The organism is Bisbaumannia pacifica, from assembly GCF_007989625.1.
In the GTDB taxonomy this organism is placed as follows: Bacteria; Pseudomonadota; Gammaproteobacteria; order Pseudomonadales; family Halomonadaceae; genus Bisbaumannia; species Bisbaumannia pacifica.
The window spans coordinates 1-111,653 of sequence record NZ_BJUK01000008.1; the positions used below are offsets into that span (position 1 = coordinate 1).

Consider the following 111,653-nt stretch of genomic DNA (forward strand, 5'->3'; position numbering starts at 1 on the left):
TTTGCTCCGGCTTGCCCCCAGCGCCCCTCAGCCTTCGGCCGAGTCGATCCGAGTACAAGACGGCGCCGATTGTCCCGGCGGCCGATAAGCCGCTATAATGCGCGCCCATTCGGCGCCTTTATCGGCTCGCCTCGCGGTCGCCCGCCGCCGAACCACTTGCCCGATACGCTGCCTGCCCTTCCCCAGGGCAGGGCGGCGCGTCGTTATCCTGAAGACCCTGTCCATTCCATTACGGAGACACGCCCCATGGCTACCGAACGTACCCTGTCCATCATCAAGCCCGACGCCGTCGCCAAGAACGCCATCGGCGAGATCATCGCCCGCTTCGAGAAGGCCGGCCTCCAGGTCGTCGCCGCCAAGATGCTCAAGCTGGACGACGACAAGGCCGGCGGCTTCTACGCCGAGCACAAGGAGCGTCCCTTCTTCAAGGACCTGGTCGGCTTCATGACCTCCGGCCCGGTGGTCGTGCAGGTGCTGGAAGGCGACGACGCCATCGCCAAGAACCGTGAGCTGATGGGCGCCACCAACCCGAAAGAAGCCGCGCCGGGCACCATCCGCGCCGACTTCGCCGAAACCATCGACGCCAACGCCGTGCACGGCTCCGACTCCGCCGAGTCCGCCGAGCGCGAGATCGCCTACTTCTTCGGCGCCGACGAGATCTGCCCGCGCTGATCTCCCGGGCGGGGGCACGTCCCCCGCCTCCCCGGCCGCCCTCCCTCCTCCGACCCGCTGATCGCCATGACCACTACCACGCCCCAACGTACCAACCTGCTCGGCATGACCCGCGAGGCGCTGGAAGCCTTCTTCGCGTCGCTGGGCGAGAAGAAATTCCGCGCCGCCCAGGTGATGAAGTGGATCCATATCGAAGGCTGTGACGACTTCGAGGCCATGACCAACCTCTCCAAGCCGCTGCGTGCCAAGCTCAATGAGGTGGCCGAGATCCGTGGCCCCGGCGTGGTCTATGAGGGCACCTCCAGCGACGGCACCCGCAAATGGGTACTGGAGGTGGAAGACGGCAGCTACGTGGAGACGGTGCTGATTCCCGCCGAGAACGGCAAGCGCCGCACCCTGTGCGTCTCTTCCCAGGTCGGCTGCTCGCTGGACTGCAGCTTCTGTTCCACCGGTAAGCAGGGCTTCCAGCGCAACCTCACCGCCGCCGAGATCATCGGCCAGGTGTGGGTCGCCCAGCGCAGCGTGGGCCCGCGCCGCGATACCGCCAATCGCCCGGTCACCAATGTGGTGATGATGGGCATGGGCGAGCCGCTGCTCAATTACGACAACGTCGTGCCGGCCATGAAGCTGATGCTCGACGACAACGGTTACGGCCTCTCCAAGCGCCGCGTCACCCTCTCCACTTCCGGGGTGGTGCCGATGATCGACAAGCTCGGCGACGAGCTCGACGTGAGCCTGGCCATCTCGCTGCACGCCGCCAATGACGAGCTGCGCAACGAGCTAGTGCCGCTCAACCGCAAGTACGACATTCGCACCCTGCTCGACGCCTGCAAGCGTTATCTCGGCAAGTGCGATGACACCCGCCTGGTCACCATCGAGTACACGGTGATCAAGGACGTCAACGATCAGCAGGTGCACGCCCGCCAGCTCGCCGAGCTGCTCGAGGAGCTGCCCTGCAAGATCAACTTGATTCCCTTCAACCCCTTCCCCCACTCGGGCTACGAGAAGCCGTCCCGCAACCAGGTGATGCGCTTCCAGCAGTGGCTCTATGAACTGGGCTATACGGCGCCGATCCGCACCACTCGCGGCGACGACATCGATGCCGCCTGTGGCCAGCTGGTGGGTCGGGTCAAGGATCGCACCAAGCGTCACGAGCGTTATATCCAGTCGATCCAGATCGACGCCGACTGAGCCGTCGGTCACCTTGACTTCAACCGGGCGGGGCGCTTTGATGGTGAGGCCTTTTGCCAAGGCCTCGGCCTCTCGCCGAGCCCTGTTCCCACTTAGTCGTCATGCGAGGATTCGATGAGCCGTCGTTCCACCCAGCCCCGCCCCCCACGCCGCCTCGCCCTTCCCCTGCTGCTGGTTGCCAGCCTGGGCCTGGGAGGCTGTGCGGGCCAGGCAGTGCAAACGACGAGCACCTCGCCCGTCGAGGCCTATACCGAGCTGGGGCTGGGCTACCTGGAGCGCAACAACCTGCCACGCGCCCTCGCCGCCCTGGATCACGCCCTGCAGGCCGATCCCCAGGACGTGGAAGCCCTGCAGGCCATGGCCATCGTCTATCAGCGCCAGGGCGAATCGCGCCTGGCGGAAGAGTACTTCCAACGCGCCCTGGCGCAGGCTCCCGACTTTACCCGGGCGCGCAATAACTATGCGGCCTTCCTCTATGATCGCGGCCGCACCCGCGAAGCCTGCGAGCAGTTGGCGCAGGCCTCCCGAGATACCCAGTACAATAATCGCGCCCAGTTGTTTGCCAACCTGGGCCAATGTCAGCAGGAGATCGGCGACGTCGCCGCGGCGCGCCAGAGCCTGGAGCGCGCCCAGGCCATCGACGCTCGCGCCCCGCGCAGCTACTTCCTGCTGGCCCAACTCGAGTACGCCCAGGGAAACTATTCGCGTGCCCGGGAGCAGCTGCAGTTGTTTATGCGTCTGGCCGGCGCCACTCCCGCCAGCCAGCGCCTGGCCAGCCAGATTCGCGCCGCCGAAGGCGGCGCCACCTCGTCATCGAACTCGCCGCTGCGTCCTCATGGCACTCTCTGACCCCCGACTCTCGATCAAGGATGCTCAGTCATGAGCGACATGCACGACCCCTCACTCGATGCGGTGTCCAGCACCCCCTCTCCCGGCGCCCTGCTCAAGGCCGAACGGGAGCGCCAAGGGCTCTCCCTGGAGCAGATCGCCGCCGGCCTCAACCTGCGCCCGGCGGTGATCGGCGGCCTGGAGGAGGACGACTACGGCGAGGTCCCGGTCTCCGCCTACCGGCGTGGCTACCTGCGCGCCTATGCCCGCTTCCTGGGCATGGACGACGGCCCGGTGATCGGCGCCTACAACGCCCGCCACGGCAGTCAGGAGGCGGAACGCCCGGTGACGCCGGTGCAGGTCACCAAGCCACCGTCGCGACTGGGGGCCTGGCTCTTCAAGCTGGTCACCCTGCTGGTGCTCCTCGGCCTGGTCGGCCTGACCCTGCTGTGGTGGCAGAGCCGCGGCGGGAACGAGCTCGGCGGCCTCGAGGACGAGGCGCCGGTGGCGGTGGATAGCCTCGACGGCACGCCGGCCAACGAGCCGAGCCGCGACTGGTCCAGCCAGGTGGCCACCGACCAGGGCCCCGAGCCCGAGGCCCCCGCCGCGATCGAGACGCCCGGTATCGAGGCGCCCGGTATCGAGACGCCCGGTATCGAGGCGACGCCCTCAGAGGTCGTCCCCGAGCGCGACGCCACCACGGCCGATGATGCGGCCGGCGTGGCCGACGAGGCCGATGCCGCGCCCCCCAGCGCCGAGGCGGCCGACGAGCCCGCCACCGAGGAGGAAGCCACCGAGGAGGCAGCCGCCGCGGACCCGCGTCGCCTGGAGCTGACCTTCAACGAACAGTCCTGGACCGAGATCTTCGACGCCAACGGCCAGCGCATCCTGATCGGCCTGCAGGAGCCGGGGCAGACCGCCAGCCTGGAGGGCGAGCCGCCCTTCCGCCTGACCGTCGGCAATGCCAGCGGCGTCGAGCTGCGTTACCGCGGCGAGACCATCGATCTCGGTGCCCGCGCCGGCGCCAATAACGTCGCGCGCTTCACCCTGGGAGAATGACCCTAAGTCCTATGCACGCCCAATCTCCGATCATCCGTCGTCAGTCGCGCCAGATTCATGTGGGCTCGGTGCCCGTGGGGGGCGATGCGCCCATCTCGGTGCAGAGCATGACCAACACCAATACCCTGGACGTGGCCGCCACCGTGGCCCAGATCCAGCGTCTGGAGGCCGCCGGCGCCGATATCGTGCGGGTCTCGGTACCCGACATGGACGCCGCCGAGGCCTTCGGCCAGATCAAGCGGCAGGTGGCGGTGCCACTGGTGGCGGATATCCACTTCGATTACAAGATCGCCCTGCGGGTCGCCGAACTCGGCGTCGACTGCCTGCGCATCAACCCCGGCAATATCGGCCGCGAGGAGCGGGTGCGTGCCGTGGTCTCCGCGGCCCGGGACAACGGCATCCCGATCCGCATCGGCGTCAATGCCGGCTCCCTGGAGAAGGACCTGCAGAAGAAGTACGGCGAGCCGACCCCGGCGGCGCTGGTGGAGTCCGCCATGCGCCATATCGATCACCTCGATCGTCTCGATTTCCAGGAGTACAAGGTCAGCGTCAAGGCCAGCGACGTCTTTATGGCGGTGGCCGCCTACCGCGACCTGGCCACCCGCATCGAACAGCCCCTGCACCTGGGCATCACCGAGGCGGGGGGGCTGCGCTCCGGCACCGTCAAGTCCTCCATCGGCCTCGGCCTGCTGCTGATGGACGGCATCGGCGATACCATCCGAGTGTCGCTGGCCGCCGACCCGGTGGAAGAGATCAAGGTCGGCTTCGACATGCTCAAGAGCCTGCGCCTGCGCGCCAAGGGCATCAACTTCATCGCCTGCCCCAGCTGCTCGCGGCAGAATTTCGACGTCATCGGCACCATGAATGCCCTTGAGGAGCGCCTCGAGGACGTCATGACGCCGCTCGACGTCTCGGTGATCGGCTGCGTGGTCAACGGTCCCGGCGAGGCCAAGGAGAGCGATCTCGGCCTCACCGGCGGCAGCCCCGCCAACCTCGTCTATATCGATGGCAAGCCGGCCAGCAAGCTGCGCAACGACAACCTGGTCGACGAGCTGGAGGCGCTGATCCGCACCAAGGTGCGCGAGAAGCAAGCCGCCGAGAAGGATACGATCGCCCGCGGCTGAGGGCGCCCCATCAAGGAGTCAATGTTGAGCAAGAAGATCCAGGCCATTCGTGGCATGAACGACCTGCTGCCGGAGCAGTCCCCGCTGTGGCAGTACTTCGAGGGCAAGGTACGCGACCTGATGCGGCGCTACGGCTATGCCGAGATCCGCACCCCCATCGTCGAGCAGACCGCCCTGTTCGCGCGCTCCATCGGCGAGGTCACCGACATCGTCGAGAAGGAGATGTACACCTTCGAGGACCGCAACGGCGACAGCCTGACCCTGCGTCCCGAGGGCACGGCGAGCTGCGTGCGCGCCGCCATGGAGCATGGCCTGCTGCATAACCAGACCCAGCGCCTCTGGTACCAGGGCCCGATGTTCCGCCACGAGCGCCCCCAGAAGGGTCGCTACCGCCAGTTCCATCAGGTCGGCGTGGAGACCTTCGGCTTCGAGGGCCCCGACGTGGACGCCGAGCTGATCCTGCTCACCGCCCGCCTGTGGCAGGAGCTGGGGCTGATGGAACACGTCACCCTGGAGCTCAACTCCCTGGGCTCCCTGGAGGCCCGCGCCGCCTACCGGGAGACCCTGGTGGCCTACTTCGAGGAGCACCATGCGCTGCTCGACGAGGACTCCCGGCGTCGCCTGACCAGCAACCCGCTGCGCATCCTCGACTCCAAGAACCCGGACATGGCGGCCATGCTCGACGCCGCGCCGCGGCTGATGGATCACCTGGACGCCGAGTCCCGGGACCACTTCGCCGCCCTGACCGCGATCCTCGACGACGCCGGCATCGATTACGTGATCAACCCGCGCCTGGTGCGCGGCCTCGATTACTACTCGCGCAGCGTCTTCGAATGGACCACCACGGCCCTCGGCAGCCAGGGCACCGTCTGCGCCGGTGGCCGCTACGATGGCCTGGTGGAGCAGCTGGGCGGCAAGCCGACCCCGGCGGTGGGCTTCGCCATGGGCATCGAGCGGTTGATCCTGCTGCTCGAAACCCTGGAGCTGATGCCCGCCGCGGCCCGGCCGAGCCTCGACCTCTATGTGCTGGGCATGGGCGAGGCCGCCAGCCGCGCCGCCCTGTTGCTCGGCGAGGAGCTGCGCGGCGCCCTGCCCGAGCTACGCCTGCAGGTGCACTGCGGCGGCGGCAGCTTCAAAAGCCAGATCAAGAAGGCCGACAAGAGCGGGGCACGCCTGGCCCTGCTGCTCGGCGAGGACGAACTGGCCGAAGGCCGCGTGACCCTCAAGTTCCTGCGCGAGGAGTGCGACCAGCAGAGCCTCTCCCGGGAGGCCCTGGTGTCGGCCCTGCCGGAACTGCTCGCCGACTGATCCGCGACCCATTCGATCGACAAGGAGACCGCCCGTGGCGGAGCTGAGAACCGAAGAAGAGCAGCTGGAAGCGCTCAAGCGCTGGTGGAAGGAAAACGGCATGGCGCTGGTCGCCGGCGTGGTGCTGGCCGCCGCGGGGCTCATCGGCTGGAATGCCTGGCAGAGCTATCAGGCCAATCAGGCCGAGGCCGCCTCCATCCGCTACCAGCAGTTGATCGGCCTGGCCTCCCAGGAGCGTCTCGACGAAGCCGGCCTGGCCGAGGCCCAGCGCCTGGTGGACGAGATCACCGATGCCCACGACGGCACCCTCTATGCCGACCTGTCGCGGCTGATCGAGGCGCGCCTGGCGGTGGAGGCCGGCGACCGGGTCGCCGCCCGGGCCGTCCTCGGCGACCTGGTGCAGGCCAGCGAGGATGCCTATGTGCGTGACCTGGCGCGACTGCGCCTGGCCCGCCTGCAGCTGGCCGACGACGAGCCCGCCGCGGCCGTGGCGACCCTCGAGGGCGAGCTGGCCGAGGCACTCGGCGCCCAGCGCGCCGAGCTGATCGGCGATGCCCGCCTGGCCCTCGGCGAGGTGGCGGCGGCCCGCCGCGCCTATCGCGATGCCCTGAGCCTGGCCGAGCGCCATGGCCAGGCCCTCTATGGCGTCCAGCTCAAGCTGGACGACCTCGGTCAGGAAGGAGCCGACCAATGAAACCGACCCTGGTAATCGCCTGCGCCGCCCTGGCGCTGCTGGCCGGCTGTGCCAGCAAGAGTGAACCCCAGTATCCGCCCAAGGCCCTGGAGGCCTTCGAGGCCAGCGCCGACCTCGCCAGCGACTGGAGCCGTGGCATCGGCAGCGGCCTGGGCCGTGCCGGCTACCCCATCGCGCCGATCCGCGATGGCCAGCGCCTTTTCGCCGCCGATGCCGAAGGACGCCTGCTGGCCCTGGACGCCGACAGCGGCGAGATCGAGTGGCGCCAGGAGCTCGACGAGGCCGTCTCCAGCGGCCTGACCGCGGTGGCCGGGCAACTCTACCTGGGCACCCGCAACGGCGAGGTGCTGGCCCTGAACCAGGACAACGGCAGCCTCGCCTGGCGCGCGCGGGTGCCCAGCGAAGTGCTGGCCGCCCCCCAACCCAGCCAGCAGCTGCTGGTGGTGCAGAGCGTCGACGGCAGCGTCACCGCCCTGGACCGCGCCAGCGGCGCCGAGCGCTGGGTCTATACCGCCAACGAGCCGGCCCTGACCCTGCGCGGCACCGGCACCCCCCGGGTGATCGAGCCGGTCACCTTCGCCGGCTTCGCCAACGGCCGCCTGGTGACCCTGGATAACCGCAGCGGCCAGTCGCTATGGGACCTGCGGGTCGCCGTGCCCCAGGGCCGCAGCGAGATCGCCCGCCTGGTCGACCTGGACGGCCAGCCGTTGCTGACCCCGGACGGTCGCCTCTATGTGACCAGCTACAACGGCCGCCTGGTGGCCCTGGAAGCCACCTCCGGCGAGGTACTGTGGCAGCGCGACCACTCCAGCTACCTGACCCCGCTGCTGGTGGGCGACTACCTGTTTACCGTCAACGAGGCCGGCCATGTGCTCGCCCTGGACGCCCTCTCCGGCCAGCCGATCTGGCGCAACGAGGCCCTGGAGGGGCGCTGGCTCACCGCCCCGGCCTTCGCCGATGGCAAGCTGGTGCTGGGTGACTTCGAGGGTTACCTGCACCTGCTGGAGGCTCGCAACGGCGAGCTGGCCGGCCGTACCCGCATCAACCGTTCCGGCATCATGCTGCGCCCCCTCACCGAGGGCCGCCAGATCCATGTGCTGGCCAACGACGGGCGCCTCGAAGCCCTGACCATTCGCGAGACACCATGACCCCAGTAATTGCCCTGGTCGGCCGCCCCAATGTGGGCAAATCGACCCTCTTCAACCGGCTGACCCGCTCGCGGGACGCGCTGGTGGCCGACTTCCCCGGCCTGACCCGCGACCGCAAGTACGGTAACGGGCGCCTCGGCGACAAGCCGTTCACGGTGATCGACACCGGCGGCATCAGCGGCGACGAGGAAGGCATCGATGCGGCCATGGCGGAGCAATCCCTGGCCGCCATCGACGAGGCCGATATCGTGCTCTTCCTCGTCGATGCCCGGGCCGGCCTCAACGTGGCCGACGAGGCCATCGCCAACCACCTGCGCGTCAACCAGAAGAAGACCTGGCTGGTGGTCAACAAGACCGACGGCCTGGAAGAGCACTCCGCTATGGCCGACTTCTGGCAGCTGGGCCTGGGCGACCCCTGGCCGATCGCCGCCGCCCATGGCCGCAACGTCAGCCGGCTGATCGAGGAAGTGCTCGCCCCCTTCCCGGAGCAACCCGAGGAGGAGGCGCTCCCGGCCCGGGACGACGGCATCCGCATCGGCGTCATCGGCCGCCCCAATGTGGGCAAGTCGACCCTGGTCAACCGCCTGCTCGGCGAGGAACGGGTGGTGGTCTTCGACGAGGCGGGCACCACCCGCGACGCCATCGAGATCCCCTTCGAGCGCCGCGGCCGACCCTATGTGCTGGTGGATACCGCCGGTATCCGGCGCCGCAAGAACGTCCGCGAGATCGCCGAGAAGTTCTCCATCATCAAGACCCTGGAGGCGATCAAGGAGTGTCACGTCGCCATCATGGTGCTGGATGCCCGCTCCGGCCTGGTCGAACAGGACCTGCACCTGCTCGACTATGTGCTCTCCAGCGGCCGTGCCCTGGTGCTGGCGGTCAACAAGTGGGACGGCCTGGAGAGCGAGCAGAAGGAGAAGATGCGCGCCGAGGTCAAGCGCCGCCTGGGCTTCGCCGACTACGCCGACCTGCACTTTATCTCGGCCCTGCACGGCACCGGGGTGGGCGATCTCTACCCCTCCATCGAGCGGGCCTTCGCCTCCTCCACCACCCGCTGGTCCACCAATCGCCTGACCACCATCCTCCAGGACGCGGTCGGCGAGCATCAGCCGCCGCTGGTGCGCGGGCGGCGCATCAAGCTGCGCATGGCTCACCAGGGCGGCGCCAACCCGCCGATCATCGTGGTCCATGGCAACCAGACCGAGTCGCTGCCGGAGGCCTACAAGCGCTACCTGACCAACACCTTCCGTAAGGTGCTCAAGGTGCGCGGCACGCCGATCCGCTTCGAGTTCCGCTCCGGCCACAACCCCTATGACGCCGATGCCGGCGCCAGCGACCGGGAGAAGGCCAAGAAACGCGAACTGGGCCGCACCAAGGAGGCCCGCGGCAAGCGCCGCCGCTGAGCCTCCCGGGTCCGATCGCCGCCCGCCGTCCTCGACGGCGGGCGGCGTCGTTTCAGGCTTCGCCGGCCAGGCGCCGGCCGCCCACCCACTGGTTGGCGAACTGCCAGGCGGCGCGGCCGCTGCGCCCACCGCGCAGGGTGGCGAAGCGGATCGCCGCGGTCCGGGCCTCGCCGTTCCAGTCCTCGGCCTCGCCCAGCCGGGTCACCCAGTGACAGCAGGCCTCCAGGTAGGTGTCCTGGTTGAAGGGGTGGAAGCCGAGCCACAGCCCGAAGCGGTCGGAGAGCGAGATCTTCTCCTCCACCGCATCGCCGTGGTGGAGCTCTTCGTCCACCAGGCGGCTGGCGTCGTTGTCGCTCATCGACTCCGGCAGCAGGTGGCGACGATTGGAGGTGGCGTAGAGCAGCACGTTCTCCGGCGGCCCGGTGAGGGCACCGTCCAGCACGCTCTTCAGCGCCTTGTAGGCGTCGTCATTCCCCTCGAAGGAGAGGTCGTCGCAGTAGACCACGAAGCGATGCGGCTCGCGGCGCAGCTGCTCGACCAGCAGCGGCAGCCCCGCCAGGTCGTGACGGTCCACCTGGACCAGCCGCAGTCCCTCGCCGGCCAGGGAGTTGAGCAGGGCGCGGATCAGCGACGACTTGCCGCTGCCCCGGGAGCCCCATAGCAGGGCATGGTTGGCCGGCAGCCCCCGCAGGAAGGCGCGGGTGTTGTCCACCAGGGCCAGCTTCTGGCGCTCGATGCCCAGCAGGTCGTCCAGGCCCAGGGCATCCCGGAGCGGCACCGGCAGGAGCTGCCCACCCAGGGCATGACGCTGCCACAGGGCCGCCACGTCCCGGGACCAGTCCACCGCCTGGGGGGCCGGCGGCAGCCAGGGCTCGACCCGTGTCAGCAGCGACAGCAGTCGCTGGGTTAACTCCTCGTTCATTGCTCCACTCCTGTGGTTGACCTGGGGTGACATCGGGGTATCTTGTGGCGAACCCTCGGCGCCGTCCAGGGGCCGGCCAGCGTCGGCCTCCTGCGGCCCGACCAGACCTGAGGAGAATCCCATGGGATGGAGTCGTTTCCTGGCCGTCGGTGCCCTCTGCCTCGGCCTCGCCGCCTGCGCCACCTCGCCCACCGGACGCCAGCAGCTGACCCTCTATTCGGATGAGCAGCTGAACCAGATGGGCCAGCAGGCCTTCGCCCAGTACCAGTCGGACCTGCCCCAGGCGGGTGGCACCGCTCAGCGCTACGCCGAGTGCGTGGCCGGCGCCCTGGTCGCCGCCCTGCCGGAGCGGGTCCGCCACCAGAACTGGCAGATCCGCGTCTTCGACGAGGCGTCGGTCAACGCCTTCGCCCTGCCCGGGGGCTATATGGGCGTGCATAGCGGCCTGCTGAAGGTGGCCCAGACCCCCGACCAGCTAGCCGCCGTCGTGGGCCACGAGATCGGCCATGTACTGGCCAGCCATGCCAACGAGCGGGCTTCGACCCAGTCGGTGACTCAACTGGGCCTGTCGGTGCTGCAGAGCTCCGCCGGCATCGAGAGCCAGCAGGTGTTGGGCCTGATGGGCGCCGGCGCCCAGTACGGCATCCTGCTACCCTTCTCGCGGCGTCACGAGAGCGAGGCGGATATCATCGGCCTGGGCCTGATGGCCGATGCCGGCTTCGATCCCCGCGCCAGCCTGGCCCTGTGGGAGAACATGCGCGCCGCCTCCGGTGGCCAGCCGCCCGCCTGGCTCTCGACACACCCCAGCCATGCCCAGCGCCTGGCCACCCTGCAGGCGGAGATGGGGCCGGCCCTGGCCCGCTACGAGCGCGCCCGTCAGGCCGGCCGCGTACCCAACTGCCAAGCCCCCCGCTAACCCCGACGGAACCCCCATGCTACGACTCGGACTGCTACTGTTGATCCTCCCCTCCCTGGCGCTGATGGGCATCTATTTCTGGGAACTCGCCCAGGTGCGTGACTGCACCTTCGGCGGGGGCCACTGGGACTACCTGGACGGGGTGTGTCGGGAGATGCCTCAGCCCTTCGCCTCCCTGCTGCAACGCCACCCGCTGCTGGTCAACGGCGGCATGCTGCTGTCGGTACTGGGGGTGGGGCTATGCATGGTGGGACTCTACACCAAGCGCCGCTGAGTGATCAGCGTAACCGCACCACTCGCTTGCCGATCCCCTTGCCGGTAAACAGGCCGCAGAGGGCCCGCGGCCAGGCCGCGAGGCCGTCGATTACATCGAGGGGAGCCAGGCCTTCGAACTCGGCCATCTCGGCCTGGAAGCGCGCCCAGTGCTCGGCCTCGTGACCGGGCACCACGAAGGGCATCAGCTTGGCTCCGAGTCTCTGCAAACGCACCAGGTTGGGCGGGGCACGACGCGGGTCGGAGTCATTGTACTGGCTGATCATCCCGCATAGCATGACCCGCCCTCCGGGACGTAAGCAGTCGATGGCGGCGGCGAAGATCGCCCCGCCCAGGTTCTCGAAGTCCAGGTCGAGCCCCTCCGGGGCGGCCTTTGCCAGCTGCGCCGCGAAGCCCTCGGCATCACGATCATCCAGGGTCGCCGACACGCCCAGTGCCTCGCGCAGCCAGGCACGTTTGGTGGCGCTGCCGGCACCGGCGATCACCCGGGCCCCGGCGCGCTGGGCCAACTGCACGGCTAGGCTGCCCACGGCCCCGGTGGCGGCCGACACCAGCACCGTCTCACCGGGACGCGGCCGGCCGTAGTGGCGCATCCCCAACCAGGCGGTGAAACCGGTCATGCCGCGCTCATGGAGCCAACGCTCGGGGGCCGGGGTGCAGGCCGGCAGACAGAACGGCAGCAGGTCGGCTGGTTCGGGGGTCGTCAGGATCGTCCGGTCAGCCACCGGCAGGTGGCCGACCACCCAGTCGCCCTCCCGCCAGCGCCCGCGACTGCGGATAATGCGCCCCAGCCCCCAGGCGGAGAGCGGTGCCCCCGGCTGCCACTTGGCCAGGTAGCCATAGCCCTCGGGCTGCATGCGGGTACGCATATAGGGATCCACGGAGAGCCAGTGCAGTTCGAGCTCTACCTGCCCCAACGAACACGACGGCAACGACACCTCGCGCAGCGTGAAATCGGTAGGCACAGGCGACCCCGTGGGACGCCGCGCCAGATGCCAGCGTCGGGTCGTATCTACCATGCCGCTCAGAGGCTGCGCCGCAGCTCGGCCAGTACCGGGGCGGTATCGGGGCGCTTGCCGCGCCACTGGAAGAAGGCCTCGGCGGCCTGCTCCACCAGCATGCCCAGGCCATCTAGGGGGCGGGCGCCGCGCTCGCGGGCCCAGCGCAGGAAGACGGTGAGCTCGGCGCCATACATCATGTCGTAGGCGGTCGCCCCCGCGGCGAAGAGGTCGTCGGGCAGCGGCGGAAGCGCGCCCCCCAGGCTGGCGCTGGTGCCGTTGATCACCAGATCGAAAGGCCCGGCGACGGCCTCGAAGCCACCGCCCCGGATCGGCCCCAGATCGGCGAAATCATCGGCCAGGGCCTCGGCCTTGGCGGCGGTGCGATTGGCCACCCGGAGGCTCGCCGGCCCCTCGGCCAGCAGCGGCTCCAGCACCCCGCGCACCGCCCCCCCGGCGCCCAGCACCAGGACCCGCGCGCCCCGCAGCATCACGCCATGGCGCTGGAGGTCGCGGACCAGACCGACGCCATCGGTGGTATCCCCGTAGGTGTCGCCATTCTTGCCCAGCACCAGGGTATTCACCGCCCCGGCCCGCCGCGCCCGGCGGCTCAGGGTCGCGCACAGGCGGTGGGCCTCCTCCTTGAAGGGCACGGTGACATTGGCACCGCGACCGCCGGCGGCGACGAAGTCGCGCCAGGCGCCGGCGAAGTCGTCCAGGGGCGCCTCGATGGCGGTGTAGTCGATCGCTTCACCGCACTGGGCGGCGAAGGCGGCGTGGATGGCCGGCGACCGGGAGTGGCCGATGGGGTGGCCGAAGACGCAGTAGCGATCGCTCATGCCGACGCCTCCCCCAGCCAGTCCCGGGGCCGCAGATAGTCCCGGTAGAGCGTCGCCTCCGGGCTGCCCGGCTTGGGCTCCCAGCCGTAGTCCCAGCGCGCCAGCGGCGGCATCGACATCAGGATCGACTCGGTGCGTCCGCCGCTCTGCAGGCCGAAGAGGGTGCCCCGATCCCAGACCAGGTTGAACTCCACGTAGCGCCCCCGGCGATAGAGCTGGAAATCCCGTTCTCGCTCGCCCCAGGGCGTCTCCCGGCGGCGCCGGGCGATGGGCAGGTAGGCGTCGAGGAAGGCGTCGCCCACGGCGCGCTGGAAGGCGAAGCTCTTGTCGAAGCCCCAGTCGTTGAGGTCGTCGAAGAAGAGCCCGCCCACGCCGCGGGTCTCGCCGCGATGCTTGAGGTAGAAGTAGTCGTCACACCAAGCCTTGTAGCGCGGGTAGACGTCGTCGCCGAAGGGCGCGCAGGCGTTCCGGGCCACCCGGTGCCAGTGCCGAACGTCATCCAGCACCGGGTAGAAGGGGGTCAGGTCGAAGCCGCCGCCGAACCACCACACCGGCGCCTCGCCCGCCTTCTCGGCGATAAAGAAGCGCACATTACCGTGGCTGGTGGGCACATGGGGATTCTCCGGGTGCAGCACCCAGGAGACGCCCACCGCATGGAAGCCGCGTCCGGCGAGCTCCGGCCGCGCCGCGGTGGCCGAAGGCGGCAGCTGGGCGCCATACACATGGGAGAAATTGACGCCGCCCTTCTCGAAGAGGGCGCCGTTCTCGATCACCCGGGAGCGGCCGCCACCGCCCTCGTCCCGGGTCCAGGCATCCTCGCGGAACTTGGCCCGGCCATCCTCCTCGGCCAGGCCCTGACATAAGCGGTCCTGCAGCTCCAGCAGGTAGGTCTTGACGGCATCGAGATGGGCGTGGGCCACGAAGCCTCCGGTCGATATTGGGCCGGACGAGTGCCCGACCCGGGTGCATGGGAAGGATCAGCCGCGCAGCACGCGCCCGCTGATCAGATCACGAATGGTGCTGGGCTGGTCGCGCCCGCCAAGCGGGCCCTCCACCAGCGCCGCCAGGTCGTCGCCGAAATAGCCACGCACCTGGTCCGCGCTGAGCGCCGGCGGCTGCCCGGCGGGATTGGCGGAGGTCGAGACGATGGGCCCGCCGAAGGCGGCACAGAGCTCGGCGACCAGGGGATGATCGCTGACCCGCAGCGCCACGCTGCGGTGGCCACCGCGCACCAGGGGATGGGCACGGCCGTTGTCCGGCACCAGCCAGGTATTGGGGCCGGGCCAGCTGGCCACCAGGGGCGCATGCAGGGCCGAGTCGAGCCCCTCCAGCCAGGGGCCGAACTGGGTGATATCGCCGGCGATCAGGATCATTCCCTTGGCCGGGTCCCGGGACTTGAGGCGCAACAGGGCGGTCAGCGCCCGGTCGTCATCCGGGTCGCAACCCAGCCCCCAGACCGCCTCGGTGGGGTAGGCGATCACGCCGCCGCTGCGCAGCGCGGCGACGCCCTGAGACAGAGATTCACTGGAAAGAAGCGCATCACCCATGGCGACCTCATCGCTCTCGCTGAAAAGGCAAAGTCTACCATGGCCCGCGCCTTACGGAAGGCGGATCCAGCCCCCGGCGGTGGCCGTCACCCGGCCCTCCAGCTCCAGGGCCAGCAACTGTCGCTGGCACTCCGCCACCGATAGCCCGGCCAGCGCCACCAGGGCATCCAGGGGCGTGGGCACGTCGCTGAGCAGCGCCAGCAGTGGCGCGTCGTCGGCGGCGGCAGGCTCCGGCTCGGGCATCGATACGGCCAGGGGGCCCTCCCAGTGCCCCAGCTCCTCCAGCAGCTCCTCGGGCCGGGTGATCAGGGTCGCCCCCTGGCGCAGCAGCTGCAGGCAGCCCCGGGCCTGGGGGTTGTGCAGCGACCCGGGCAGCACGAAGAGGTCGCGGCCCTGTTCCAGGGCCAGACGGGCGCTGACCAGGGAGCCGCTGCGCTCGGCGGCTTCCACCACCAGCACGCCCCGCGAGAGGCCGGTGATGATGCGGTTGCGACGCGGGAAATGGCCAGGGTGGGGAGGGGTACCGGGAGGATGTTCCGAAAGCAGCAGGCCGTCTCGGCGCAACCGCTCGTAGAGGGCGCCATGCTGGCGGGGGTAGATCACGTCGATGCCCGTCCCGAGTACCGCCAGACTGGTACCGCCGGCCGCCAGGGCCGCCGCCTGGGCACCGCCGTCGATCCCCAGAGCCATGCCGCTGACCACGCACCAGCCCTGCGCGGCCATGGCCTCGGCGAAGCGAGCCGCGCTCCGCAGGCCATCCCGGGTGGGGCGGCGGGACCCCACCATGGCCAGGCGGGGCGGTGTCAGGGTCGCGAGCTCACCCCGCGCCCAGAGCAGTGGCGGCGGGTCGGGCAATTCATCGAGTAGCCTCGGCCAGGCGGGGTGATCGGGGGACAGCAGGTGGTGATCCTCGGCCGCGTCGCCCCATTCCTCCAGGGCCTCGAGCTCGGCCTGGAGGGGGCTGCGGGCGGGATGCTCGAGCCATAGCCGCAGGGCCTGACGGGCCTGCCCCGGCAGCAGCGCCAGCCAGCCCTCGGGCCAGGCCGGCGACTGGGCCCGCAGCCTCGCCAGTTGCAGGGCCCCCAGGCCAGGCAGCCGGGTCAGCAACCACCACTCCCTGGCGGTCATCGGCGCCTGCGCTCAGGGCGCGTCGGCCAGCAGCTCGCGGCGGTCGGGGTGATAGACCCGATCCCCCACCGCCAGGGTGCGCGTCGCCTGCATCACCAGGGCGTAGCTGACCTTCTCGAAGGGACGGAACACCATCACCAGGCCGGCCTCCTCGCCGGGCAGCTGGATCAGCTCGTTGGTGTTGGGGTCGGTGACCAGCTCGCCCTGCTGCTCGACCCGCAGCACATGTCCCGCCGCGATGCCATCGCGGCGCCCCAGGTCCAGGGCCACCACCTGCAGGCGGCCGATGAACTGCACCCCGCCGGGCACCGCCAGGATGCGACCACTGATGGCGCGCTCCGGCGCCCGGGGCAGGAACTGACCGGCCCACTCGCGCTCTTCCACCGGCAGGATCAGGTCGCCATTGCGCACCTCGAAATCGGACTCGGTGATCTCCAGGCGGCTGATCTCGCCATCGCGACGCAGCCACAGGGCGCGCCCCACGCCAAGCAACTCGATGCCCAGCAGCTCGCCGTTCTGGGGATCCTCGTAGCGCTCGCCCAGGCGATAGATCCCCAGGCGCCCGGTATCGGGCAGCGCGCCGCGCACGTAGATGGCATCGCCCGCGCCACTGACCAGGCGGCGATCGTCGCCGCCCACCACATAGGCCAGGTTCTCGATCCCCTCGGCCTCGTCCACCACCCGATGACGGCGCAGGAAGTGCTCCACCACCTCCAGGGGCAGGGGCGCGATGGCCTCCCGGTGAGGCACCCGGCGCACCTCCGGCGAGAGCCGCACCACGCCCTGCCCCCGCTCCAGGCGCAGGCAGGGGCGACCGTTGCAGTCGGCCAGGTAGATGATGTCACCGGGGTAGATCAGGTGAGGGTTGCGGATCTGCGGATTGACCTGCCAGATCTCCGGCCATTGCCAGGGGTGGCGCAGGAAGCGTCCGGAGATATCCCAGAGGGTATCGCCGCGCACCACCGTATAGCGCTCCGGGGCATCGTCCCTGAGCCCGGCATAGCTCAGCGATTGCGCCTGAGCCGCGGCCACCCACGCCATGATCAGGGCCACCAGCGCCCCGCCGCATAGATATCGCACGCATCGTTTCATCCCTTGGCCCCCCCAGCCCCGCCGGCCCCGATCGGGTACCGGCCGAATGAATTCCCCGCACCTTCATCATGTAGCATTTCGTAAATCAGTGTAATCCCCGTGTCCCGTTCACGCACACCGGGATGCACGATAGGGCATGACTATTACGCCCATGATCGGGTCGCGTGGTTCCGTTGCCGTCGTCACCCCTCTACAATATGGAAAGAAACCCGAACCCCCGCACAACGGTGATTTCAACGCCATGGCCAAGTTACCCATTCTCGAATTTCCCGACGAGCGTCTGCGCACCAAGGCGGCCCCGGTCGACAGCGTCGATGATGCCGTTCGCCAGCTGGTCGATGACATGTTCGAGACCATGTACGCCGCCCGCGGCATCGGCCTGGCGGCGACCCAGGTGGATGTGCACCGTCGCGTCATCGTGATGGACATCAGCGACGACCAGAGCCAGCCACTGGTGCTGATCAATCCCGAGTACACTCCCCTCGGCGAGGAGCGTCAGCCGATGCAGGAGGGCTGCCTCTCGGTGCCCGAGTATTACGCCGAAGTGCCCCGCGCGCTGAGGGTCCGTCTCAAGGCCCTCGACCGCGATGGCCAGCCCTACGAGCTGGAGGCCGATGGCCTGCTGGCGCACTGCATCCAGCACGAGCATGACCACCTCGAGGGCGTGCTCTTCGTCGACTACCTCTCGGCACTCAAGCGCGAGCGAGTCATGAAGAAGATGCAGAAGCGCCATAAGCTGCTGCAGGAGGCCTAAGCCTCCCCCCCACGACAAGGCCGGGTATCCCCCGGCCTTCGTCGTTAAGGGCCGCCTTGCGCTATCATGTCGCCTACCCTGTCAGAACCGACGACCCAGCAAGGCCATCCTGCATGACTCGACCCCTTCGCGTGATCTTCGCCGGCACCCCGGACTTCGCCGCCTCCAGCCTCCAGGCGCTGCTCGACAGTCCCCACCGGGTCATCGCCGTCTATACCCAGCCCGATCGTCCCGCCGGCCGCGGCCGCAAATTGACCCCCAGCCCGGTCAAGGCCCTGGCCCAACAGCATGAACTGCCGGTCTACCAGCCCCAGAGCCTGAGGGATGCCGAGGCCCAGGCCGAACTGGCGGCCCTCGAGGCGGATCTCATGGTGGTGGTGGCCTATGGCCTCTTGCTGCCCCAGGCGGTACTGGATATCCCGCGTCTGGGCTGTCTCAATGTGCACGCCTCCCTGCTGCCGCGCTGGCGCGGCGCCGCGCCCATCCAGCGCGCCATCGAGGCCGGCGATGTCGAGAGCGGGGTGACCATCATGCAGATGGACGTCGGCCTGGATACCGGCCCCATGCTGCTGACCCGTACCACCTCTATCGAGGACACCACCACCGGCGGCGAACTCCACGACCGCCTGGCGGCACTCGGTGGCGAGGCCATCGTCGAGGCCCTCGACCGGCTCGCCGCGGACGGCCTGACCGCCACCCCCCAGCCCGAGGCGGGCGTGACCTATGCCGCCAAGCTCTCCAAGGCGGAGGCGGAACTCGATTTCCGCCGCCCCGCCGCCGAGCTGGCCGCCCGGGTGCGCGCCTTCAACCCCTGGCCGGTGGCCTGGACCCGCCTGGCGGGCCAGCCCCTGCGGGTCTGGCTGGCGGCCGTCGGCGAGCGCCTCGCCGAGGATCCCCAAGCGCCTCCCGGCACCCTGCTCTCCGCCGGCCGCGACGCCCTGCGTATCGCCTGCGGCGAGGACGGCCGCGAGGTACTGGCGGTGAGTCGCGCCCAATTGCCCGGCGGCAAGCCCCTGGCCACCCGGGAGCTGCTTAACGCCGGCCAGGCCCGCTTCACCCCGGGCACCCGCCTGGGCGAGACCCCCACGGAGACGCCCCAATGAGCGATCGTCGCCCCCCCAACGGCCAGGAAGTGCGCGCCGCCGCCGCCCGCAATCTGGTCCCGGTGATTACCGCCAAGGGTTCCTTGGCGAGCCTCGACGAGGGGCAGGTGGGCAGCCGTGATCGGGGCCTGCTGCGCGAGCTCTGCTATGGCGTCTGCCGCACCCAGCCGCGCCTGGAGGCCCTGGCCGGCCGGCTGCTCAAGCACCCCTTCAAGCGTCGCGATGCGGATATTCAGGCCCTGCTGCTGGTAGGCATCTACCAGTTGCTCTACCTGCGCGTGCCGGCCCACGCCGCCGTGGGCGAAACCGCCGGCGCCGCCCGCCTGCTCGGCAAGGAGTGGGCCACCCGGGTGCTCAACGGCTGCCTGCGCCGCCTGCAACGGGAGTCGATGGCGCTCCAGGCCGAGGTGGACAAGGACCCTCATGTGGCCCTGATGCATCCGCCCTGGCTGCTCAAGGCACTGCGTCAGGCCTGGCCCAACGACTGGCGCGCCATCGCCGCTGCCAATAACCTGCCCGGCCCCATGACCCTGCGCATCAACCGCCGTCATGGCGATCGGGAGGCCTACCTGGCCCGCCTCTACGACGTCCACCTTTCGGCACGACTCTGCCTGCACTCCCCGGATGGCCTGACCCTGGAGACTCCCTGCGACGTCTACCAGCTCCCCGGCTTCGAGGCCGGCCATGTCAGCGTTCAGGACGAGGCCGCCCAGCTCGCCGCCGAGCTGCTGGGCCCGGTGCTGGCGCCGCGCCCCGGGGCCCGGGTGCTGGACGCCTGCTGCGCCCCCGGCGGCAAGACCGCCCACCTGCTGGAGGTCTTCGACCTGGCCCTGACCGGCATCGACAGCGACGCCAAGCGGCTCTCCCGGGTCGAATCGACCCTGGAGCGACTCAAGCTGGAAGCCACCCTGCTGCATGCCGACGCCGCCACGGATGACTGGTGGGATGGCACCCCCTTCGATGCCATCCTGCTGGACGCCCCCTGCTCCGGCAGCGGCGTGATCCGCCGCCACCCGGACATCAAGGCCCTGCGCCGTGCCGAGGATATCCCCCGGCTGGCGACGCTGCAGGCCAGGCTGCTGGATGCCCTCTGGGCCAAGCTGGCCCCCGGCGGCACCCTGCTCTATGCCACCTGCTCGGTACTGCCGGAAGAGAACGCCGATCAGATCCAGGCCTTCCTGGCCCGCACCCCCGACGCCGAAGTCACCACCCCCGGCGACGTGGCCTGGGGTCGCCCCGCCGGCGCCGGCCGACAGTTGCTGCCCGAGGAGGATAGCCACGACGGCTTCTTCTATGCCCGGCTGCACAAGAGCAAGGCCATCGCCTGACGCGCCCCGGTGAAGAATTAGCGTTTACCGGCATCCGGTGCCTGCCCCCCTATACTGCCAGGAGCCCCCGCCATCACGGCGGGGCCCCTTCATCGGCACGGGAGGCCCCATGTCCCACGTCTACAAGCATATCGAGCTCACCGGCTCCTCCCCCGAGGGCATCGAGGACGCCGTCAATCAGGCCCTGACTCGGGCCAGTCGCACCATTCACGACATGCGCTGGTTCGAGGTGATCGAGACCCGCGGGCATATCGAAAACGGCAAAGTGGCTCACTGGCAGGTGACCCTCAAGGTGGGCTTCACCCTGGAAGAGTGACCCCCGTGGCCCGGTGGTTTATGCTAGCCGGCGCCTTTCGGTCCGCCGCCGACGCTTCCCCAGCGCCGGCGGCAGCTTGGGTTATCAGCAGACGGAATCCCTGTCATGAAGATCATCATTCTCGGCGCCGGTCAGGTCGGCGGCACCCTGGCCGAACACCTGGCCCACGAGGAGAACGACATCACGGTGGTGGACACCGACGGCGACAAGCTGCGCGAGCTGCATAATCGCCTGGATATCCGCACCGTCAGTGGCCCCGCCTCCTATCCCATGGTGCTGCGCCAGGCCGGCTGCGAGGACGCCGACATGCTGATCGCGGTGACCAGTCAGGACGAGGTCAACATGATCGCCTGCCAGGTCGCCCATACCCTCTTCCGCACCCCGACCAAGATCGCCCGGGTGCGGGCCACCGCCTACCTGACCCGTCGCGGCCTGTTCGCCCACGAGGCGATTCCCATCGATGTGTTGATCAGCCCAGAGCAGGTGGTCACCGACCATATCCGCCGCCTGATCGAGTACCCCGGCGCCCTGCAGGTGCTGGAGTTCGCCGGCGGCCAGGTGCAGCTAGTGGCGGTGGAGGCCTTCTATGGCGGGCCCCTGGTGGGCCAGGACCTGGGCTTCCTGCGCCGCCATATGCCCAGCGTGGATACCCGGGTGGCGGCCATCTATCGCCGCAACCGGCCGATCATCCCGCGGGGCGACACCGTGATCGAGGCCGACGACGAGGTGTTCTTTATCGCCGCCCGTCGCGATATTCGCGCGGTGATGAGCGAGCTGCGCCGGGTCGAACGGGACTTCCGGCGGGTGATGATCGCCGGCGGCGGCAATATCGGCGAGCGCCTCGCCGAGATGCTCGAGCACAGCCATCAGGTGAAGATCATCGAGCACAGCCTGGAGCGCTGCACCACCCTCTCCGAGCGCCTCGACCGCACCGTGGTGCTCCACGGCAGCGCCACCAGCAAGCGCCTGCTGCTGGAGGAGAACATCGAGGAGTGCGATATCTTCTGCGCCCTGACCAACGACGACGAGGTCAATATCATGTCGTCGATGCTGGCCAAGCGTTTGGGGGCCCGGCGGGTGCTGACGCTGATCAATAACGCCGCCTACGTGGACCTGGTTCAGGGTGGCGAGATCGATATCGCCATCTCCCCCCAGCAGGCCACCATCGGCAGCCTGCTGACCCATGTACGCCGCGGCGATATCGTCAATGTCCACTCCCTGCGTCGCGGCGCCGCCGAGGCCATCGAGGCCATCGCCCACGGCGATGCCCGCTCCTCCCGGGTGGTGGGCCGTGCCATCGGCGAGATCGACCTGCCCGGCGGCACCACCATCGGCGCCGTGGTGCGCGGCAAGGAGGTGCTGATCGCCCACGACGACGTGGTGGTGGAGTCCGGCGATCATGTCATCCTGTTCGTCGTCGACAAGCGCCGCATCCGCGACGTGGAGCGCCTCTTCCAGGTCGGCCTGACCTTCTTCTGATGAACCGGGTGGTTTCCCTAAGGACTGCGGCACCATGAGCCTACGCATGATCCTGCGCATCCTCGGGCTACTGCTGATGCAGTTCAGCCTGACCATGGTGCCGCCAGTACTGATCTCCCTGCTCTATCGGGACGGCATCTGGAGCGCCTTCACCATCGCCCTGGGCATTACCGTGGCCACCGGGGCCCTGATCTTCTGGCCCAACCGGCATGCCCGCAAGGAGCTGCGCACCCGCGACGGCTTCCTGATCGCCGCGCTGTTCTGGAGCGTGCTGGGCAGCTTCGGGGCCCTGCCGCTGATGCTCGATGGCGTGCATGCGCTGTCGGTGACCGACGCCTTCTTCGAGTCCTTCTCCGGCCTGACCACCACCGGCGCCACCGTGATCACCGGCATCGAGGGCCTGCCCGAGTCGGTGCGCTACTATCGCCAGCAGCTGCAGTGGCTGGGCGGCATGGGGATCGTGGTACTGGCGGTGGCCATCCTGCCGACCCTAGGCGTCGGCGGCATGGCCCTCTACCGCACCGAGATCCCGGGCCCCCTGAAGGATTCCAAGCTTACCCCGCGGATCACCGAGACCGCCAAGGCGCTGTGGTATATCTACGCCTCCCTGACCCTGACCTGCATCCTCGCCTACTGGGCGGCGGGCATGCACTGGTTCGATGCCTTGGGTCACGGCTTCTCCACCGTCGCCCTGGGCGGTTTCTCCACCTATGACGCCAGCATCGGTCACTTCGACAGCGCCACCATCGAGCTGATCTGCGTGGCCTTCATGGTCGTCTCGGCGATGAGCTTCAGCCTGCACTTCGTCGCCTGGCGGGAGAAGCGCCTGGGCCATTACCTGCGCGACCCGGAGGCGAACTTCCTGCTGCTCTTCCTGGGTGGCCTGGCGCTGATCACCGTCGGTGCCCTCTGGGTCACCGGCACCTATGACGACAGCCTGGGGCTGCGCCACGGCCTCTTCCAGGTGGTCTCGGTGGCCAGCACCGCCGGCTTCGGCGTCGCCGACTTCTCGGCCTGGCCCGGGGCCCTGCCCTTCCTGCTGTTTATGGCCGCCTTCGTGGGCGGCTGTTCCGGTTCCACCGGCGGTGGCATGAAGGTGATTCGCATCATCCTGATCCTCAAGCAGGGCATGCGCGAGATCATGCGCCTGATCCACCCCAATGCGGTGATCGCCGTCAAGGTGGGCAAGCATAGCGTGCCCGATGGCATCGCCCAGGCCGTGTGGGGCTTCTTCTCGGTCTATGTGATGCTCTTCTTCCTGATGCTGGTGGGGGTGATGGCCACCGGCGTGGACCAGGTCACCGCCTGGTCCACGGTGGCCTCCAGCCTCAATAACCTGGGCCCGGCCCTGGGCGAGGCCAGCGCGAACTACGGCGGCCTGCCCGACCTGGCCAAGTGGATCCTGGTGGTGGCCATGCTGCTCGGGCGCCTGGAGATCTTTACCGTGCTGGTGCTCTTTACCCCCGCCTTCTGGCGGCGCTGACTCTCTCCAGGTGGAGAATCACCGCTGGGGGAGGAGCCAAGGGTTTGCGCCGATGGCCCGGCTTTATGGATAATCGCCCCATCCACTCCCAGATGCCGAGCCCCCATGACCGACTCCCAGGACATCACCGCCGCCGAGCCCTCCCGAACGGAGGCCACGACGGCGGGACCGCGCCAGGTGCTGCAGGTGGGCGAGACCCGCTACACCCTGCTGGGTACCGCCCATGTCTCCGCCCAGAGCGCGGCGGAGGTGCGTGAACTGATCCGCTCCGGCGACTTCGATGCGGTGGCCATCGAGCTCTGCCCCTCGCGCCACCATAGCCTGGTGGAGCCGGACGCCCTGGCCGACCAGGATCTCTTCCAGGTCTTTCGCCAGGGCAAGGCGGGCATGGTGGCCGCCAGCCTGGCGCTGGGCGCCTTCCAGCAGCGCCTCGCCGAGCAGTCCGGCATCGAGCCCGGCGCCGAGATGCGCGCCGCCCTGGAGGAGAGCGAGGCGGCGGGCCTGCCCCTGCTGCTGGTCGACCGGGACGTGGGCATCACCCTCAAGCGCATCTACACCAATGTGCCCTGGTGGCAGCGCATGGGGCTGATCACCGGCCTGCTGAGCAGCGTCGTCTCGCGTCAGGAGGTCTCCCCGGCGGAGATCGAGCGGCTCAAGGAGGGCGACGTCCTGGAGTCCACCTTCAGCGAATTCGCCGAGCAGTCCGAGGCCCTCTATACCCCGCTGATCCGCGAGCGGGATCGCTATATGGCGCTGCGCCTGGCGGAGGAGAATCCCGGCCGCTACCGAAATGTGCTGGTGGTGATCGGCGCCGGCCACCTCAAGGGCCTCGGCGAGCACCTGGCGGCGCCCCTGCCCCAGGCCCCCGGCGTGGAGCGTGAGGCCCTGGAACACACCCCGCCCCGCTCGCGGATCTGGAAACTGCTGCCGTGGCTTATCACCGCCCTGGTGCTGACCGGCTTCGCCATCGGCTTCTCCCGGGACACCGGCCTGGGGCTGCAACTGGTGGGCGAGTGGTTCCTGATCAACGGCGTGCTCTCGGCGCTGGGTAGCGCCATCGCCCTGGGCCACCCGGTGACCATCGCCGCCACCTTCGTCGCCGCGCCCCTGACCTCCCTCAATCCCACCATCGGCGCCGGCTTCGTCGCCGCCGGGGTGGAGCTGGCCATGCGCAAGCCCAAGGTACGCGACTTCTCCGCGCTGCGCCACGACGTGGCCAGCGTGAAGGGCTGGTGGCGCAACCAGGTCTCGCGCACCCTGCTGGTATTCATGCTGGCCACCATCGGCTCCGCCGCGGGTACCTGGGTGGCGGGACTACGCATCGCCGGGGCGCTATTCGGCAGTGGTTCCTGAGCGCCCAACGCGCCCTGCCCTAACCCCCTATCGCCCCGGCTCCGCCCGGGGCGATGGCATGTCAGGTGCCGGCGGCGCGGCGTGCCAGCAGCCGCGTCATGGCCGGCGTCGGCGTCTCGAGTTTCTCGAAGCGGCGGCTGGCGGCATAGCTGTCGTTGAAGACCTGGAAATAGTCGTCGAGGATCTCGGCGGCAGCGCCGTCACCGCCCTGGCGCAGCAGCTCGGCGGCCACCTCGGCGGTGCACAGATGGGCCTCGGAGGCGGGCTTGCGCAGCCGATAACGGGTCAGCCGCTCGGTGCGCAGCGGCAGTACCGGTAGCGCCTCGAGATAGGGACTCTTGCGGAAGATACGCCGCGCCTGGCGCCAGGTGCCGTCGAGGATCACATAGACCGGAATCCGTCCCTCGGCCCGGACCGCCGCCACCGCCTCCCTGCCCACCACCCGATGGGCATAGTCGGGCTGGTCATCGGGGAAGATCACGAAGGGGGCATAACGCTCGTCCGCCAACAGCGCCAGCAGGCGCTCGTCCGGGGCGGTGCGATACCAGGTGAAGACCTCGGTATTGCCCAGCACGTCACGGATCAGGCGCCCGGTGTTGGTGGGCTTATGATGCTCCAGGGGGTGGGTCACGAGCCACACCCGGGCCGTGCTCTCGGCCTCGACCCGGTAGGGGCAGAGGCAGTTGAGCGTCGGCAGGTTGCAACCCGCGCAACGCTCCACGAAGCTGCCCCGGGCCTTGAACTCGCGGCGTGGCGGGCGCGGATGGCCGGTGGCGGGATCGCGATCGGTAATGGAGTCGGGGGGAATATCGTCCAGCATAACGCTCGGATTCCGAGAGAGGGGGCCGCACAGTCTACCATCGGCGACCCACGCTTCGATCGTTACGGGGCGTCAGAGCCCCAGAAATCTCACGATGGTGTCGATGATCCGAGCATGCACCACCCCGCGCTCGGTGCCCTCGGGGTCACTGCAGATCGGGTCTTCGCCCTCTTCGACAAGGCGCTCCACCGCCCCGTCGCGGCATTCGGCCAAGAAAGTGAAATGATTGGCCGGGGCGATACTCAGGTAGGTGGCGTTAGGTAGTCGAGCGGCCAGATCGCTGCCTTCCGGCCCCATATCCACGGCCCGCCAACGCGTGTCGGGATCGCCAAGATTGAGCAGCAGTACCGCCCCTTCCACATCGGCGATGCTCTCCTCGGTGAAGGCATAACCAAACCCTGGATCGACGGCAATCGTACGGCTGATCCGCGTATCGAGCGCCTCCTGCTCGATGCCATCGGGCAAGGTGTCGGGGACGATCCCCCCCTTGGCAAAGAACCGGCAATCGACTTCGCGTCCCTGTGACGACGCGCAGTAGTCACCAAATGCGGCCCAGTCTACCCGTAGCCCGGCCAGGTTCAGGGCGGTCGCCCCTCCCAGCGAGAAGCCCAGGGCCGCGATGCGCGAGGTATCCACATGGGCGGCAAGCTGCGGATCGGCCAATAGCTGGTCGAGCGCCGCCGTCAGATCATTGGCACGCTCCTGGAGGCGTATCGAGCGGCGTGGAGAGCTGTCGCCCGTGGTACTGCCGGGATGGTTGACGGCCAGCACCATCGCCCCGTTGAGGGCCAGCGCCGACGACAGCCAGGCCAGCGCGTCCATGTTGCCGCCCGAGCCATGCGATAGCAGCACCAGCGGATGCCTGCCTTCGGCAATCGCGGCGCCGACATAGGCGGGCCGGCCATGGAAGATCGGCCCGCTGCCGATCATGCTACGGTAAGTGGGAGTGCCAACCGGATACCAGATCGAGCCCTCGACGAGGCTGGCACGATGCGACGTATTGATATCCAGGCGGTCGTATCCGGCCAGCGATTCCGCCAGGACAGGCAAGGAAAACATGCCCAGGGCGGCGGCGACACATAGCGCTTTCATCGGTTTCTCCATTCAAGACCTAGGGGCCTCTCATTCTCCGGCGCCCGGCGAGCCTCCGCGTCCTGAATCCCGTTTTAGGTCGAGTGCGACCGATTCCAGGTCTATGATTCCAGCGTCTTAATGGAACCGTTTCTGTCTGCGAGTCTCCCCCATGCCGTCACTGCCCATTCCGATGATCGTCGCCATCCTCCTCGCCTACCTGGCCATTCTTACCCTGGCTCGTCGCGACCGCCCCTGGCCTTTCGTCTTGCTGATACTGGCCTGTGCCGTACAGGGCACCGTCATCTCACTCAATCAGCATTATGGTGTGACGCTATTCCATACCGTCCAGCCGGTGACGGCGACACTGATCCCCCCTCTCGCCTGGATCATCTTTCAGGTCACCGCCATACGCGCCTTTGCCCCATCCCGCCACCTACCGCATCTGCTCTTGCCGGCCTTCGTCGCCTTCTGCATGGCATTCGCGCCCCAGGTCCTCGATATCGTCATTCCCAGCGGTTTCGTCGCCTATGGGGTGGCATTGCTGATCGCCCTGAAACAAGGGCCAGGCAATCTCCCGCTCCCCCGACTGGAAAGCGGCGAGCGTCCCGGCTTGATTTGGCGGGTCATCGCACTGGCGCTGATCGCCTCCGCGTTCAGCGATATCCTGATCCTGCTCGACCAGGTATTGGGACAGGGCCGGCTGCAAGCGTGGATCATCGGCGTCTTTTCTTCGCTGATCTTGCTGGTGCTCGGCGCGCTCTGCCTGTCACGAAGCCTGGAAAGCGAACCCAACGAGGCGTGCCCGGCGGCAGAACCCCCACCAGTAATGGATCTCGAACAAAACCGCGCACTGATAGAGCGACTCGACCACCTCGTCACCTCGCAGACGCTGTTCCTCGACCCTGGCCTCACCCTGAACCGGCTGTCACGCAAGCTGGGAGTCCCGGCCAAGCTGCTCTCCAGCACCATCAACCAGACGACCGGCGAAAACGTCTCGCGTTATATCAATGCGTATCGAATCGAGCATGCCTGCCTGCAGTTGGAGGCCGGAGAAAGCGTCACCTCGGCCATGCTGAACAGCGGCTTCAACACCAAATCGAACTTCAACCGCGAGTTTCGGCGAGTGAAGGGACACGCCCCCCGGGAGTGGCTGGCAACGCGAGCGGCGGTCCCGGACTAGGCGATGCCTGAAAACTGGCTGCGCTCGACCGTATGGGGTGAACCAGTCTCGACACCCACGCCGAGCAAGATCCCGGCGATAGGGCCTCGAGGGAGATGGCACCGCGGTGGCGATGATCACCACGATGGCGACCATGGCCACTGAGATAGCGCCTTCTCGCTTACTCCAGCAGCGTCTCCGGCATCCATAGCCGCCCTTCCCGCGTCCAGTGCCGGACCAGGGCCGGCACGCCCTGACCGGCGGGCTGGTTCAAGCGCACCACCCCCGGGGGCGCCAACTGGTGGGCCTGGGGATCGACCAGGATCGCCTCGGCATCCAGCGGGGCCTGGTGCAGCAGGGAGGCCGCCGGCATCACCGCAAGCGACGTGCCCACCACCAGCAGCAGGTCCGCCTCGGCGACGACCTCCTGGGCCTCGACGTAGCGGGGCACCGGCTCGCCGAACCACACCACGTCGGGGCGCAGCTGACTGCCCAGGTCACAGAGATCGCCGAGGCGAATGCCGCCGCGACGCAGCGGATAGCGCATGCCGGGGTCGGCGGTGGAGCGCGCCTGGAGGATCTCCCCATGCAGGTGCAGCACCCGGCGGGAGCCGGCCCGCTCGTGGAGGTCGTCGATGTTCTGGGTGATGATGCTGACCCGGAAGCCCCGCTTCTCCAGGGCCGCCAGGGCCTTGTGGGCGGCATTGGGACGCGCCCGGCGCACCTGGTCGCGGCGCGCATCGTAGAAGCGCAGCACCCGCTCGGGGTCCCGTGCCCAGCCCTCGGGGGTGGCCACCGCCTCCACCGGGTGGTTCTCCCAGAGGCCGTCGCTGGCACGAAAGGTGGCGATACCGCTCTCGGCGCTGATACCGGCGCCGCTCAATACCACCAGATGGGGGGACTCGCTCATGATGAATCGTCAGTGGGTCGGGGCAGCCGTCTCGACGAAGCGCTGCTTGTCACGATAGGGGGTCACGTCGATCACCTTGCCGTCGCGGATCGCTCGTTGCAGCCCCTGCCAGTAATCGGGGTCGAAGAGCTCCGGATGCAGCTCGGTGAACAGCGCGCGCAGCTCGGGGTTGGCGACCATAAAGGGGCCGAACTCTTCCGGGAAGATATCATCGGGTCCCACCGAGAACCAGGGCTCCGCGGGCTCCCCCTGCCCCGCGGCATGGCTGCGGGGAAGGCGCCGGAAGTGGCACTCGGTGAGGTAGCAGATCTCGTCGTAGTCGTAGAAGACCACCCGGCCGTGGCGGGTGACCCCGAAGTTCTTCAGCAGCATATCGCCGGGGAAGATATTGGCCGCCGCCAACTGCTTGATGGCATTGCCGTAGTCCTTGAGCACGGCGCGCGTCTCCGCCGCATCGCACTGCTCCAGGTAGAGGTTCAGGGGCGTCATCATCCGCTCGACATAGCAGTGCTTGATGACCACCTTGTCGTCGCGCAGCGAGACGGTGGAGGGTGCCACCTCCAGCAGGTGGTCGAGGCACTCCGGGTCGAAATGATCGCGGCGGGCGATAAAGTTGGAGAACTCCTGGGTATCCGCCATGCGCCCCACCCGATCGTGACACTTGACCAACTGGTACTTGTCGCGAACGACCTGGTGAGTCACCTCCTTGGCCGGGTCGAAGCGATCCTTGATGATCTTGAAGACGGTGCGATAGGAGGGCAACACGAAGACCGCCATCACCATGCCGCGCACCCCGGGGGCGATAACGAAGCGATCCTCGCGCTTGGCCACCTGGCGGTTGAGGCCACGAAAGAACTCGGTCTTGCCGTGCTTATAGAAGCCGATGGCGGAGTAGAGCTCCCCCTCCGGCTTGTCCGGCATCAGCTCCTGGAGGAAGTCGACGCACTCGCCGGGCACCTGGGTATCGACCTGGAAGTAGGCCCGGGTGAAGGAGAAGATGATCGAGACCTCCTCCGGCTCGATCAGCACCGTATCCAGGTGCAGGCCCTCGCTGGCCCCCGCCTCTTCGCCATAGCCATCGCCATGACGGATCGGCAGCGCCAGGGGCAACTGCTCGGCGCCGCCGCGCAGCCGCCCCACCAGGTAGGCGCCCTTGTTGCGATAGAAGACGCTCTCCAGCAGCTCCATCTCGGTATCGTCGGCGTCGCGCAGCATCGCGGGGAGATGCCCGACCAGGAAGTCGGCGCCCAGGCGAGCGTCCCGCTCGAGGTCGTCGAAGGGGGTCTCCAGGCGCGCCTCCCCCAGGGCCCAATGGAGGGCGCCGACCCAGTCGCCGGCGACCCGCCGGGTGCGGGTCAGGCAGATGCCCGAATGGCGGGGCGCGCTATCCCGGGAGCTGTAGACGAACATCCAGTCGTCGCGGATATGGCGGTGGTGAAAGACCGAGCAGAACAGGGAGTTGAAGAAGGTCTCGGCGAGCTCGTAGTCGAGGCGCTGGTCGATCAGCTCGGCGTAGTGGGCCTTGGCCTCCCGCCAGCACTCGCAGTGGGTCAGCACCTCGGCCTGAAAGGTGCGCTGGAGTCGCCCCAGGGTCGCCGCCACCTTGTCGTCGTAGAGGTTGATGCGCGCCGCCGAGGCCTGCTGCGCCTCCCGCCAGGCGGCGTCCCGGAAACGCCGGCTAGCGTCCCGGGTGATGGCCCGGAAGCGGGTACGGTACTCATCGAAGCCATGCAGGATGGTGGCGGCGAGGCGATAGGCGGCAGAGAGTTTCATGGCGGACTCCAGAGGCGGCACCCCTAGCCTGGCGGAATCCTCTGATCACGGCGAGACGACCAAGGTGGTGGCTCCTGTAATAGGGCGACAGCCATCGTGACAGGACGGCGCCCAGCGGCGACAATAGGCCCCGTTTTGCCGATGCTCAGGTCTTGCAAGTAGTGCCCATAAGCCATTCCCCCGACGACACCCCCATCGCCATCCTCTACCGGGACGCGCACCTGGTGGCGGTGCACAAGCCGAGCGGGCTGCTGGTCCATCGCAGTCCCTTGGCCCGGGGCGAGACCCGCTTCCTGGTGCAGCAGTTGCGCGACCAGCTGGGGCAGCGGATCTACCCGGTGCATCGCCTGGATCGCCCCACCTCCGGGGTGATGCTCTTCGCCCTGGATTCGCGCACCGCCGCCGAGCTCAACGCCGCCTTCACCGAGCAGCGTATCCACAAGCGCTACCTGGCGGTGGTGCGCGGCATCGGCCCCGAGGCGGCGCGCCTCGACTACGCCTTGCGGGAAGAGGATGGGCCCCGCCCCAAGGCCGAGATGCCGGCCCAGGCGGCGCTGACCGAGGTGCGTCGCCTGGATAGCGTGGAGCTGCCGGTGGCGGTGGATCGCTATCCCCAGAGCCGCTACTCGCTGATGGAGGCGCGCCCCCATAGCGGGCGCCGCCATCAGATCCGCCGGCATCTCTCTCGGCGCGGCTACCCGATCATCGGCGACGCCAAGCACGGCAAGGGGGTGCACAACCGCTTCTTCGCCGAACGGCTGGGCTGCCCCCGGCTGCTGCTGGCGGCGGTATCGCTGGGCGTCGAGCATCCCCGGGAGAGCCGCTGGCTCGACGTCACCGCACCCCTGGATGCCGGCATGACGGCGCTCTTCGAGCGCTTCGGTTGGGCCGGCCATCTGCCCCGCGGCGGGGTCGCCTGGCATGAGTCGCCGCCCGTGTCCTGGCCTCAGCCCCAGACAGACTCCGAGAATCCCGTTGATGCATAACGACGATTACGACCTGCGTTTCGGCGGCATCCGCCGCCTCTATGGCCGCCGCGCCAGCGACGCCTTCCGCCACGCCCATGTGGTGGTGGTGGGCGTGGGTGGCGTGGGCAGCTGGACGGTGGAGGCCCTGGCCCGGGCCGGCATCGGCAAGCTGACCCTGATCGACCTGGACGACGTCTGCGTCTCCAACGTCAATCGCCAGCTCCACGCCCTGGACGGCACCATCGGTCGCCCCAAGGTGGAGGTACTGGCGGAACGCTGCCGGGCCATCGCCCCGCAGATGACGGTGGTGGCGGATACCGCCTTCGTGACGCCGGCGAACCTGGCCGAGCGCCTGCCCGCGGACGCCGATCATGTGGTGGACGCCATCGACAGCGTGATCGCCAAGGCGGCACTGATCGGCTGGTGCCGGCGCCGCAAGCTGCCGATCACCGTGACCGGTGCCGCCGGCGGTCAGACCGATCCCACCCGCATCCGGGTGGCGGACCTGGCGCGCACCCAGCACGACCCCCTGCTCGCCAAGGTGCGCTCGCGGCTGCGCCGGGACTACGGCTTCTCGCGCAATCCCAAGCGACGCTTCGACGTGGAGTGCGTCTACTCCGAGGAGCAGTTGGTCTATCCCGGTAGCGACGGCGAGGTGTGCCTGCAGAAGCCCGGCGCCGGCAATGCCACCCGCCTCGACTGCGCCGAGGGCTTCGGCGCCGCTACCTTCGTCACCGGCAGCTTCGGCTTCGCCGCCGCCGCCCGGGTAATGGCTCGCCTCGCCCGCCGCGCCCAGCGCGAGGCGCAGCAGCAAACCACTCAGGAACCCCAGGAGCAGACCCCATGAGCACGACCGTCCCGGCACCCGGTATCTATCGCCACTACAAGGGCCCCCTGTATGAAGTGATGGGCCTGGCCCGGCATAGCGAGACCGAGGAGCCACTGGTGGTCTATCGCGCGCTCTATGGGGAGTACGGCCTCTGGGTCCGCCCCCTGGCGATGTTTACCGAGACGGTGGTGAAAGACGGCGAGGAGCAGCCGCGCTTCGCGCTGGAGAAGGCCTTTCGCCACGGCTAAAAGCGCGGACTACTCCGGCAGGCCATCGAGCCAGGCCAACAACTCCGCGAGCCAAGTCTCCAACAGCCGCTGCTGGGCGGCCAGCCCCGGCAGGGGCCCCGCGGGGGTAAAGACGGTGCGGTCCGACCAGCGCCACTGGGCCACCACTCGCTCGTCCCGATAGAGGCTACTGCGCAGGGCGATCCGCGCCATGGGCGCCTCGCCCCGATAGTCATGCAGCCACTCCACCACCTCGATCTCCAGGCGCGGGTCGCCTCCCTGCTGAATGGCTCCCACCAGGCCGCTGCGGGTCAACTGCTCGACCACCAGGTCACCCAGTTGCTGGCCCAGCGGCGCCCCCCAGCGCACCCGGGCATAGGGGCGACGCAGGAAGTCTTCCTCGCTGTAGAGCAGGTCGTGGGGATCCACCGCGGCGCCGATACGTGGCGACTCCACGCTCAGGCGCGCCAGCTTCTCGGCGTAGGTGGCGGGCGCCGCCACCGGCTCCAGGCGCAGCGGGGTGGGTGCCTCCCGGCTCACCGCCCCGGCACACCCCGCCAGCAGCAGGCCGCATAACAGCACAGGGAGTAGGCGTGACATACGCATAAGCGCTCCTTGCTTGGGGAGTTATCGCTCGCCGGGCCCCGGCGGATGGCGCTCGGGACCAAACAGCAACTGGCGTGGATTGGCCTCCAGCTCCCGGGTCAGCGTCGCCAACTCCTCCACCAGGCGATCGAAGCGGCGCAGGGTCTGGCGCGCCTGCTCGCCGGTCAGGCTGAAGCTCTCGCTGGCTCCACGGGTCAGTTGCTCCAGGGTCGAGCCCAGCTCCGCCAGCACGCCGCGGGCCTCGTCGCCCAGGCCATCCAGATCGGCCAGGGCCCCACCGGAGAAGCGCTCCAGCCGGGTGCTGATCACCGCCAGGTTATCCAGGGTGGTCTGGAAGCTGGCCATGGCCTCGTCGTCCAACAGGGCCTCGAGGCGCTCGGCGCTGCCCGCCACGCTCTCCAGCAGCCGCGCGACCGAGTCACGGTTCTCCTCACCCAGCAGGGCCTCGATACTGGCACCGATGCCGTCCAACCGCTCGGCCATCAAGTCGACCCGATCTAGGGCCTCACCCAGGACCTGATCGAGCTGAAAGAGTCGCGACGGTTGATAGGCGATCGCGGGCGGCGGCCCCCCTTGCGGCAGGGCCGGCCCCTCGCCGCCGGAAAGCTCGACGCTGCTGCGCCCGGTCAGCAGCTGGCTGCGCAGCGTCGCCACGGTGCCTTCGCGCAACGGGTAGTCGGGAGCGACGCGCAGCAGCAACTCGATGCGCTCCAGGTCGGGGCTCAGGCGAATCGCCTCTACGAAACCCACCTCGACGCCCCGGTAGGTGACGGTGGCCCGCTCGCTGAGGCCGGCCACCGACTCGCTGACCTCGACCCGGTAGCGCAGGTAGTCGGACTGGTCCCGATCCCCGGCCAGCCACACCACCATGCCGACCAGCAGCAGTGAGAGCCCCAGCACGAAGCCCCCCACCAGGGCGGGATTGATGCGTGTCTGCATAACGACTCCTCAGCCCCCTCCCGGTGCACGAAAACGCGCGGCGCGGGCATTGCCGAAATAGCGGGCGATCTCCGGTTCGCGACTCTCGCTCAGCTCGGTCGCCGGAGCCACCGCCAGCACCCGTCCCTGGCCCAGGTAGGCGACCCGATCGGTGACGGTGAACAGCGAGTCCAGGTCATGGGTGACCAGCACCAGGGTCAGGCCCAAGGCATGACGCAGGGTATTGAGCAGGGCGTCCAGTTCGGCGGCACTGACCGGGTCGAGGCCGGCGCTGGGCTCGTCCAGCAACAATAGTTCCGGGTCCAGGGCCAGGGCCCGGGCGACACCCGCCCGCTTGAGCATACCGCCGGAGAGTTCCCGGGGATAGCGCTCCGCCGCCGCCGCGGGCAGCCCCACCAGGGCGATCTTGAGGCGCGCGAACTCCTCGACCAGGGTCGCCGGCAGGTCGCTGTGCTCACTCAGCGGCAGCATGACGTTCTCCAGCACCGTCAGCGAAGAGAACAGCGCCCCCTGCTGGAACATCACCCCGATGCGCCGGCGCACCGGGATCAGGGTCGCCTCGTCCATGGCGCTGTCGAGCCGCTCGCCGAACAGCGCCAGCTCGCCGGCGCTGGGCGCCTTGAGCAGGGAGATCACCGACAGCAGCACCGACTTGCCGCTGCCGCTGCCCCCCACCAGCCCCAGGGCCTCGCCACGGCGCACCTCCAGGTCGACGCCGCGGTGTACCCGGGTGGCACCGAAGCGGGTCTCGATAGCGCGCAAGCGGATCGGTGTGGGCACGTCCATGCCTACCACCCCAGTTCGTTGAAGAGGATCGAGAAGAGCGCATCCAGCACGATCACCCAGAAGATCGACTGCACCACGCTGGCGGTGGTGTTGCGGCCGATGCTTTCCGCATCGCCCCGGGCGCGCATGCCCTCGCTGCAGCCCACCAGGGCGATCACCATGCCGAAGACCACCGACTTGCCGATGCCCACCCAGAAGTGCTGGGCCGCCACCACCTCCGGCACCCGCCGGTAAAAGGTCTCGAAGCCCACCCCCAGCAGGCCGTCGGCCACCAGGATGGCCCCCACCAGGCCGGCGGCATTGGCCAGGGCGGTGAGCAGCGGCATGGCGATCACCAGCCCCAGCCACTTGGGCAGCAGCAATCGCTCCACCGGGGAGAGTCCCAGGGTCATCAGGGCATCGATCTCGCGGTTGCCGCGCATGGTGGCGAGCTCCGCGGTAAAGGCGGCCCCAGAGCGGCCGGCGACAATGATGGCGGTGATCAGGGGGCCGAACTCGCGGAACAGGGTCAGGGTGACCAGCTCGACGATAAAGATATTGGCGCCGAACAGGCGCAGTTGAATGCCGCCCTGGTAGGCCAGCACGCCGCCCAGCAGGAACGCCAGCAGGGCGATGATGGGCACCGCCATGGCACCGCTGGCGGTGAGCACATTGAGGGTCTCGCGCCAGCGCAGGCGGCGAGGATCACGGAGCAGAGCCAATAGCGCCAGCAGCAGCTGGCCGAGGATGGTGAGCAGGGAGCGAAGGCTTGCCAGGGGCGCCAGACCCCGCTCGCCGATCCGGTGCAGGACGCCCCGCCGAGGCGAGGCCGACCTCGGGGCCTCGGCCGCGGCCCCTTGCACCAGGGTCACAAGCGGCTGCCAGCGGGGATCGAGCCCTTCGGGAGGGCCGCCATCGCCGAGCAGGCCGATCAGCCGCGCTCCATTGCTGTCCAGGCGTGTCAGGTCATGGGCCACCAGCCGCCAGGGCGCCTGGGGTGCCAGGGCAAGCGCCTCGTCGGCCACCGCCGAGAGGCGCAGGGTGGTCCAGTCGCCCTCCAGATGGAGGCTCTGGCCCACGACCCTGAGGGCCGCCGCGGGGGACGGGGATAATGGCGCCGACATAGCCCTCCTGGCATGACGCCGGCCCACGACTCAGTCGGCGGCGTGCATCTGCTTCTGCAGGTAATTTTCGAGGCCCACCTTATCGATCAGGCCCAGCTCGGTCTCCAGGTGATCGATATGCTCTTCTTCCTCGTCGAGGATATGCCGGAAGAGGTCGCGGCTCACATAGTCCTTGACCTTCTCGCAGTGGGTAATGGCCTCGATCAGGTCCTTGCGCGCCTTGTGCTCCAGCTTGAGGTCGCACTCGAGCATCTCGCGGGTATTCTCGCCGATCAACAGCTTGCCATAGTCCTGCAGGTTGGGCAGTCCTTCGAGGAAGAGGATACGCTCGATCAGGGTATCGGCGTGCTTCATCTCCTCGATGGACTCCTCGTACTCCCACTTGGCCAGGGCCTTCAGGCCCCAGTCCTGGTACATCTTGGCATGCAGGTAATACTGGTTGATGGCCACCAGCTCATTGCCGAGCACGGTATTGAGGTAGCCGATGACCTTGGCGTCGCCTTTCATGGGAATCTCCTCGCTGGTTCTGGATGCCAGGCACGACTCGGCGCACCTTCGGCAGGGGACTCCGAAAGTATGCGACAGAACTTATTAATTTTCCATGAATAACAGCAGGTTACGAGAAGTTATCAGGTGCGGGGAATTACCGCCGGAGAGCGAAAACAGGAATGCGTTAGGTTCACGAGGCTCACACCGCGTAGGCGAGGTCTTGGGCGGCCAGGCTCATCTCCTCGGAAATGGCCTCACGCATGATGCCCTTGCCGGTGCCGGCACACTTGCCGCACTGAGTGGCGCAACCGGTGCGCTCGCGCACTTCACGCCAGCTACGCGCGCCCTCTTCCACGGCGTCGCGGATGGCCCGGTCGTTTACTCCCTTGCACAGACAGACATACATGCGGGTGTCCTCGCGATTCATTACGAGAACAAATGTAAATGATTCGCAGAGACTATGGCAACCCCCTTGCGAATCATTAGCAATTACTTCTTTGGTAGTACGACCACCCGACTGCCCGAGGCGATATCCGACCAGCTACGCTTCTCGCCATCGAAGAGGACCCACCAGTAGCCGAGCCCCAGGGCGACCCAGGAGGCCAGGCCGACGAAGAAACGCAGCAGCGCCTGAGTCAGGCTGATGCGTGCTCCCTCGGGCGTCTGGATGCGCAGCCGCCAGGCCTGCATGCCCAGGGTCATGCCGCCGCGCATCCAGGAGAAGGCGAAAAACGCGAAGGTGGCCACCAGGAGCACGCTATGGAAGAGCGGAGTCTCGTTGGCCTCGCCACCGTTGAGGGCCACGGCGACGAACCCCAGCACCATCCACAGGGCGATCACCACCAGGGTATCGTAGAGCATGGCGCCCAGACGGCGTCCCAACCCGGCGGGCCAGGTGCGATCCAGGTCGGAAAAACGGCCTCGTTGCATCGATTTGCGTCCTCATCTTGCGAATGGGTGCCGGCTTAGCCCGAGCGGCGCAGCAGATAGAGCCCCAGGGCGGCACATAGCAGGGTCGGGCCCAGTACCGCCCAAGCCGGCGAGAAGCCGAACAGGGTCGAGGCCGGCGCCAGCAGGTCCTGCAGGTACTTGAAGCCGAGGCCGGTGATCACCCCGTAGAAGACCCGGGTCCCGGCGGCCACGCTGCGCAGCGGCCCGAACACGAAGGAGGCCGCCACCAGCACCAGGGAGGCCAGGGTCAGCGGCATCAGCAGCTTCTGCCAGAAATAGAGCAGCGGCTGGGTGGCCTGGAGCCCCTGGGCCCGCTGGAAGCGGGCATAGGCCCAGAGTTCGCTGGGCGCCTGACTCTCCACGTCCCGCAGCAGGCGCTCGAGCTGCTGCGGGGTGAACCGGGTCTCCCAGGCCAGGGTGTCGTGCTGGGCCACTCGGGTGCGTTCGTCCTCGAAGCGGGTCACCGCCACCTCTTCCAGGCGCCAGGCCTCGCCCTCCCACACCGCCCGGGCCGCCTGGGTCGCACTGCGCAGGCGGTCCCCCTCGAACTCGTAGCGGGTCAGCTCGATCACGGTATCATCGGCACGGATGGCGCCGAAGCGGTAGAAGGTATCCCCCTCCCGCTGCCAGCCGCCGCTCTGGGAGAGCACGGCGCCCTCCCCCTGCATCTTCTCCAGCCGCCAGGCGGTGGCGAATTGTTCGCTACGCGGGCTGACGAACTCGGCGATGCCCAGCAGCACCACGACGATCAGCAGCACGGGTTTCATCACCCCCCAGAGGATCCGCGTCAGGGAGCGGCCCGCCGCTCGCATCACGGTCAACTCGTTGCTGGAAGCCATGCCCCCCAGGCCGATCAGGGCACCGATCAGCACCGCCACCGGGGCATACTGGTAGAGCCGCCAGGGCAGGCGCATCAGCAGATAGAGCAACACCTGGAAGGCGCCATAGTCGCCCCGGACGTCATCCAGGTCATTGATATAGGTGATCACCAGATCCAGGCCCAGCAGCACCACCTGGACCACGATGATGGCGGCCAGCACATTGCGGGCGATATAGCGGTCGAGACGATCGGCCAGCATCAGCGCATCCCCCGTCGCTGGGCCTGCCACAACAGGCCGAGGCCGATCAGCAGATAGCCCAGATGAATCGGCCACATGCCGATGACCGCCGGCCAGGCCCCCCGAGCGATGCCGTCCTGGGCCGCCAGCAGCAGGCTCAGGTAGCTGATATGCAGAAAGATCGCCGGCAACAGCTTGGCGAAGCGCCCCTGACGAGGATTGACCCGCGACAGCGGCATGGCCATCAACACCAGCACGAAGACCATCAGTGGCAGCGACAGCCGCCACTGCAGCTGGGCCCGGGCCTCGGGATCGGCGTCGTCGAACAGCGCCGCGGTGGTGGCATAGTCGGGACTGCCCAGCTCGCGGCGCTCGACGCCGACGGCGAGGCGCACCGCATAGGTACCGAAGCGTAGCGCCTCCGCCTCAGGGCGGCCCGGGTCGACGCTGTAGCGCTGGCCGTTCGCCAGCACCAGGAAGCGGCTGCCGGTCTCGGGATCCACGGTCTGATAACCGCTCTCGGCACGGGTAACCACGCTCTCCGGGCTGCCATCGCCGCGCCGTTGGCGTTCGCTGATAAAGACGCCGCGCATCTCCTGACCATCCTCGCTGAAGGCCTCGGCATAGGCGGTACGCCCGCCGCCGAACTCCTGGAAGCGCCCCGGTGCCAGGGCGGTAAAGTCGAGGCGGCTGCGCTGCTCCTCCAGGCTGATGGCGGTCTGCAGGGCCCCCGCCGGGGTCAGCCACAGGCTGCACAGGCCCACCAGCACCGCCACCAGGGTCGCCGGCACCAGGCTTACCTGCAGCAGCCGCGCGGGGCTGATGCCGCAGGCCACCAGCACGGTGATCTCGCTGTTGAGGTAGAGCTGCCCATAGGCCAGCAGCACCCCCAGGAAGAAGGCCAGGGGCAGGATCAGCTCCAGGAAGCCGGGAAGGTGAAAGAGCATCAGGTTGCCGAGGATGGCCACCGGAATCTCGCCCTCGGCCGCATTCGAGAAGTAGCGAATGAAACGACTGCCCATGATCACCAGCAGCAGGACCCCGGCCACGGCGGCCATGGTCTGCAGGATCTCGCGGGTCAGGTAACGAAATAGGATCAAGAGGGTCTCCGCATCGATTGCCGTGGCGTCCTTGTCACCCCATGCATTGCGGCCTCGCATTGCGTACACTGGGGGTTCGGCCGCGGCGGCCTGCCGTGCCGGCATTATCCAGAATCCCCCTTCGCTTGTCTTGTGGAGACGCCATGGAATTCCCTGTTCAGACGGCCAATCCGGCCAAGGCCGAGACGGCCTGCCTCGTGGTTCCGGTGTTCAAGGACGCCGAGCTGCTGCCCGCCGCCGCCAAGCTCGACGATGCCAGCGAGCGGTTGATCGGCCAGCTGATCGAGCGCGGCGACTTCTCGGCCGACCTGGGCAAGGTGCTGCTGGTTCCCTTCGCGCCCGGCCTGAACGCCGAGCGCCTGCTGCTGGTGGGCCTGGGCGATGCCGCCAAATGCAACGAGGCCGCCCTGCGCAAGGCCCTGGATGCCGCCTTCGCCCAGCTCGCCGCCCTGCCGGTGGACGACGCCGCCGTGGCCTTCACCGACGTGCCGGTGGCCGATCGCAACAGCCACTGGAAGGCGCGCATGACCGCCGAGGCGGCCCTGCGCGCCGGCTATCGCTTCAGCGACTTCAAGTCCAAGCCGGCCCCCAAGCCGCGCCTCGAGCGGGTTACCCTGCTGGTCAGCGAGGCCGATGACGCCGCGGCCGCCACCGAGGGCGCACGCATCGGCGCCGCCATCGGCGAGGGCATCAACCTGACCCGCCAACTGGGCAACCTGCCGGGCAATGTCTGTACTCCCAGTTACCTGGCCGAGCAGGCCGAAGGGCTGGCCGCCACCTCCGGCGGTGCCCTGACCGCCGAAATCCTCGATGAGGCCGCCCTGGAAGCCCTGGGCGCCCATAGCCTGCTCTCGGTGGGCCGCGGCAGCGAGCAGCCCTCGCGACTGATCGTCATGAAGTATCAGGGCGCCGAGGACCCCGAGGAGTCGCCCCATGTGCTGGTCGGCAAGGGCATCACCTTCGATACCGGCGGCATCTCGCTGAAGCCCGGCGAGGCCATGGACGAGATGAAGTTCGACATGTGCGGCGCCGCCAGCGTGTTCGGCACCGTCAAGGCGATCCTCGCCATCAAGCCGCGGCTCAACCTGGTGTTCGTGGTCGCCGCCGCCGAGAACATGCCCGACGGCCGCGCCACCAAGCCCGGCGACATCATCAAGACCCTCAAGGGGCTCACCGTGGAGGTGCTCAATACCGACGCCGAGGGGCGCCTGGTGCTGTGCGATGCCCTCACCTATGCCGAGCGTTTCCACCCCGCCAGCGTGGTGGATATCGCCACCCTGACCGGCGCCTGCATCATCGGCCTGGGCCACCACGCCACCGGCCTGCTCTCCAACGACGACGACCTGGCCCTGGACCTGCTGGATGCCGGCGAGACCGCCTGGGACCGTGCCTGGCACCTGCCGCTGTGGGACGAGTACCAGGAGCAGCTCGACTCCAACTTCGCCGACCTGGCCAATATCGGCGGTCGTCCCGCGGGCACCATCACCGCCGCCTGCTTCCTGTCGCGCTTCGCCGATCAGTTCCCCTGGGCGCACCTGGATATCGCCGGCACCGCCTGGCACTCCGGCAAGCAGAAGGGCGCCAGCGGCCGCCCGGTGGGCCTGCTGACACAGTACCTGCTGGATCGCGAGGCCGAGGGCCAGATCGAGGACGGCGACGCCGCCTAGGGTTGCCAATCTCGCCGCCAACCTTTACATCTGTGACACCCGGCGGGCCTCGGCCCGCCACCCCGTATCGCTCGAGAGACGCCGGCGCCTGATGCCGCCGGCCATAGCGGAGACCCTTTTGCCGTGTCCACTGCAAGCTTTGACCTGCTGCCCTCCACGAATCCCGCGGCCGACGCCGTGCGTGACAATATCCTCGCCGCCCCCGGCTTCGGCCAGCACTTCACCGACCATATGGCCCATGTGCGCTGGACCCTCGATGCCGGCTGGCACGGTCACGAGGTGCGCCCCTACGGCCCGCTGACCCTGGACCCCGCCGCCGCCGTGCTGCACTACGCCCAGGAGATCTTCGAGGGCATCAAGGCCTACCGCCACGCCGACGGCTCGGTGTGGACCTTCCGCCCGGAGAAGAACGCCGAGCGTTTCCGTCGCAGCGCCCGCCGCCTGGCCCTTCCGGAACTCTCCGACGAGGACTTCATCGGCTCGATCAAGGCGCTGCTGGCCCAGGACCATGCCTGGGTGCCGACGCCGCAGAGCGCGGCCGACGAGTGCAGCCTCTACCTGCGTCCGTTCATGATCGCCAGCGAGAAGTTCCTCGGCGTGCGCCCGGCCCGGGAGGTGGACTACTACGTGATCGCCTCGCCGGCGGCCGCCTACTTCAAGGGCGGCATCGAGCCGGTCTCTATCTGGCTCTCGCAACACTACAAGCGCGCCGCCCCCGGCGGCACCGGCTTCGCCAAGTGCGGTGGCAACTACGCCGCCTCCCTGGCCGCCCAGAAGGAGGCCAGCGACAATGGCTGCGGCCAGGTGGCCTTCCTCGATGCCGCCGAGAACAAGTGGATCGAAGAGCTGGGTGGCATGAACCTCTTCTTCGTCTACAAGGATGGGCGCATCGCCACCCCGCGGCTCACCGACACCATCCTCGAGGGCGTGACCCGCGACTCGGTGCTGACCCTGGCCAAGGACGAGGGACTGACCCCAGAAGAGCGTCCGATCAGCATCGATGAGTGGCGCGAGGGCGCCGCCTCCGGCGAGATCACCGAGATCTTCGCCTGCGGCACCGCCGCGGTGATCACCCCGGTGGGCGAACTGGTCACCGAGGAGGGGCCGATCCGCCTGGCCGCCAAGAGCGACAACGAGGTGGCCAAGCGCCTGCGTACCAAGCTGCTCGACCTGCAGTATGGTCGCAGCGAAGACAAGTACGGCTGGCTGACCCGCCTGGTATAAGTCCTGCCAATGTCGGTCTCACCGCCGTCTCCTCGAGGGACCCTGGGGCAAGCCGCAGTGCTTGCCCCAGGGTAGCCCCCGAGGCCCGGCGGCACCGATGGCCAAATTCGCTATTCCGCCGACCCCCTCAGGGCTCCCATGACCCGAGTCGACTTCTATATCCTCCCCGAGACCACCCTGGACGCCCGCCTCGACTTCGCCTGCCGGCTCGCCGAGACCATCGCCGGCAAGGGCTATCGGCTGCATCTGCACTGCGAAGACGAGGTCATGGGCCAGGCCCTGGACAAGCGCCTCTGGAACTTCCGCGACGACGCCTACCTGCCCCATGCCCTGCTGGGCAGCGCCGAGGCCGAGACGGTGCCGGTGACCCTGGGCTGGGAGGCGCCGCCGGACCCGGCCCGGGAGGTCCAGGCCCTGCTCAACCTGCACCCGGAGATCCCCGAGTGGTTCTCCCGCTTCGAGCGGGTCGCCGAGATCATCAACCAGCACCAGCGGGTGCTGACCACCAAGCGCGCCTGCTGGCAGACCTACAAGAAGCGCGGCTACCCGGTCACCGCCCACGACCTAAGCAAGCGCCGTTAAGCGCCGGCTCCTCCCTCAGAGGCCCGGGGCTATCCTGGGGGCAGGCACTCCGCAAAGACGCTGTGAACCCATCCATGGGCGCTCGACTTTTTCATCCCTGAAAAAGACGCTTTGCGCCGACCTGCCCCCAGCGCCCCTCAGCGATCTCACCCGCGGTCGCTTTGTCTTGGCGGCCCCTCTAGCTGACGCCACCCCCGGCGACAGGCTATAATCGTGCCCATTTTTCCCGTCCCCGGTGGCGCCAAGCGCCCTCCCGGGCGGTATCACCCTTATTGCTCCGGAAGGCCCCATGGACAAGACCTATCAACCCGAACAGATCGAAGCCCGCTGGTACCAGCGCTGGGAAGCCGACAACCGCTTCGCCCCCTCCGGCGAAGGCACCCCCTACTCGATCATGATCCCGCCGCCCAATGTCACCGGCAGCCTACACATGGGTCACGCCTTCCAGGACACCATCATGGACACCCTGATCCGCTGGCGGCGCATGCAGGGTCACAACACCCTCTGGCAGGTGGGCACCGACCACGCCGGGATCGCGACGCAAATGCTGGTGGAGCGCAAGGTCGCCGCCGAGGAAGGCAAGAGCCGCCACGACCTGGGCCGCGATGCCTTCACCGACAAGATCTGGGAGTGGAAGGCCGAGTCCGGCGGCCATATCACCCGTCAGCTGCGCCGCATGGGCGCCAGCGTCGACTGGTCCCGCGAGCGCTTCACCATGGACGACGGCTTCTACCGGGCGGTCCAGGAAGTCTTCGTGCGCCTCTATGACGAGGGGCTGATCTACCGCGGCAAGCGCCTGGTCAACTGGGACCCGACCCTGCATACCGCCATCTCCGACCTGGAGGTGGAGAACCGCGACCAGCAGGGCCAGTTCTGGCACTTCCGCTACCCGCTGGCCGATGGCGTCACCACCGACGCGGGCAAGGACCACCTGGTGGTCGCCACCACCCGCCCCGAGACCCTGCTCGGCGATACCGGGGTGGCGGTCAACCCGGAAGACCCGCGCTACGCCTCACTGATCGGCAAGGAGATCATCCTGCCGCTGGTGGGCCGGCGCATCCCCATCGTCGCCGACGAGCACGCCGACATGGACAAGGGCTCCGGCTGCGTGAAGATCACCCCGGCCCACGACTTCAATGACTACGAGGTGGGACGTCGTCAGGGCCTACCGCTGATCAACGTCTTCACCCAGGACGCCGCCATCCTGGCCCGGGCCGAGGCCTTCGATATCCAGGGCCGGCCACTGCCCGACATCGACCCGAGCCTGCCCGAGGCCTACGCCGGCCTCGATCGCTTCGCGGCGCGGCAGCGGATCGTCGCCGATATGGAGGCCGCGGGCCTGCTCGAGCAGATCGAGACGGTCAACAACACCCTGCCCTACGGCGACCGCTCCGGCGACGTCATCGAGCCGCTGCTCACCGATCAGTGGTTCGTCGCCGTGGAGAGCCTCGCCAAGCCCGCCATCGCCGCGGTGGAAAACGGCGACATCGAGTTCGTGCCCAAGAACTACGAGAACATGTACTTCGCCTGGATGCGCGACCTCCAGGACTGGTGCATCTCCCGCCAGCTGTGGTGGGGCCACCGCATCCCCGCCTGGTACGACGCCGAAGGCAACGTCTACGTGGCCCGCACCGCCGAGGAGGCCCGGGAGAAGCATGGCCTGTCCGCCGACCTCGAGCTGACCCAGGACGAGGACGTGCTCGACACCTGGTTCAGCTCGGGCCTGTGGACCTTCGGCACCCTGGGCTGGCCGGAGGCGACCCCGGAGCTGGCGACCTTCCACCCCTCCAGCGTGCTGGTCACCGGCTTCGATATCATCTTCTTCTGGGTCGCGCGGATGATCATGCTGACCCTGAAGTTCACCGGCGAGGTGCCCTTCAAGCAGGTCTACGTGCACGGCCTGGTGCGCGACGGCCAGGGCCAGAAGATGTCCAAGTCCAAGGGCAACGTCCTCGACCCCATCGACCTGATCGACGGCATCGAGCTCGACACCCTGGTGGAAAAGCGTACCGGCAATATGATGCAGCCGCAGAAGGCCAAGGCGATCGCCAAGGCCACCCGCGCCGAGTTCCCGGAGGGCATCGAGCCCCACGGCACCGACGCCCTGCGCTACACCTTCCTCTCCCAGGCCACCACCGGGCGCGATATCAAGTTCGACATGGGCCGCCTGGACGGCTACCGCAACTTCTGCAACAAGCTGTGGAATGCCTCCCGCTACGTGCTGATGAACACCGAGGGCGAGGATACCGGCCTGAATGGCGAGCCGCTGGAACTCTCCCTGGCGGATCGCTGGATCGTCTCGCGGTTGCAGCAGACCGAGGCCCAGGTGACCAAGGCGATGGAGGAGTTCCGCTTCGACCACGCCTCCCAGGCCCTCTACGACTTCGTCTGGAACGAGTACTGCGACTGGTACCTGGAGCTCTCCAAGCCGGTGCTGTGGGACGACGCGGCCTCCGCGGAGGCCAAGCGCGGCACCCGCCGCACCCTGGTGCGGGTGCTGGAAGCGATCCTGCGCCTGGCTCACCCGATGATGCCCTATATCTCCGAGGAGATCTGGCAGAAGGTCGCGCCGCTGGCCGGCACCCTGCGCGACGTGGGCGACTCGATCATGGCCCAGCCCTGGCCGCTGCCGGAGGAGGCCAAGATCGACGAGGCCGCCACTCGGGATATCGAGTGGCTCAAGGGGGTGATCGTGGCGGTGCGCAACATTCGCGCCGAGATGAACATCGCCCCGGGCAAGCCCCTCGACGTGCTGCTGACCAAGGGCGACGAGGCCGACCGGGCGCGCCTGGAGGCCAACCGTCGCTTCCTCGCCAAGCTCGCCAAACTGGAGAGCATCGCCTGGCTCGACGACCCGGCCCAGGCGCCCCTTTCTGCCACGCAGTTGGTCGGCGAGATGGAAGTGCTGGTGCCCATGGCCGACCTGATCGACAAGGAAGCCGAGCTGGCCCGTCTCGACAAGGAGATCGACAAGCAGGACAAGCTGATCGGCGGCATCGAGAAGAAGCTCGGCAATGAGAGCTTCGTGGCCAAGGCCCCGGAGGCGGTGGTGGAGAAGGAGCGCGGCAAGTTGAGCGATTTCCAGGCCGCTCGCCGCCTGCTGGCCGAACAGCGCGACAAGATCGCCGCGCTCTAAGCATGCAGGCCATGCCAGCCTCGAAGCAACGACGCGCTCCAGGCCCGAACCATGTCGACGCCTAAGCGAGAGGGCGGCTTTCGGGCCGCCTTCCCCGGCGAAGCACGCCGGGGCGAGTCGCCGTCCCCCCGGGAGGGCCTCAGCCCCCAAGCGGTGGACATCCTCTTCCCGATCTTCGAGCAGGCCAGCGCCGGGGCCATCTCGGTGGATGTGGACAGCCGCATCACCTGGATCAACGACAGCTACTGCCGCCTGCTGGGGATCGGCGATCCCCAGGCGGTGATCGGCCGCCCGGTGGCCCGGATCATTCCCCATACCCGCATGCCGGAGGTGGTGCGCAGCGGCCGCCCGATCTTGCTGGATATCATGGAGGCTCATGACCAGCAGCTGGTGGTGATGCGCCTGCCGGTGCATGACGAGATCGACGGCCGGGTCATCGGCGCCGTCGCCTTTATCCTCTACGACGACCTCCAGCCGCTGACCCCCATGATCAGCAAGTACCGTCGCCTGCAGCGCGACCTGGCCGCCGCCCGACGCGCCCTGGCCCGGCGCGGGGCCCGCTACGAGATGGGCGATTTCGTCGGCGCCAGCCCCGAGGTACTCGAGGTCAAGCGCCGCGCCCGCCTGGCGGCGGCCCGCCACACCCCGGTGCTGCTGCTCGGCGAGACCGGCACCGGCAAGGAGGTGCTGGCCCAAGCCATCCATGCCGCCTCGCCTCGGGCCGAGGGCCCCTGGGTGGCGGTCAATGTGGCGGCGGTGCCGGAGGGCCTGCTGGAAGCGGAGTTCTTCGGCGTGGCCCCGGGGGCCTATACCGGCGCCGACAAGCGGGCCCGCCAGGGCAAGTTTCAGCTCGCCGATGGCGGCACCCTGTTCCTCGACGAGGTAGGCGACATGCCCCTGGCGCTGCAGGCCAAGCTGCTTCGAGCCATCCAGGAGGGGGAGGTGGAATCCCTCGGCTCCAACGAAGTGCAGCCGGTGAATGTGCGCCTGATCACCGCCACCAGCCGGGACCTGGAGGCCATGGTAGCCGAGGGCAGCTTCCGCTCTGACCTCTACTACCGCCTCAATGTCCTGACCATCCGCCTGCCGGCGCTGCGCGAGCACCCCGCCGACATGGGCATCCTCTGCGAGGCACTCCTCGAGAAGCTGGCCCTGGAGAGCGGGGAACCCCGCGCCGAGATCGCTCCGGACGCGGTGGCGCTGCTGGCCGCCCAGCCCTGGCCCGGCAATATCCGCGAGCTGCGCAATGTACTGGAGCAGACCCTGGCCCTCAACGAGGCGTGCAGCGTGATCGATGCCGCCACCCTGACTCCCGCCCTGCCTCGGCCCAGCGGCGAGACGCCCCCCGCCCCGCCGCTGCGTCCCCTGGCGGAGGCCGTAGCCGACGCCGAGCGTCAGGCCATTCGCCAGGCCCTGGCCGCCAGTGGCGGCAACCGTTCCCGAGCGGCGCGGTTGTTGGGCATTCCCCGCTCGGTGCTCTATACCAAGCTCGCCAAGCTGTCCTTGAATCCGGACAACTGATCATTTTCGCGGACAGATAAATTCGCACCTTCTCCAACATCGTCCGAAAATACGGACACTCAAGCGGCCCAGACCTTACCAAAACCACTCAACTTGCTGTTTTAAAACAAATTTTCTTTTCTGGCACGGCATCTGCATTTGATCGGGCAAGTGCCGCGACGACGGCACCTCCTCACAACAATGAGACTAGGAGTCCGCATGCCACTCTCACGCCAGACCTTCCGTGCCGCCCCGCTGACCGCCGCCGTTACCGCCGTGATGCTGGGCACCGCCGCCCTGCCCATGACCGCCACCCAGGTCGAGGCCCAGGAGCGGGTCCGCTGGCAGGTCCCCATCGCCTTCCCCTCTCATCTGGTGGGCCTGAGCACGCCGGTACGCTACCTCAGCGAGTCACTGGAGCAGACCTCCGACGGCAACATCACCCTGCGCTACTACGAACCCGGTGAGCTGATCCCGCCCTTCGAGATCCTCGACGCGGTCTCTCAAGGTATCTACGACGCCGGCTACACTTGGGTCGGCTATGACCAGGGCAGCATTCCCGCCCTGCCGCTCTTCTCCGGTGCCCCCTTCGGCATGGAGCCTCCCGCCTACCTGGCCTGGCACTACTTCGGCGGCGGCGCCGAGCTGCTCGAGGAGATCTACGCCGACTACGACGTCCACCCCCTGCTGTGCAGCATGATCGGCCCCGAGGCCGCCGGCTGGTTCGCCGAGCCCCTGGAGTCCCTGGAACAGATCGATGGCCTGCGCATCCGCTTCGCCGGTATCGGCGGGCGCGTCCTCGAGCGCCTGGGCGCCTCGGTGACCATGATCCCCGGCGGCGAGCTCTACCAGGCCATGGAACGGGGCGTGATCGATGCTACCGAGTTCTCCGCCCCGGCGGTGGACCGTATCCTCGGCATGCAGGAGATCGTCCAGAACTATGTCATGCCGGGCTGGCACCAGACCTTCACCACCGCCCACCTGCTGGTCAACCAGGAGAGCTGGGACGCCCTCTCGCCCCAGAGCCAGGCACAGATCGACATGGGCTGCCGCGCCGCCACCCTCTATGGCTACGCCCAGAGCGAGTTCGAGACGCCCCAGGCCCTGCGCGACTTCGAGGCCGAAGGCGTCAACGCCCAGGTGTTGCCCGACGAGGTCCTCGCCGAGCTGCGTCGGGTCACCAATGAGGTGCAGGCCGAGATCGCCGCCGAGAACGAGATGTTCGCCCGGGTCCTGGAAAGTCAGCGGGAGTTCATGGAGGTGCACGGTAACTGGCACCACAAGGGTCACCTGCCGCGCAGCTACTATGCTCCCGAGGCCCTCGCCCGCGACTGATCCCTGACCCGACCGCCGCCCGCGGGTGGCGGTCCGTTCGTTTTGGAGTCCCCCATGCCTGCCCCCGATTCCTCCGCCGGCCATGCCCCGGCGGGTAGCCCCGGGCTACCCACCAACCGCGTCAGTCATCGCCTGGACGTCGTCATCCTGCGCATCGGCCAAGCGGTCTCCTGGCTATGGCTGGCCACCCTGACGGTGGTCCTGACCAATGTGGTCAACCGCTTTATCCTCGGGCGTGGTTCCATCGCCATGGAAGAACTCGCCTGGCACCTGTTCGGCGCCACCATGATCCTGACCCTGGCCTATGCGGTGGTCAGCGACGACCACGTGCGGGTGGACGTGCTGCACGAGAAATTCTCACCGCGCGCCCAGGCCTGGATCGAACTGCTGGGTATCGTGCTGCTGGCCCTGCCGATCCTCTACCTGATGCTGGATGCCCTCTATGCCTACGGCTACCGCGCCTTCGAGCGCGGCGAGCGCTCCCAGGCCCCCAGCGGCCTGCCCTACCGTTTCATTATCAAGACCCTGATTCCCATCGGCCTGACCCTGGTCGCCATCGCCCTGGCCTCCCGGGCGCTGCGCTGCGCCACCCTACTGTTCGGCTTTCCTCGTCGCCTCGAGGGCGACGGCTCGCCGCCCACCCGCTGAGTCACGAGGTTCTCCATGGGACTGGAACAATTCCTGGTATTGGCGATGTTCGCCAGCTTTATGGGCCTGCTGCTGGCCGGCTTCCCGGTCGCCTGGTCGCTGGCCGGCATCGGCTTCCTTTTCGCGCTGATCGGTCATGGGCTGGTGGAGTTCTTCGACGCCGACCTGTGGTTCAGCTGGGCCGGCACCATCGGCGCCCTGGATCGCCGCATCTATGGCATCGTCGCCAATGAGCTGATGGTGGCCCTGCCGCTGTTTATCTTTATGGGCATCATGCTCGATCGCTCCGGCATCGCCGAGCGCCTGGTCAGTTCCCTGGTGCGGGTGCTGGGCGGGCTACGCGGTGGTTACGCCATCACCGTGGTGATCGTCGGCGTACTGCTGGCCGCCTCCACGGGTATCGTCGGCGCTTCGGTGGTGCTGCTGGGCATGCTCTCCCTGGGACCCATGATGCGCGCCAAGTACGACAAGTGCCTGGCGGTGGGCACCGCCTGCTCGGTGGGGACCCTGGGCATCCTGGTGCCGCCCAGCATCATGCTGGTGCTAATGGCCGATCGCCTGGGCACCCCCGAGGCCTCGGTGGGGCGCCTGTTTATGGCGGCCCTGGTACCCGGCGTCATGCTGGGACTGATGTATATCGCCTATATCTTGATCGCCGCCTACCTGAAGAAGGACCTGGCGCCGGCTCCCGAGGATCGCGAGCGACTGGATGCGGCGGCCTTCCTGGGCGTCGCCAAGGCGGTGCTGCCGCCCTTGGCGCTGATCCTGGCCGTGCTGGGTTCCATTTTCACCGGCTTCGCCACCACCACCGAGGCCTCGGCGGTAGGCGCCCTGGGGGCCATGCTACTGGCCCTGGCCAACCGCCGTCTGACCCTGCACACCCTGCGTGAGGCGCTCTATCAGACCAGCCGCACCACCGCTTTTATCTTCGCGATCTTTATCGGTGCCACCGTCTTCGCCGCGGTACTGCGGGGCCTGGGCGGCGACGACGTGGTTCGCCTGGCCCTGACCGGCCTGCCCTTCGACGAGACCGGGATCGTGCTGACCATCCTGCTGGTGGTCTTCCTGCTCGGTTTCTTCCTCGACTGGGTGGAGATCACCCTGATCATCCTGCCCTTGGTGGCGCCGGTGGTCATGAGCCTGGGGGTCGACCCGCTATGGTTCGCCATGCTCTTCGCCATCTGCTTGCAGACCTCCTTCCTGACGCCACCGGTGGGCTTCGCGCTCTTCTATATCAAGGGCGTCTGTCCGCCAGGCATCACCACCCGCCACATCTACCTAGGGGTCGCCCCCTTCGTGGCCATCCAGTTGTTGGGCCTGCTGCTAGTGTTCCTGTATGCGCCCCTGGCCACCTGGCTGCCTAGCGAAATCTATGGCGGCCAATGATTCGGAGACTTCATGATGCGACTCGATGACAAGACCGCGCTGATCACCGGCGCCGCCGGCGGCATCGGCCGTGCCGTGGCCGAACGCTACGCCGCGGCGGGCGCCCGGGTAGCCATCGCCGACCTGGATGCCGAGGCCGCCGAGGCCGCCGCCGAGGCCATCCGCCACGCCGGCGGCGAGGCCCTGGCGTTGGCCATGGACGTGACCGACGAGGCCGCCGTGGAGGCCGGGGTGGCCCGCCTGGTGGCTCACTGGGGGCGCCTGGATATCGCCCTGGCCAATGCCGGTATCCAGCATATCCAACCGCTGCACGAGCTGAGCCTGGCGGACTGGCGTAGAGTGCTGGCGGTACACCTGGACGGCGCCTTCCTGATCACCCGGGCGGCCCTGCGCCGGATGTACGCCCAGGGTGGCGGCTGCCTGCTCTATATGGGCTCGGTGCATAGCAAGCTGGCCTCGCCCCTCAAGGCCCCCTATGTGACCGCCAAGCACGGCCTGCTGGGCCTGTGCCGTACCGTTGCCAAGGAGGGGGCGGCCCATGGCGTACGCAGCAACCTGATCTGCCCCGGCTTCGTGCGCACTCCCCTGGTGGACCGGCAGATCCCCGATCAGGCCCGAGCGCTGGGCATCTCCGAGGAGGCGGTGATCCGCGATATCATGCTCAAGGACACCGTGGATCAGGAATTCACCACCCTGGAGGATATCGCCGAGGTGGCCCTGCACCTGGCCGCCTTCCCCTCGGCGGCCCTTACCGGGCAGTCGGTCGTGGCCAGCCACGGCTGGTATATGCAGTAGCGGCATGAGCGTGTCGCGGCGAGGCTTACCGGGCACTCTCGCGGTGATAGCCAGCCACGGCTGGTATAGGCAGTAGCGGCATGAGCGTGTCGCGGCGAGGCTTACCGGGCACGCTCGCGGTGATAGCCAGCCACGGCTGGTATAGGCAGTAGCGGCATGAGCGTGTCGCGGCGAGGCGCACCGGGCGCGCTCGCGGTCGTAGCCAGCCACGGCTGGTAGGTGCAGTAATAAGCCGATGAGAGCAGTCGAGGGGGAAACACTGTTCTCATTGCGGGGGTTAGCCTAGAATGGCGCCACGTCCTCTCCGATGACACCCTCCATGCTCACCCAACACCCCGACTTCGCGCCGGCTCGGCTGCTCTTCTACAACCTGCTGGGGATCGCCCTGATCCTCGGCTGGTGGTCGCCCAACCTGCTGATCTGGGAGGCACTGGACGATGCCGTCTTCTTTACCACCAATGCCTGGCTGCACGGGGACAACATGGCCTGGGTGCACCTGGTGGCCCTTGCCAATCATCGTGCCTTCGACGGCATCAGCCTGCTGGCGATGGCCGCGGTCCTGCTGTGGGCCATCCGCCGCGACCCGGTGGGGGAGCATCGATGGCTGCGCTGGGGAGGAATCGGCCTGACCCTGCTGCTGACCGCCGGCATCGTCAATCGCATCGAGGCTTATGTCGTCACCTACCGTCATGCCAGCCCCACCCTAGTCTACGACAACGCCACGCGGGTCACCGAGCTGGTGGACTACGCCACCAAGGCGGTCTCGGCGAGCAGCTTCCCCAGCGACCACGGCCTGATGCTGATGATCTTCGCCGCCTTTATGTGGCGCTTCGCAGGGCCTCGCGTCGGCCTGATGAGTGCCGCCCTGGTGGTGCTGTTCAGCGCCCCGCGAATCCTCGGCGGCGCCCACTGGTTCAGCGATATCTATTTCGGCTCCCTGGCCATCGCCCTGGTGCTGCTGCCCTGGGCCCTGTGCACGCCCCTGGCGCCGCGTACCGCATCGGCCATCACCCGTGGCCTAATCGTCCTCGAGGCGCGACTGCTGCCGGCCCGCGCCCGCTAGGTGCGGCGCTTGCCAGACGAAAAGGCCGGGCCCGTATCACGGGCCCGGCCTTTTTCACGACAGGATGCGGTCAGCGGCGCCGAAAGCCGCCCAGCACCCGACTGTCGCGACCGAAAAACACCAGCCGATCATGATCGATCAGGTAGCGGTGGGCGGCCTGCATCATCTCGGCGACCCGAGGCGCCTGGGGGGCACCGCCACAGTCAGGCCCGCTGTCGAGCCCCTCGATGACGATGCGATTACCGTCATCCAGGGCCAGGTTGGCCTCCAGGCGACGGCAGCCATCGCTCCCCGTCAGGCGCCACCCTCCCCGCCCGGACTCGGCCTCGAACCAGGCCGGCTCGGCCCCCTCCCAGCGCTCGTCGGTCCCCAGCAGGATCAGCTGCCAGCGCGGGCCGATCACCGGGGAGTCACCGCTTGCCGTCGGCGCCACGACCTCCCGCTCGGGGGCCGGCGGCGTACTGCCACAGCCCGCCAGGAGACTTATCGCCAGGGCGCCGATCCACCAGGGCCTTATCATCATCCGTCCTCTCGCCGATCCGAAAAACTCAAGGGTGCCCGATCCTTGGCGACTTGACCAGCGCCCCTTCCGGCCACTCGCCGCGGGCTTCATCAGGATTTTCTTTATACGCAAACTGAGGAACAATGAAGCGGCTATGCTAAATGGACTGGGGCCTCTCCCGCCTCGATCAAGGAGCCTTCCTATGCTGCGAGCCCTTCATAACGATGCCCTGGGCAAACTGATCCTGCGCCTCTCGGTCGGCGTGCTCATGCTGCTGCACGGCATCAGCAAGCTACTGAATCCGGGCAGCCTCAACTGGATCAGCGACCTGCTGGCCGGCTACGGGCTGCCCAGCTTCCTGGCCTACGGGGTACTGATCGGCGAACTGATCGCGCCGATCATGGCCATCGTCGGCTGGCAGACCCGGGTGGCGGGGCTACTGATGGCCGGCAACATGCTGGTGGCCATCGCCCTGGTGCACACCTCGGAGCTCTTTATGCTCAATCAGAACGGCGGCTGGCAGCTGGAGCTGCAGGGCCTCTTCCTGTTCGGCGCCGCGGCGCTGATCTTCCTGGGCAGCGGGCGCATGGCGGTCCGCCCGGATTGAGCGCTGCCCGATAACGAGACGCCGCCCGGGTTCCCCCGGGCGGCGTCTTTTCGAAGGCGCCCCTTACCAGGTGCCGTGATTGTCCATCTCGCTCCAGGGCGTCTTGGGCGGCAACGGCTCGCCGGCCTGGAGCAGCTCCACGGAGATGCCATCGGGGCTCTTCACGAAGGCCATATGGCCATCCCGCGGCGGGCGATTGATGGTCACGCCGCCGGCCTGCAGCCTTTCGCACAGGGCATAGATATCGTTGACCCGATAGGCCAGGTGGCCGAAGTTGCGCCCCCCGGTGTACGCCTCCGGGTCCCAGTTATGGGTCAGCTCGAGCATCGGCGCACGATCCTCCCGGGCCGCCAGCTCGTCCTCCGGCGCGGCCAGGAAGACCAGGGTAAAGCGTCCCTTCTCGCTCTCCTTGCGGCTGATCTCGATCATGCCCAGCAGGTCGCAATAGAAGTAGAGAGACGCCTCCAGGTCGCTGACACGGACCATGGTGTGCAGGTATTGCATGGTGGGACTCCTTTACGGCTGAATATGGCGTTGGAAGATCTCCGGGGCAGGGTCTGCGACCTGCCAGCTATAGACCGCATAGTCATCGACGCGGCCGGTCTCCATCCCCGGCGAGCCATGGGGCATGCCGGGTACCGCCAGGCCGGCCACCTCGGGGCCCTCCTCCAGCAGGCGGCGGATATCGGCGGCGGGCACATGGCCCTCGATCACATAGCCGTCCACCACCGCGGTATGGCAGGAGGCGAGCCGCGGCGGCACGCCCCGGTCGATCTTGACCTGGCGCATCTCCCGGGTGTCATGCAGACGCACCTCGAAGCCCTCGGCCTCCAGGTGCTCCGCCCAGGCGGTGCAACAGCCGCAGTTGGGGTCTTTCCACATCTCCACCAGCGGCCCGGCAACGGCCAGGGGCGAGAGCACCAGGCCCAGCCCCGGCAGCACCAGGCGGCGTAACAGTCGTCTTGCCAACATCGCTCGTCTCCGCTTTCAGGCACCGACGGCAGGATACCCCGCCACGACAGGAGTCACCATGCCCCACTACTGCGACACGGCCCCCTCCCATCCCGTGCACGGGCCCTACCATGATCATGAGTATGGCTTCCCCCTCGGCGACGAGGCGGAACTCTTCGAGCGGCTGGTGCTGGAGATCAATCAAGCGGGACTCTCCTGGCTCACCGTGCTCAACAAGCGCGCGGCCTTCCGGGCCGCGTTCGAGGGCTTCGCGGTCGATCGGGTCGCCGCCTATGGCGAGGCCGAACGCGCCCGGCTGCTGGCCGATGCCGGGATCATTCGCAATCGTCTCAAGGTCGAGGCGGTGATTCATAACGCCCGGGTGGTGCGCGAGCTGCGCGACTCCCACGGCGGCTTCCACGCCTGGCTGGAGGCGCATCACCCCCTGAGTCACGCCGACTGGGTCAAGCTGTTTCGCCGCACCTTCCGCTTTACCGGCCCGGAGATCGTCGGCGAGTTCCTGATGAGCAGCGGCTATCTGCCCGGCGCCCACCGGGACGACTGCCCGGTGCAGGCGCGTATCCTGGCCGCCGGCCCCGCCTGGGCCCGCTGACGGGAACCCCGGCCACCGCGAGACCTCATATCGACAGGCCCGCGAGCACAGGAGCAGCACATGGATTCATTGACCCAGGCGGCCCTGGGGGCGGCGGTGGGAGGCGCGGTACTGGGGCGGCGACTGGGCCGCAAGGCGGTACTGATCGGGGCCCTGCTGGGCACCCTGCCGGACCTGGACGTGGTCCTCGACTACGGCGACGCCGTGGCCAATGTCACCGAACATCGCGGCTTCAGCCATTCGCTGTTCGTGCTGACGGGCCTCGCCAGCCTGCTGGCGCTGCTCTGTCGTCGCCTCGCCCCGGCCCGGGATATCTCCGTGGGTCGTTGGTGGGCCTTCTTTCTGCTCTGCCTGCTCACCCACCCGCTGCTGGATGCCCTGACCACCTATGGCACCCAGCTATGGTGGCCCCTGGCGGTCGCCCCCGTCGCCTATCCCATCGTCTTTATCATCGATCCGCTCTATAGCCTGGCGCTGCTCGGCGGCCTCCTCGCCGCCCTGGCCGGTGCCCGGGTCCATCGCGCCTGCGCCTGGGGGCTGACACTCGCCGGCGCCTACCTGCTCTTCGCCGCCGGCGCCAAGCTCGCGGTGGAGCAGCGCCTGGCGCCGGTGTTGGCGGACCGGGGGCTCGAATCGGCGCCTCGGCTGGTACAGCCGACCCCCTTCAATACCCTGCTATGGCGAGCTACGCTGATCGACGGCGACGACCACTACGAGGCCCTGGTGGGGCTGTTCGATGGCGCCGTCGAGCCGACCCTGGAGCGTTATCGCCGCGGCGTCGAGTGGCTGCCCCTGGCCCAGAGCCATCCCCGCGGCCAGCGCCTGGCCTGGTTCGCCGGTCCCTTCCTGCGCTACGAGGTTCGGGACCACCGGGGGCAGGAGACCCTGATCGCCACCGACCTGCGCCTGGGCTTCCCGGGCTTCCACCCCTTCGCCTTCAGCCTGGCGAGCCGCGCGGGCGACGCCTGGCAGCCACTGCCGGTAAGCGAGCAACTACAGGGCCCCTACCCGGCCGATGGCGACCGCCGCCAGGCCCTGGCACGCCTGGCCTCGCGGCTGCTGGGCCCGGAGCCGCCACTGTGCACCAGCCGCTTCGTGGCCGCCGAGTGGCTCGTCGAGGCCCCGAGCCACTGCTAGCCTCGAGCCCCCACAAAAACGGCGCCCCCGATTCCTCGGGGGCGCCGTGTCTCATGGGAGGTAATGGGGTTTAGAGCTGGGCGACCCACTGCTCGATGGCCGTCTTCGCCTCGCCCATAGCGGCCTCCTGGTGGCCCATATTGAGGCCCTCGGCGAAGATGCTGTCCACCTCGGAGATGCCGATCATGCCGAGCATCGCCTTGAGATGCGGGGTCTGGGTGTCCATGGGCGTCCCGACGTACTGGCCGCCCCGGGCCAACAACAGCAGGGCACGCTTGCCTTCCACTAGGCCTTGGGGACCGTTCTCGGTGTAACGGAAGGTGACCCCGGCGCGCATCACCCGATCGAACCAGGCCTTGAGCTGGCTGGGTACCCCGAAGTTGTACATGGGCACCGCCAGCACCACCTGGTCATGGGCATTGAGCTCCTCGATCAGCGCATCGGAGCGGGCCGCCAGGGCCTGCTGCTCGGCGCTGCGCTCGGCGGCATCCACCTGCCAGCTACCCAGCTCGGCGAGGCCCAGGTGGGGCAGGTCATCGGCCACCAGGTCGCGGCGAGTCACGCTGAGGTCGTCGCGGCGAGCCGCTTGGGCGACCAGGTGGTCGGCCAGGGCCTGGGAGTTGCCGCCGAGGATGGAGCTGGTGATAACGAGGATCTTGGTGGTCATGGCGATTCTCCTGATCGAAGGGACAACGGGTCATGGACCGTTGCTGAGCTAATGATCGCCATTTTAAATGTATTTTTTGAGATGATAAGCGCAAAAAAACGCGGCAACCTTTCTAAAAAATAAAAGGATTGCCGCCTTGCCTCGACACACCGCTCAGGGGGCGATGCCCTGGCCGCAGCCCCGGTACTGACGCCCCCCGAGCTCCAGGGTGACCCTGGCCGGGAAGGGCTCGCCGCTCATGTCATCGAAGCAGGCCCGGGCCTCCAGGGTCAGGGTAAAGGGGGTATCGGCACGGCCACTGGCCAGTACCATCCGGCCGGCGTCGTTATCGATCTCGGTAACCCGGTAAGGCAGGCTCAGCTCACGCTGGCCATAGTCCAGGGTCAGGTCCAGCTCCGGCACGTCATGGGCCAGGCTCACCGCCCAGCCCGGCTCGTTGCCGCGTCCGTGGAACATCACCCCGGGGCGCTGCTCCCGGGTCAGGGCCCGCCGGGCGATATCGCCGCGACACTCCAGGCGGCCATGGTCGCTCTCCACCAGGGCGGTATCGCCGCGATTCCAGAAGCTCAGCCCCGCCTGCTCGTAGCGGGCGCCGGAGGCCACCACCGCCGGAGTCAGGCGATAGCCGCCATGGGCCGACCAGAGGCGCAGTTCTTCCTCACCGAAGGCGGCCACCAGGTCCTGGGCCGGGGTGCAGCGCCAGGCGATAAACTCCTCGGCATCGCCGGGAAAGAGCGCCGAGGGCAACAGCGGCGCCGTGGGCCGTACCTGGGTAGCGTCTTCCGCCGCGACCGGGGCGCCGTCGATGCCGGGGCGGCTCTCCACCACGGGCCGCTCCGCGGGCGCCACGGCACAGCCGGCCAGGGCCAGTAGGCTTCCCAGCCACAGCGAACCACGCAGGATAGGGGGGATGCGGGACATGCGAACTCCTTGCAACGTCTGAGACTCCGCCACCAGCATATCAGGCGCCGGGGCCCTTGGCCCCAGGGTAGCCCCGGGCCAGTTCCTCCTCGGCGCCGCTCCGTGGATAGCCCAGGGGATGTGTCAGCGCCATATCTATTCCCTAGAGATATTAAAAACCTTTTTTATGGTATTAATCACTATAAGCATGGAGGAAAGTCTGGCTGGCCAAGATAAGTGAATCAAACTAAATTAATTAATCATTAAAGTGAAATAAGCTCATACTCATGCTGGAACTGCGACACCTACGCACCCTGGTCGCCTTGCGCGATGCCGGTTCCCTGGTGGAAGCCGCCGAACGCGTGCATCTGACCCAGTCGGCCCTCTCCCACCAGATCAAGGACCTGGAGGAACGCCTGGGTAACCCCCTCTTCCTGCGCAAGACCCGTCCGGTGGAGTTCACCCGCGCCGGCCAGCGCCTGCTGGCGCTGGCCGAGCAGGTGCTGCCGCAGGTGCGCATGGCCGAGCGCGACCTGGCGCGCCTCGCCGGCAACGAGCAGGGCCGCCTGCATATGGCCATCGAATGCCATAGCTGCTTCCAGTGGCTGATGCCCACCATCGACCACTTCCGCGATCACTGGCCGGAAGTCGAGGTGGACATTCCCAGCGGCCACAACTTCGACCCGCTGCCCGCCCTGGCCCGGGAGCAGCTCGACCTGGTGATCACCGCCGACCCCCAGCCCCTGCCGGGGGTCTTTTATGAACCGCTGTTCCGCTACCAGGGTCTCCTGGCGGTGGCCAAGCAGCACCCCTTCGCCGAACGCCCCTATGTGCTGCCCCAGGACCTGGCCGAGGAGACCCTGATCATCTACCCGGTGGAGCAGGGACGCCTGGATGTCTTCACCCAGTTCCTCGACCCTGCCGGGGTCAAGCCCAAGGAGGTACGCACCGCCGAGCTGACCATCATGATGATGCAGCTGGTGGCCAGCGGCCGCGGCGTCTGTGCGCTACCCAACTGGGCGCTCACCGAGTACCTGGAGCGGGACTACGTGCGAGGCGTGGCGCTGGGTGACGGCGGCGTCTGGAGCACCCTCTTCGCGGCGATCCGCGAAGAGAACCGCGATGCCCCCTGGATGGAGGACTTCCTGCGCACCGCCCGGGAGACCTCCTTCGCGGTACTGGAGGGCATCAAGCCGGCCTAAAGAGCGGCCAAAGCACGCGCCGCCGAACGTGGTAGAGAGTAATGGAGAGCGGCTATCGTCCACGGCACGAAGCGCAAGAGGACTCAGCGGCGTTCCAGGGGCAATAATAGGCTAAAGCGGGCGCCGCCCAGATGCGGACTGTCGTCCACCGCCACGCTGCCACCATGCCAGGCCATCACCTTCTGAACGATGGAGAGCCCCAGGCCATAGCCGCCGGAGCGGCGGGTGCGACTGTCGTCGAGGCGGGCGAAGGGCTTGAAGATCCCCTCCCGGGCCCGCACAGGTACCCCGGGACCGTCATCCTCCACATCGATACGCAGCGCCCAGGGTTCCTGGGTCAGGCGTACCTCGACCCGGCCGTTGGCGTGGCGACAGGCATTGGCCACCAGGTTCTGCAGGGCGCGCTGCAGATAGCGCGGATCGGCCTGGGCCTCCACCGGGGAGCCGGGCACCAGCAGCAGGTCGAGGTCCCCATGCAGCGGCGCCAGGGCCTCCACCACCCGTTGCGCCATCTCCCGGCAATCCAGGCTCTCGAAGCTGAGTACCTGCCCCTGAGCGGGGTCGCCCCCCAGGCGCGCATAGGTGAGGATCTCGTCCACCAGGGCATCGAGTTCCTCGATATCGGCATCGATGCCCTGCAGCTGGCGGCGAATGCCGCCATCCTCGGTCATGTCCTCGACCATCTGCACCGCGAAGCGGATGCGTGCCACCGGGGTGCGTAGCTCATGGGAGACGGCGCGAATCATCTCCTGCTGGGTGCGCAGCAGCGACTGCACCCGGGCCGCCATGCCATTGAAGGCCATGCCCAGGCGTCCCAGGAAATCGCCGCTCTCCACCTTGACCCGGGTATCCAGATGGCCGGCGGCGATCCGCGTCGCCGCCTGCTCCAGCCCCGCCATCCGCGACTCCAGGCCGCGCACGATCAAGTAGATGCTGGCCGCCAGTCCCATCAGCAGCACACCGATCAGCAGCAGGGCCAGGCTCATCGGCATGGGCTCGAAGGCCTCCATGGGCCCTACCTCCAGCCACTGGCCCTGGCCGGCCTCGCCGCCGGGCAGCGGCAGATAGAGGGAGATGGCCCAGCGCTGGGGCAGCAGGCGAATGGTCACCTCCGCCTCCTGAAGGCGCGACGGCGGCGCCTGGGCCCAGCCCTCGGGGGGCCTGTCGCCGAGGCTGACCGGCAGGGCCGTCTCGGCCAGCAGGCTCAGCCGGGCCTCACGCTCACTGGGAGAGGCCTGGTTCAGCCAGCGTCCCAGCTCCACCGCCAGGCCACGTAGCTGCTGCTCGTTGAGGCTGTCGAGCTCCGCCACCATCAGGCTCGCGTGGTCGGGCAGCTGGCGGCGCAACAGCCAGCCTTGCCCCGCCCTTGGCTCCACCAGGGTCTGGCCCTCGTCGAGGCGGGTGCGTTCGAAGTAATTGAGCGGCAGAGTCGCGATAGGCGCCACCGACAACCGGATATCCAGCTCCCGGGAACGCTGTACCAGCCAGGCGTCCCGGACCGCCTCGGGCAGGCTGGCATAGCGATGGGTCAAGACCAGCATGGGAGCGCTGGCCAACCGCTCCCGGTAGTGCTCGCGGCGCACCTGATCGATCACCGCGAAGCTCCCCAGGGCCAGGCCACCGATCACCACCAGGGCCAGGGCCAGCAGGGCATAGACCCGCAGGAAGGTGCTGTCGGCCAGGGGCCGGGGCAGGAGACGGGTCGGCATCAGCCGTCCTTGACGAAGAGGTAGCCCTTGCTGCGAACCGTCTTGATGCGATGCGGCTGGTTGGGGTCATCACCGATCTTGGGGCGGATCCGCGAGACCCGCACGTCGATGGAACGGTCCTGACCGTCATACTTGATGCCGCGCAGCTGGGCGAAGATCTCCTCCCGGGTCAGCACCCGCCCGGCATTGCTGGCCAGTAACCAGAGCAGATCGAACTCGGCGCTGGTCAGGTCGATGCGCTCGCCGTTCAGCCAGGCCTCCCGGGTGGCGCTGTCGATGGCCAGGTCGCGGAAGCGCAGCTGCGCCTCGCCGCTCGCCTCGCTGGCCTCGGCGCGGCGCAGCAGGGCACGCATGCGCGCCAGCAGCACCCGCGGCTGCACCGGCTTGGGCACATAGTCGTCGGCGCCCATCTCCAGGCCCAACACCTGATCCATGTCATCGGTGCGGGCGGTCAGCATCAGGATGGGGCCCTGATAATCGCCGCGCACCCGGCGGCAGATCGACAGCCCATCCTCCCCGGGCAGCATCAGGTCCAGGATCACCAGGTCCGGCTGCAGCTCGAGAATCCGCGCCACCCCCTTGGCGCCATCGGCCTCGACGCTGACGCGGAAGCCATTGGCCTCCAGATAGTCGCGTGTCAGATCGGCGAGACGCTCATCGTCTTCGACGATCAACACATGTTCCCGGTCGCTGCTTGTCACGCTGCCATCCACTCCCATGAGTGCGTTTCCTTGTTCATATGAGTCCCCCCTTGTGGCGACTGGCCGTCCGAGGTCGCTCCGACCCTAGGTTATCTCATGTGGCGCATTTTCGTCGCCATTACCGGTAACGAAAACGTCGAAGACGGAAGATAATAAGGGTTATCTGAATCAATCGCGAAACCGCACCCCGGTGCCTCCCTCGCCGCCTCTGCCAACCGCCCCCAGAAGAGTCACAAGATACGCACAAGTTATCCACTTGATGAAAGCCACGGAGCACACTATCTTGTGCTCACCGACTGACTCGCCACAAGATGGTGTGCCCCTAGCAATTCCGGGCACCACTGTCAAACGCCCCGCTCGGGGCGCCAACGACGCCGCTTCCCGCGGGTTTTCAACGCACGGCGTCGACGCGACTTCGCTTCATCCACCAACCATCGTCAGGGATACACGGCGCCATGGATACCACCCTTACCCCCGGCAAGACGTCTGTGAACGTGACCGCCCCCCAACAACTGCGGGTGATCAAGCGCAACGGCGACGTGGTCGCCTTCGACGCCAGCAAGATCGGCGTCGCCATGACCAAGGCCTTTATCGCCGTGGAGGGGGACAACGCCGGCACCTCGTCACGGGTTCGGGACTTCGTGGCCCAGGCCAGCCAGGCCATCGTCGAGGCCTTCCAGCGCCGCCTGCCCGATGGCGGCACCCTGCATATCGAGGATATCCAGGACCAGGTGGAGCTGGCGCTGATGCGCGCCGGCGAGCAGAAGGTCGCCCGCGCCTATGTGCTCTACCGCGAGGAGCACGCCCGGGCCCGCGCCGCCGCCGGCGGCGATATCGAGAAGCCCCACCCGACCCTCAATGTCACCCTGCCCGACGGCAGCCGCCAGCCGCTGGACCTGGGCCGCGTCGAGACCCTGGTGCATGACGCCTGCGAAGAGCTGGCCAACGTCGAGCCGGGCAAGATCGTCGAGGACTCCCTGAAGAACCTCTACGACGGCGTGACCATCGACGGCGTCTCCCAGGCGCTGATGATGACCGCCCGCACCCTGGTGGAGAAGGAGCCCAACTACACCTACGTCACCGCGCGCCTGCTGCAGGACAGCCTGCGCCGCGAGGCGCTGTCCTTCCTGGGCATCGCCGAGGACGCCACCTACAGCGACATGGCCGAACTCTACAAGCCCGCCTTCAAGGCCTATGTGGCCAAGGGCATCGAGTTCGAGCAGCTCGACGACAAGCTCGCCGAGTTCGACCTCGAGCGCCTGGGCGACGCCCTGGATCACAGCCGCGACAACGCCTTCACTTACCTGGGCCTGCAGACCCTCTATGACCGCTACTTCATCCACAAGGATGACGTACGCTACGAGCTGCCCCAGGTGATGTTCATGCGCGTGGCCATGGGCCTGGCGCTCAACGAGGACGACCGCGAGGCGCGGGCCATCGAGTTCTACGAGCTGCTCTCCAGCTTCGACTACATGGCCTCCACCCCGACCCTGTTCAACTCCGGCACCCAGCGCAGCCAGCTCTCCAGCTGCTACCTGACCACCGTGCCCGACGACCTGGACAGCATCTACAGCGCCATCCGCGACAACGCCCTGCTCTCCAAGTGGGCCGGCGGCCTGGGCAACGACTGGACCCCGGTGCGCGCCCTGGGCTCCTACATCAAGGGTACCAACGGCAAGTCCCAGGGCGTGGTGCCCTTCCTCAAGGTGGTCAACGACACCGCCGTGGCGGTCAACCAGGGCGGCAAGCGCAAGGGCGCGGTCTGCGCCTACCTGGAGACCTGGCACCTGGATATCGAGGAGTTCCTCGAGCTGCGCAAGAACACCGGTGACGACCGCCGTCGTACCCACGACATGAACACCGCCAACTGGGTGCCGGACCTGTTCATGAAGCGGGTCTTCGACGACCAGGAGTGGACCCTGTTCTCGCCGTCCACCTGCCCGGACCTCCACGACCTCTATGGCGCCGCCTTCGAGAAGCGCTACGCCGAGTACGAGGAGATGACCCGCACCGGCCAGCTCAAGCTGTTCAAGCGCGTCAAGGCCAAGGACCTGTGGCGCAAGATGCTCTCCATGCTGTTCGAGACCGGCCACCCGTGGATCACCTTCAAGGATCCGTGCAACCTGCGCAGCCCCCAGCAGCATGCCGGCGTGGTCCACAGCTCCAACCTGTGCACCGAGATCACCCTCAACACCAGCGTCGACGAGATCGCGGTGTGCAACCTGGGCTCCATCAACCTGGCCCAGCACGTGGTGGACGGCGAACTCGACGATGCCAAGCTCCAGCGGACCGTGCGCACCGCCGTGCGGATGCTCGATAACGTCATCGACATCAACTACTACGCGGTGCCCCAGGCCAAGCGCTCCAACCTCAAGCACCGTCCGGTGGGGCTGGGCATCATGGGCTTCCAGGATGCCCTCTACAAGCAGGGCATCGCCTACGCCTCCCAGGAGGCGGTAACCTTCGCCGACCGCTCCATGGAGCTGGTCAGCTACCACGCCATCGAGGCCTCCAGCGACCTGGCCGCCGAGCGCGGCCACTACGAGAGCTTCGAGGGCTCGCTGTGGAGCCAGGGCGTGCTGCCCATCGACTCCATCGAGAAGCTGCGCCTGGAGCGTGGCGAGAAGTACATCGAGATCGACACCAGCGCCACCCAGGACTGGGACCGCATCCGCGACAAGATCGCCGCCCAGGGCATGCGCAACTCCAACGTGATGGCCATCGCCCCGACCGCGACCATCTCCAATATCTGTGGCGTCTCGCAGTCCATCGAGCCGACCTATCAGAACCTCTTCGTCAAGTCGAACCTCTCCGGCGAGTTCACCGTGGTCAACGCCTACCTGGTCCACGACCTCAAGGAGCGCGGCCTGTGGGACGAGGTGATGATCAACGACCTCAAGTACTACGACGGCAGCGTGCAGCCCATCGACCGCATCCCGGACGACCTCAAGGCCAAGTACGCCTCCGCCTTCGAGGTGGAACCCAAGTGGCTGGTGGAAGCCGCCGCCCGGCGCCAGAAGTGGATCGACCAGGCCCAGTCGCTGAACCTCTATATCCAGGGGGTCTCCGGCAAGAAGCTCGACGTGACCTACCGCATGGCCTGGTTCCGCGGCCTCAAGACCACCTACTACCTGCGCGCCCTGGGTGCCACCTCGGTGGAGAAGTCCACCGTGGATCGCGGCAAGCTCAATGCGGTCAGTAATGGTAGTGGTACCGCACCCGGCGCCGCCCCGGCCCCGTCGGCCAAGCCGGAGGCCAGCGAGCCCCGCGGTATCGAGGACTTCCTGCAGGGCCAGAGCGGCAGCGGCTCCCGGGCCCCCTCGGCGGGCGATATCGACGAGCTGGGCTGCGAGGCCTGCCAGTAACGCCGTAAATCAGAAGCGGGAAGCCGAAAGCACGCGCCTGCGGTTTCCCAGACCCGTCAGCAGGAGCACGCCTTAGCGCGCGATGGGGCCGCAGGCCCCTTCCCCGAGGCGGCGCTCCTGCCCACGATCCGGATCATCGACCGGGAGAGAGATAGAGATGCTGAACTGGGACGAGTTCCACGAAGACGAGACCCCCGTCGCCGAGCAGCCCAAGGCCGCCCCGGCCCCCGCGCCCCAGGCGGCGCCCGCCGCCGAGGTCGAGCCCGCCGTGGCCGAGAGCCGTGGCGACTACCAGGTCGCCGAGGGCGATCGCCTGGCGCGGGCCCGTCAGTCCCTGGAGAATCTCGACGTGGCCGCCGGCCTGGAAGAGCTGGAGATGGGCGCGGCGCGCATCGAGGTCGATCAGAAGCGCATGATCAATGCCCGCGCCGACCTCAACCAGCTGGTGCCCTTCAAGTACGAGTGGGCCTGGCAGAAGTACCTGGACGGCAGCGCCAACCACTGGATGCCCCAGGAAGTGAACATGAACGCCGATATCGCCCTGTGGAAGAGCCAGGATGGCCTGACCGAGGACGAGCGGCTGATCGTGATGCGCAGCCTCGGCTACTTCTCCACCGCCGACTCCCTGGTGGCCAACAACCTGGTGCTGGCGGTCTATCGCCTGATCACCAACCCCGAGTGCCGCCAGTACCTGCTGCGCCAGGCTTTCGAGGAAGCCATCCACACCCACGCCTACCAGTACTGCGTGGAGTCGCTGGGCATGGACGAGGGCGAGGTTTTCAACATGTACCGCGAGGTGCCCTCGGTGGCCGCCAAGTCCGCCTGGAGCCTCAAGCACACCCAGTCGCTGTCGCGCCCGGACTTCCACACTGGCACCCCGGAGACCGACCAGGAGCTGCTGCGCAACCTGATCGCCTTCTACTGCGTCACCGAAGGCATCTTCTTCTACTGCGGCTTCAGCCAGATCCTCTCCATGGGGCGCCGCAACAAGATGACCGGCGTCGCCGAGCAGTTCCAGTACATCCTGCGCGACGAGTCCATGCACCTGAACTTCGGCGTGGACATGATCAACCAGATCAAGATCGAGAACCCGCACCTGTGGACCGCCGAGTTCCAGGACGAGGTCACCCAGATGATCCTCGAGGGCACCGAGCTGGAGATCGCCTACGCCCGCGACTCCATGCCCCGCGGCGTGCTGGGCATGAACGCGGCGATCATGGAGGAGTACCTGCACTTCATCTGTAACCGCCGCCTGGCGCAGATCGGCCTGAAGGAGCAGTTCCCCGGCGCCAAGAACCCCTTCCCGTGGATGAGCGAGATCATCGACCTGCGCAAGGAGAAGAACTTCTTCGAGACCCGCGTCACCGAGTACCAGGTGGGCGGCGCGCTGAGCTGGGACTAAGCTCTGGATCGAGCGCACCGAAGTTCGCTATCGCTCTTCCGGGCCCCGCTTTGGCGGGGCCCGGTCGTTTTCGGGACCTTGACCGCCGTCAAGGACAGGGCGCCGCCCAGGCTGCTAGGGTAGAGGCATAACAGTAGTGGCATAACAAGGAGGAAAGTGCGATGAGCGAGCCCAAGAGCATTATCAAGCGCGTCTATGTGCCGACCCACACCCGCCAGTTGCCCAACGGCGAGCGGGTCACGGTACCCGGTCACTACAAGGCACCGCCGCGCCGCTGATCGCACCTGGCGCCTCGCTGGCGTCCTCTTGAGTGTGACGGCGAACCATGTCGTCACCACACCCTTCCGTCATGCCCCGCGCCACGACGCTCAAGCCTGCCTCCCGTTAGCCCGCAGCGGCCGCCTTGGCCATGCTACTGGCTCAACGCCGCTGTCCAGGGCGGACTGAGGCCACTCAGGGCGAGGCATCGACCAGCCCCGGAGGGTCGATCGAGACCTCCACCCGGTGGGTCTCGATGGTGGAGGGGGTTTCTGGCTCCAGCGTGCGGGGCCGCCAGCTCAGGGTGAGAGCGCGGCCATCGGGGGCCGGCGTCACGGCTTCCAGGCTCACCCGATCGCCAAGAAACAGACTATCCACATGGGTCACGGCCTGGTGCTCTGTGTCGTGCTCCAGCAGGGCCAGGTAGTGAAAGACCCCGGAGCCCTGGTTGGAGACGCTGAACGGCGCCACCAGGTAAATACGACCGTCACGCGACAGGTTGAGGGCGCGTATTCCGCTCGTGTCCATCACGATCCGTCCCCGCTCTGCCCCGCGAGAGTACTCACCCACCACCCGAGTGAATTCGCCCTCCGGCTCGAAACGGGTCAGGGGCACGGCCTGATCGAGCTCCGGCAACCTCAGGGCCAGGGGCCCCCCATCCGCGATCGAAAACAACCGTCGCATGACATCGTCTCCGGCCGCCTGACGCGCCTCCCACTCTTCCAGCGACACCACCTCCCCTGAAGGCGTGCGGTAATAGAGGTCGTCCTGGGTGAAATTGAAGCGATAGATCCCGGCGGCGACCACCAACAGGCCGGCGACGACGAGAAGGGCGAGGAGCAATGCAAACCAGCGGCGTAGCGACATCTCCGACTCCCGACACAGAATAAAATCAATGTCATTTTCCCATAGCCCTCATAACGAGAAACAGGGTTTCCATGAAGGTTACGCGAGCTATTCCCCTCGGTGTCCACCCCGACTCATTGGCTCATCAATCGGCGGTCATCAAACATCGTCGATCCTCGGTTGGCATATCATGAGTCACCGGGGCACGGCCCGGTGACGCGCACCAATCTAAGGACTATGGAAACCGCCCGCCGACGGAAGAAGGCGGGCACAGCGTCTCCTTTGTTGAAGGGACCCCGAGGAGCGGGACCTCCCCGAGGCTCAGGCCTCGTCGCCCCAGCCCGCGACGACGAGCTTACCCCGCCCCCGGCCGCTCTCGATCCACGCATGGGCGCGACGCAGGTTATCGGCATTGATCGGCGACAGGGTCCGGGCGAGGGTGGTGCGCAATCGTCCCGCATCGATCTCGTCGGCCACCCGGTTCAGCAGCCGGTGCTGCTCGATCATGTCCGGAGTCCGGTGCATCGGCCGGGCGAACATGAACTCCCAGTGCAGGCTGGCGGCCTTGGTCTTGAGGTCCGCCATGGGCATCGGCAGGTCGGTGTCGTCGATGGCGACGATGCTGCCCTGGGGACGTATCAGGGTGACCGCCGCCTCCCAGTGGCGCATGTCGTTGAAGATGGCTACGTGATCCACATGCTCGAAGCCCAGGCCCTGAATCTGATCCACCAGGTCGCCCTGGTGGTCGACACGGTGCTGGGCACCCAGCGACAGCACCCAGTCGCTGGTCTCCGCCCGTGACGCCGTGGCGATGACCGTCAGGCCGGCGCGCCGGGCCAATTGGATGGCGATGGAGCCGACGCCGCCAGCGGCGCCGATCATAAGGATGCTACGCCCGGCATCGGCGCCGTCGGGGTCGATGCCGAGGCGGTCGAACAGCGCCTCATGGGCGGTGATGGCGGTCAACGGCAGAGCTGCGGCCTCGGCATGGTCGAGGCGGGTGGGCTTGCGCCCGACGATGCGCTCGTCGACGCGCTGGTACTGCTGATTGCTGCCGGGACGAGTGATGTCGCCGGCGTAGTAGACCTCGTCCCCCGGTCGGAACAGGCTGACGGCCTCGCCGACGGCGACCACCACCCCGCTGGCGTCCCAGCCCAGCACCCGGGGGTAGGGCTCGATGCGGTCCTTGGGGGCGCGGACCTTGGCGTCCACGGGATTGACGGCCACGGCGTGGACTTCCACCAGCAGATCATGGCCACGGGGCACGGGGCGCTCCAGCTCCACGTCCCGCAGGGCGTGAGGATGGTCGATGGGCAGGTACTCGGTCAGGGCAACGGCTTTCATGGCAGGCTCCTAGGGTGAGGGCGAGCGCCGGGCAAGTGAAGCAAGGCGGCGTGCTCAGGCATCGATCGACGCCTCGGGATAATCGATATAGCCCTCGGCCCCGCCCCCGAACAGGGTTGCGGGATCGAAGGTGCTCAAGGGAAGGCGGGTCGCCAGGCGGCGCGGCAAGTCGGGATTGGCGATGAAGGGGCGCCCGAAGGCCACCAGGTCCACCCATCCCGAACGCAGCAGCGTCTCGGCACGGTCCCGGTCGTACTTGCCGGCCACCATGATGGCGCCCGAGAAGGCGCGACGCAGGGCGATCCGGAAGTCGTCGGGAATCTCGGGGGCGTCTTCCCAGTCGGCTTCCGCCAGGTGCAGATAGGCCAGGCCCTGCCGCTGGAAGGCCTTGGCGGCCGCCAGGATCGTCGGGATGACCTCGTCGTCGTGCATGTTGCGTTGGGTAATAAAGGGCGAGAGCCGCACGCCGGTCCGCTCGGCCCCGATCTCGTCGGCCACGGCCTCGACGGTCTCGAACAGGAAGCGCAGGCGATTGTTGCGGCTGCCCCCGTAGCGGTCGTGCCGCCGGTTGGCCGAGCGACGCAGGAACTGGTCGATCAGGTAGCCATTGGCGGCGTGAATTTCGACGCCATCGAAGCCGGCCTCGCGAGCGTTGGCGGCGGCCCGCCGATAGTCCTCGACCAGGGCCGGTATCTCCTCGGTGGCCAGCGCACGCGGCACCGGACAGGGCCGCATGCCTCCCTCACCGGTCTGCGGATCGACTACCCAGACGCTGGCGTCCGGCGCCAGCGCCGAGGGCGCCACCGGTAGGCCATCGGCATGGAAGCTCTCATGGCTCATGCGCCCCACGTGCCAGAGCTGCAGCACGATCCGACCATCCCGGGCATGCACGGCGTCGGTCACCCGGCGCCAGCCCGCGACCTGCTCCTCGCTGTGGATGCCCGGGGTGAAGGAGTAGCCCTGTCCCTGGGGCGAGATCTGGGTCGCCTCGCTGACGATCAGGCCGGCACTGGCCCGCTGGGCGTAGTACTCGGCCATCATAGCCGTGGGCACGTTGCCCGGTTGGCGGCTCCTGGCACGGGTCATGGGCGCCATCACCAGACGGCTGGGCAGCCGCAGCGCACCGAGATCGAGGGGGGTGAAGAGGTCCGTCATCACGCTCTCCTGGCAGTCATGGGATTCATCGACCGGCTTGCCGATCGCTCCGACCGCCTTTTTACACCTCCTGGACTTGCCGGATAATCTAGCCTTTCCCAAAAACACTATTTGGAAAAGCCGAACAATGATATTGGAGCATCTGCGGGTCTTCCTGCGTATCGTCGAATGCGGCGGCCTGGCCGCTGCCGGGCGCGAACTGGGGCTCTCCCCGGCCACCGTCTCGGAGCGCCTGGCCACCCTGGAGCGCCACTTCGGCGCACGTCTGCTCCACCGCACTACCCGCGCGATCAGTCTCACCGAGGAGGGACGCGAGCTGGTGGAAGGCGGGCGCCGTCTGCTGGCCGAGACCGAGGAGCTGGAAACGCGGATCCGCTTCGGGGTCGAGCGCCTGGCCGGCCCGATCCGCCTCAGCGCCCCGCTGGACCTGGGACGCCAGCGCATTTCCCGGCTGCTCGACGAGGTGATGGACGCGCACCCGGAGATCAGCGTCGAACTGACCCTGCATGACGGTTACGTGGACCTGGCCGCCCAAGGCATCGACCTCGCGGTCCGCCTCGGCACCCTCACCGACAGCTCCCTGAAGGCTCGCCGGCTGGCCGACAACGCCCGGATCCTGTGTGCCGCTCCGGACTACCTGGCACGCCATGGCGTGCCCGAGCACCCCGAGGCGCTTCGCCACCATGACTGCCTGTGCATGCGCTTCGGGGACACCATCGAGGCCAGCTGGCCCTTCGTGATCGACGGCAGGACCCGCCACCTGGCCGTCCGGGGCCGTCGCATCGCCAACGACGGAGGCCTCGTGCGGGACTGGGCCGTGCGCGGCCTGGGCATCGCCCGCAAGTCGGAGTGGGACATCGCCGATGATCTCGCCGCCGGGCGGCTGGTACCGCTGCTGCGGGAATACGAGGGCGCCCCGGGAGCCCTGCAGGCGGTCTACCCCTCGGGTCGCGCCCCGTCGCGGCGCGTGCGCTACCTGCTCGACACGCTGGTAGCGGCCTTCGCTAGTGAACCCTCTCCGGCGGATCTGGCCAGGCACAGCGGATAACACCTTGTGATTTAATCGGTTGATTAATACACTCTCGGGACGCTTACGACTCCGTCGCCAGGCCCGATCGAGGATCGCCGCCATGCCACTACGTTCCATCCCCCTCGCGGCCATCGCCGCCGTCGTCCTGCCCTGGCTGCTGACGGGCTGCTCGCCGGAGGCCGCCCCCCCCGCCGAGTCGCCCCGGGTGGTGGAGGCGCATGTGATCCAGCCCGATAACGGGGCCGCGGCCACCCGCCTGACCGGGCGGGTGCGTGCCGCCGAACGCAGTACCCTGAGCTTCGAGCTGCCCGGCCGGGTGGCCCGGCTCGAGGTGGAGGCCGGCGACCGCATCCGCGCCGGCGAGCTCCTGGCCCGCCTGGAGGACGAGCGCTACCGGTTGGTGACGGAGCAGCGCCGCGCCGAGCTGGGCGAGGCCGAGGCGCTGCTCGAGGAGAAGCGCCAGGACTACCGGCGCCATGCCCAGTTGGCCGAGCGCGACTATGTCAGCGCCACCCGCCTGGACAGCGTGCGCGCCGCCCTGGCCAGCGCCGAGTCCCGCCAGGCCACCGCGGCGGCGGCCCTGGCCCTGGCCGAGCGCGACCTGGCCCTGACCACCCTGACGGCGCCCTTCGATGGCTCGGTCGGCGCCCGCCGGGCGGAGCCGGGGGAGCGGGTCACCGCCAATCAGCCGGTGCTCGAGGTAATCTCCGACCGGCAGGGCTTCGAGGTGGAGACCCGGGTGCCGGAGACCCTGGTGGGCGCCCTGGCGGTAGGCTCGCGCCATGTCGTCACCCTGCCGGCCCTGGGCGACCGCGAGCTCGTCGCCACCCTACGTCACCTGGGCACCCAGCCACGCTCTTCCAACGACTACCCGGTGATCCTGAGCCTGGCGTCGCCGCCCCCGGGGCTGCGCTCGGGAATGACCGCCCAGGTGGCGCTGACCCCGCGGCGCAGCGACGCCGAGGCCGGCCTGCCGGTGCCGCTGACCGCCCTGGTGTATGGCGACGACGGCGCGGCTCATGTGCTGCGCATCGAGGACCAGGCGCGCCTGGCACGGGTCGCGGTGGAGGTGATCGATCTCGGCGACGGCTGGGCCCGAGTACGCGGCGACCTGGCCCCGGGCCAGCGCCTCGTCGCCCGGGGCGTCGAGTTCGTCCGTGACGGCCAGCGGGTCAGCCTGCTCGGCGAGGGACCGGAGCGCTACCACTGATGAACCTGAGCCAGATCGCCTACCGCCGCCGCCCCGTGCTCTTCCTGGCCACCCTGCTGGCCATGCTGCTCGGCGTCTACAGCTACTTCACCCTACCGGCCCGGGAAGATCCGGAGATCCTGATCCGCGAGGCGGTGATCACCACCGAGTTCCCCGGCCTGCCGGCGGAGCAGGTGGAGGAGAACATCACCAAGACCCTCGAGGAGAGCATCCGTACCATCGGCGAGATCAAGGAGCTGCGCTCCACCTCCCTGCGCGGCCGCTCCATCATTCATGTGCAGATTCAGGATCGCTACTTCGATCTCGAGCAGATCTGGGACGAGGTGCGCCACAAGGTGGCCGCGGCCCGCCCGCGGCTGCCCGAGGGCACCCGGGACCCGGTGATCAACACCGACTTCGGCGACGTGGCGGTGATCACCGTGGCCCTGACCGCCCCGGATTACCCCCAGGCCGACCAGCAGGAGATCGCCGAGCACGTGCGCGCCCTGCTCTACGGGGTGGAAGGCACCAAGAAGGTGGAGCTGCTGGGCAGTCAGGAGCAGCGCATCTTCATCGATATCGCCGAGGCGCGGCTCGCCGAGCTGGGCCTGACCCCGGGGGACCTGGCGGCCCAGATCCAGCGCCGCAATATCTTCCCCCCCGGCGGCGTCATGGAGGTGGGCGAGCAGCGCCTGGCCCTGGAGGTGAGCGGCGAATTCGGCGACCTCGCGGCCCTGGGCGACGCCGAGCTGCGCCTGCCCGAGGGCGGCACCCTGCGCCTGCGCGACCTGGGCGAGATCCGCCGCGGCTATCAGGACCCCGCCGAGCGCGGCGCCTACTTCAATGGCGAGTCGGCCATCGTCTTCGCCCTCTCGATGCTCGACGGGGCCAACGTGCTGGACTACGGCGAGGCCGTCCAGGCCACCCTGGCGGCAGTGCGTCCCAGCCTGCCGGCGGGCTACCGGCTGGAGATCATGACCTTTCAGCCCGAGCAGGTGGCCAACGCCGTCTATGGGGTGACCCAGAGCGTGATCCAGACCCTGGCCATCGTGCTGGGGGTGGTGATCCTCTTTTTGGGCCTGCGTACCGGACTGATCGTCGGCTCGATCATCCCCACCGTGATGCTGGTCACCCTGGCGATCATGGGGCTGATGGAGGTGAGCCTGCAGCGCGCCAGTCTGGCGACCCTGGTGATCGCCCTGGGGCTGCTGGTCGACAACGCCATCGTCGTCGCCGAGGACTTCAAGACCCGCCTGGAGGCGGGCCTGGACCGCGACCAGGCCCTGGAGCAGACCGGCCGCGAGCTGGCCCTGCCGCTGCTGTCGTCCAGCCTGACCACCATTCTGGTGTTCCTGCCGCTGATGCTCGCCGTCCACGCCGCCGGCGAATACACCCGCTCCATCTCCATCGTCATCGCCATCACCCTGCTGAGTTCCTGGTTCCTGTCGCTGACGCTGACCCCGGCCCTCTGCCATCGCTTCCTCAAGGCGCCTTCTCGCGGCATGACCGGCGAGGCGACCGACGGCCCCAATCTCTCCGATCGGGCCTTCAACTGGGTATCGCGGCGCTATGGGCTGCTACTGGTGCGGGTGCTGCACCATCGGGCGCTATTCCTCGGCCTGATGGGCCTGGCCCTGGTGGCGGGGCTGGCCATGATGCAGGCGGTGCCCCACAAGTTCTTCCCCGACTCGGACCGCAATCAGGTGCTGGTGACCCTCGACTTCCCCTCGGACAGCGCCGCGGGGGCCACCGACCGACGAGTCCAGGCGCTGAGCCGGGAGCTCGGCGAGGCCCCCGGCCTGGCCGCGGACGTCACCGGGGTGGCCGCCTATGCCGGCTTCGGCGGGCCACGCTTCGTGCTCTCGCTGACGCCCATCGACCCGGCCCCCAACAAGGGCTTCATGGTGCTCAACGTGGCCGACCGCGAGCGGGTCGCGGCGGTGATCCAGGCCACCCGGGACTACCTGGGCCGCCACCATCCCGACCTTTCGCCCCAGGTGACGCGGATGTTCCTCGGCCCCGCCGACAGCACCCTGCTGCAGGTCCAGGTCAAGGGCCCGGACCGGGAGGTGCTCTTCGCCGGCGCCCGGGACATCGAGGCCCTGCTGCATGACATGCCAGGCAGCCGCGACGTGCGCCAGAGCTGGGAGGCGCGCATTCCCTCGCTGCGTATCGCGGTGGATCAGGCCCGGGCGCGCAACGCCGGCATCACCTCCGAGGACATCGCCCAGTCGCTGGCCGGGGCCATCGACGGCTATCGCCTCAGCCACTACCGGGAGGGCGACGACATCATCCCGGTGATGCTGCGCTACGCCGATCAGCAGCGCCATAGCCTGGAGCGACTCGCCTCGCTGACGGTCTACCCCCTGGGCGAGCCCGGCCCCGGCGTGCCCCTCAACCAGGTCGCGGAGATCCGCCTCGACAACGGCTACTACCGCATCGACCGGGAGAACCTGGTACGCACCATCACCGTGGAGGGGCGTCACGACACCCTGACCGCCGAGGACATGGTGCCGCGCCTGGAACCGGCGCTGCGCGAGCTGGAGGCGGGCCTGCCGCCGGGCCACTGGATCGAGTTCGATGGGGTGGTCACCGATTCGGCGGAGGGTCAGGCGGCGCTGCAGGCCAACCTGCCGCTGTGCATCGGCCTGATCTTCGTGCTGCTGGTGGCCCAGTTCAACTCCTTCAAGCGCCCCCTGGTGATCGTCGCCACCATCCCGCTGGTGATCGTCGGGGTGGCCCTGGGGCTGCTCGCCTCCCGGGCCGATTTCGGCTTCATGGTGCTGCTGGGCATCTACAGCCTGGCCGGCATCATCATCAATAACGCCATCGTGCTGATCGACCGCATCGATATCGAGCGCCAGAACCCTCTGCTCTCGGGCCGCGACGCGGTGATCCGCGCCTCGGCGCGGCGCCTGCGGCCGATCCTGATGTCGGCCATCACCACCATCCTCGGCTTCCTGCCGTTGATCCTCGGGCGCGACCCGCTGTTCTACGGCATGGCCGCCGCCATGGCCTTCGGCCTCGGGGTAGGGACTATCATGAGTCTGGGCGTGGTGCCGGTGCTCTACACCCTGTTCTTCGGCATCGACACCCGCAAGACGCCGCGGAGGAGCGCGCCATGAGCCAGGCCAGCGTCGAGACCCGGGAGCGGCTGGTCCAGGCGGCCATCCGCCAGTTCGGCGAACGGGGCTACGAGGGCACCACCACCCGCCAGTTGGCGGAGGCCGCCGGCGCCAATATCGGCTCCATCGCCTACCACTTCACCAACAAGCATGGCCTCTACCTGGCGGCGGCGGCGCATATCGCCGACGAGCTGAAGCGGCGCCTGGCCCCGCCGCCGCTGCCCGCCCCCACGGATCGGGCGGGCGCCCTCGCGGCCCTGCGCGCCCTGGTCGCGCGCATGGTGCACACCTTCACCGAGGACGACGACTGCCGCCAGTGGCTGCTGCTGGTGATCCGCGAGCAGGTCGACCCCGGCGAGGCCTTCGAGCTGCTCCAGTCCCGAGCCTTCGCCCCCATCCAGATGACCCTGAGCACCCTGATCGCCACCCTGAGCGGGCGTCACCCCGACGACCGCGGAGTGATCCTCGAGACCCATACCCTGGTGGGCCAGATCATCTTCTTCCTGGTGGGCCGCGAGCCGCTGCTGCGTCGCCTGGGCCTGAGCGCCTACGACCCGGCGACGGTGACGGAGATCGAGGCCCTGATGGCGGCCCAGTTGGCCCGCTACGGCTGAGGCTCGAAACGCCGCGGGCGGACCCAAAGGCCCGCCCGCGGCTGGCGTTACCTCGCCGGCGCTACCCCTTGGGTCCCAGTAGCAGCCAGGCGATCAGGCCGATCAACGGGAAGAACAGCAGGATCAGGATCCACAACAGCTTGACCACCGGCCCCGCGCCACTCTTGGCCACCTTGACGATGGCCCAGATAACGATGATCAGCCAGATCAGCCCGAACAGGCCGGCCACTTCGATCCCCATGGTCACACTCCTTCGTGGGCGCTTGTGAAGCCCCAGAAGTAGCACGCTTTCGGCGTTAGGCACAATCGCGCCCCGCCCCCGGCTTGGCAATCCCGGCCCCGGCCGCCATTATCATCCCCTCGACTCACCACCACCGGAGCCCCTGACCTTGGCCGTCGACCTGCTGCTCAATGCCGCCATCTTCCTCGCCGCCGCCGTACTGATGGTGCCGCTGTTCAAGGCCCTGGGGCTCGGCGAGGTGCTGGGCTACCTGGTGGCCGGGGTGATCATCGGCCCCTCGATGCTGGGGCTGGTACCGGACGCCGAGGGGGTGCTGCAGTTCTCCCAGGTGGGTATCGTCTTCCTGCTCTTCGTGATCGGCCTGGAACTCAAGCCGGCGCGCCTCCGGGTCATGCGCCGAGCGGTGTTCGGCTTCGGCAGCCTGCAGGTGACCCTGACCACCGCCACCCTGGCCCTGGTGGCCTGGTGGCTGGGGCTCTCGCCCCTGGCGGCCCTGGTGGTGGGCTTCAGCCTGGGGCTCTGCTCCACGCCCCTGGTGCTGCAGCTGCTCGGCGAGCGCAAGGAGCTGGCCTCCCGCCAGGGCCGCCACGGCTTCGCCCTGCTGCTGTTCCAGGACCTGGCGGCGATCCCGGTGCTGGCGGCCATTCCCATCCTCGCCGCCGGCTCGCTGCTGGCGGCGGGCCCCGGGGTGCTGGTCAGGGAGGCGACCCTGGCGCTGGGCGCCTTCCTCGGGCTGATCCTCGGCGGGCGCTACCTGCTGCGTCCGCTCTTCCATCTGGCCGCCCGCACCAAGAGCCGTCAGGTCTTCACCGCGACCACCCTGCTGGTGGTGATCGGCGCCGCCTTGCTGATGGAGCTGGCCGGCCTCTCCATGGCCCTCGGTGCCTTTATCGCCGGGGTGCTGCTGGCGGACTCCGAGTATCGTCACAGCATCGAGGCGGATATCGAGCCCTTCCGCGGCCTGCTGCTGGGGCTCTTCTTCATGGCGGTGGGGATGATGGCGCAGATCGGCCTGTTGGCGGAGATGCCGCTGACGGTGCTCGGCCTGACCCTGGGGCTGCTGCTGCTCAAGGGCGCCAGCCTGGTGCTGGCCAGCCGCCTCTATGGCGGCACCTGGAAGGAGGCCACGGGCCTCGGGGTGCTGCTCTCCCAGGGCGGCGAGTTCGCCTTCGTGCTGCTCACCGCCGCCGCCACGGCGGCCCTGCTCGACCGCGAGCTCACCGAGCTGCTGGTGCTGGTGATCTCGCTCTCCATGGCCACCACCCCGCTGCTCTACGGCGGCTATGCCCGCTGGCTACGGCCGCACTTCGCCACGTCCCGGAAGCGGCCCGGCTACGATACCCCCGAGGACGACGCCCCCCAGGTGATCATCGCCGGTTTCGGGCGCTTCTGGCAGATCCTCGGCCGGGTGCTCCAGGGCCTGCAGATCCCCTATACGGTGCTGGATATCAATGCCGAGCAGGTCGATTTCGTGCGCCGCTACGGCAACAAGGTCTACTACGGCGACGCCGCCCGCCTCGACCTGATGGCCGCCGCCGGTGCCGACAAGGCGCGCGTCCTGGTACTGGCCATGGACGATATCGAGGCATCCATGCGCATCGCCGAGCGGGTCCGGCGGCGCTTCCCCCGGCTGCGCATCTTCGCCCGGGCCCGCAACCGCTACCACGCCCACCTGTTGATGCGCGCCGGCATCCATGACCTGGTCCGCGAGATGCTCCCCGCCAGCCTGGAGCTGACCCGCGAGGTGCTGGTCGCCCTCGGCCTGCCCCCGGCGCAGGCCGACCACGGCGTGGCCACCTTCCGCGAGCACGACGAGCAGACCCTGCTGCGCCAGCTGGAGGTATTCGGCAACGAGAGCCAATATATTCAGACGGTCCAGGAGGCGGCCCGGGAGCTGGAAAGCCTCTTCGAGGCCGACGAGGAGATCGCCACCCCCGCCGGAGGCCCCCATGCGAAAAAGCGATAAACAGCTCGACAACCGCTTGCGCGGCGCCCTGATGGAGGTCTGCGAACTGGCCCTGGAGAGCGTGCCGGGCTTTCGCTGGCTGACCCACCTGGCCGACTATCGCCGCTTCACCGATAGCCTGCGCATCGTCTGCGTCTTCGACAGCGACGACGCCCTGACCCAGGCCCGGGAGGCCCGGGAGGACGACTACCTCTGCCAGCTGCTCCAGGCCAAGCTGGCCGCCGCCGCCATCAAGCCCGCGGCACTGCGCCGCCAGGTGCACTTCGACAGCGAGGAGGCCTGCCAGCGGGAGCACCGGGGCAACTGGAAGCGACGCCTAAGCCAGTAGCCGTGCCGGCGAGCGTCTCGGCCCAGGGCGCCCGCGTCTTCCCTCTTCCTTATCTCCACCACTCGGGCAGCAGGGCCCGCACTTCCGGGCGGGCGAAGCGCTCGTCCATCAGCACCACCACGCCCTCGTCCTCGGGACCGCGGATCACCCGGCCGGCGGCCTGCACCACCTTGGTCAGGCCGGGAATCCGGTAGGCGTAGTCGTAGCCGCACCCGAAGCGTGCCTGGAGCCGGGCGCGCAGCGCCTCGTTGAAGGGATCCGAGGGCGGCAGCCCCAGGGTGACGATAAAGGCGCCGATCAGCCGCTCCCCGGGCAGGTCAATACCCTCGCCGAAGGCCCCACCCAGCACCGCGAAGCCGATGCCTCGGCCCCCGGGCGCGAAACCCGACAGGAAGGCCTCCCGGGCCGCCTCATCCATGCCGCGGGCCTGGTGGCGCTGGGGAATCTCGGGATGCGCCGCGGCCAGCGCCTCTCGGGCCGCCTCCAGGTAGGCGAAGCTGCTGAAGAAGGCCAGGTAGTGCCCCGGGCGGCGCCGGTACTGGTCGGCCAAGGTGGCGACGATGGCCCCCAGGGAAGCGGGGCGATCCGCCAGGCGGGTAGAGATATCGCTACGCACCCGCACCTCGAGCTGCTCGGCGCGAAAGGGCGCGGGCACCGTCTGCCAGACGCTGTCCTCGGGCAGCCCCAGCAGGTCGCGATGGTAGGCGGGCGGGCTCAGGGTCGCCGAGAAGAGCACCGCGCAGTGGGCGGCGGTGAAGCGCGGCGCCAGGAAATCCGCCGGCACCAGGTTGCGCAGCCCCAGCCGTGCCTTGCCCCGGCCGCGGCGCTCCAGGTCGCACAGGGAATGGTCGCCGAAGCGCTCCGCCAAGCGGCCGAAGGCCAGGGCCTCGAAGAGCAGCTCCTGCCACTCCCCCCGGCCGGGGTGCTCCACCAGGTAGTCGCCGAGGCGCGTCACCAGCCCCTGCAGGGCTCCCAGCAGGCCGCCGGGCAGGCCCTCGAGCACCGCGTAGGCGGGGCGCCGCGGCGAGCCTTCCTCGAGGCCGCTCTCCCGCACCAGGGCCTGCCACTGGCGGCTCAGCCGCGCCAGGGGCCCCTTCAGGGGCGCGGGCGCGTCTCGCTTGAGGCGATTGAGTCGTGCCTGATCCAGCTCGGCGCTGTACATGCCCCGGGCGCGGCCCACCAGGTTATGGGCCTCGTCGACCAAGAGCCCCAGGCGCCAGCCGTCCGCCTGGGCCAGGCCATGCAGCAGCGCCGTCTCGTCGAAGTAGTGGTTGACGTCGCCGACGATCACATCGCACCAGCGGGCCAGCTCCTGGCCCAGGTAGTAGGGACAGACCCGGTGGGCCAGGGCCAGCTCACGCAGCGCCTGGCGATCCAGCCAGCCCCGGGCCACCGCCGCCCGGCGCGCCGCCGGCAGGCGATCATAGAAGCCCTCGGCCAGGGGGCAGGCCTCGCCCTGGCAGGGGGTGCCGGGATGCTCGCAGGCCTTGTCCCGGGCGATCAGCTCCAGCACCCGCAGCGGGGGCTGCCCCTCGGCGGCGCCCAGGCTGGCCAGGGCATCCAGGGCCAGACGCCGCCCCGGGGTCTTCATGGTCAGGAAGGCCAGGCGATCCAGCCCCTGGCGGGGCATGGCGGTAAGCAACGGGAAGAGCGTGCCCAGGGTCTTGCCGATGCCGGTGGGGGCCTGGGCCAGCAGGCAGCGGCCGGTGGCGGCGGCCTTGTAGGCGGCCTCGGCCAGGGCCCGCTGCCCGGGGCGGAACGCCTCATGGGGGAAGCGCAGCCTGGCCAGAGCGGCATCCCGGGCGCGGCGGTGGGCCGACTCCTGGCGCGCCCAGGCCAGGAAGTCGCGGCAGCGGGCGACGAACTCCGCCTCCAGCTCGGCGGCCGACACGCTCTCGTCGAGGCGGGTCTCCTCGCCGCTGGTGATCTCCAGGTAGACCAGGCGAATCGTCACCCGGGCCAGCCCCTCGGCGCGACACAACAGGGCCGCGTAGGTGCGCGCCTGGGCCCAGTGCAGGGCACGCTGGTTGGCGGCCTGACGGCTCAGGTCGCCGCGATGGATCTTGATCTCCTCGAGGCAGGCCTCCCCGGGGGCATAGCCGTCGGCGCGACCGCGTACCACCAGGCACAGACCCGCCTCGCGAAACTCTCCCGCCAGGGGCAGCTCGGCACGATAGTCGGCGCCGCGCCGGGCCACCACCCGGGCATGGCCGGCGATGCCCTCCCGGGCGCTGGGCGCCGGGGTGAAACGATGGTCGAGGTCGCCGCGCCGGGCGGTGAAGTCGCATAGCGCCCGCACCGCCACCCGATAGGTCGACGCCGCCTCGGTCATGCCCAGCGCACCCGACACACCGCCGCGGGAATGCCCCGCTCCTGGAAGAAGGCGAGCCAGCGGCGCTGGTTGTCCTGGAGGCGATCCCCTGGCCCCTTGACCTCGATCAGCCGGTAGTCGCCGCGCCCGGGGAAGCACTGGATCAGGTCCGGGAGGCCGGCCCGGTTGGCCTTGAGATCCGCCAGCAGGCGCTCGAAGCAGGCGCGCAGATGAGCCGGCGGCAGGCTCGCCAGGGCCAGCTCGAGGAGCTCCCGATCCAATAGCTCCCAGGCCACGAAGGGCGAGGCCAGGCCATGCTTGGCCGCCCAGGTGGCACGGATCGCCTGCCGATAGTCGCCGCTGTCCAGCCGCGCCAGGCAGGCGTCGAAGCGCGCCCGGCGCCGGCTCACGAAGTCGGGGCGGTAGAGGTCGGCGGGACCGCTCTGGAAGGGGTGGAAGAAGGCGCCGGGCAGGGGCGCGAAGATCGCCTCCCAGCAGAGCAGGCCGAACAGCCCGGTGAGCAGGCCGTTCTCCACGTAGCGCACCGGCGCCTCGGGCGTGGCCAGGTGCTCGGCCACCGCCCGCTCCACCCCTCCGCCGGCCGCCTGGGGCAGGGTCAGGGTCAGTTGCTCGGGGGCGGGCTCCGGCGACGACGGCGTGACCATCAGGCCCAGGCGCTTCTCGAGGCGCGGCACCAATCGCGTCAGGGCCTGGCGCTGGGCTTCGCTGGCCGGGGCGTCCAGGCAGGGCCGTGCCAGATCCAGGGCGCGCCGATGCTCGCCGAGGCGCTCCAGCAGGCGCAGCCGGCGCACCAGTGCCTCGTCCTCGCCGCCCTGGGCATAGAGGTCGAGGGCCAGCGCGACCTCGCCCTGGCGTTCGGCCTCCCGCCCCAGGCGCAGGGCCAGGCGGCGGCGTCGCGCCGCCAGCCAGGGATTGGCCGCGGGCGGTGGCAGACTCTCGGACAGGGCGTCGGCCAGGTCGCTCACCGCCTCCCCCGCCGCCAATCGCTCCCCCAGCGCATGCAGGGCCAGGTAGGCGTCCAGCTCCTCGGGGTACCGAAAGGCCCGGGACTCGGGGCCGAAAGGCACCGTCTCGAAGCGCTGGTGACCCAGCTCCGTCAGCACGAACTCCGACCAGTCCTGGCGCAGGTTACCGAAGAACATCAGGCGTAGCCGTTCACAGGTCGCCATCGCCGTGAGGCGTATCAGTCGATCCGGGGCCTCGGGCCACCAGGCGGAGTAGCGCCGTGGCGCCGGCATCAGTTCCGGGAGCCGCGTCGTCAGCTCACCCTTGGTGGCCCGGCCCAGTCCCGCCTCGGCGAGCGCCTCCGCCAAGGCCTGACGCAGCTCCGCTAGGCGCAGCTGCCGGCACAGCTCCTCGACGCCGAACGCCGGGTCCGCCGCCACCAGGCCCGAGGCGATCAAGGGCGCCAGGGCGGCATCGGTGTCGCCGATCTCGGCATACTCGAGCCGCGAGGTGCGAAAGTGCTCGCCGCGGCGCATCACCAGGCGTACCAGCAGCGCCTGGGCGGCCTCGGGCAGGGCGGCGAAGCGCGCCAGGAAATCGCGCTCCTCGTCCCTCAGCAGGTCGTCGTAACGCGCCACCACCCAGTCCAGGGCGGCGCGAAAGTTGGCCAGGTAGTAGCGGGGATCGCTCAGGGGGGCGATGGGTAGCGGCATCATGGCGCCATGGTAGCAGTTGGCCTCGTGGCTGGCAGGTCGTAGGCTGTAGGCGGCAGGGCAATCGCCGTCAGCAGGTTCTGCTCGAGGCCCCGGGGCTACCCTGGGGACAGGCCGTCGGTCATTCCAACGGCGATTGCCCCGCCGTCAGCGAGTCGCCGGCTTGAGCGACCCAAGGGAATCACCCCCGATCGACAAGGAGCCCCCATGTCACTGCCCCGCCGATGGTCCTTCCCGCTGCGCTATGGCGCCTATGCCGCCAGCTGGCTGGGGCTGGCGATCACCCTGATCGCCTGGCCCCTGGGCGCCCCCTTCTGGTGGACCCTGCCCTTCCTCGGCCTGGTGGCCCTGGGCAGCTGGGACCTGCGCCAACGCTCGCGGACCCTGCGCCGCAACTACCCGATCCTCGCCCACTTCCGCTACTGCCTGGAGAGCATCGGCCCGGAGATGCGCCAGTACTTCATCCAGTCGGATACCGAGGAGCGGCCCTTCTCCCGGGAACAGCGCAGCGCCGTCTACCAGCGCGCCAAGAACGTGCTCGACAAGAAGCCCTTCGGCTCGGTGCTGGACATGTACGCCGAGGGCTACGAGTGGATCAACTCCTCCCTAGCCCCGGCGGCGCCCCTGGACGACGCCTCCCTGCGGGTGGAGGTGGGCGGCGAGCGCCGCCACCCCTACAGCGTCAGCCTGCTGAATATCTCCGCCATGAGCTTCGGCGCCCTCTCCGGCAACGCCCTCCAGGCGCTGAATCAGGGTGCCCGGCGCGGCGGCTTCTACCACGATACCGGCGAGGGCGGCATCTCGCGTTATCACCTGCACGGCGGCGACCTGGTCTGGGAGATCGGCTCGGGCTACTTCGGCTGCCGCGATGCCGCGGGAGCCTTCGATCCCGAGGCCTTCGCCCGCAACGCCGCCCGCCCCGAGGTGAAGATGATCGAGATCAAGCTCTCCCAGGGCGCCAAGCCGGGCCACGGCGGCATCCTCCCCGGCGCCAAGGTCACCGCCGAGGTGGCCGAGGCGCGAGGCGTGCCGGTGGGCCAGGACGTGGTCTCCCCGGCCAGCCACTCGGCCTTCTCCACGCCCCTGGAGCTGATGCACTTTATCGAGCGGCTGCGCGAACTCGCCGACGACAAGCCGGTGGGCTTCAAGCTAGCCATCGGCCATCCCTGGGAGTGGTTCGGGCTGGTCAAGGCGATGCTGGAGAGCGGCATCCATCCCGACTTCATCGTCGTGGATGGCGGCGAGGGCGGCACCGGCGCCTCGCCACTGGAATTCATCAATCGCCTGGGCATGCCGCTGCTGGAGGCGCTGGCCCTGGTACACAGCAGCCTGGTGGGTGCCGGCCTACGGCCCAAGATCCGCCTGGCCGCCGCCGGCAAGATCACCTCCGCCTTCCAGATGGCCCGCGCCCTGGCACTGGGCGCCGACTGGTGCAACGCGGCGCGGGGCTTTATGTTCTCGCTGGGCTGCATCCAGGCCATGAACTGCCACACCGACCGCTGCCCCAGCGGCGTGGCCACCCAGGACCCGCGGCGCGGCCGCCACCTGGACGTGGCCGACAAGCGCGAGCGGGTCTACCACTTTCACCGCAACACCCTGCGTGCCCTGGCGGAGATGCTCGCCGCCGCGGGCCTGGCCCATCCCAAGGAGCTGCGCCCGGCGCATATCATGCACCGCGTCTCGCGCCACCATATCAGCTCCTATGCGGAGCTCTATCCCTGCCTGGCCCCGGGGGAGCTGCTACGCCATACCCCCGACCATCCGCTCTTCCAGCGTTTCTGGGAGGAGAGTCGCGCCGACCGCTTCTGCGCCCCCGCCAAGGTGGTGGCGCTGCGTCAGAGCGCCTAAGGCGTCCCCGCGGCCAGTTGCCGGGTCAGCTCGGCGGCGGGGATCTCCCGGCAGCCGGTCACGTTCTGGCCGGCCCCAATAGAAAAGCGCGAGTCGCCGCGATAACGCCGTCCCCGATATGGTGCCCGGCCTAACGGCAGCCTTCCGCTAACTGCCGGGTCAGCTCGGCGGCGGGGATCTCCCGGCAACCGCCGACATTCTGGCCGGCTCCAATAGAAAAGCGCGAGTCGCCGCGATAACGCCGTCCCCAATATGGTGCCCGGCCTAACGGCAGCCTTCCGCTAACTGGCGGGTCAGCTCGGCGGCGGGGATCTCCCGGCAGCCGCCGACGTTCTGGCCGGCCCAGAGCGGCGAAAAGTCGCCGCTGCCCCGGGCCTCGGCGGTGCCGCGCAGGGGCGCGATGGCCGCGGTGGCCAGGGGGAAGGATGGCGGGGCGTCACTCAAGGGGCCCAGCTCGCGCATCAGCCGATTGACGATGCCCCGGGCCGGACGCCCGGAGAAGAGGTTGGTCAGGGCGGTATGGCGAGCCGCCTCGCCGGCCAGGGCGGCGCGATGCACGGCGCCGGTGGTGGCCTCGGGACACAGCAGGTAGGCGGTGCCCACCTGGACGGCGCCGGCGCCCAGCGCCAGGACCGCCCGCACGCCCCGGGCGTCGGCGATGCCGCCGGCGGCAATCACCGGAATCTCCAGGGCCGCCACTAACTGGGGCAGCAGGGCGAAAGTGCCCGACTGTTTCGAGAGGTCGTGGTCGAGGAAATGGCCGCGATGGCCGCCGGCCTCCAGCCCCTGGGCGATCACCGCATCGACGCCCCGGGCCTGCAGCCACAGCGCCTCCTCCAGGGTGGTGGCGGTGGAGAGGATCCGTGCGCCCCAGGCCTTGACCCGGTCCAGCAGCGCCGCCTCCGGCAGGCCGAAGTGGAAATTCACCACCGCCGGGCGATGGGCCTCCAGCACCTCGCAGGCCGCCGCATCGAAGGGGCGCCGCCCGGGGCCCGCCGGTACCGCCTCGATATCGAGATCCAGTTCTCGATAGTAGGGCGCCAGGGCCCGGCGCCAGCGCGCCTCGGCGGTCGCGTCCGGGGTCGGTGGCTCATGGCAGAAGAAGTTGACGTTGAGGGGCCCCGCCCCCTCCCGGCGGTGCCGCGCCAGGGCCGTATCCAGGCCCTCGGCGTCCAGCATGGCGGCCGGCAGCGCCCCCAGGCCGCCCCCCTCGCCCACCGCCAGGGCCAGTTCGATGCCCTGGGAGCCCGCCATGGGCGCCTGGAGGATCGGCCCCTCGATACCCAACTGCTTGCAGAAGTCGTTCATCCCTGTCTCCTTATCGAGTCCAGGGAGAGCCTAGCGCGAATCCTCGCGCCACCCCAGGCGACCTTGGGCGGGCCGCTACCAGGCAGTGCCGCTACCAGGGCAGCGCTTCGCCGCTGCTGTGCCAGAAGCCGCCGCTGGTGCGCAGGGTCAGTTCCTCGATGCGCTGGGCGATGCCGGCGGCGGCCTCCTCGGCGTCGATCAGGCCGCCGAAGTTGACCATACGGGTCTTCACGTAGCCGGGGTGGATCTGGGCCACGGCGATGCCGCGGGGCTTGAGGTCCACCGCCAGGGACTTGCCGAAGGCATTGAGGGCAGCCTTGGAGGCGCGATAGCCGTAGCGGCCGCCGGAGTCGTTGTCGGCGATGGAGCCCATGCGGCTGGTGATATTGGCGACCTTGGCGCCCTCGCCCAGGTTGCCCAGCAGCGCCTCGGTGACCCGCAGCGGCGCATAGGCGTTGATCTCCATCTGTTCGCGAATCGAGTCGAAGTCGATCTCCCCCAGCACCTCGTCCTTGAGCAGGCCGGCGTTGTTGATCAGCAGGTCCAGGCGGCGCCCCACCAGCTCCCGCTGCAGCCGGGCCACGTCCTCGGGACGGGTCACGTCGATGCCCTCGATCAGCGTCTCGGCGATCTCGGCGAGTTCGGCGGCCGCCTCGCCGCCGCTGCGGCAGACCCCGATCACCGCCCAGCCGGCGGCATGGTAGTGGCGGGCCAGGGCCAGGCCGACGCCGCGATTGGCGCCGGTGATCAGTACGGTGGAAGTCATCTCAACTCCGGGGTGGGAAAGTGGGCGATGCCTTAAAGGTGGGGGGCGCGGCGCGCCAGTTCAACCCGCCGCCCCCTGTCATGCCCCTTGCTTCTTAGCCGACGTTATAACCCAGCACCCGCGGCAGCCAGAGCGCGATCTCGGCCGGAACAAGAGGCGCGACTCTTGGCCTTAGCCAACGTTATAACCCAGCACCCCCAGCAGCCAGAGGGCGATCTCGGCCGGAACAAGAGGCGCGACTCTTGGCCTTATTAGCCAACGTTATAACCCAGCACCCGCGGCAGCCAGAGAGCGATCTCGGGAAAGATCGCGACGAGCGCCAAGGCAGCGCCCATGGCCGCCACGAAGAGCAGCGCCCAGCCGACGGTCTGCTCCAGGCGGATCCTGGCCACCTCGGTGGTCACCATCAGATTGACCGCCACCGGCGGGGTGAACTGGCCGATGGCGATATTCATCGCCAGCAGGATGCCGAACCACACCGGATTCCATTCGAAGTGCTGCATCACCGGGATCAGCACCGGCATCAGGATCAGGTAGATGGAGATGGCGTCCAGCAGCATGCCGGCGGCCAGCACCGCCAGCATGATCAGGATCAGCAGCAGCACCCCGTTGTCGGTGAGGCCGATGATCCATTCGGCCAACCCGCGGAAGGTGCCGAGCATGGTGCCGGCCCAGGCGAAGATGCCGGCCAGGGCGATGATCAGCATCACCACCCCGGAGATCGCCGCCGCCTCGCCGAATAGCGCCCAGAGGTCGCGCCAGCCGAGCTCGCGGGTCACGAAGAGGCCGATCACCACCCCATAAGCCACCGCCACCACGGCGGCCTCGGTGGGGGTGAAAAGCCCCGAACGCAGCCCGCCGAGGATCAGCACCGGGGCGAACAGCGCCGGCAACGCCTGCTTGAAGGTCTCCCCCACCCGCAGCCGCTCGGCGCCCTGCACCGCGCTGCCTCCCTCCCAGCCGAAGCGCTTCACCACCAGCAGCGCCGGTACCAGCAGCGCCAGGCCGGCGAGGATACCGGGGAAGAGCCCGGCGGCGAAGAGCGCACGCAGGTCGACCCCGGGCACCACGATGGAGTAGAGAATCAGCGCCACCGAGGGCGGGATCAGGATCGCCGTGGAGGCCGAGGCGGCGATCAGGGTCGCCGAGAAGGGTTTCGGGTAGCCCGCCTTGGTCATGCTGGGCAGCATCACCATGGCCACGGCGGCGGCATCCGCCGGCCCCGAGCCGCTCATGCCGCCCATGATCATGCACACCAGCACCGCCACCAGCGCCAGGCCGCCGTGACGGGGACCGATCAGCGCCTGGGCGAAGCGCACCAGGCGCAGCGCCACCCCGGAACGCTCGAAGATCAGGCCGGTGAGGATAAACAGCGGGATGGCGATCAGCGGGTACTTGGCGATGCTGTTGTAGGTGTTGGTGCCGAGGGTCGCCAGCATCATCGGCGGCAGGCCGCTCAAGATACCCACGGCCCCGGCCAGGCCCAGGGAGAAGGCCACCGGCACCCCGGCGATCAACAGGCCGGCGAAGGCCAGCAGCATCCACAGATCAGGACTCATCGTCGAGCCTCCCGCGCAGGCGGTCTCGGGTCTGCTGGGTCTGGCGGATCAGCATCGCCGCCGAGAGCAGCGGCAGCCAGACGATATACCACCACTGGGGCAGGCCGAGCCCCGGCGACAGCGACCGCCACTGATACTCCTGCCAGGCCAGCTTGGCGCCGAACCAGGTGATCAACCCCAGCAGCGTGATGGCACAGGCCCATTGCAGGAGGATCAGGGCCCGGCGGGGACCCCACGGCAAGGCCCGTTCCAGCAGGCCGATACGAATATGGCCGTTGCGGCGCAGCGCCACCGCGGCACCGCCGAAGGTCAAGACCACCAGCAGGAACACCGAAAACTCCTCGGTAAAGGCCAGGGAGCCACCGCTGAGGTAGCGGGTGACCACATTGGCCAGGCTGATCAGGGCGATGATCGCCAGGGCCAGGGACGCCAGCCAGCGTTCCGGCCGCGCATCGGGGGAAGGTTTCATGACGACCTCATGCAAAAGGCCGGCCCTGGGGGCCGGCCGGAACATTCCGTGTAGAACAGGACGACGACTCAGCGCGCCTCGACGGCCTGGCGCGCGGCCTCCACCAGCGCTTCGCCGATCTGCGGCACCCACTCCTGGTGGACGCTCTCGGTAGCCTCAACGAAGGCCTGGTACTGGGCCTCGTTCAGCTCGGTGACCTCGACGCCGCGCTCGCGGATGGCGGCCAGGCGCTCGGCCTCCTGCTCGCGGGTCATGGCGATCTCCCACTCGCCGGCATCCACCGCCGCCTCGCGCAGGATCTCGCGGTCCGCCTCGTCCAGCGACTCCCAGACCCGGCGGTTCACGGCGAAGATCAGCGGATCGTTCATGTAGTTCCACAGGGTCAGGTGTTCCTGGCCCACCTGGTCGATGCGCGCCACGTCGAACACCGACAGCGGGTTCTCCTGGCCATCCACCGCGCCGGTGGTCAGCGCCGGCTGGGCGTCGGTCCAGCTCATCTGGGTGGGATCGGCCCCCAGGGCGCTGAAGGTGTCCTGGAAGAGCGGCGACCCCACCACGCGGATCTTCAGGCCTTCCAGGTCTTCCGGGGCGGCGATGGCGCCACGGGAGTTGGAGAGCTGGCGGAAGCCGTTCTCGCCCCAGGCCAGGGGCACCACGTCCCGCGACTCGATGGCCGCGAAGATCGTCTCGCCGGCCGCGCCGCCGGTGACCGCATCCACCGCCGCCTCGTCGGGCAGCAGGAAGGGCAGCGAGAAGAGGTTGAGCTCCGGCACCTGGGGCGACCAGTTGATGGTGGAACCCACGGCGGCATCGATCAGCCCCGAGCGCATGGCGGAGAACTCGCGGGTCTGGTCGCCGGCCACCAGCTGGGCGTTGGGATAGACCCGCATGGTGAGGCGCCCCTCGCTGCGCTCCTCCACCAGCTCGGCCCATTTTTCGGCGGCCTGGCCCCAGGGGAAGGCGTCGGAGAGCACGGTGGAGATGGAGAGCTCGCGGGCCTGGGCCGAGAAGGCGGCGCTGAGCAGGGCGGCACCGGCCAGGCCGGCGGCGAACTTGGTAAAGACGGAGGTGGATGACATGGCGTGTCCTTGCGAGGAAGACCGGCCGTGCTTCCCGGGCCGGTGGATTATTTTGATCACCGCCATATTGTATGGCAACTAACGTTGAAAAAAAGCCACACCCCATCACGCCCGTGGTTCGCTTATCCGGCACCGCCGCGCAAGACCTCCCGTACCCGCGCGAACTCCCGATCGGCGGCCCCCTCGGCGGGGCGCGTCAACCAGTAGCCCTCGGCCATGGGCAGCTCGGCCGAGCTCAGACGGCACAGGCGGCCCCCGTCTAGCGCCGCCTGGCACAACGGCAGCGACCCCAGCAGCACCCCCGCCCCCGCCTCGGCGGCGCGCAGGGCCTGGACGAAGGTATCCAGGCGCAGCGCAGGCGCCGGCCCTGGGGCCTCTCCCAGGCACCGCTCCCACTCCCGCCAGCCCAACCGCGGCCCGGCCACGGCGATCCGCGGCAGGCTTCGCCACTCGCCGTCGGAAGCCAGCAGCGCGGGGGCCGCCATGGGCGTCAAGACCTCGCCGAACAGGCGATGGGCCTCGCGCCCGGGCCAGTCGCCGTCACCGAAACGGATCTCCAGGTCGGCCTCGGCCTGGGCATAGTCGGGCCAGCGATGCATGGTCGCGAGCACCAGCTGCCGTCCGGGCAGCCGGGCGCGCAGCGCGGCCAGCCGCGGGATCACCCAGAGCTCGAGCAGCGACGCCGAGGCCATCAGGCCGAGGCGACTCCGCGGCGCCGCGAAGAGGCTGTCGGCACTCTGGGTCAGGCGCTCGATGGCCTGCTGCACATGCGGCAGCCAGGCCTCGCCCTGGACCGAGAGGGCCACCCCTCGGGCCCGGCGCTCGAACAGCGCCACCCCCAGGCGCTCCTCCAGGTGGCGAATCCGCTGGCTGACGGCGGCCTGGGTCAGTCCCAGTTCCTCGGCCGCGGCGGTGAAGCTGCCCAGGCGCGCCGCCGCCTCGAAGACCCGGACCCACTCCAGGGAAGGCAGCAGGGCGGTGGATTTAGCCATAAGTTTTTTGACCCTCTCACCCTAAAAACCATTGATTGTTCTTATGTCACGACGAACGTCAAATGACCCGGCATTCCCTCACTGGAGAGCCCCATGTTGGAGAGCCCCATGCTAGAGACCGCCGACGTGATCGAGGGCGGCGACGCCGTCCTCCTGACCTTTCGCCAGGGCATACGGCGACGCTTCCACGCCATCTGGCTGCGCGACAATGCTCAGGATGCCGCCACCCGCTCGCCGGACAATGGCCAGCGGCTGATCGGCCTGGCCGATATCCCCGCCGCCCTGCGCCTGAGCGCGGCACGGGTCGAGGCGGGTCGCCTGATCGTCGCCATGGCCCCGGAGGGCCGCGAATTCGCCTACGACGCCGCCTGGCTGTGGCAACATGCCTACGATCGCGAGCCGCCGCGCCAACGCGGCTGGCTCGATGCGCACCGAGCGACCTGGGACGCCTCGTTGGCCGAGCGCCTGCCCAGCGCCGACATCACGGCCCTCGGTCGCGACGACGCCACCAAGCGCCGGTGGCTCGCCGACATTCGCCGCTACGGCATCGGCAAGCTCACGGGCGGCCCGATCACGGATGGCGCCCTGCTCGAGGTGGTGGCCCAGTTCGGCTTCGCCCGGGAAACCAACTACGGCCGCGTCTTCGAGGTGCGCAGCGAGATCGCCCCCAGCAACCTGGCCTTCACCGGCCTGGGCCTGCCGGCGCATACCGATAACCCCTATCGGGATCCGGTGCCGACCCTGCAGCTGCTCTACTGCCTGGAGAACTCCGCCGAGGGCGGCGACAACCGGGTGGTGGACGGATTCCGCGCCGCCCAGCGACTGCGCGAGGAGTCCCCCCGGGGCTTCGAGCTGCTGGCCGGCTACTGTGCGCACTTCGAATACCGCGGCCGCGGCGAGGTCTGCCTGCGGGCGCGGCGCCCGATGATCGAGCTGGCCCCGGACGGGGAGCTGATCGGTATCCGCTTCAACAACCGCTCCGCCGCCCCCTTCCGCGACGTGCCCTACGCCGACATGGCCGACTACTACGCCGCCTATCGTCGCCTCGGCGAGCTCCTCGAGTCCCCCGAGATGGGCGTGACCTTCAAGCTCGCCCCGGGCGAGGCCTTCCTGGTCGACAACACCCGGGTGCTGCACGCCCGGACCGCCTTTTCGGGCGAGGGCTCGCGCTGGCTGCAGGGCTGCTACGCCGACCGCGATGGCCTGCTCTCCACCCTGGCCTGCCTGGAAGCCGCCGCCACAGGAGACGACGCATGACCGCGACGCCGGATACCCTCGTCGAGACCCTCGCCGCCCTCTTCGCCGACCAGGGCGCCAAGAGCTACCTGGGCGAGGCGGTCACCATGGCCGAACATATGCTGCAGGGTGCCTGGCTGGCCGAGCAGCTGGGCGAGGAAGACGAGATCGTGGTCGGCGCCCTGCTCCACGATATCGGCCATTTCGCCGGCGATCGCGGCACCTTCGCCCTGACCGACAGCGAGGATCGCCGCCACGAGGCTAGCGGCGCCGCCCTGGTGGAGCAGCACCTGCCGCCGGCGGTGGTCGCCTGCATTCGCGAGCATGTGGCCGCCAAGCGCTACCTCTGTGCGGTCGACCCGACCTATGTCGATACCCTGTCCCGGGCCTCGCAACACTCCCTGCGCCTGCAGGGCGGCCCCATGAGCGCCGAGGAGGCGGCGGACTTCGCCCGCCACCCGCACCTGGAGGCGATCCTCAAGGTGCGCCACCTGGACGACGCCGGCAAGACGCCTGAGCGCTGGACGCCGGACTTCGCGCACTTCGCGCCGCGGCTGCGGCGACTGATCGAGGCCCACCGGAAAAGCGACTCAGGGCAGCGCCACCGTCCATAGCCCGACCAGCATCAGCGCGGTACCGAGCCACTTGATCGGCGCCGCGCGCTCGCCCAGCCACACCACGCCGAGCACCACCCCCAGGGGAATCGAGAGCTGGCGCATCGCCACCACCAGGCTCACCTCCTCGGTACGCGCCATGGCCACCAGCACCAGCCCATAGGTGGCCAGCACCATGATCCCGGTCAGCGGCATGGCGGTGCGCTCTCGTGCCCAGAGACGCGGCAGGCGACGCCGCTCGGCGGGCAGCAGCAGCACCGTCGGCAGGCCCCAGGCCAGGGTCATCAGCGCCTGGAGCACCATGAAGGTGGCCCCGGCGGTCAGGCTGGAGTGGCCGGCGGCGAGCATCAGCGCCAGGGCCTGCTTGTCGATCAGCGAATAGCCGGCGGTGGCCACCGCCGCCAACAGGGCGAAGCCCAGCGCCGGGGTCAGATAGCTCGACGCCCGCCAGCCCCGGGGACCGGCCAGCGGCAGGCACAGGGCCCCGCTCAGGATCAGCCCCATGCCGATCAGGTCCAGGGGCGTCAGGGCACGACTACCGAGCAGGCCCAGCGAGACCAGGGGCACCAGCACCACCGGCAGGGCCCGGGCGATGGGATAGAGCACGCTGACCTCGCCCCGGGCGTAGGCCCAGGCCAGGCCGCCCATATAGAGCATCTGGCACAGCCCCGAGGCGGCCAGCCAGCCCCAGAAGGCCGCCGGCAGCCGCGTCGGCGGCGGGCCCAGCCACAGCAGCGGCGAGAGCACCAGGGCGCCGCTGCCCATGGCCAGCACGAAGAAGGCCAGCGACGGCGTGCGCCGCTTGCCGAGCAGGTTCCAGCCGGCATGCAGGCACACCGACAGCAGCACCAGGCCCAGCGCCAGGGGGCTCACGAGGCGAGCTTGTCGGACTTGCCCGCCGCCGCGGCGAAGCCGGCCAGCCAGTCGTCCCAGGGCCGCGGCCGGCGCTCTCGGTCCTCGGCGCGCTCCTTGCGGCGAATGGCGTTGCGCACCATCAGCGAGCCCAGGTAACGCGCCGGCTCCGGCGGGAAGCGCCCCAACGGCCCCCGGGCCAGCGGCGAACGACTCCAGGCATTGTCCTGCCCCAGCACCAGGGCGCTGAGCAGCTTGGCGCCCATCCGCGTCGGCCCCACGCCGTTCCCCGAGTAGCCGAGGCCATAGACGATATTGGCGTGCCCCGGCAAGGCGCCGAAGAACGGCAGCCCGGTCACCGAGCGATCCGAGGGGCCGGTCCAGCTGGCCGCCAGCGGCACCCCGGCGAGACTCGGGAAGAACGCCGCCAGGCGCCGGGAGAGCGGCTCCCGATAGCGGGACGGGCGATCGAAGAGGTCATGGACGTGCCCGCCGAAGGCGAAGGTATTGCCGCCCTTGCCGAGCATCAGCCGCCCCGCCGGGGTGCTGCGGTAGTAGTGCACGAAGGTGCGCGAGTCGAGCACCGAGACGCCATCGGCCAGGCCCGTGGCCGCCAGCGCCTCGGGGGCCGGCTCGGTGATCACCATGTCGCTGGAGACGATGGCGATGGTGCGCCGGAACTCGGGGAACAGCCGCGCCATCCAGGCGTTGGTGGCCAGCACCACGCGCTCGGCGACGATCCGTCCGCCCGGGGTGATCACCCGCGCCGGGCGGCCCCGCTCGAGGGCACGCAGGGGCGTGCCCTCGAACAGTTCGACGCCCTGCTCCCGGGCCACGCGGCGCAGGCCGCGCACCAGCTTGGCCGGCTGCACCGTGGCCGCGCGGGGCGAGAACCAGCCCTGGCGGTGGCACGACGAACCGCTGCGCCGCTGCACCTCGGCCGCCTCCAGCGCCGCGAAGCTGCCGATGCCGCGCTCGGCCAGGCCATCCATCAGCGGCGCGATGGCCGCCTGCTGGGCGCGATTGGTGGCGGTGAACAGGGTGCCGTCGTGGCGAAACTCGGCGTCGATGCCGTGCTCGCGGCAGAAGTCGCCGATCTCCGCGGCACAGCGTTCCGATTCGGCCACCAGGCGCAGCGCCTCCGCGTCGCCGAACAGCCGCTGCAGGGTCGGGTACTTGCTGGCCCAGCCCAGCACGCAGCCGCCATTGCGGCCGCTGGCGCCGGCCCCGCAGATGTCCGCCTCGATCAGCGCCACGCTCAGGCAGGGGGCCTGGCGACGCAGTTCGAGGGCGGTCCACAGGCCGGTGTAGCCGCCGCCGACGATGCAGACGTCGACGCGTAGCTCCCGATCCAGGGGCGGCGCCGGCGGCTCCGGCATCGTCTCCAGCGCCTGGTTCAACCAGAAGGGTCGCATGACACGCTCCTCGCGATAGGGGCCACGCCGGAGCGACGCCGGAGTGGCAGGGATCCGCCCCCCTTGCCCCGAGGGCGAGGCAAGGGGGTACCGCTCAAGTCCCGCGTCAGGGGCGCTCGCCCCGCGCCAGGCGGGCATCGATCTCGGCCACCACCGCCGGCAGCTCGGCGATGGTATCGATCATGAAGTGCGGCCGGGCGGGGGCGAACTGTGCCTCGATGCGCCCGCGACGCTCGGCCAGCTCGGCGTCATCCAGGTCGCGATAGGCGGCGTAGTCGAGCCCCAGGGCGTTGCCCGAGCAGGTCAGTGCCACCGTCCACATGCCGGCACTGCGCCCCTCGAGAATGCCCGGCGCGGTGTCGTCCACCTTGACGCAGGCGGCCACGTCGCTCACGCCCAGGGCGATCACGTTGGCCAGCGCCTGGGCCGGATGCGGGCGGCCGTTGGGCACCTCGTCGGTGGCGACGACATGATCGGCCACATAGCCGTTGGCCCGGGCCCGGGCCACCACCTGCTCCATCACCACGGCGGGATAACCGGAGCAGGAGCCGATCGTCAGGCCCCGCTCGCGCAGCGCGGCGATGGCCTCGAGCGCCCCGGGGATCAGCGCCGAGTGCTCGCCGATCTTGGCGATCTGCAGCGGCATGAAACGCTCGTAGAGGGCCGTGACGTCCTCATCGCTGGGGGCATGCCCCACCGCCGCCTCGAAGCGCGCGGCGATGGCCGGGACGTCGCAGAGGGTGCGGATATGGTCCCACTTGCCCATGCCCATGGGCCCGCGGGCCTCTTCCAGGCTGAGGTCGACGCCCAGCTCGGCGAAGGCCTCGACGAAGATCTGGGTGGGGGCGAAGGAGCCGAAGTCCACCACGGTGCCGGCCCAGTCGAGGATGGCGCATTGCAAGCGGTCGGGGGATTGATAGTGCATCGGGATCTCTCCGGTGAGTCAGGCGGCGGGACGGCAGTCGTCCACGCCCAGGGTGGCCAGGGCGGCGTCCACGGCCTCCAGCAGTCGAGCGATCACGGCGACATCGAGGCGGCCGATGCTGCCGATGCGGAAGCTCTCCACCTCGGTGAGCTTGCCGGGGTAGATGATGAAGCCGCGAGCCTTGAGCTCGGCGTAGAAGCGCGGGAAGTCGAAGCCGGGATGGGCGGGGCTGAGGAAGGTGGTGATGATCGGCGACAGCCAGCGATCCTCCAGCAGGGTCGCGAAGCCCCGTCGGCGCATGCCCGCCACCAGGGCATCGCGATTGGCGGTATAGCGGGCCAGGCGTCCGGCCACCCCGCCCTCGGCATCGTGCTCGTCGAGGGCCTGGCGGAAGGCCGCCACCACATGGGTGGGTGGCGTATAGCGCCACTGGCCGGTGCGCTCCAGGTAGCGCCATTGATCGTGTAGGTCGAGGGAGAGCGAGTGACAGCGCCCCGAGGCGGCCGCCAGGGCGTCGCGACGGGCGATCACGAAGCCGAAGCCGGGCACGCCCTCGAAGCACTTGTTGGCCGACGAGACCAGCGCCAGGAAGGGGGTGCGCCGGGCGTCCACCGGCACGGCGCCGAAGGCACTCATGGAATCGACGATCAGCTCGCGTCCCTCGGCGGCCACCGCCTCGGCGATGGCCGCCAGGGGGTTGAGGATGCCGGAGCTGGTCTCGCAGTGGATCACCGCCACATAGCCGATGGCGGGATTGGCCTTCAGCCGCTCGGCGACCGCTCGGGGGCTGGGCGGGGCGGTATCGCCGCTGTCGAGCACCTCGAAGGGGCGCCCCATGCGCTCGAGCAGGGCGGCCAGGCGTTTGCCGTAGGCGCCGTTGCTCAGCACCAGGGTGGTGCGCGCCGGGTCGATCAGGGTGCCGAGTGCCGCCTCCACGGCGAAGGTGCCGCTGCCCTGCAGCGGCACGCAGGCATGGCTGTCCCGGGCATTGGCGTGGGCCAGCAGGCGCCGGCAGATCTCGGCGGTCATGGCATTGAAGTCGCTGTCCCAGGAGCCCCAGTCGCGGCGCATGGCGGCCTTGACGGTGGCGCTGGTGGTCAGCGGCCCCGGGGTCAGCAGGTAGGGGTCGGTCATGGCATCAAGCATTGGTCTATACCAGTGGATCTGATGAAAATTTTTTGGAGGTGGCGGGCCTAGCCCGCCTGGCGCCACGCCTGGGCGCGAGTCAACAGCAGATGGCTGAGTGCCGCATGGGCGAGCTTGACCGCCAGGGAGGTGAAGAAGATCAGCACCGCCATGGCCGCCGCGCTGGCGAAATAGCCGGCCTCGTCCAGGTGCATCACCGCCACCGAGGCCAAGCGGGTGTCGCTGGTGTAGAGGAAAACCACCGCCGACACCGTGGTCATGGCGTTGACGAAGAGGTACACCGAGATATCCAGCACCGCCGGCAGCGAGACCGGCAGGGTCACGCGGCGGAAGGTCACCCAGAAGGGCACCTTGAGGGAGGCGCCGACCGCCTCGAACTCCGGGTCGAGCTGCTTGAGGGCGGTCACCGAGGTGAGGTGGCAGACGGTGTAGAAGTGCACCAGGGTGTTGAGCACCAGGATCGCCAGGGTGCCGTAGAGCCAGTTCAGGGGGTTGCCGGCCTGGTTGAAGAAGAAGATATAGGCCAGGCCCAGCACCATACCCGGCACCGCCATGGGCAGCATGGCCAGGAAGTGCAGCCCCTGACGCAGCACCCGGTAGCCGTCGCTCTTCTCGATCAGCCAGGCATTGAAGAAGATCACCAGGGTGCCGATCAGCGCCACCGAGAAGGCCAGCTTCAGGGAGTTGAACCAGGATGCCCAGCCGCCCCCGGCCAGCATCTCGAAGGCGTAGTGCTCGAGGGTCAGCGACAGGTTGTAGGGCCAGAACTGCACCAGGGAGGCGTAGATGGCGGTGCCGATCACCAGCAGGATGGCCGCCCCCACGGCGTAGCAGAGCCCCGCGAAGGCCCAGTCGCGCAGTGGGCTCGGCGTGGGCCGCCAGGGCACCGCCCGGGCGGAGAGCTGAGCCACCTGACGGCGCTGGATCCAGCGATCCACCACGAAGGAGGCCAGGGCCGGCAGCAGTAGGATCACGCTGACCACGGCGCCCATCTGGAAGTTCTGCTGTCCCACCACCTGACGGTAGACGTCGGTGGCCAGCACGCTGAACTGGCCGCCAATGATCTTGGGCACGCCGAAGTCGGTGATCGCCAGGGTAAAGACCACGAAGGCGCAGGAGATCAGCCCATAACGGGCCCCGGGCAGGGTGATGGTCAGAAAGCTGCGCCACTTGGGGGTGCCCAGCGCCTCGGCGGCCTCGTAGAGGCGGGCGTCGCTGGTGGAGAGCGCCGTGGTCAGGATCATCAGCGCATGGGGGAAGATCCAGAAGCACATGCCCAGCACGATGCCGATGGGGCCGTAGATGCTCTGTCCCATCAGTACCTCGCGGAACCAGCCCTGGTTGCCGAACAGATAGACCAGGCTGATGGCCGGCAGCAGCGAGGGCGCCAGGATCGGCAGCACGGCCAGCATGCGGAACAGCCGCTTGCCGGGCATGCAGGTGCGGGTGATGCCGTAGGCGCAGAGGAAGGCCAGGCCCACCACCAGGGCGGTGCTGGTCAAGGCCACCGTCAGGGAGTTGACGATGGAGCCCACCAGGGCCGGCGTCTGCACATAGCGAGCGAAGTTGGCCAGGCCGACGAAATCGCCGGCGCGATCCTGGAGGCTCTTGACCAGCATGCTGGCCAGCGGGAAGAGCAGGCCCACCACCAGCAGGGCCAGGGCCGCCAGCAGCACCAGCAGGCGCACCAGCGCCTCGCCGGAGAGCCACCGCGCCCCGTGCATCACAAACGCCCCCCTCATGCCCGCGCCTCCCGGCCCGGATAGAGGCGCAGCGCCTCGCTGGGCAGCAGGACCCCCAGACTCGCACCGGGCGCCAGGCCCAGGGCCTCGGCGTCGCGCACGGCGATATCCGCGACCAGCGCCTGGCCGGTCTCCGTCAGGGTCAGGCCGACGCGCAGGAAGGCGCCCAGGAACTCGACATGCTCGACCCGGGCCGACAGCCCCTCGTTCGCGGCACACAACTTGACCGCCTCGGGGCGGATGGCCAAACGGGCGCGGCTATCGCCGGCGCAGTCATGGGCCGGGCAATCCAGGCGACGCCGGCCCAGGCGCAGGGCGTGAGCGCCGTCGGGACGCACCTCGAGGAAGTTCATGCTGCCGATGAACTCCGCCACGAAGGCGCTGGCCGGTCGGCGGTAGATCTCGGCCGGGGTCCCCACCTGCTCGATGGTGCCGTGATTCATCACCACGATGCGGTCGGCCATGGCCAGGGCCTCCTCCTGATCGTGGGTGACCATGATGGTGGTCACCCCCAGGCGCGCCTGCAGGGCCTTGATCTGGCCGCGCAGGTGCACCCGCACCCGGGCATCCAGGGCCGAGAGCGGCTCATCGAGCAACAGCAGGCCCGGCTCGGTGGCCAGGGCGCGAGCCAGGGCGACCCGCTGCTGCTGGCCGCCGGAGAGCGCCGCCGGGTACTTGGCCTCGCTGCCGGCCAGGTCCACCAGGGCCAGCAGCTCGGCGACCCGCGCGCGGATCCAGGCACGGTCATCGCGGCGGTTGCGCAACCCGTAGGCCACGTTGTCGAACACCGTCAGGTTGGGGAAGAGCGCATAGGACTGGAAGACGATGCCGAAATCCCGGGCCTGGGGCGGCAGCCGCGAGATATCGCGGCCGCGCTGGATGATGCGCCCGGCACTCTGGGGCGCCAGGCCGGCGATGGCCCGCAGCAGGGTGGTCTTGCCGCAGCCGGAGGGGCCCAGGAAGCAGACGAATTCGCCCTCGCGGATGGCCAGATCGATCTCGCGCAGGGCGGTGAATTGGCCGAAACGCTTGGTCAGGCCACTGATCTCGAGATGCAGCCCCGCCTCGGCCACGGTGGCCCGGTCGGTGCCGGCCGCGGGAGACAGGGGAGCGGTCAGGGTAGGCATGGGATAACTCCTGGCCCCGGCGCCGAACGCCGGGGCGTTGACGACGGGACTTACTGGCTGTCGGACTTGCCGTCGTAGCGGCGCTGCCACTCCTCGAGCAGGCGGTCACGATGATTGGCCGCCCAGGCGAAGTCGGCGTCGATCATGCGCTCGGCGATATCCTCGGGGTAGTTGTCGATGGGCTGGGCCACGCCGGGGTAGGCGACGACCGCATAGCCCTCGTTGTAGAGCGCATTGGCCTCTCGAGAGACGGCCCAGTCGAGCAGGGTCTCGGCGGCCTCGCGGTTATCGCCACCCTCGATGATGGCCGCCGCCTCCATGTCCCAACCCAGCCCCTCCTCGGGGAAGATCACCTCGACGGGGGCGCCCTGGGACTTGAGCCGCGCGCCGCGGAAGGCGAAGGAGACCCCGACCACCGCCTCGCCGGAGGCGGCCAGGTTGCAGGGCGCCGAGCCGGAGTGGGTGTAGCGGGCGATGTTGTCGTGGAGGCGATCCATGTAGTCCCAGGCCCCCTCCTCGCCCCACAGCTGCATCCAGCTGGCCACGTCCAGATAGCCGGTGCCGGAGGAGCTGGGATTGGGCATGATCACCTGGCCCTGGTATTCGGGACGGGTCAGGTCCTCCCAGGAGGTGGGCATGGGCACGCCCTGGCGCTCGCCCTCGATGGTGTTGTAGCAGATGGCCGCCACCCAGGCGTCCATGCCGACCCAGGCCGGATCCTGGCCGTCGCGGGCCGCCGGATCGACGAACTTGGGATCCAGCGCCTCGACACCCTCGGGGGCATAACGGGCGAGCATCCCCTCCTCTTCCAGCACCAGCAGGCTGGTGGCGGCCAGGCCCCAGACCACGTCGGCCTGGGGGTTGTCCTTCTCGGCCAGCAGGCGCGCGGTGATCACCCCGGTGGAATCGCGCACCCAGTTGATCTCGATCTCCGGGTGCGCCTCGTTGAAGCGCTCGGCGTACTTCTGGAGATCGTCGGACTCCACGGCGGTGTAGACGGTCAGCTCGGTGGTGGCCTGGGCAGCGGTGGTCATGGCCAGGGCGACGGCGCCGCCGAGCAGGGAACGGGTAAAGGGTGACATGGTGGCTCTCCGGGTCGGGTGAGTAACAACGACTGCTGATCTGGTATAGACCAGGAGTCTGACGACCTCGGATGACAAGCCGGTGACGATTAGTTGAAGGCTGGATGAAGCGGGAAGCAAGAAGCCAGAAGGAAGCGAGGGCCCGCCCCCGCGGCCATCGGTGGCTCAGGCGGGCCGGCGACTCGCCTTCCTATGCCTTGCCGTCCAGCTCCACGGTGATGCACAGGGCGTCGTGTAGCCAGTGCTCCTCGTCGTACTCCACCGGGCGACGGCGTTCATCGAAGATGGTGCGGCGCACGCTGAGCCCGGCGGTGCCGGCGGCCACCCCCAGCTCGGCGGCCTCGCGCTCCGGCAGGGCCTCGGAGTAGAGGCGCAGGGAGCGGTGGGTCAGGCTCAGGCCCCAGCGGCTGCGCAGCTGGCCCCACAGGGAGTGGGAGGCGTAGTCGCCCTCCAGCAAGCCCGGGGCGCGCTCCGGCACCACCCATAGCGACTCCGCCAGCACGGCGCGATCGTCGACGAAGCGGCGCCGGCGAATATGACAGAACGGCTGGTCGGCGGGCAGGCCCAGGGCCTCGGCGGCGGTGGGATAGGGGCGCGTATCGGTCAGCAGCACCTCGGTACGCGGGCGGCGCCCCTGGGCACGCACATAGTCGTTGAAGCCGGCGTCCCGGGTCGGGTCATAGTCGAGGCGCGCCGGCGAGACGAACCAGCCGCGGCGATTGCTGCGGTGGATGCGCCCCTCGCCCTCCAGTTGGGCCAGGGCCTGGCGCAGGGTGACCCGGGTGGTCCGGAAACGCTCCGCCAGGGTGCGTTCCGCGGGCAGGCGGCCCTCCTCGCAGGCATGGGGATCGCTCAACAGCTCGCGCAGGCGATCGGTGAGACGCAGATAGTAGGCATCGCTCATGCCAGGCTCCCTGTCGGACGCGGGTGATGGCGGCGGTCGACGAAGAGGCTGTTGCCGGGGCGACGCTTGGCCTGGGCCTTGAGCTCGGAGAGCTCGGCGGCCAGTTGGGGCGGCGCCAGCGCCTCTCCTGCCGCCACCGGCCGCGCCGCCAACGACAGGCTGACCAGCGGATGGAAGACCGACTCGCCTCGACGATTCTCGCACACCAGGCCGCCGGCGGCGCGATGCTCGGGGCGATAGAAATCGGGCACCAGGGCGGCGAAATCGGCGAGGATCGCCTCGCAGGTGGCCCGCCAGTCGTCGCCCCCCAGCAGCAGCATGAAATCGTCGCCGCCCACATGGCCGAGAAAATCGTCGGCATCGCTCAGGCGCGCCAGCAGCAGCCGCGACAACGCCAGGATCATCCGGTCTCCCTCGGCGTAGCCATAACCGTCGTTGTAGGCCTTGAAGTTGTCCAGATCGGCGAAGACCGCCACCAGGGCCTGCCCCTGGCTCAAGCGCTCGGTGAGGGTCTCCTGGATCAGGATATTGCCGGGCAGGCCGGTCAGGGGATTGGCGTTGCGCGCCTGGCGCACCTGGATGGCGGTGATCTCCCGCAGCAGGTCGATGATATTGCCCATGCCCCGGTAGCGGCCCTCGCCGTCGACGATCACGAAGTCCTCCTGCTGCAGGCCGCGGACATCGGTGATGCGCTGACTCAGCGATTCCAGAGGCGTCTCCTGGGTCACGCCGAGCCACTGGCGGTCGGCGATCTCGCCCACCTTGCTGCGGGAGTGCAGGGCATGGCTATAGGGGTTGGTGAAGAGGGTCAGGAACTCGTGACGGCGCACTACCGCCACCGGCCGGCCCTCCTCCACCACCGGCACGCAGCGCAGCGCCGGCTGGGCGCGAAAGCGCTCGGCCAGGGTCAGCACCGGCAGCGACGGGGCGACCGGCGCGATGTGTTCGACGATGGCGCTGGCGCGGCGCCGCGGCGAACGGGCCGGCAAGCCATGGCTAGGCAGCAGCGGCGATACCCGGCGGGGCGGCTCGGCACAGGGGCGGGCGAAATAGTAGCCCTGCAGCAGCACCAGGCCGCGATCCAGCTCCCACAGGCAGCGCTGCTCCTCGGCGGTCTCGACGCCCTCGGCGATCAGTTGGCAGCCCAGGCTGCGTGCCACGTCCAGCAGCGAGCGCAGGAACTCACGCTTGTCCGCCGAGGCATCGATGCCGGCCACGAAGTGGCGATCCAGCTTGACCATGTCCGGGCGCAACTCGGCCCAGTGACGCAGGCTGGAATGGCCCGCCCCCAGGTCGTCCAGGGCCACCCGGAAGCCCATCTCCCGATAGTGGTCCATGGCCTGGCGCATCGCCTGGTAGTCGGCGATGGGCAGGTGCTCGGTGAGCTCGATCACCACCCGCTCCGGCGCCAGGCCGGCCGCCTCCAGATAGGCCAGGGTCAGGCCCTCGCGGAAGTCGCGTTCCAGCAGCGTGGAGGGCATCACATTGAGAAACAGCTTGCCTTCCAGCCCCAGGGCCACGAAGCGTTCGATGGCCAGGCGCCGGCACAGCAGATCGAGCTCCACCAGGCGTCCGGCCTGCATGGCGACCTCGAAGAGCCGCTGGGGCGAATGCAGCGGCGACTGCTCCGGGCCGCGAATCAAGGCCTCGTAACCGTGGATACGGCGCCGCCCCATATCGACGATGGGCTGGAAGTAGGGGGTCAGTTGCTCCCCGGCGATGATCGCCTCCAGCAGGTGTCGCTCGCTCGATGTCATGCCCGAACTCGTTGCCATGGAAAACCACGAGGATGCGGCAAGGCGATGGCAAAACCATGACAATCAAGGTGTTGGCATGCGCTCACCGGCTAGCCGGTGAGCGCCATGGGGGTGCGCCAATCGAGCCGCGGCCAGCCCTCGGCGCGGGCCACCTCGGCCAGCACCGGGTCGGGGTTGACCGCCACGGGGCGATCCACTCGATTGAGTAGCGGCAGGTCGTTATGGGAGTCGGAATAGAAGCTGAGGTGGTTGGCGGGACGCCCCTGTTCCGCCAACCAGGCCTCCAGCCGGGTCACCTTGCCGCCGCGATAGGAGAGCACCCCACGAGTCGCCCCGGTATAGCGCTCGCCGTCCATCACCGGCTCCACGGCGATCACCTCGGCGATGCCGAGTGCCGCCGCCACCGGCGCCACCAGGTGCCGCGACGAGGCGGAGACCACCAGCAGACGGTCGCCCCGGGCGCGGTGCTCCGCCACCCGGGCGCGGCCCTGGGCGAACAGCCGGGGGGCGATACGCGCCTCGACGAAGGCTTCCACCTCGGCGCGCACCTCCGCCTCACGGCGCCCGGCCAGGGGCGACAAGGTCAGGGCCAGGTACTCCTCCAGGCGGAGGCGGCCGGCATGATAGGCGGCATGCATGGTCTGGGTGCGCATCAGGAACTCCCCCGGCGCGGCGATCCAGCCACGCTCGATCATCCAGGCGTTCCACAGCTCGCTGCAGTCGCCGTCCAGCAGGGTATCGTCGAGGTCGAAGAGGGCGAGGCGCATGGCATCCTCCAATGGCCCGGGTGTCAGTGGAGGCCGTAGCCTGCGCCAAGGGTGTGACAGCGGCGTGACGCCCCCCGTGTCCTTGTCCTTAGATGGGCGTCCGCTGGAACCGAAGCCGGGCGTGCCGACCATTTATCCGCTTTCCCCTCCCAGCCCTTCTCGCCATATCACCAGCCGGTTCCTGCCGTCACGCTTGCCGGCGTAGAGTGCCTGATCCGCTCGCGAGATCAGGGCCTCGAGATCCGCGCCTTCGTCGTCGGCGATCGCGATACCGATGGTGACACTCAAGCGCCGTTCGTCCATCCCTTCCTTTAATGGCAGCTCGGCGACCCTGGTCTTCAAGCGCTCGGCCACCCGTTGGGCGTCCCGCGGGCCGGTGTCAGGCAGGGCGACCACGAATTCCTCGCCACCGAAGCGGCCAATCACATCCGTGGGACGCAGAGAATGCGCACAGGCCTCCGCGATCCTGGTCAGCACCCAGTCCCCATGACCGTGCCCCCAGGTGTCGTTGATGCGCTTGAAATAGTCCACATCGATCATGAACAGCCCGAGCGGCCGCTTTTCCAGCCGCGAGCCCTGCAGCAGCGCCCTGGCCCGCTTCATGAAATGGCTGCGACTGTTTAACCCCGTCAGGGCATCCCGCTCGGCGACCATCCGCAATTGTTCTTCCAGCGATTTCCGATGCGCTATTTCCTTGAGCAGCTGGTGATTTTGATTGCGTTCGTCGTGGAGCAGCACGAATTGCTTTCTTTGCAGCCGCTCTAAGCGCAGCAGCGCAAAGAATCCCACCGCGTTGGCCATGATCAGCAGTAGTGACAAACGCAGTGCCTCTACCGGTGATATCTCGGAAAAAAGCACCGCGGCGACCAGGAACCCGGCACTCAAATAGAGGCTGGCGAACGTCACCACCGTCAGCAGGTTAGGGATCAGCAGATAGAACGCCATGATCGCCACGACCACCGCGGTCACCTGAGTGGAGAGGCTTTCAGGACGCAGGGGGACGATCAAGATGATGCCCGTCGCGAGGATCCATAGTGGCATGGCATGCAACCAGACTTTACTGGAATAGCTGCCCCAGCGAAAAATGGTAAAGGCTAGCATCAGGCAGAGACTGACCACCACGATACGCATGGCAATCAACAGGTAATACTCTTTCGTCAAGCCTAATAGGTAGTAGTCAGACACGGAAAACATGCCAAATATCAAGGCCGCCACCGTCAGCGAAAGGCAGGTTTCCATCCGTACCCTCGCCTTGATAAACCTACGATACCTTGACTCCCTACCCTCCTCGCTAAGCTGACCGGTCAGCCAGTGTACCTGGCATTGTGTTTTTTGTGATGACAAGGCCCCATGCTCCCTGTGTAAAGCGGTGACGTCTTTTAATATCTCGGCCAACCCAATGACTCCACGACAGCTTGGCCGAAGAGAGGCCTCTTGAAACATCGCCACCGATGCATTTTTTATAGAACCCACATTTTTTCACATCAACGTCATCACTTTTCACTCACGGTCTGCAGTGACAACACCGGGCACCTGCGGAGGACTTGGAAGCACACGACCGGCGTGATTGCCTTTTATGCTCATCACGCTGGAGTATTGGTCGCCCCCGTGTCGGCCCCCTCACACTAGCGTAATCGGCTTGGGGCTGCTATCACCCGGGTATCGGTCAATGCCGCCCGGCGCGGGGCGTCGGGTCTTGAAGGGAGAGGGGGATACCGGCGAGGCAGAGGATGCCTCGCCGGAGAGCGCTCAGCGCTCGGCGTTGAGGCGGGCGCGCATGTGCTCGGCGCGGTCACTCGATCCTGGATGGGAGGAGAGAATGGACCCCTCGCCACCATCGAGACTGGCGAGTTTCTCGAAGGCGGTGACGAGGCCCTCACGGGGAATGCCGCGTTCGCCCAGCAAGTCGAAGGAGAAGTTGTCGGCCGCCGTTTCCTGGCTCTGGGAGAACTGGGCGTTGATGAATTTCTCGCCCAGATCGCCCAACTGAGAATCGGTGAGCATGGCCACGGTGGCGTTACTGGAGGACGCCAGGGCACCGCGTGCCGCCGAGGCGGCATAGGCCGTCTGCATGGTCGTCTTGCTATGCCCCAGCGCCACGTGGCCCAGCTCGTGCCCTAGGACGCCTTCGACCTCGTTGTCGGTCATCATGTCCATCAGGCCGCTGTAGACGCGCACGCAGCCATTGGCCATGGCCCAGGCATTGGGCTCATCGATCAGGTAGACCTGGTAGTCGACCGGGACACCGTCGATCTGGTCGCCGAGGTTAGCGGCAATGGTTGCCAGGCGCTGGCCGTAGACCGAGTCGGGGCTGGCGATGGGCGCCTCGGCGTCCATCTGGGCACAGGCCTGATCCGACATGCTCCTGACTTCCTCGTCACTGAGGGTCGCGGCCTGAAGGGATGTCATGCCGGCCTGCAGCATGGCATCGGTAGACAGGGTTTCACAGCCGGCGAGTAGGGTAGTGCTGCACAGGGCAGCGGCGGTAAGAGTGGCACGTAAGCGCATGGCCATCGTCCTTGTTGATGATTGTCCATATCTCCCTGCCAGCCAGCACGGCTGGCTACGGCGATACCGTCTCCGGCACGGCCTGGCATAACGAAGGGGGCATCGAGAAGCCCCCTCCGAGGCCGGCGTGCCGAACGGGCCATAGGGTGCTGCAGGCGGACAGCAATCGCAATGCCCTAATTTAACTTATTGCAGATTATAGGGCTGGCCATCAGGCGCCATGATAGCCGTCTTCCTCGGGGTTCTCGTGGGCCCCCTTGGGCAGCTCGCCGACCCATGCCATGGCGGCGGCATAGTCGCGACCCGGGAAGGTGCGAATCTCCATGGCCTTGAAGAGGCGATCCTCGAGGTGGGCGATATGCTTGATCCACTCCTTGTCGGTGATCACGGCGGCACGGTGGTAGCGCTTGAGGTCACCGAGCTGGGTCAGGCCGTAGCCGATGTCCTTGAGCAGCGCGGTCAGGGTCATCCAGCGCATATCGTCGAGCTCGGCCAGCAGGCTGATCCTAGGGTGGTTGCGCTTGGCGGCCTCGATGGCGTCGATGGCCTGCTGCAGCTCCGAGGCGGTGACCACGCCGCCGATCTTGATGGCCACGACATGCTCCGCCGGATGGGACATGAACTCCAACATGAAGGCTCTCCTTGGATCACGGGAGGACGGGACGCCTCGCTCGCTTTCAGCATAGCGTGCCCCGGCGAAGCCACCGCCCTGTCACCGCCGCGTCATGGCACGGGGCGAGGATAACGCCTGCCCCTCTCGCCATGCAGGTCCGCCATGAAGCTGCTGATGCTCTCGGACGTCTACTTTCCCCGCGTCAACGGCGTTTCCACCTCCATCGACAGCTTCCGCGGCGCCCTGGAGCGCCAGGGCCATCGGGTCACGCTGATCTGCCCGGACTACCCGGTGGGCCAGGTGGACGAGCCGGGGGTCCGACGCATCGCCTCCCGCGGCGTCCCCGGCGACCCGGAGGATCGCCTGATGCGCTACCGGCGGGTGCTGGCCCTGGCCGAGTCCCTGGCCCTGGAGGGCTTCGACCTGATTCATGTGCATACGCCCTTCGTGGCCCACTATGCCGGCCTGGCCCTGGGCCGTCGCCTCGGGATTCCGGTGGTGGCCAGCTACCACACCCTCTTCGAGGAGTACCTGCACCACTATGTGCGCTGGCTGCCCCGCGCCTGGCTGCGCTTCGCCGCCCGGCGCCTCTCGGTGCGCCAATGTCGACAGCTGCGCGCCCTGGTGGCCCCCTCCCGGGCCATGGCCGGGGCGCTGGCCGACTATGGCGTCACCACGCCCCTGGCGGTGATTCCCACCGGCCTGGCCCTGGAACCCTTCACCCAGGCCGGACCGCCGGGCGACTTTCGCGCCCGCCATGGCCTGCCGCAGCGGGCGCGTCTGCTGCTCTTCGTGGGACGCACCGCACACGAGAAGAACATCGATTTCTTGATCGCGATGCTACCGAGGGTGCTGGCCACCCATCCCGAGACGCACCTGGTGATCACCGGCGAAGGTCCGGCCCGGGAGTCGCTGGCCCGCCAGGCCGAGGCACTGGGCGTGGCCCGGGCGGTACACTTCCTCGGCTACCTGGGCCGTCACGGTCCCCTGCAGGCCGCCTATCGCGCCGCCGATGCCTTCGTCTTCGCCTCGCGCACCGAGACCCAGGGACTGGTGCTGCTGGAGGCCCTGGCCCTGGGGACGCCGGTGGTCTCCACGGCGGTGATGGGCACCCGGGAGGTGCTGGTCGAGGGGGAAGGCTGCCTGATCGCCGAGGAGGACCTCGAGGATTTCGCCGCCAAGGTCAACCGCCTGCTGGCCGACCCGCGCCTGGCCGGCGAGCTATCGCGTCGCGGCCAGGCCCAGGCGCGACACTGGCACGAGGACGCCAAGGCCGCCGAGCTGGCGGCCTTCTATCGCCGTTATGCCGGCGGCTCGGCGCGTACCGAAACGAGCCTGAGCTAGGAGGCGTCGGCGAGGGGCTCGGCGGGGATCACCAGGCCGGCCTCGACCAGCCCCGCCAGCAGGGCGTGCAGGTCGCGGGCCAGCGTCGTGCGGGGGCGGTCGAAGTGCTCCGCCAGGCAGTCGGCGAGTGCGTCGAGGGAAAGCGCCTCCTCGGCCAGCAGCGCCCAGACGGCGTGGCCGCTGGCGTTGAGGCGATGGATGCCGCCGCTGGGGCCATGGATCAGGAAGAGCTCGTCGCCCAGTGGATAGGCATGGACCCGTGGCGCAGGGCGCCAACGGTGGCTCGGCACCAGGGGGCCCCCGCGGCTCGCGACCATCCGCCCCGCCTCACGCGCCGGGACCTCCACGCCGGCTCGCAGGACACGGGCCAGCTCGCGGGCCGCGGCCAGGGGCTCGGCATAACGCAGCAGCAGGCAGGGCAGGCGTTCCATCAGCGGCAGCAACCGGGGCATCAGGGCCGCGTCGTCGCGCTCGTCGGCAAAGTTCTGGCGCAGTAACTGGGCCAGCCCCTCCCCCGGGGAGAGCCGCACCACCTCGGCGGCAGCGAGGCCGGCGTCGCGCTCCAGCAGGACGATGGCCGCCAGCGGGCGGGTCTCGCCATGGGCAGCGAGACGAGAGGGCCGCAGGAAGCGATAGCGGCAGTCCCCGGGGCCGGCATGGCGATGGAAGTAGGCCAGCAGCTCCGGGGCCAGGCCCTCGGGTAGGGGCAGGCGCAGCCGCGGCGCGATGCCCAGCGCCATGCCCTCGCCGGTGGGCGTCAGGCCCAGGACATCGTCGCCGAAGAGCCGATACCCCGCCGCGGCGAAGGCCAGGCTCAGGGTGCTCTTGCCGGCCCGGTGGGCCTCGGGAAAGATCGCCAGCCGCCCATCGATCTCCACGCTGGCGCAGTGCAGGCCGAGCAGGTCCTGGTTGCGGTCGGCAGCCAGGACCTCGCCGGCCAGGTCGGCGATCAGACTGGAGGCCGCCGCCGTGGCCGTGGGCAGGTCGAGTCCCCCGGGCAGCGCCGGGGCGTACTGGCGATAACCGGCACCGCAACGATAGAGGCGAATGGCCGGGGCACCGCCTCGGGCCGGGCAGACGCTGGGGGTCCAGCCGGGCAGGGTCGCCACCAGCGTGCGGGTCACCTCGGGGGCATCCACCAGGCGCAGGCAGCGTCCCAGGCCGGGCAACGAGAGATCCAGGGCCGCCATTACCAGCGTTCCGGCGGGTCGAAGATCAGGTCCTCCACCAGCCGTACCGGGTCATCCCGGTAATCCTCGACCCGCCGATAGACATGCCGGTCATAGCGTTCGTGGCGGCCCCAGTAGCGACGATCCGTAGGGTGGCGGCGATGGCCGTGATAGCGACTGGGCCGACTGCGGCTGGGGCGCGAGTAGCTGGGACGGCTGCGACTGGGGCGCGAGCGGCGGTCACCATGCCCGTCCCAGGCCTGGGCCTGGGCCTGGCCGAGGCTGAACAGGGTCGGCGCCACATAGGCGCCGGCGAGTCCCAGGCCCAGGGAGGCCAGCAGCTTGCGGCGCTGGCGCTTGGCCGTATCGCCGGGAGTGGTGGGATCTGGGGCCGTCATAGGGGGGCGTCCTCCAAGGTTATCGAACATTGTTCAGATTAGCCCTGGCCCGCCCGGCCCCTCCAGCCGTTCGCCAGTGTTGTCGATTTGTTCCTCGCGCTGTTGCCTCCCGGCGACAAACCCACTAGACCGCCTGGGCGTCGAGGCTCTCGGGCGCGAGCACGGCCTCCCCCTGCCCCAGCACCAGGCGCCGGTCGCAGAGCCGTTCGATCAGCGCCGGGTCGTGGCTGACCAGCATCACCGCGCAGTGACGCTCCCGGGCCAGCTCCACCAGCAGCGCCAGGGTATCGCGCTGGGTGATGGGGTCGAGGCGCGAGGTGGGTTCGTCGGCGAACAGGAAACGCGGCTCCATCAGCAACACCCGCAGGATGGCGAAGCGCTGCAGCTCGCCGCCGGAGATCTCGCCGGGACGACGCGCCAATAGCTCCCGATCCAGCCCCAGCCGCGTCATCAGCGGGGCGATGGCGGTGCGATCCAGGCGGTGGCGGCGCACCAGGTCATCCAACAGTCGGGCCAGGGACCAGTGGGGTGAGAAGGCCGCTGGCGGGTCCTGGTAGAGCTTCTGGAAGGCCAAGCGGTGGCCCGCGGCGCGCTTGACCTCCCCCGCATCCGTCCCGGTCAGGCCCAGCAGCAGGTCGCCCAGGGTGCTCTTGCCGCAGCCCGAGGGCCCCACCACGCCGACGATCTCGCCGGGCCTCAGGCTCAGCGCCAGGTCGCGGAACAGCGCGCGGCCGCCACGCCATTTGGCTAGCCCCCGGGCCTCGACGACGGGCTCTCCACACGTGGCCGGGGGCGGCGGCGGGGCCGGCCAACGGCTCGGCTCCGCCTCCAGCAGGCGCTTGGCATAGTCGCTGCGCGGCGCGCTCAGCAGCCGCTCGGCGGGGCCTCGCTCCACCACCCGGCCCCGGCGCAGGAGGATCACCTCGCCGCCCAGGCGCCGGGCCACCTCGATATCGTGGGTGATGGTCAGCAGGGCCCCGCCCCGCTGCGGAGTGGCGGCCAGCAGCCGCACCACGGCATCGCGACGCGGCGCGTCGAGCCCCTTGGTGGGCTCATCGGCGATCACCAGGGGCGCGCCGCCGGCGCTGGCCGCGGCGAAGGCGAC

The 111,653-nt window shown here is 68.7% G+C and carries 103 protein-coding genes (1 of these 103 running past the window's edge); 48 read left to right on the top strand and 55 right to left on the bottom strand.

Annotation, left to right across the window (positions count from 1 at the left end; all coding sequences use genetic code 11):
• Window positions 1–246 precede the first annotated feature (246 nt).
• The 9 genes from ndk (at window position 247) to der (ending at window position 9,427) form a co-directional block, all read left to right on the top strand.
• Entirely contained in the window at window positions 247–672 is a 426-nt protein-coding gene (gene ndk, locus HPA02_RS04745; RefSeq protein ID WP_146801938.1) for a nucleoside-diphosphate kinase, read from the top strand.
• Window positions 673–738: 66 nt separating this feature from the next.
• The gene (gene rlmN / locus HPA02_RS04750; protein ID WP_146801939.1) at window positions 739–1,863 is read left to right on the top strand and encodes a dual-specificity RNA methyltransferase RlmN; all 1,125 of its coding nucleotides are present in this window, start codon (window positions 739–741) and stop codon (window positions 1,861–1,863) included.
• Between the two features lie 114 nt (window positions 1,864–1,977).
• Window positions 1,978–2,712, top strand: coding sequence for a type IV pilus biogenesis/stability protein PilW (gene pilW, locus HPA02_RS04755; protein ID WP_146801940.1), 735 nt, complete (start codon window positions 1,978–1,980; stop codon window positions 2,710–2,712).
• A 30-nt stretch (window positions 2,713–2,742) separates the two neighbouring features.
• Window positions 2,743–3,750, top strand: coding sequence for a RodZ domain-containing protein (locus tag HPA02_RS04760; protein WP_146801941.1), 1,008 nt, complete (start codon window positions 2,743–2,745; stop codon window positions 3,748–3,750).
• An 11-nt stretch (window positions 3,751–3,761) separates the two neighbouring features.
• A complete protein-coding gene (gene ispG, locus HPA02_RS04765; protein ID WP_146801942.1) occupies window positions 3,762–4,874 on the top strand; it encodes a flavodoxin-dependent (E)-4-hydroxy-3-methylbut-2-enyl-diphosphate synthase in 1,113 nt (370 codons plus the stop codon).
• Window positions 4,875–4,898: 24 nt separating this feature from the next.
• The gene (gene hisS / locus HPA02_RS04770; protein ID WP_232340934.1) at window positions 4,899–6,182 is read left to right on the top strand and encodes a histidine--tRNA ligase; all 1,284 of its coding nucleotides are present in this window, start codon (window positions 4,899–4,901) and stop codon (window positions 6,180–6,182) included.
• A gap of 34 nt (window positions 6,183–6,216) precedes the next feature.
• A complete protein-coding gene (locus tag HPA02_RS04775; RefSeq protein WP_146801944.1) occupies window positions 6,217–6,876 on the top strand; it encodes a YfgM family protein in 660 nt (219 codons plus the stop codon).
• Window positions 6,873–8,024 carry an outer membrane protein assembly factor BamB gene (gene bamB, locus HPA02_RS04780; RefSeq protein ID WP_146801945.1) on the top strand — a complete coding sequence of 384 codons (1,152 nt, stop codon included), beginning with the start codon at window positions 6,873–6,875 and terminating at the stop codon, window positions 8,022–8,024. Before HPA02_RS04775 ends, bamB begins: the two co-directional genes overlap by 4 nt.
• Window positions 8,021–9,427, top strand: a complete 1,407-nt coding sequence (gene der, locus HPA02_RS04785; RefSeq protein WP_146801946.1) for a ribosome biogenesis GTPase Der — start codon at window positions 8,021–8,023, stop codon at window positions 9,425–9,427. The genes bamB and der overlap by 4 nt, the downstream gene beginning before the upstream one ends.
• A gap of 52 nt (window positions 9,428–9,479) precedes the next feature.
• Here the strand turns inward: der and HPA02_RS04790 are convergent, their stop codons facing one another.
• Window positions 9,480–10,349, bottom strand: coding sequence for an ATP-binding protein (locus HPA02_RS04790; RefSeq protein ID WP_146801947.1), 870 nt, complete (start codon window positions 10,347–10,349; stop codon window positions 9,480–9,482).
• Window positions 10,350–10,470: 121 nt separating this feature from the next.
• Between HPA02_RS04790 and HPA02_RS04795 the strand changes: the two genes are divergently transcribed.
• Entirely contained in the window at window positions 10,471–11,265 is a 795-nt protein-coding gene (locus tag HPA02_RS04795) for a M48 family metallopeptidase (protein WP_146801948.1), read from the top strand.
• Between the two features lie 16 nt (window positions 11,266–11,281).
• The gene (locus tag HPA02_RS04800; RefSeq protein WP_146801949.1) at window positions 11,282–11,539 is read left to right on the top strand and encodes a hypothetical protein; all 258 of its coding nucleotides are present in this window, start codon (window positions 11,282–11,284) and stop codon (window positions 11,537–11,539) included.
• A 4-nt stretch (window positions 11,540–11,543) separates the two neighbouring features.
• Here the strand turns inward: HPA02_RS04800 and HPA02_RS04805 are convergent, their stop codons facing one another.
• From HPA02_RS04805 to HPA02_RS04830, 6 genes are read right to left on the bottom strand one after another with little or no spacing between them, the layout of a single operon-like run.
• A complete protein-coding gene (locus HPA02_RS04805) occupies window positions 11,544–12,557 on the bottom strand; it encodes an MDR family NADP-dependent oxidoreductase (RefSeq protein WP_146801950.1) in 1,014 nt (337 codons plus the stop codon).
• Window positions 12,558–12,562: 5 nt separating this feature from the next.
• On the bottom strand, window positions 12,563–13,375 hold the full coding sequence (aroE, locus tag HPA02_RS04810) for a shikimate dehydrogenase (RefSeq protein ID WP_146801951.1): 813 nt from the start codon (window positions 13,373–13,375) through the stop codon (window positions 12,563–12,565).
• Window positions 13,372–14,295: an oxygen-dependent coproporphyrinogen oxidase gene (hemF, locus tag HPA02_RS04815; RefSeq protein ID WP_146801952.1), complete on the bottom strand. Its 924-nt coding sequence runs from the start codon at window positions 14,293–14,295 to the stop codon at window positions 13,372–13,374. The genes aroE and hemF overlap by 4 nt, the downstream gene beginning before the upstream one ends.
• A gap of 57 nt (window positions 14,296–14,352) precedes the next feature.
• Window positions 14,353–14,922, bottom strand: a complete 570-nt coding sequence (gene tsaC, locus HPA02_RS04820; RefSeq protein ID WP_146801953.1) for an L-threonylcarbamoyladenylate synthase type 1 TsaC — start codon at window positions 14,920–14,922, stop codon at window positions 14,353–14,355.
• Window positions 14,923–14,973: 51 nt separating this feature from the next.
• Entirely contained in the window at window positions 14,974–16,050 is a 1,077-nt protein-coding gene (gene dprA, locus HPA02_RS04825; protein WP_146801954.1) for a DNA-processing protein DprA, read from the bottom strand.
• A gap of 12 nt (window positions 16,051–16,062) precedes the next feature.
• Window positions 16,063–17,142: a LysM peptidoglycan-binding domain-containing protein gene (locus HPA02_RS04830; protein WP_186809927.1), complete on the bottom strand. Its 1,080-nt coding sequence runs from the start codon at window positions 17,140–17,142 to the stop codon at window positions 16,063–16,065.
• A gap of 241 nt (window positions 17,143–17,383) precedes the next feature.
• On the opposite strand from HPA02_RS04830, the gene def reads away from it, so the two are divergent.
• The 7 genes from def to HPA02_RS04865 all read left to right on the top strand — a co-directional run bounded on the left by def (window position 17,384) and on the right by HPA02_RS04865 (window position 24,958).
• Window positions 17,384–17,896 carry a peptide deformylase gene (def, locus tag HPA02_RS04835; protein ID WP_146801955.1) on the top strand — a complete coding sequence of 171 codons (513 nt, stop codon included), beginning with the start codon at window positions 17,384–17,386 and terminating at the stop codon, window positions 17,894–17,896.
• A gap of 113 nt (window positions 17,897–18,009) precedes the next feature.
• On the top strand, window positions 18,010–18,999 hold the full coding sequence (gene fmt, locus HPA02_RS04840; RefSeq protein WP_146801956.1) for a methionyl-tRNA formyltransferase: 990 nt from the start codon (window positions 18,010–18,012) through the stop codon (window positions 18,997–18,999).
• A complete protein-coding gene (gene rsmB, locus HPA02_RS04845) occupies window positions 18,996–20,327 on the top strand; it encodes a 16S rRNA (cytosine(967)-C(5))-methyltransferase RsmB (RefSeq protein WP_146801957.1) in 1,332 nt (443 codons plus the stop codon). Before fmt ends, rsmB begins: the two co-directional genes overlap by 4 nt.
• Before the next feature lie 109 nt (window positions 20,328–20,436).
• Window positions 20,437–20,643 (top strand): dodecin, encoded by a 207-nt coding sequence (locus HPA02_RS04850; protein ID WP_146801958.1) that lies wholly within the window; start codon window positions 20,437–20,439, stop codon window positions 20,641–20,643.
• A 105-nt stretch (window positions 20,644–20,748) separates the two neighbouring features.
• On the top strand, window positions 20,749–22,122 hold the full coding sequence (gene trkA / locus HPA02_RS04855; RefSeq protein ID WP_146801959.1) for a Trk system potassium transporter TrkA: 1,374 nt from the start codon (window positions 20,749–20,751) through the stop codon (window positions 22,120–22,122).
• Between the two features lie 34 nt (window positions 22,123–22,156).
• On the top strand, window positions 22,157–23,605 hold the full coding sequence (locus HPA02_RS04860) for a TrkH family potassium uptake protein (RefSeq protein WP_146801960.1): 1,449 nt from the start codon (window positions 22,157–22,159) through the stop codon (window positions 23,603–23,605).
• A gap of 105 nt (window positions 23,606–23,710) precedes the next feature.
• The gene (locus HPA02_RS04865; RefSeq protein WP_146801961.1) at window positions 23,711–24,958 is read left to right on the top strand and encodes a TraB/GumN family protein; all 1,248 of its coding nucleotides are present in this window, start codon (window positions 23,711–23,713) and stop codon (window positions 24,956–24,958) included.
• Window positions 24,959–25,019: 61 nt separating this feature from the next.
• On the opposite strand, the gene HPA02_RS04870 is transcribed toward HPA02_RS04865, so the two are convergent.
• Both HPA02_RS04870 and HPA02_RS04875 read right to left on the bottom strand, forming a co-directional pair.
• Window positions 25,020–25,778, bottom strand: coding sequence for a tRNA-uridine aminocarboxypropyltransferase (locus HPA02_RS04870; RefSeq protein WP_146801962.1), 759 nt, complete (start codon window positions 25,776–25,778; stop codon window positions 25,020–25,022).
• A 72-nt stretch (window positions 25,779–25,850) separates the two neighbouring features.
• Window positions 25,851–26,870, bottom strand: a complete 1,020-nt coding sequence (locus tag HPA02_RS04875) for an alpha/beta hydrolase family protein (protein ID WP_146801963.1) — start codon at window positions 26,868–26,870, stop codon at window positions 25,851–25,853.
• A gap of 151 nt (window positions 26,871–27,021) precedes the next feature.
• Between HPA02_RS04875 and HPA02_RS04880 the strand changes: the two genes are divergently transcribed.
• Window positions 27,022–28,032 carry a helix-turn-helix domain-containing protein gene (locus tag HPA02_RS04880; protein WP_146801964.1) on the top strand — a complete coding sequence of 337 codons (1,011 nt, stop codon included), beginning with the start codon at window positions 27,022–27,024 and terminating at the stop codon, window positions 28,030–28,032.
• 160 nt (window positions 28,033–28,192) lie between these two features.
• Here HPA02_RS04880 and HPA02_RS04885 read toward each other — a convergent pair whose 3' ends face one another.
• Together HPA02_RS04885 and aceK are read right to left on the bottom strand one after the other, a co-directional pair.
• Entirely contained in the window at window positions 28,193–28,921 is a 729-nt protein-coding gene (locus HPA02_RS04885; protein ID WP_146801965.1) for an SIR2 family NAD-dependent protein deacylase, read from the bottom strand.
• 9 nt (window positions 28,922–28,930) lie between these two features.
• A complete protein-coding gene (gene aceK / locus HPA02_RS04890) occupies window positions 28,931–30,694 on the bottom strand; it encodes a bifunctional isocitrate dehydrogenase kinase/phosphatase (protein ID WP_146801966.1) in 1,764 nt (587 codons plus the stop codon).
• A 161-nt stretch (window positions 30,695–30,855) separates the two neighbouring features.
• On the opposite strand from aceK, the gene HPA02_RS04895 reads away from it, so the two are divergent.
• Genes HPA02_RS04895 through HPA02_RS04905 form a run of 3 tightly spaced genes read left to right on the top strand, consistent with a single transcriptional unit; the run spans window position 30,856 to window position 32,739 of the window.
• Complete coding sequence (locus tag HPA02_RS04895; RefSeq protein WP_244945861.1) at window positions 30,856–31,680, top strand: pseudouridine synthase; 825 nt, start codon at window positions 30,856–30,858, stop codon at window positions 31,678–31,680.
• The gene (gene tcdA / locus HPA02_RS04900) at window positions 31,673–32,509 is read left to right on the top strand and encodes a tRNA cyclic N6-threonylcarbamoyladenosine(37) synthase TcdA (protein ID WP_232340936.1); all 837 of its coding nucleotides are present in this window, start codon (window positions 31,673–31,675) and stop codon (window positions 32,507–32,509) included. Before HPA02_RS04895 ends, tcdA begins: the two co-directional genes overlap by 8 nt.
• Entirely contained in the window at window positions 32,506–32,739 is a 234-nt protein-coding gene (locus tag HPA02_RS04905) for a DUF1653 domain-containing protein (RefSeq protein ID WP_146801968.1), read from the top strand. Before tcdA ends, HPA02_RS04905 begins: the two co-directional genes overlap by 4 nt.
• A 9-nt stretch (window positions 32,740–32,748) precedes the next feature.
• Here HPA02_RS04905 and HPA02_RS04910 read toward each other — a convergent pair whose 3' ends face one another.
• From HPA02_RS04910 to lptF, 9 genes are all read right to left on the bottom strand, one after another.
• On the bottom strand, window positions 32,749–33,318 hold the full coding sequence (locus tag HPA02_RS04910; RefSeq protein WP_186809928.1) for an ABC-type transport auxiliary lipoprotein family protein: 570 nt from the start codon (window positions 33,316–33,318) through the stop codon (window positions 32,749–32,751).
• A gap of 27 nt (window positions 33,319–33,345) precedes the next feature.
• Window positions 33,346–34,263 carry an MlaD family protein gene (locus tag HPA02_RS04915; RefSeq protein WP_146801970.1) on the bottom strand — a complete coding sequence of 306 codons (918 nt, stop codon included), beginning with the start codon at window positions 34,261–34,263 and terminating at the stop codon, window positions 33,346–33,348.
• A gap of 9 nt (window positions 34,264–34,272) precedes the next feature.
• Complete coding sequence (locus tag HPA02_RS04920) at window positions 34,273–35,049, bottom strand: ABC transporter ATP-binding protein (protein WP_146801971.1); 777 nt, start codon at window positions 35,047–35,049, stop codon at window positions 34,273–34,275.
• Between the two features lie 2 nt (window positions 35,050–35,051).
• Window positions 35,052–36,152, bottom strand: a complete 1,101-nt coding sequence (locus tag HPA02_RS04925) for an MlaE family ABC transporter permease (RefSeq protein ID WP_146801972.1) — start codon at window positions 36,150–36,152, stop codon at window positions 35,052–35,054.
• Between the two features lie 30 nt (window positions 36,153–36,182).
• Window positions 36,183–36,659, bottom strand: a complete 477-nt coding sequence (bfr, locus tag HPA02_RS04930; protein WP_146801973.1) for a bacterioferritin — start codon at window positions 36,657–36,659, stop codon at window positions 36,183–36,185.
• A gap of 181 nt (window positions 36,660–36,840) precedes the next feature.
• Window positions 36,841–37,047: a (2Fe-2S)-binding protein gene (locus tag HPA02_RS04935; RefSeq protein ID WP_146801974.1), complete on the bottom strand. Its 207-nt coding sequence runs from the start codon at window positions 37,045–37,047 to the stop codon at window positions 36,841–36,843.
• 83 nt (window positions 37,048–37,130) lie between these two features.
• Entirely contained in the window at window positions 37,131–37,571 is a 441-nt protein-coding gene (locus HPA02_RS04940; RefSeq protein WP_146801975.1) for an RDD family protein, read from the bottom strand.
• 35 nt (window positions 37,572–37,606) lie between these two features.
• Entirely contained in the window at window positions 37,607–38,671 is a 1,065-nt protein-coding gene (gene lptG, locus HPA02_RS04945; RefSeq protein WP_146801976.1) for an LPS export ABC transporter permease LptG, read from the bottom strand.
• Window positions 38,671–39,750, bottom strand: coding sequence for an LPS export ABC transporter permease LptF (gene lptF, locus HPA02_RS04950; protein WP_186809929.1), 1,080 nt, complete (start codon window positions 39,748–39,750; stop codon window positions 38,671–38,673). Before lptF ends, lptG begins: the two co-directional genes overlap by 1 nt.
• 143 nt (window positions 39,751–39,893) lie before the next feature.
• Between lptF and HPA02_RS04955 the strand changes: the two genes are divergently transcribed.
• The 10 genes from HPA02_RS04955 to HPA02_RS05000 all read left to right on the top strand — a co-directional run bounded on the left by HPA02_RS04955 (window position 39,894) and on the right by HPA02_RS05000 (window position 53,086).
• The gene (locus HPA02_RS04955; protein WP_146801978.1) at window positions 39,894–41,417 is read left to right on the top strand and encodes a leucyl aminopeptidase; all 1,524 of its coding nucleotides are present in this window, start codon (window positions 39,894–39,896) and stop codon (window positions 41,415–41,417) included.
• Between the two features lie 123 nt (window positions 41,418–41,540).
• Complete coding sequence (locus HPA02_RS04960; RefSeq protein WP_146801979.1) at window positions 41,541–42,641, top strand: branched-chain amino acid aminotransferase; 1,101 nt, start codon at window positions 41,541–41,543, stop codon at window positions 42,639–42,641.
• A 138-nt stretch (window positions 42,642–42,779) separates the two neighbouring features.
• Window positions 42,780–43,223 (top strand): DNA polymerase III subunit chi, encoded by a 444-nt coding sequence (locus HPA02_RS04965; RefSeq protein WP_146801980.1) that lies wholly within the window; start codon window positions 42,780–42,782, stop codon window positions 43,221–43,223.
• A 289-nt stretch (window positions 43,224–43,512) separates the two neighbouring features.
• Complete coding sequence (locus HPA02_RS04970) at window positions 43,513–46,359, top strand: valine--tRNA ligase (RefSeq protein ID WP_146801981.1); 2,847 nt, start codon at window positions 43,513–43,515, stop codon at window positions 46,357–46,359.
• A gap of 51 nt (window positions 46,360–46,410) precedes the next feature.
• A complete protein-coding gene (locus HPA02_RS04975) occupies window positions 46,411–47,880 on the top strand; it encodes a sigma-54 interaction domain-containing protein (RefSeq protein WP_146801982.1) in 1,470 nt (489 codons plus the stop codon).
• 198 nt (window positions 47,881–48,078) lie between these two features.
• Complete coding sequence (locus tag HPA02_RS04980) at window positions 48,079–49,194, top strand: TRAP transporter substrate-binding protein (RefSeq protein ID WP_186809930.1); 1,116 nt, start codon at window positions 48,079–48,081, stop codon at window positions 49,192–49,194.
• Window positions 49,195–49,248: 54 nt separating this feature from the next.
• Window positions 49,249–49,842 carry a TRAP transporter small permease subunit gene (locus tag HPA02_RS04985; RefSeq protein WP_146801983.1) on the top strand — a complete coding sequence of 198 codons (594 nt, stop codon included), beginning with the start codon at window positions 49,249–49,251 and terminating at the stop codon, window positions 49,840–49,842.
• Window positions 49,843–49,857: 15 nt separating this feature from the next.
• A complete protein-coding gene (locus HPA02_RS04990; RefSeq protein ID WP_146801984.1) occupies window positions 49,858–51,228 on the top strand; it encodes a TRAP transporter large permease in 1,371 nt (456 codons plus the stop codon).
• Between the two features lie 12 nt (window positions 51,229–51,240).
• Entirely contained in the window at window positions 51,241–52,023 is a 783-nt protein-coding gene (locus HPA02_RS04995; protein ID WP_244945862.1) for a 3-hydroxybutyrate dehydrogenase, read from the top strand.
• 319 nt (window positions 52,024–52,342) lie between these two features.
• Window positions 52,343–53,086 carry a phosphatase PAP2 family protein gene (locus tag HPA02_RS05000; RefSeq protein ID WP_244945863.1) on the top strand — a complete coding sequence of 248 codons (744 nt, stop codon included), beginning with the start codon at window positions 52,343–52,345 and terminating at the stop codon, window positions 53,084–53,086.
• 70 nt (window positions 53,087–53,156) lie between these two features.
• Here HPA02_RS05000 and HPA02_RS05005 read toward each other — a convergent pair whose 3' ends face one another.
• Entirely contained in the window at window positions 53,157–53,609 is a 453-nt protein-coding gene (locus HPA02_RS05005; protein WP_146801986.1) for an META domain-containing protein, read from the bottom strand.
• A 181-nt stretch (window positions 53,610–53,790) separates the two neighbouring features.
• Between HPA02_RS05005 and HPA02_RS05010 the strand changes: the two genes are divergently transcribed.
• A complete protein-coding gene (locus HPA02_RS05010; RefSeq protein WP_146801987.1) occupies window positions 53,791–54,195 on the top strand; it encodes a DoxX family protein in 405 nt (134 codons plus the stop codon).
• 63 nt (window positions 54,196–54,258) lie between these two features.
• On the opposite strand, the gene HPA02_RS05015 is transcribed toward HPA02_RS05010, so the two are convergent.
• Window positions 54,259–54,699, bottom strand: a complete 441-nt coding sequence (locus tag HPA02_RS05015) for a VOC family protein (protein WP_146801988.1) — start codon at window positions 54,697–54,699, stop codon at window positions 54,259–54,261.
• A gap of 12 nt (window positions 54,700–54,711) precedes the next feature.
• On the bottom strand, window positions 54,712–55,167 hold the full coding sequence (locus tag HPA02_RS05020; RefSeq protein WP_146801989.1) for a DUF411 domain-containing protein: 456 nt from the start codon (window positions 55,165–55,167) through the stop codon (window positions 54,712–54,714).
• A gap of 58 nt (window positions 55,168–55,225) precedes the next feature.
• On the opposite strand from HPA02_RS05020, the gene HPA02_RS05025 reads away from it, so the two are divergent.
• The gene (locus HPA02_RS05025; RefSeq protein WP_146801990.1) at window positions 55,226–55,759 is read left to right on the top strand and encodes a DNA-3-methyladenine glycosylase I; all 534 of its coding nucleotides are present in this window, start codon (window positions 55,226–55,228) and stop codon (window positions 55,757–55,759) included.
• A gap of 60 nt (window positions 55,760–55,819) precedes the next feature.
• A complete protein-coding gene (locus HPA02_RS05030; protein ID WP_146801991.1) occupies window positions 55,820–56,896 on the top strand; it encodes a metal-dependent hydrolase in 1,077 nt (358 codons plus the stop codon).
• Window positions 56,897–56,966: 70 nt separating this feature from the next.
• Here HPA02_RS05030 and HPA02_RS05035 read toward each other — a convergent pair whose 3' ends face one another.
• Both HPA02_RS05035 and HPA02_RS05040 read right to left on the bottom strand, forming a co-directional pair.
• Complete coding sequence (locus tag HPA02_RS05035) at window positions 56,967–57,563, bottom strand: FMN-dependent NADH-azoreductase (protein WP_146801992.1); 597 nt, start codon at window positions 57,561–57,563, stop codon at window positions 56,967–56,969.
• Between the two features lie 153 nt (window positions 57,564–57,716).
• Complete coding sequence (locus tag HPA02_RS05040; protein ID WP_146801993.1) at window positions 57,717–58,484, bottom strand: MliC family protein; 768 nt, start codon at window positions 58,482–58,484, stop codon at window positions 57,717–57,719.
• A 266-nt stretch (window positions 58,485–58,750) separates the two neighbouring features.
• On the opposite strand from HPA02_RS05040, the gene HPA02_RS05045 reads away from it, so the two are divergent.
• Window positions 58,751–59,665: a LysR family transcriptional regulator gene (locus tag HPA02_RS05045; RefSeq protein WP_146801994.1), complete on the top strand. Its 915-nt coding sequence runs from the start codon at window positions 58,751–58,753 to the stop codon at window positions 59,663–59,665.
• A gap of 83 nt (window positions 59,666–59,748) precedes the next feature.
• Here HPA02_RS05045 and HPA02_RS05050 read toward each other — a convergent pair whose 3' ends face one another.
• Window positions 59,749–61,374: an ATP-binding protein gene (locus HPA02_RS05050; RefSeq protein WP_146801995.1), complete on the bottom strand. Its 1,626-nt coding sequence runs from the start codon at window positions 61,372–61,374 to the stop codon at window positions 59,749–59,751.
• A complete protein-coding gene (locus tag HPA02_RS05055) occupies window positions 61,374–62,093 on the bottom strand; it encodes a response regulator (protein ID WP_146801996.1) in 720 nt (239 codons plus the stop codon). Before HPA02_RS05055 ends, HPA02_RS05050 begins: the two co-directional genes overlap by 1 nt.
• Window positions 62,094–62,530: 437 nt before the next feature.
• Here HPA02_RS05055 and HPA02_RS05060 point away from each other — a divergent pair, with 437 nt between their 5' ends.
• Both HPA02_RS05060 and HPA02_RS05065 read left to right on the top strand, forming a co-directional pair.
• The gene (locus HPA02_RS05060) at window positions 62,531–65,440 is read left to right on the top strand and encodes a ribonucleoside-diphosphate reductase subunit alpha (RefSeq protein ID WP_146801997.1); all 2,910 of its coding nucleotides are present in this window, start codon (window positions 62,531–62,533) and stop codon (window positions 65,438–65,440) included.
• A gap of 157 nt (window positions 65,441–65,597) precedes the next feature.
• Window positions 65,598–66,842 (top strand): ribonucleotide-diphosphate reductase subunit beta, encoded by a 1,245-nt coding sequence (locus tag HPA02_RS05065; protein WP_146801998.1) that lies wholly within the window; start codon window positions 65,598–65,600, stop codon window positions 66,840–66,842.
• Window positions 66,843–67,295: 453 nt separating this feature from the next.
• Here HPA02_RS05065 and HPA02_RS05070 read toward each other — a convergent pair whose 3' ends face one another.
• From HPA02_RS05070 to HPA02_RS05080, 3 genes are all read right to left on the bottom strand, one after another.
• Complete coding sequence (locus HPA02_RS05070; protein WP_146801999.1) at window positions 67,296–67,967, bottom strand: hypothetical protein; 672 nt, start codon at window positions 67,965–67,967, stop codon at window positions 67,296–67,298.
• Window positions 67,968–68,267: 300 nt separating this feature from the next.
• The gene (locus tag HPA02_RS05075; protein ID WP_146802000.1) at window positions 68,268–69,290 is read right to left on the bottom strand and encodes a zinc-binding alcohol dehydrogenase family protein; all 1,023 of its coding nucleotides are present in this window, start codon (window positions 69,288–69,290) and stop codon (window positions 68,268–68,270) included.
• Between the two features lie 54 nt (window positions 69,291–69,344).
• Window positions 69,345–70,445: an alkene reductase gene (locus HPA02_RS05080; protein ID WP_146802001.1), complete on the bottom strand. Its 1,101-nt coding sequence runs from the start codon at window positions 70,443–70,445 to the stop codon at window positions 69,345–69,347.
• Between the two features lie 127 nt (window positions 70,446–70,572).
• On the opposite strand from HPA02_RS05080, the gene HPA02_RS05085 reads away from it, so the two are divergent.
• From HPA02_RS05085 to HPA02_RS05100, 4 genes are all read left to right on the top strand, one after another.
• On the top strand, window positions 70,573–71,493 hold the full coding sequence (locus HPA02_RS05085) for a LysR family transcriptional regulator (RefSeq protein ID WP_146802002.1): 921 nt from the start codon (window positions 70,573–70,575) through the stop codon (window positions 71,491–71,493).
• Between the two features lie 82 nt (window positions 71,494–71,575).
• Entirely contained in the window at window positions 71,576–72,685 is a 1,110-nt protein-coding gene (locus HPA02_RS05090; protein WP_146802003.1) for an efflux RND transporter periplasmic adaptor subunit, read from the top strand.
• Window positions 72,685–75,789: an efflux RND transporter permease subunit gene (locus tag HPA02_RS05095; RefSeq protein ID WP_146802004.1), complete on the top strand. Its 3,105-nt coding sequence runs from the start codon at window positions 72,685–72,687 to the stop codon at window positions 75,787–75,789. Before HPA02_RS05090 ends, HPA02_RS05095 begins: the two co-directional genes overlap by 1 nt.
• Window positions 75,786–76,403 (top strand): CerR family C-terminal domain-containing protein, encoded by a 618-nt coding sequence (locus tag HPA02_RS05100; RefSeq protein WP_146802005.1) that lies wholly within the window; start codon window positions 75,786–75,788, stop codon window positions 76,401–76,403. Before HPA02_RS05095 ends, HPA02_RS05100 begins: the two co-directional genes overlap by 4 nt.
• A gap of 61 nt (window positions 76,404–76,464) precedes the next feature.
• On the opposite strand, the gene HPA02_RS05105 is transcribed toward HPA02_RS05100, so the two are convergent.
• The gene (locus HPA02_RS05105; RefSeq protein WP_146802006.1) at window positions 76,465–76,644 is read right to left on the bottom strand and encodes a PLDc N-terminal domain-containing protein; all 180 of its coding nucleotides are present in this window, start codon (window positions 76,642–76,644) and stop codon (window positions 76,465–76,467) included.
• A gap of 148 nt (window positions 76,645–76,792) precedes the next feature.
• Between HPA02_RS05105 and HPA02_RS05110 the strand changes: the two genes are divergently transcribed.
• Entirely contained in the window at window positions 76,793–78,610 is a 1,818-nt protein-coding gene (locus HPA02_RS05110; protein ID WP_146802007.1) for a monovalent cation:proton antiporter-2 (CPA2) family protein, read from the top strand.
• Window positions 78,594–78,938, top strand: a complete 345-nt coding sequence (locus HPA02_RS05115) for a Fis family transcriptional regulator (RefSeq protein ID WP_146802008.1) — start codon at window positions 78,594–78,596, stop codon at window positions 78,936–78,938. Before HPA02_RS05110 ends, HPA02_RS05115 begins: the two co-directional genes overlap by 17 nt.
• Window positions 78,939–78,987: 49 nt before the next feature.
• Here the strand turns inward: HPA02_RS05115 and HPA02_RS05120 are convergent, their stop codons facing one another.
• Together HPA02_RS05120 and HPA02_RS05125 are read right to left on the bottom strand one after the other, a co-directional pair.
• Complete coding sequence (locus HPA02_RS05120; protein WP_146802009.1) at window positions 78,988–81,270, bottom strand: ATP-dependent DNA helicase; 2,283 nt, start codon at window positions 81,268–81,270, stop codon at window positions 78,988–78,990.
• Complete coding sequence (locus HPA02_RS05125) at window positions 81,267–82,931, bottom strand: VRR-NUC domain-containing protein (protein WP_146802010.1); 1,665 nt, start codon at window positions 82,929–82,931, stop codon at window positions 81,267–81,269. The genes HPA02_RS05120 and HPA02_RS05125 overlap by 4 nt, the downstream gene beginning before the upstream one ends.
• Window positions 82,932–83,135: 204 nt before the next feature.
• Here HPA02_RS05125 and HPA02_RS05130 point away from each other — a divergent pair, with 204 nt between their 5' ends.
• On the top strand, window positions 83,136–84,776 hold the full coding sequence (locus HPA02_RS05130) for an FMN-binding glutamate synthase family protein (RefSeq protein WP_146802011.1): 1,641 nt from the start codon (window positions 83,136–83,138) through the stop codon (window positions 84,774–84,776).
• Between the two features lie 264 nt (window positions 84,777–85,040).
• On the opposite strand, the gene HPA02_RS05140 is transcribed toward HPA02_RS05130, so the two are convergent.
• The 6 genes from HPA02_RS05140 to HPA02_RS05165 form a co-directional block, all read right to left on the bottom strand.
• Window positions 85,041–86,084 carry an NAD(P)H-dependent flavin oxidoreductase gene (locus HPA02_RS05140; protein ID WP_146802013.1) on the bottom strand — a complete coding sequence of 348 codons (1,044 nt, stop codon included), beginning with the start codon at window positions 86,082–86,084 and terminating at the stop codon, window positions 85,041–85,043.
• Between the two features lie 91 nt (window positions 86,085–86,175).
• Entirely contained in the window at window positions 86,176–86,850 is a 675-nt protein-coding gene (locus HPA02_RS05145; RefSeq protein WP_146802014.1) for an SDR family oxidoreductase, read from the bottom strand.
• 251 nt (window positions 86,851–87,101) lie between these two features.
• Window positions 87,102–88,409 carry a TRAP transporter large permease gene (locus HPA02_RS05150; RefSeq protein WP_146802015.1) on the bottom strand — a complete coding sequence of 436 codons (1,308 nt, stop codon included), beginning with the start codon at window positions 88,407–88,409 and terminating at the stop codon, window positions 87,102–87,104.
• On the bottom strand, window positions 88,399–88,878 hold the full coding sequence (locus tag HPA02_RS05155) for a TRAP transporter small permease (RefSeq protein ID WP_146802016.1): 480 nt from the start codon (window positions 88,876–88,878) through the stop codon (window positions 88,399–88,401). The genes HPA02_RS05150 and HPA02_RS05155 overlap by 11 nt, the downstream gene beginning before the upstream one ends.
• Before the next feature lie 68 nt (window positions 88,879–88,946).
• Entirely contained in the window at window positions 88,947–89,957 is a 1,011-nt protein-coding gene (locus HPA02_RS05160) for a DctP family TRAP transporter solute-binding subunit (RefSeq protein WP_146802017.1), read from the bottom strand.
• A 122-nt stretch (window positions 89,958–90,079) separates the two neighbouring features.
• Entirely contained in the window at window positions 90,080–90,949 is an 870-nt protein-coding gene (locus tag HPA02_RS05165) for a LysR family transcriptional regulator (RefSeq protein WP_146802018.1), read from the bottom strand.
• Between the two features lie 108 nt (window positions 90,950–91,057).
• On the opposite strand from HPA02_RS05165, the gene tmpA reads away from it, so the two are divergent.
• Together tmpA and HPA02_RS05175 are read left to right on the top strand one after the other, a co-directional pair.
• Window positions 91,058–92,206 carry a 2-trimethylaminoethylphosphonate dioxygenase gene (tmpA, locus tag HPA02_RS05170; protein WP_146802019.1) on the top strand — a complete coding sequence of 383 codons (1,149 nt, stop codon included), beginning with the start codon at window positions 91,058–91,060 and terminating at the stop codon, window positions 92,204–92,206.
• Window positions 92,203–92,799 (top strand): HD domain-containing protein, encoded by a 597-nt coding sequence (locus HPA02_RS05175; protein WP_146802020.1) that lies wholly within the window; start codon window positions 92,203–92,205, stop codon window positions 92,797–92,799. The genes tmpA and HPA02_RS05175 overlap by 4 nt, the downstream gene beginning before the upstream one ends.
• Here HPA02_RS05175 and HPA02_RS05180 read toward each other — a convergent pair.
• The 13 genes from HPA02_RS05180 to HPA02_RS05240 all read right to left on the bottom strand — a co-directional run bounded on the left by HPA02_RS05180 (window position 92,776) and on the right by HPA02_RS05240 (window position 107,655).
• Entirely contained in the window at window positions 92,776–93,672 is an 897-nt protein-coding gene (locus HPA02_RS05180; RefSeq protein ID WP_146802021.1) for an EamA family transporter, read from the bottom strand. The genes HPA02_RS05175 and HPA02_RS05180 overlap by 24 nt on opposite strands.
• Complete coding sequence (locus HPA02_RS05185) at window positions 93,669–95,066, bottom strand: FAD-dependent oxidoreductase (protein ID WP_146802022.1); 1,398 nt, start codon at window positions 95,064–95,066, stop codon at window positions 93,669–93,671. The genes HPA02_RS05180 and HPA02_RS05185 overlap by 4 nt, the downstream gene beginning before the upstream one ends.
• A 106-nt stretch (window positions 95,067–95,172) precedes the next feature.
• On the bottom strand, window positions 95,173–95,991 hold the full coding sequence (phnX, locus tag HPA02_RS05190) for a phosphonoacetaldehyde hydrolase (protein WP_146802023.1): 819 nt from the start codon (window positions 95,989–95,991) through the stop codon (window positions 95,173–95,175).
• Window positions 95,992–96,009: 18 nt separating this feature from the next.
• The gene (locus HPA02_RS05195) at window positions 96,010–97,137 is read right to left on the bottom strand and encodes a 2-aminoethylphosphonate--pyruvate transaminase (RefSeq protein WP_232340940.1); all 1,128 of its coding nucleotides are present in this window, start codon (window positions 97,135–97,137) and stop codon (window positions 96,010–96,012) included.
• A gap of 47 nt (window positions 97,138–97,184) precedes the next feature.
• The gene (locus HPA02_RS05200; protein WP_146802024.1) at window positions 97,185–98,879 is read right to left on the bottom strand and encodes a putative 2-aminoethylphosphonate ABC transporter permease subunit; all 1,695 of its coding nucleotides are present in this window, start codon (window positions 98,877–98,879) and stop codon (window positions 97,185–97,187) included.
• A complete protein-coding gene (locus tag HPA02_RS05205; protein WP_146802025.1) occupies window positions 98,876–100,006 on the bottom strand; it encodes a putative 2-aminoethylphosphonate ABC transporter ATP-binding protein in 1,131 nt (376 codons plus the stop codon). The genes HPA02_RS05200 and HPA02_RS05205 overlap by 4 nt, the downstream gene beginning before the upstream one ends.
• Window positions 100,007–100,056: 50 nt before the next feature.
• On the bottom strand, window positions 100,057–101,088 hold the full coding sequence (locus tag HPA02_RS05210; protein ID WP_146802026.1) for a putative 2-aminoethylphosphonate ABC transporter substrate-binding protein: 1,032 nt from the start codon (window positions 101,086–101,088) through the stop codon (window positions 100,057–100,059).
• Between the two features lie 190 nt (window positions 101,089–101,278).
• The gene (locus tag HPA02_RS05215; RefSeq protein WP_146802027.1) at window positions 101,279–101,992 is read right to left on the bottom strand and encodes a UTRA domain-containing protein; all 714 of its coding nucleotides are present in this window, start codon (window positions 101,990–101,992) and stop codon (window positions 101,279–101,281) included.
• Entirely contained in the window at window positions 101,989–103,749 is a 1,761-nt protein-coding gene (locus tag HPA02_RS05220; RefSeq protein ID WP_146802028.1) for a GGDEF domain-containing protein, read from the bottom strand. The genes HPA02_RS05215 and HPA02_RS05220 overlap by 4 nt, the downstream gene beginning before the upstream one ends.
• Window positions 103,750–103,838: 89 nt before the next feature.
• Window positions 103,839–104,516, bottom strand: a complete 678-nt coding sequence (locus HPA02_RS05225; protein ID WP_146802029.1) for an HAD family hydrolase — start codon at window positions 104,514–104,516, stop codon at window positions 103,839–103,841.
• A gap of 132 nt (window positions 104,517–104,648) precedes the next feature.
• A complete protein-coding gene (locus HPA02_RS05230) occupies window positions 104,649–105,755 on the bottom strand; it encodes a GGDEF domain-containing protein (protein ID WP_232340941.1) in 1,107 nt (368 codons plus the stop codon).
• 510 nt (window positions 105,756–106,265) lie between these two features.
• The gene (loiP, locus tag HPA02_RS05235) at window positions 106,266–107,024 is read right to left on the bottom strand and encodes a metalloprotease LoiP (RefSeq protein WP_146802030.1); all 759 of its coding nucleotides are present in this window, start codon (window positions 107,022–107,024) and stop codon (window positions 106,266–106,268) included.
• A gap of 211 nt (window positions 107,025–107,235) precedes the next feature.
• Window positions 107,236–107,655, bottom strand: coding sequence for a SpoIIAA family protein (locus HPA02_RS05240; RefSeq protein WP_146802031.1), 420 nt, complete (start codon window positions 107,653–107,655; stop codon window positions 107,236–107,238).
• 144 nt (window positions 107,656–107,799) lie between these two features.
• Here HPA02_RS05240 and HPA02_RS05245 point away from each other — a divergent pair, with 144 nt between their 5' ends.
• Window positions 107,800–108,981, top strand: coding sequence for a glycosyltransferase (locus HPA02_RS05245; RefSeq protein ID WP_146802032.1), 1,182 nt, complete (start codon window positions 107,800–107,802; stop codon window positions 108,979–108,981).
• Here the strand turns inward: HPA02_RS05245 and HPA02_RS05250 are convergent.
• The 3 genes from HPA02_RS05250 to HPA02_RS05260 all read right to left on the bottom strand — a co-directional run.
• Window positions 108,978–110,171 carry a PqqD family peptide modification chaperone gene (locus HPA02_RS05250; protein WP_146802033.1) on the bottom strand — a complete coding sequence of 398 codons (1,194 nt, stop codon included), beginning with the start codon at window positions 110,169–110,171 and terminating at the stop codon, window positions 108,978–108,980. The genes HPA02_RS05245 and HPA02_RS05250 overlap by 4 nt on opposite strands.
• Window positions 110,171–110,548 carry a hypothetical protein gene (locus HPA02_RS18195; RefSeq protein WP_186809931.1) on the bottom strand — a complete coding sequence of 126 codons (378 nt, stop codon included), beginning with the start codon at window positions 110,546–110,548 and terminating at the stop codon, window positions 110,171–110,173. Before HPA02_RS18195 ends, HPA02_RS05250 begins: the two co-directional genes overlap by 1 nt.
• A 124-nt stretch (window positions 110,549–110,672) precedes the next feature.
• Window positions 110,673–111,653, bottom strand: the 3' portion of a protein-coding gene (locus HPA02_RS05260; RefSeq protein WP_146802034.1) for an ABC transporter ATP-binding protein. 468 nt of this gene lie beyond the right edge of the window; the window shows 981 of its 1,449 coding nt (coding positions 469–1,449); the start codon falls outside the window, past its right edge — the gene reads right to left on this strand; its stop codon occupies window positions 110,673–110,675.

What these genes read in the sequence shown, in the direction of transcription:
- HPA02_RS05175 (WP_146802020.1), top strand. Translation starts at nt 92,203, where the DNA reads ATGACCGCGACGCCGGATACCCTCGTCGAGACCCTCGCCGCCCTCTTC.
- fmt (WP_146801956.1), top strand. Translation starts at nt 18,010, where the DNA reads ATGACTCGACCCCTTCGCGTGATCTTCGCCGGCACCCCGGACTTCGCC.
- lptG (WP_146801976.1), bottom strand. Translation starts at nt 38,671, where the DNA reads ATGCTGGCCGATCGTCTCGACCGCTATATCGCCCGCAATGTGCTGGCC.
- HPA02_RS04830 (WP_186809927.1), bottom strand. Translation starts at nt 17,142, where the DNA reads ATGAAACGATGCGTGCGATATCTATGCGGCGGGGCGCTGGTGGCCCTG.
- aceK (WP_146801966.1), bottom strand. Translation starts at nt 30,694, where the DNA reads ATGAAACTCTCTGCCGCCTATCGCCTCGCCGCCACCATCCTGCATGGC.
- tmpA (WP_146802019.1), top strand. Translation starts at nt 91,058, where the DNA reads ATGCTAGAGACCGCCGACGTGATCGAGGGCGGCGACGCCGTCCTCCTG.
- HPA02_RS04800 (WP_146801949.1), top strand. Translation starts at nt 11,282, where the DNA reads ATGCTACGACTCGGACTGCTACTGTTGATCCTCCCCTCCCTGGCGCTG.
- HPA02_RS05155 (WP_146802016.1), bottom strand. Translation starts at nt 88,878, where the DNA reads ATGAAACCTTCCCCCGATGCGCGGCCGGAACGCTGGCTGGCGTCCCTG.
- HPA02_RS04905 (WP_146801968.1), top strand. Translation starts at nt 32,506, where the DNA reads ATGAGCACGACCGTCCCGGCACCCGGTATCTATCGCCACTACAAGGGC.
- HPA02_RS05025 (WP_146801990.1), top strand. Translation starts at nt 55,226, where the DNA reads ATGCCCCACTACTGCGACACGGCCCCCTCCCATCCCGTGCACGGGCCC.
- HPA02_RS05215 (WP_146802027.1), bottom strand. Translation starts at nt 101,992, where the DNA reads ATGAGCGATGCCTACTATCTGCGTCTCACCGATCGCCTGCGCGAGCTG.
- HPA02_RS05210 (WP_146802026.1), bottom strand. Translation starts at nt 101,088, where the DNA reads ATGTCACCCTTTACCCGTTCCCTGCTCGGCGGCGCCGTCGCCCTGGCC.
- aroE (WP_146801951.1), bottom strand. Translation starts at nt 13,375, where the DNA reads ATGAGCGATCGCTACTGCGTCTTCGGCCACCCCATCGGCCACTCCCGG.
- HPA02_RS05230 (WP_232340941.1), bottom strand. Translation starts at nt 105,755, where the DNA reads ATGGAAACCTGCCTTTCGCTGACGGTGGCGGCCTTGATATTTGGCATG.
- bamB (WP_146801945.1), top strand. Translation starts at nt 6,873, where the DNA reads ATGAAACCGACCCTGGTAATCGCCTGCGCCGCCCTGGCGCTGCTGGCC.
- HPA02_RS05125 (WP_146802010.1), bottom strand. Translation starts at nt 82,931, where the DNA reads ATGATGCCGCTACCCATCGCCCCCCTGAGCGATCCCCGCTACTACCTG.
- HPA02_RS05105 (WP_146802006.1), bottom strand. Translation starts at nt 76,644, where the DNA reads ATGGGGATCGAAGTGGCCGGCCTGTTCGGGCTGATCTGGCTGATCATC.
- HPA02_RS04910 (WP_186809928.1), bottom strand. Translation starts at nt 33,318, where the DNA reads ATGTCACGCCTACTCCCTGTGCTGTTATGCGGCCTGCTGCTGGCGGGG.
- HPA02_RS05225 (WP_146802029.1), bottom strand. Translation starts at nt 104,516, where the DNA reads ATGCGCCTCGCCCTCTTCGACCTCGACGATACCCTGCTGGACGGCGAC.
- HPA02_RS04915 (WP_146801970.1), bottom strand. Translation starts at nt 34,263, where the DNA reads ATGCAGACACGCATCAATCCCGCCCTGGTGGGGGGCTTCGTGCTGGGG.
- HPA02_RS05060 (WP_146801997.1), top strand. Translation starts at nt 62,531, where the DNA reads ATGGATACCACCCTTACCCCCGGCAAGACGTCTGTGAACGTGACCGCC.
- rsmB (WP_146801957.1), top strand. Translation starts at nt 18,996, where the DNA reads ATGAGCGATCGTCGCCCCCCCAACGGCCAGGAAGTGCGCGCCGCCGCC.
- HPA02_RS05035 (WP_146801992.1), bottom strand. Translation starts at nt 57,563, where the DNA reads ATGACCACCAAGATCCTCGTTATCACCAGCTCCATCCTCGGCGGCAAC.
- HPA02_RS05195 (WP_232340940.1), bottom strand. Translation starts at nt 97,137, where the DNA reads ATGCTTGATGCCATGACCGACCCCTACCTGCTGACCCCGGGGCCGCTG.
- HPA02_RS05050 (WP_146801995.1), bottom strand. Translation starts at nt 61,374, where the DNA reads ATGCCGACCCGTCTCCTGCCCCGGCCCCTGGCCGACAGCACCTTCCTG.
- HPA02_RS04805 (WP_146801950.1), bottom strand. Translation starts at nt 12,557, where the DNA reads ATGGTAGATACGACCCGACGCTGGCATCTGGCGCGGCGTCCCACGGGG.
- trkA (WP_146801959.1), top strand. Translation starts at nt 20,749, where the DNA reads ATGAAGATCATCATTCTCGGCGCCGGTCAGGTCGGCGGCACCCTGGCC.
- HPA02_RS04980 (WP_186809930.1), top strand. Translation starts at nt 48,079, where the DNA reads ATGCCACTCTCACGCCAGACCTTCCGTGCCGCCCCGCTGACCGCCGCC.
- ispG (WP_146801942.1), top strand. Translation starts at nt 3,762, where the DNA reads ATGCACGCCCAATCTCCGATCATCCGTCGTCAGTCGCGCCAGATTCAT.
- HPA02_RS04795 (WP_146801948.1), top strand. Translation starts at nt 10,471, where the DNA reads ATGGGATGGAGTCGTTTCCTGGCCGTCGGTGCCCTCTGCCTCGGCCTC.
- HPA02_RS05000 (WP_244945863.1), top strand. Translation starts at nt 52,343, where the DNA reads ATGCTCACCCAACACCCCGACTTCGCGCCGGCTCGGCTGCTCTTCTAC.
- HPA02_RS05220 (WP_146802028.1), bottom strand. Translation starts at nt 103,749, where the DNA reads ATGACATCGAGCGAGCGACACCTGCTGGAGGCGATCATCGCCGGGGAG.
- HPA02_RS05205 (WP_146802025.1), bottom strand. Translation starts at nt 100,006, where the DNA reads ATGCCTACCCTGACCGCTCCCCTGTCTCCCGCGGCCGGCACCGACCGG.
- HPA02_RS18195 (WP_186809931.1), bottom strand. Translation starts at nt 110,548, where the DNA reads ATGACGGCCCCAGATCCCACCACTCCCGGCGATACGGCCAAGCGCCAG.
- HPA02_RS05080 (WP_146802001.1), bottom strand. Translation starts at nt 70,445, where the DNA reads ATGACGGACCTCTTCACCCCCCTCGATCTCGGTGCGCTGCGGCTGCCC.
- HPA02_RS04955 (WP_146801978.1), top strand. Translation starts at nt 39,894, where the DNA reads ATGGAATTCCCTGTTCAGACGGCCAATCCGGCCAAGGCCGAGACGGCC.
- HPA02_RS05145 (WP_146802014.1), bottom strand. Translation starts at nt 86,850, where the DNA reads ATGACTTCCACCGTACTGATCACCGGCGCCAATCGCGGCGTCGGCCTG.
- ndk (WP_146801938.1), top strand. Translation starts at nt 247, where the DNA reads ATGGCTACCGAACGTACCCTGTCCATCATCAAGCCCGACGCCGTCGCC.
- HPA02_RS04875 (WP_146801963.1), bottom strand. Translation starts at nt 26,870, where the DNA reads ATGAAAGCGCTATGTGTCGCCGCCGCCCTGGGCATGTTTTCCTTGCCT.
- HPA02_RS05150 (WP_146802015.1), bottom strand. Translation starts at nt 88,409, where the DNA reads ATGAGTCCTGATCTGTGGATGCTGCTGGCCTTCGCCGGCCTGTTGATC.
- HPA02_RS04940 (WP_146801975.1), bottom strand. Translation starts at nt 37,571, where the DNA reads ATGCAACGAGGCCGTTTTTCCGACCTGGATCGCACCTGGCCCGCCGGG.
- HPA02_RS04975 (WP_146801982.1), top strand. Translation starts at nt 46,411, where the DNA reads ATGTCGACGCCTAAGCGAGAGGGCGGCTTTCGGGCCGCCTTCCCCGGC.
- HPA02_RS05090 (WP_146802003.1), top strand. Translation starts at nt 71,576, where the DNA reads ATGCCACTACGTTCCATCCCCCTCGCGGCCATCGCCGCCGTCGTCCTG.
- HPA02_RS04965 (WP_146801980.1), top strand. Translation starts at nt 42,780, where the DNA reads ATGACCCGAGTCGACTTCTATATCCTCCCCGAGACCACCCTGGACGCC.
- HPA02_RS05095 (WP_146802004.1), top strand. Translation starts at nt 72,685, where the DNA reads ATGAACCTGAGCCAGATCGCCTACCGCCGCCGCCCCGTGCTCTTCCTG.
- HPA02_RS05140 (WP_146802013.1), bottom strand. Translation starts at nt 86,084, where the DNA reads ATGAACGACTTCTGCAAGCAGTTGGGTATCGAGGGGCCGATCCTCCAG.
- HPA02_RS05005 (WP_146801986.1), bottom strand. Translation starts at nt 53,609, where the DNA reads ATGATGATAAGGCCCTGGTGGATCGGCGCCCTGGCGATAAGTCTCCTG.
- HPA02_RS04860 (WP_146801960.1), top strand. Translation starts at nt 22,157, where the DNA reads ATGAGCCTACGCATGATCCTGCGCATCCTCGGGCTACTGCTGATGCAG.
- tcdA (WP_232340936.1), top strand. Translation starts at nt 31,673, where the DNA reads ATGCATAACGACGATTACGACCTGCGTTTCGGCGGCATCCGCCGCCTC.
- HPA02_RS05130 (WP_146802011.1), top strand. Translation starts at nt 83,136, where the DNA reads ATGTCACTGCCCCGCCGATGGTCCTTCCCGCTGCGCTATGGCGCCTAT.
- HPA02_RS05245 (WP_146802032.1), top strand. Translation starts at nt 107,800, where the DNA reads ATGAAGCTGCTGATGCTCTCGGACGTCTACTTTCCCCGCGTCAACGGC.
- pilW (WP_146801940.1), top strand. Translation starts at nt 1,978, where the DNA reads ATGAGCCGTCGTTCCACCCAGCCCCGCCCCCCACGCCGCCTCGCCCTT.
- bfr (WP_146801973.1), bottom strand. Translation starts at nt 36,659, where the DNA reads ATGAAAGGCGACGCCAAGGTCATCGGCTACCTCAATACCGTGCTCGGC.
- rlmN (WP_146801939.1), top strand. Translation starts at nt 739, where the DNA reads ATGACCACTACCACGCCCCAACGTACCAACCTGCTCGGCATGACCCGC.
- HPA02_RS04920 (WP_146801971.1), bottom strand. Translation starts at nt 35,049, where the DNA reads ATGGACGTGCCCACACCGATCCGCTTGCGCGCTATCGAGACCCGCTTC.
- HPA02_RS05200 (WP_146802024.1), bottom strand. Translation starts at nt 98,879, where the DNA reads ATGAGGGGGGCGTTTGTGATGCACGGGGCGCGGTGGCTCTCCGGCGAG.
- HPA02_RS05115 (WP_146802008.1), top strand. Translation starts at nt 78,594, where the DNA reads ATGCGAAAAAGCGATAAACAGCTCGACAACCGCTTGCGCGGCGCCCTG.
- HPA02_RS04790 (WP_146801947.1), bottom strand. Translation starts at nt 10,349, where the DNA reads ATGAACGAGGAGTTAACCCAGCGACTGCTGTCGCTGCTGACACGGGTC.
- HPA02_RS04870 (WP_146801962.1), bottom strand. Translation starts at nt 25,778, where the DNA reads ATGCTGGACGATATTCCCCCCGACTCCATTACCGATCGCGATCCCGCC.
- dprA (WP_146801954.1), bottom strand. Translation starts at nt 16,050, where the DNA reads ATGACCGCCAGGGAGTGGTGGTTGCTGACCCGGCTGCCTGGCCTGGGG.
- tsaC (WP_146801953.1), bottom strand. Translation starts at nt 14,922, where the DNA reads ATGGGTGATGCGCTTCTTTCCAGTGAATCTCTGTCTCAGGGCGTCGCC.
- HPA02_RS05185 (WP_146802022.1), bottom strand. Translation starts at nt 95,066, where the DNA reads ATGCGACCCTTCTGGTTGAACCAGGCGCTGGAGACGATGCCGGAGCCG.
- HPA02_RS05045 (WP_146801994.1), top strand. Translation starts at nt 58,751, where the DNA reads ATGCTGGAACTGCGACACCTACGCACCCTGGTCGCCTTGCGCGATGCC.
- HPA02_RS05075 (WP_146802000.1), bottom strand. Translation starts at nt 69,290, where the DNA reads ATGAAAGCCGTTGCCCTGACCGAGTACCTGCCCATCGACCATCCTCAC.
- HPA02_RS04990 (WP_146801984.1), top strand. Translation starts at nt 49,858, where the DNA reads ATGGGACTGGAACAATTCCTGGTATTGGCGATGTTCGCCAGCTTTATG.
- HPA02_RS05040 (WP_146801993.1), bottom strand. Translation starts at nt 58,484, where the DNA reads ATGTCCCGCATCCCCCCTATCCTGCGTGGTTCGCTGTGGCTGGGAAGC.
- HPA02_RS05250 (WP_146802033.1), bottom strand. Translation starts at nt 110,171, where the DNA reads ATGGCGGCCCTGGATCTCTCGTTGCCCGGCCTGGGACGCTGCCTGCGC.
- HPA02_RS05120 (WP_146802009.1), bottom strand. Translation starts at nt 81,270, where the DNA reads ATGACCGAGGCGGCGTCGACCTATCGGGTGGCGGTGCGGGCGCTATGC.
- HPA02_RS04850 (WP_146801958.1), top strand. Translation starts at nt 20,437, where the DNA reads ATGTCCCACGTCTACAAGCATATCGAGCTCACCGGCTCCTCCCCCGAG.
- HPA02_RS04985 (WP_146801983.1), top strand. Translation starts at nt 49,249, where the DNA reads ATGCCTGCCCCCGATTCCTCCGCCGGCCATGCCCCGGCGGGTAGCCCC.
- HPA02_RS05055 (WP_146801996.1), bottom strand. Translation starts at nt 62,093, where the DNA reads ATGGGAGTGGATGGCAGCGTGACAAGCAGCGACCGGGAACATGTGTTG.
- HPA02_RS05065 (WP_146801998.1), top strand. Translation starts at nt 65,598, where the DNA reads ATGCTGAACTGGGACGAGTTCCACGAAGACGAGACCCCCGTCGCCGAG.
- HPA02_RS05100 (WP_146802005.1), top strand. Translation starts at nt 75,786, where the DNA reads ATGAGCCAGGCCAGCGTCGAGACCCGGGAGCGGCTGGTCCAGGCGGCC.
- HPA02_RS04885 (WP_146801965.1), bottom strand. Translation starts at nt 28,921, where the DNA reads ATGAGCGAGTCCCCCCATCTGGTGGTATTGAGCGGCGCCGGTATCAGC.
- HPA02_RS04760 (WP_146801941.1), top strand. Translation starts at nt 2,743, where the DNA reads ATGAGCGACATGCACGACCCCTCACTCGATGCGGTGTCCAGCACCCCC.
- def (WP_146801955.1), top strand. Translation starts at nt 17,384, where the DNA reads ATGGCCAAGTTACCCATTCTCGAATTTCCCGACGAGCGTCTGCGCACC.
- HPA02_RS05070 (WP_146801999.1), bottom strand. Translation starts at nt 67,967, where the DNA reads ATGTCGCTACGCCGCTGGTTTGCATTGCTCCTCGCCCTTCTCGTCGTC.
- HPA02_RS05010 (WP_146801987.1), top strand. Translation starts at nt 53,791, where the DNA reads ATGCTGCGAGCCCTTCATAACGATGCCCTGGGCAAACTGATCCTGCGC.
- HPA02_RS05015 (WP_146801988.1), bottom strand. Translation starts at nt 54,699, where the DNA reads ATGCAATACCTGCACACCATGGTCCGTGTCAGCGACCTGGAGGCGTCT.
- loiP (WP_146802030.1), bottom strand. Translation starts at nt 107,024, where the DNA reads ATGCGCTTACGTGCCACTCTTACCGCCGCTGCCCTGTGCAGCACTACC.
- phnX (WP_146802023.1), bottom strand. Translation starts at nt 95,991, where the DNA reads ATGCACTATCAATCCCCCGACCGCTTGCAATGCGCCATCCTCGACTGG.
- HPA02_RS04880 (WP_146801964.1), top strand. Translation starts at nt 27,022, where the DNA reads ATGCCGTCACTGCCCATTCCGATGATCGTCGCCATCCTCCTCGCCTAC.
- HPA02_RS05240 (WP_146802031.1), bottom strand. Translation starts at nt 107,655, where the DNA reads ATGTTGGAGTTCATGTCCCATCCGGCGGAGCATGTCGTGGCCATCAAG.
- HPA02_RS05160 (WP_146802017.1), bottom strand. Translation starts at nt 89,957, where the DNA reads ATGTCATCCACCTCCGTCTTTACCAAGTTCGCCGCCGGCCTGGCCGGT.
- HPA02_RS04865 (WP_146801961.1), top strand. Translation starts at nt 23,711, where the DNA reads ATGACCGACTCCCAGGACATCACCGCCGCCGAGCCCTCCCGAACGGAG.
- HPA02_RS05085 (WP_146802002.1), top strand. Translation starts at nt 70,573, where the DNA reads ATGATATTGGAGCATCTGCGGGTCTTCCTGCGTATCGTCGAATGCGGC.
- HPA02_RS04925 (WP_146801972.1), bottom strand. Translation starts at nt 36,152, where the DNA reads ATGTCGGCGCCATTATCCCCGTCCCCCGCGGCGGCCCTCAGGGTCGTG.
- HPA02_RS05020 (WP_146801989.1), bottom strand. Translation starts at nt 55,167, where the DNA reads ATGTTGGCAAGACGACTGTTACGCCGCCTGGTGCTGCCGGGGCTGGGC.
- HPA02_RS04995 (WP_244945862.1), top strand. Translation starts at nt 51,241, where the DNA reads ATGATGCGACTCGATGACAAGACCGCGCTGATCACCGGCGCCGCCGGC.
- HPA02_RS05030 (WP_146801991.1), top strand. Translation starts at nt 55,820, where the DNA reads ATGGATTCATTGACCCAGGCGGCCCTGGGGGCGGCGGTGGGAGGCGCG.
- der (WP_146801946.1), top strand. Translation starts at nt 8,021, where the DNA reads ATGACCCCAGTAATTGCCCTGGTCGGCCGCCCCAATGTGGGCAAATCG.
- HPA02_RS05165 (WP_146802018.1), bottom strand. Translation starts at nt 90,949, where the DNA reads ATGGCTAAATCCACCGCCCTGCTGCCTTCCCTGGAGTGGGTCCGGGTC.
- HPA02_RS04970 (WP_146801981.1), top strand. Translation starts at nt 43,513, where the DNA reads ATGGACAAGACCTATCAACCCGAACAGATCGAAGCCCGCTGGTACCAG.
- HPA02_RS04935 (WP_146801974.1), bottom strand. Translation starts at nt 37,047, where the DNA reads ATGTATGTCTGTCTGTGCAAGGGAGTAAACGACCGGGCCATCCGCGAC.